The following is a 115343-nucleotide window of genomic DNA, read 5'->3' on the forward strand; positions in this document are numbered from 1 at the left end:
TAAGGTTAGAGGTGCATGCTATACTAATAAGTTCTTAGAGAATAACTTCCTGTATAACTCTTTTGATATTTCTTATAACAGTAAAATAAATGATAATATATTCGACAAAAACTATTGGAGTAATTATACAGGTTATGACTTGGACAAAAATGGTATTGGGGATGTTCCTTACAGGCCGGTAAAATTGTTTTCATATATAGTAAACAGAACACCGGAGACCATTATTTTATTACGCAGCCTTTTTATTGATATTATTGATTTTTCAGAAAAAGTATCTCCGGTTTTTACCCCTGATAATTTATTAGACAATCACCCCCTAACAAAGCAAATAACATGGTAAGCATTCAGGATTTACATAAAAGTTTTGGCAAAAACACAGTGCTAAGTGGTGTTAATCTCAACATCAACAAAGGTGGTATTTTTACGGTGTTAGGACCTAATGGTTCTGGTAAAACCACACTGATCAAAGTGATTCTGGGTATGGTAATACCCAATAAAGGAACCATTTCTGTACTTCAGGAAAACATCAGTTACAATTCAAATTACCGTCATAAAATTGATTATTTACCACAAATAGCAAATTTTCCGAACAATTTAAAAGTAAGAGAACTTATTAAAATGATTAAAGATTTGCGAGGTCAAACGGAACAGGACAAAGCACTCATTGAACGTTTTAAGCTTGAGCCGTTTTTAGATAAAAAACTAGGTAATCTCTCGGGAGGTACAAAGCAAAAAGTTAATCTTGTATTGACTTTTATGTTTGATAGTCCGCTAATTATTTTAGACGAACCTACTACAGGATTGGATCCTATTTCATTAATTAGGTTGAAAACGTTAATTCAATCTGAAAAAGCTAAAGGAAAGACCATAATCATAACCTCCCACATTATGAGTTTTGTTGAGGAAGTCTCAGACGAAATTGTATTTCTATTAGAAGGACAGATTTATTTCAAAGGAAGCATTAATGAGTTAAAATCAAAAACAGACCAACCTGATTTTGAACACGCTATTGCTTCAATTTTATCCGATAATTATGCTTAAAATTTTAAAATATAGTTTTTTTGATTTAATGCGCAGCCGTTGGAGTTATGTGTACTTTGCATTCTATTTATTGTTGGGTGTGGTATTACTGTTTTTAAACAACGACCTGTCAAAAGCAGTGATCACATTAATGAATGTCATTATAGTTTTAGTTCCTTTAATAGGAACCATTTTTGGCGTGATGTACTACTACAATTCTAAAGAATTTACTGAACTATTATTAGCTCAACCTTTAAAACGATCCTCTATTTTCTTGGGTCAGTATTTAGGTGTTGCCATTTCATTATCTATGAGTTTAATTTTAGGGCTGGGAATACCGTTTATTTTTTACGGATTGTTTAGATCCTCAGCCATATGGGATTTTTCATTATTATTAATTACCGGCTCCTTCTTAACCTTCATATTCACAGCTTTAGCCTTCAACATTGCTTTATCCAACGAAAACAAAATCAAAGGTTTTGGTTATGCCATACTATTATGGCTGTTTTTAGCTATCATATATGATGGCCTATTTTTAATGTCTCTAATCCTGTTTGAAGACTACCCCCTGGACAAGCTGTCATTGATTGGCACTATGTTAAATCCCATAGATTTATCCAGAACTTTAATTCTTCTAAAACTCGATATTTCAGCTTTGCTGGGCTATACAGGAGCTATTTTTAAAAAGTTTTTTGGTACCAATTTTGGGCTGGTCATATCATTTGCTATGCTATTTATTTGGGTTATTTTACCGGTAATCAAAATTGTATTTAAAGCAAAAAAGAAAGATTTTTAACGCTAAAGATAATGACTATACAATTTTTAAATTCCATGACCAACATCATGTTTTACGAGACCTAATTACTTTATTTTTACAGCATGATTAAGGTTTTATTTCATAAAATCACAGCATCAATTTTAGTGTTAATATTGTTAGCCAATAATATTAATACCCTGGCTATTATTGGTGATTTTGTAGTTAACCAGAATTTAATCACCAAAACCTTATGCATTCAAAAAGACAACCAACAAGGATGTAACGGAAAATGCCAATTAACTAAGCAATTAGCTGAAAATAATTCAGACTCCACAAATAAATTCCCCTTTCAGGAAAACAAAAGAACAGTCATAGATGTTTTTTGCCTCTTTTCCAAAAACGATTTTAATATCGGTTTAAAAGAACCTATGCTACCCCAAAGATTCCTTATATATAATTCACCCGGAGTTATTAAAACAACATTAAAAGTAGAAACACCTCCTCCAATTTTTAGTTAATTTTTTATCCTTAAAAAACCAATATAACGGTTTTGAATATTCTGTTAACTCATTTTAATGAGCTTAATTAGGATACCTTATACTTATAATTCAAAAAAAATAAAAATGAAACTAAAATATATTCTGCCTGTTTTATTCATGGCACTTTTGACTATAGCCTGTTCCACAGATAATGATGATACGCCTCCAATAAACGACATTGAAGGGCTTGTAAAAATTCAAGATATTACAAACAACAACCATTCTATTGAGCTATATAATGAGACCGGTGTATTTACAACCGGTTACAATAAAGTAACCCTAAGAATTAAAAACAATAGTGACAATACATACATTGAAAATGCTGATATATCCTGGGTTCCAATGATGCAAATGCCATCTATGCAACATTCCTGTCCTTCTTCTGTTATTGAAAAAGTTACTGATAAAACCACTCTTTATTCAGGCTCTGTAATATTTCAAATGACCAATGCAGACAACTCCGGGTGGTCTATAACGTTTAATTATTCAATCAACAGTATTGAGTATACTGCTGCAAGTACCATTTCTGTATCACAAGCTGAAAAACAAAACGTTTCTAGTTTTATGGCTTCAGATGGCAAACGCTATGTTGCTGCTCTAATCGAGCCCAAAGCACCCACAATAGGTATAAATGACCTTATGGTTGGTTTATACCAAATGGAAAACATGATGTCATTCCCTATTGTTGAAAATTATAAAATACTACTTGACCCAAGGATGCCGGGTATGGAAAATCACACCTCTCCTAACAATACCAATTTAAGTTTTGATGCTTCAGATAATATGTATCATGCTGATCTATCATTGACAATGACAGGATATTGGGTACTTAATTTAAAGCTTTTAAATAGTTCAGATGAGCTTTTAAAAGGCGAAGATGTTACAGAACAAAACCAAAAGAGTTCGCTTTATCTGGAATTGGAGTTTTAATACTTGCTGTTTGATTTAATGAAGTTGCTTAACAAGGCATTTAAGCAACTTCATTAATCACTGGTTCCACAAACAACATAATTATGAAATATCTTGTTTTTATTAGTCTTTGCTTTTTTTGTAGCCTCTCGTTCTTTGCACAGGAAAACACACCTGTGTTTAAAAAGGACACCACCAAATTAGACAAGGTAATTATTGTAGCTCAACGTAAATTAAGTAATTACAGGCAGGAAAAAACACTGTCAAGTATTGATGCGTATTTAGAAAAAGCCAATCAGGTAACCATGATAAAGCGCGGAAACTATGCCTGGGAACCGGCATTAAATAATATGACCAGTGACCGGTTAAACGTTACCATAGATGGCATGCAAATTTTTGGAGCCTGTACTGATAAAATGGACCCTATAACATCATATGTTGACGTTTCTAATTTAGAGCAGGTCACTATCAATTCCGGTCAGGAAGGCACAGAAAACGGACATTGTATTGGAGGTGGTATGGATTTGCAAATAGCATCATCAAAATTCAATGGTTCCGGATTAAAAACCAGTGCAGATTTAGGCTATGAATCAAATGGAAATTATAGCATTGCAGGCTTAGATCTGGAATATTCAGGTGACACATTTTACCTAACTACTGATGGTATCTTCAGGACATCTGATAATTATATTGCCGGGGGTAATCAAGAAGTCCCATATTCTCAGTTTCAAAAATATAACATACCACTACAAAGTGGTTATAAGCTTTCCAATAATCAAAAGCTTGAAGCGCACATCATTTATGATAAAGCTACTGATGTTGGATATCCGGCATTACCAATGGACGTATCCTTAGCCGAGGCGCTTATCACATCCGTAACCCATCATTATGAAAGTGAATCTGCGCTAATTACAGCTTTAGAAACCAAGCTCTATTTTAACACCATCACTCATATTATGGATGATAGCAATCGTCCTGATGTTCCCATTCGTATGGATATGCCGGGGTGGAGTGATACTTACGGATTTTACAGCAAAGCCACACTTAAAAAGAATAAGCATGATTTTTTAGTGAATTTAAACGGATTTTATAACCGGTCATTAGCAGAAATGACCATGTTTTCAAATGATCCTGATCAACCCGATATGTTCATGTATACCTGGCCCGATGTTAGAACATTATATTCAGGACTGTTTGTTAAAGATCATATAAGCTTAAATGAAAACGAAAACATTTCAGGAGGCATACGTTTAGGATATCATAAGAATAAAATTGCCAATGAGATTGGTTTAAATAGTTTAAAAATCTTTTATCCTGATATTAGTGATACCCAGAATAGATTTTTATTAAGCCTGTCAGGAGATTACACCTATAAAAGAGACTATTTTAAAGCCACATTTGGCCTTGGCTATGGAGAAAGAGCGCCAACAGTAAGTGAAGGTTACGGCTTCTTTCTGTTTAATAGTTTTGACCGATATGATTATATAGGAAACCCAACCTTAAAGAACGAAAAAGCTATTGAAATTAATACTAAAACAAGTTACACCTTTAAATCAGTTAAACTAGGGCTTGAATCCGCTTTCTTTTACATTTCAGATTACATTATTGGCGAAATTGATGATTCCATAAACCCTATGACCATTGGCGCCAATGGTGTACGTGTATACAATGCCTTAAGTCATGCATCAATTTTTAATATCTATCTAAACTCAAGTTTTGAATTTTCTGAAAAGTTCTCCTTTAACAGCTCTGTGGGTTACAATTATGGTAAAGGCAGTAATAATGAAAACTTACCACTAATAAAACCATTTTCTTATTTAGCTGAAGTAAACTACAATACTTTAAAGTTTAATGCAGCTTTACAGTTAGAAGGCAACGGAAATCAAAGTAAGTACAGTCTGTTTTATGGCGAAAATAAAACACCCGCCTATGCCATTTTAAATTTAAATTTAGGAAATCTAGTGTACTTGAATAGTAATAAATTGGTTTTTAAATACGGGGTTGAAAACATTTTAGATACAAACTACTCTACATTTTCAGATTGGAATAACATTCCAAGACAAGGACGTAACTTTTATATCAATCTTTCCATTGTCATGCCCTAAGCCCTTGCCTAATTGTTATACAAAATACATGATGATTTTTAACTGATAAATATCATATTTTTTAAAGATCGTAAAAAGTATTTTTACCATTCAAAAAAGAGGACAAATTTATCCTCTTTAAAACATATAACCATAACTAAATTAAATTAATCAACCATGGTAAACTACTTGAAGTCATTATGTGCATTTATTATGTCTTTGCTTCTATTTGGGTGCATAGACAATGAAAAAAAAGAGTATGCTGATGCAGCAAATATTCCTGTAAGCAAGGAAATGATTGCAGAATTAACCGCTCCTCCAAACGTACCAACACCAGTTGGAAGGCGTAAAGCAAAAAAACTCATTGTAAACATGGAGATCTTAGAACAAGAAGGTACTATGACAGACGGAACTACCTATAATTATTGGACTTTTGGAGGTTCAGTTCCGGGAAGTTTCATTAGAACCCGAGTTGGTGACGAGGTAGAATTTACATTATCAAATCACCCGGACAACAAACTACCACATAATATTGACCTTCATGCAGTTACAGGCCCAGGAGGTGGTGCTACATCTTCCTTTGTAGCCCCGGGACACGAAAAGACATTCAACTTTAAAACTATAAATCCGGGTTTATATGTATATCACTGCGCTACAGCACCGGTAGGTATGCATATAGCAAACGGAATGTACGGATTAATATTGGTTGAGCCCGAAGGCGGATTACCTCCTGTTGATAAAGAATACTATATCATGCAAGGGGATTTCTACACTAAAGGCGAAAATGGAGAACCTGGTTTGCAAGCTTTTGATATGCAGAAAGCAGTAGATGAAGATGCTGATTATGTAGTTTTCAATGGAAAAGTAGGAGCGCTTACCGGTGATAATGCCATTACAGCAAATGTTGGAGAAACTGTTAGGCTTTATGTAGGTAACGGTGGGCCCAATCTGGTATCCTCTTTTCATGTTATAGGAGAAATCTTTGACAAAGTTATGGTAGAAGGTGGCTCTACAATAAACGAAAACGTACAAACTACTTTAGTTCCAGCTGGTGGAGCGGCCATAGTTGAATTTAGAATTGATGTGCCGGGAACATTCATTTTGGTTGACCACTCTATTTTTAGAGCCTTTAATAAAGGGGCTTTAGGTATGCTTAAAGTTGAAGGCGAAGAAAACAAAAAAATCTATTCAGGTGTTGTTCAAGAAGGTATTTACCATCCTGAAGGTGGAGGAATCCAGGATATGCCTGAAGATGACAATCAAAAAGCCAAAGTAGTAAGTTCAGATAAAAGTTTGGCCGAAAAAATGGAGGCAGGGAAAAAGGTTTATATGCAAACCTGTTTTGCATGTCACCAGGCAGAAGGACAAGGCATTCCCAATGCCTTCCCTCCATTGGCAAAATCAGATTACTTAAATGCAGATGTGAGACGCGCTATTGAAATTGTTCTTAAAGGAAAAGCAGGAGAAATAACGGTTAACGGTGAAAAATATAATAGTGTCATGACCCGACAGGCTATTAGCAACGAAGAAATTGCAGATGTACTAACCTATGTTTATAATTCCTGGGATAATAATAAAACCAACGTCACTAAAAGTCAAGTGGACGCTGTAAAAAACGGACACTAAATAATACTTACTAATTACTAGCTCAATGCAAACCATTCAAAGACTGACATTGTACACTTTTACGCTGTTATTTATGCTAACAGGGCATTGTCAGTCTAAAATGGTTGCTATCAAAGGGGGTACTTATATTCCGCTTTATGGTAGAGATTCCTTGAAAGTTACCATCTCAGATTTTGAAATGGATGTTTATCCGGTCACAAACAAAGCCTTTTTAGAATTTGTTTTAAAATACCCTAAATGGCAGCGTTCACAAGTAAAAAAACTATTTGCTGATGGCAACTATTTAATAGATTGGGACTCAGACACCAAACTAAACCAATCACAATCCTTAGATGCACCAGTTACAAATATTTCATGGTTTGCAGCCAAAGATTATTGTGAATGTCAGGGAAAAAGGCTGGCTACCATTGATGAATGGGAGTATGTAGCTATGGCAAACAAAACCATGCCGGATGCAAGACAATTAGAATCTTATAATAAATACATTTTGGGTTGGTATGAAAAACCAAAAACATTCAATAATGCTATTGGTTCAACCTTTAAGAACTATTGGAATGTTTATGATTTACATGGCTTAGTATGGGAATGGACCTTAGATTTTAATTCGGTTTTAGTTTCAGGTGAATCAAGAAAAGATGTAGATAAGGACAATAATTTATTTTGTGGAAGTGCAGCTGTGGGAGCTACAGATTTAATGAATTATGCCGCATTTATGCGCTATGCTATCCGTGGTAGCTTAAAAGCTAAGTATGCCATGAAAAACTTAGGGTTCAGATGTGTTAAAGATATAGTAGAATGAAAACATTAAAATCAATTTTGAGTCTTTTTATAGTGGCATTAAGTTTTACTTCGTGCCATTTTTCAGATTCCAAAAAATCCAATAATGACTTGGTCCTTTATCAATGTCCTATGAAATGTGAAGGAGACAAAACCTTTGATCATGCCGGAAACTGTTCGGTCTGTAAAATGGATTTAAAAGCATTGGCAGAAACTTCATTGACAGAACTCAACCATAATGGTATTTCAGATGAATCCATTTTTAACTTAACCAGTACATGGCATACTGAAGAAAATGAGATCATTCAGCTGGAGGATCTCAAAGGAAAAACTTTAGTTATGGTTATGATTTATACCACCTGTAAAGCAGCATGCCCCAGGTTAGTTGCAGATATGCGCAATATAGAAGCTAAAATCCCTAAAGAAAACATGAAAGATCTTCGCTTTATATTAGTAAGCATAGACCCCGAAACGGATACTCCGGACCGATTAAAAGCTTTTGCCAAAGAAAATTTTATGGACGGGAAACAATGGACCTTTTTACAAGGTACCCAAAGTAGTGTTAGAGAATTTGCCAATGTTTTAGCTGTAAAATATAAACAAATTTCACCTATGGATTTTTCACACTCAAACATTATAAGTGTGTTTAATTCAGGGGGTGAATTAATACACCAACAAGAAGGCCTTGGGGTTGATAATAAAGAAACCTTACAGGCCATCCATGATTTAATAAATAAAAATTAATACTAATCAAAACTGAATAAATATGTTATCAAAAAAACAAGCACGGGCTTTTTTTCTTGGAGGAACAGTAGTTACTTTTCTCATATTTATTGGTCTTACCATTTACTCTTTTAGTAAAGCGAATGACCAATCAAATGAAGAAGGTATTACCGAAGCTGTTGTAAGAGGGAAAACCCTTTGGGAAGAAAACAACTGTATGGGCTGTCATACTATTATGGGAGAAGGCGCTTATTATGCCCCAGAACTTACTAAAGTTATTGACCGAAGAGGTGAAGGCTACGTTAAAGCCGTTTTAATGACTCCTGTAGACTGGGCGCCTAACGGAAGAAAAATGGTAGCCTATGGCTTTTCACAAGAAGAAGCTGATGACCTGATTGCCTTTTTCAATTGGATAGGTGAAATTGATTTAAATGGATTTGATACTGTGGTATCTCCATTAGCAAAAGACGATAACTAAACTAACATAAAAAACATGAAATATAAATCACAAAAAGTAGCGTACTGGTTTTTTGCCCTTTCAATGTTATTGTTCGGCCTGCAACTGGTATACGGTTTTATAATGGGATTTGCACATGCCGGAATGGATGGCCTGCACAGTATTATCCCATTTAACACAGCAAGAGCAGTACATACTAATTTACTGGTAGTATGGCTATTATGTGGCTTTATGGGAGCCGCATACTATATTATTCCGGAAGAAGCTCAACGCGAATTGGTCAGTGTTAAACTGGCATATGTGCAATTGATAAGTTTAGCTGTAGTTGGGGTCATAGCCATAGTAGGCTATCACTTTAACTACTGGGAAGGCCGTAAATTCTTAGAAATTCCAAGGCCGTTAGATTATTTAGTAGTTGTAAATGTACTTCTGTTTTTAGGCCTTATTCTAGCTACGCTTTTTAAAGGAAAACGAAGAACAACAACAGCACTGGTACTTTCTATGGGCCTATTATTTGCTGCACTTTTATATTTACCCGGAATGCTGCCCTTTGACAGCCAGGTAAAAGATTCATTCTTTAGATGGTGGGTTGTACACTTATGGGTAGAAGGCGTTTGGGAACTAATCATGGGTGGTATTTTATCATTCCTATTAATAAAACTGACAGGGGTTGACAGAGAAGTCATTGAAAAATGGCTCTATGTTATTGTAGGTTTAACATTCTTATCAGGAGTACTGGGAACCGGGCATCATTACTACTATATTGGTGTGAATAAGATTTGGTTAATTGTTGGTGGTATTTTCTCTGCCTTAGAGCCTTTAGCATTCTTAGCCATGGCATTGTTTGCGGTTAACATGTATAGAAAAGGAGAAAAGAAGCACCCTAACAAACTAGCCCTGTACTGGACACTTGGTGCCGCCATAGTATCATTTATGGGGGCAGGACTATTAGGCTTTGCACACACTTTACCACAAACTAATTTATATACACACGGTACTTTGGTAACGGCAATGCACGGGCACCTGGCTTTTTGGGGCGCTTATGCCATGATAGTCTTAGCGATTATCAGTTACAGTTTACCAAATATGACCGGTAGAAAACTATATGAAAGTACCAGAGGCAGAATAGCTTTTTGGTTATCAAATATTGGTATGATTGGAATGACCGTAGCCTTTGGAGTGGCTGGTGTTGCCCAGGTATACCTAGAGCGCAAGTTTAAAATGGAATTCATGGCCGTTCAAAAAGAGATTGAAATTCACTTTATAGTACTTATTTTATGTGCTACATTATTTCTGATTGGTATAGTATCCTATATGGTGGACTTTTATAAGCATGGAAAACCAAATGATGAAGCTCTTGAAATAGCAGCTAACTAAATAATAATGACATACCAGAGTAAAAATTTGAAAGAAGGCTTACTCTGGTTTTTTGTTCCTCAAGTTCAAATTAAAACAAAATGAATACGCCATATTATCAACCTGTTAATAAAGAAATAGAAGTTTTTGAGCACGCCTACAAATGTAAAATCCCATTTTTATTAAAGGGACCAACCGGAACCGGAAAATCCAGGTTCATTGAATTTATGGCACACAAACTTGAGACAAAATTAATTACCATTTCATGTCATGAAGAAACCTCTTCAACAGATTTAATAGGCCGATTTATTATTAAAGGCGCTGAAACTGTTTGGTTAGACGGCCCCCTTACAACAGCAGTTAAAGAAGGACATATTATCTATTTGGATGAAATAGCAGAAGCAAGGCCAGATGTTATTGTTGCCATTCATTCATTAACAGACCATAGAAGAGAGTTGTTTATAGATAAGTTGGGGAAAACTATAAAAGCACATAAAGATTTTATGTTAGTGGCTTCATTTAACCCAGGCTATCAACGTGGTTTCAAAGAGTTAAAACCCTCTACAAGGCAGCGTTTTGTTGCAGTTTCTTTTGACTATCCGGAACCTAAACTTGAAGCTAAAATTTTAGTTTCAGAAACAGGTATACCTTTAAACATAGCCCAAAAACTGGTTAATATTGCCACAAAAATCAGAAACCTGACAGAATTAGGGCTTACAGAAACAGTCTCAACAAGATTATTGGTTGATGCCGCAAAATTAATTCATGTTGGCCTACCAAAACGCCTTTCGGTTCATGTTGCAGTTATTGAACCTTTAACAGATGATCTAGAAGTGATTCAGGCCCTAAAGGACTTAAGCGATTTAATGATATAAATTAGATTAAGGTTACTATGATGTTTGAGTTTGAGCCAGATGAATATATTTTTACCAAGTTTGCGTTCTTTTTCAAGAAAAGAAAAAAGAAAAAGGAGGCCAGACTTGGGTATGCCGTAAATTTAAGCGATATCAAATCCCGTTTAGCACTTTTTGCCCGCGCCATAACAGGAGTATCTATAGAAATTTATGAAGCAGACAGAGAGGGAGGCTATAAAAATAACAACTTTTTTTTGCCCTCCAGGTATTACGAATTTCAGACTCATGAAGAAAATATTTCATTTTATTTGTTCAGGGTATTATACCTATCGGTTCAAAAAAACCTAAGCTTAAATTGGAATGACAATCAAGATCATGATGTATTAGAATCTCAACACAAAGCCCATGAGTACTCCGGAAAAGTTCTTGAAGCATTATTTGATCAATTCCCCATTACCAAAACGTATTATCAAAAATTCATAGCACATTATTTGGCAAAGGCCAGCAAAAAAGACGCCATTGATTATACTTATATTTATGGAAAATGGATGCGAAATGTTCCTGAAGATCCATCAAAAAAACAATTAAAGCATTTTACAGACCAGGTTAAAACGGCCAATCAGGAACAGGCTAAAACCATTATCAAATCAAAAGCTGTTGAAGAGATTATATCCGTTCAAATTGACCAGAAACAAATGGAAGATGCCGTCTTACAACACCAGTTTGAAAAGGTTGAAACCGCCGAAGAGTTTGGTGGGAATTTTAGGGATATGGATGGAGATGATGATTTGGAAGACCATTCCAATGCCTTAGATGAGGTTAAAATGAAGCATACGGTTCGTGTGGATGACACAGCACATTCTGTATATCAGGCTGATTTTATTGAAAACACCACCATTGCCGAAAGCGCAGAAAATGAAGGTGATGGCCATTTTATTTCCTATGACGAGTGGAACTATGCAACTAGAAGATACAAGGAGTATTTTTGCAAAGTATACCCAAAAACCCAAACAGCAGCCAACAGATCATACTACAAAAAAACACTTAATGAAAACCGCCTGACCTTAACCGGGTTACGTAAAATGCTAACAACCGTTAACAATAAATACCAACAGCAGCGCAGGCAAACCCAAGGGGAAGAGTTTGATATTGATGCCATAACTGATTTGTTTATTGATATTAAAACTGGGCATACCCCATCTGAAAAAATATACCTGTCTAAACGGAAAAAAGAAAAAGACCTATCCATTCTACTACTTTTGGATATTAGTTTATCAAGCGATGGCTATGCTGCCGGAAACAGAGTAATTGATGTAGAAAAACAAGTATCCATTCTGTTTGGCGAAATATTAGATGAATTTAACATTGATTTCTCCATCAATTGCTTTTATTCTAAAACAAGAAACCACTCAAGCTATTTAACACTTAAAAGTTTTGATGATAATTGGGATACGGCAAAATATAGAATTGGAAGCGTAGAACCAAGTGGCTATACGCGTATAGGAGCAGCCTTGAGACATTCCGGTGCCTTATTGGACAAGAGAGATACTAAAAACAAATGGGTTATTTTAATTTCGGATGGTAAACCAAATGATTATGACCGATATGAGGGCAAATACGGTATTAATGACGTAAAACAGGCATTGCGAGAACTCAATGAAAGACAAATTAACTCCTACGCACTGGCCATTGAAGCCAATGCAAAATACTACCTGCCTCAAATGTTTGGCCAAAACCATTATCAAATACTTACAACCCCGGAAGAATTACTTCAATCTTTAGTTAAGCTCTATGAGAAAATAAAGCATCAGGCATAATTTCGGTAAACCTCTTATAAATTGAACAATCTAACAATAAACTATAAAAATATCTGGTATCCTCCTGGAGGTATTTTAATTTGGATTATCATATGTCTTGAACTTTTAACTTTTGGAGCCGCATTAATAGCCATGGTATATTATGGCAATCAAGAAATTGAACAATTTCAAAACTCAAGCTTAAAATTGAATACTACTTATGGTATGCTCAACACTTTATTTTTACTTACCAGTGGTTACTTTATGGCTATTTCAGTTCATGAGTTAAAAAACGGAACCAAAAAAAAATTCAAAAAATTTCTCCTTTTAACAATATTATTTGGTGGTCTGTTTTTATGCTTAAAAAGCTTTGAATATTACGAAAAGCTCAGCGAAGGTATTTACTTAGGCTACAATACTTTCTTTACTTTTTACTGGATGCTTACATTGTTTCATGTAATTCACGTACTTGTGGGTATAGTAATTCTAACATCTGTTTATTTTGGAATAAAAAAAGAACATTCCAATACAAAAATTGAAGATGTCGAGGCCGGTGCGGCATTTTGGCACATGTGTGATTTAATTTGGATGATGCTCTTCCCTGTAATCTATTTACTTTTTTAGTATGAAAAAAACGGCGACTATCACCTGGGTTATTTTAATGGCACTTACTATGGTTTCTGCCTTAGTTTCTAAACTGGAAAACTCTTATGCGCTTTTAATAATCCTGTTATTATCAGCATTCAAGTTTTATGGTATTGCCTTTCAATTTATGGAAATGAAAAAAGCGCACCCTTTTTGGAAGATTTCACTAGGCTTATTTACTGCATTATTTTTTGTCTTAATAATTGTATTTAACGTGCGTTCGATATAATAAAAATTTCAAATAATTGAAAATCAGAAAATTGAACTTGTGTGTCAGGTTGAGTACAGTTGAAACCTAATTAAAACAGTAAATTTTAAGGCCTTTCGACTGCGCTCAAGGTGACAACCCTCTATTTTATTAGACTTTTGGTCAGTTTTTATGAATTTTATGTCGAACTCACGTTATTTAAAAACACAAAATCAGGTAGAGATTTTAGACTTTCTGTAAATATTTAAAATTAGCATTGCTATTCCTAAAGGCAAAAGTATACTGGAAAGAAACAAAAAAAGGTAGTAGTTAGACATGAGCCCCTTACCCAAATAAAACATGATTCCTTGAATCATTAATAATAGCTCAGTTAAAATAAAGCCGGATACAAAACTTGCTATTCCAAATTTCAAAACCATATTATAAATTACCAGCCTACTTTGTAGTATAAATGAAAATAGAAACCCTGTAACAATTCCCAACATGGTTAAATGAATAAAACCAATAATGAGATTACGGTGTTGATAAAGCGTTTCAGAAAATTCAGGATTAAGAGATACTAGCTGTAACCCAAGCTTTAAAATCAAACAAAAAATCACAAAATTATAGAGATAGACCGTTAGCTTATTATTAGATTGTAAAAGCCTAAACTGGTAGGGTTTTATCAGTTTTAAAAAAAGAAACAGCACTAATAGCTGTAAGCACACACCCACTCCATTTATAACTAATAAAATCTTATAGGGGGCAAACCAATAAATGGGCAATGCCATGGTTAAAACAGTTGAAACCATTAACAGTTTAAAAAATATCTGAAACTGTTTTGAGTACTGTATTCCTAAAAGATGAAAAAAGATAGCTAATACTGCAATTAAAAACCACCCATTAAATTGAAAGTGTAAAAAGAACTGAATAGCAATGTTATAAAAAGCTGACATCCTTCCCAACATGGAAACCGCAGGCCCTAAACACCAAACACCTCCTGTAGATAACAGCATAAATATCAAAGATGCTTTAAGCAAATATTGTGTCGCTACTGATTGTGCTTTATGCTGTTTCCAAATGAGATAAACAAAGTAGTAGCTACAAAAAATATGTAAGGTAGAAAAGGAAATAGATATAGCCGCGTAACCCTGAAAAGGAAAACTAAGCATCATGCCCACCACAGCAAACTGGGTAACCCAAAACAATTTATTATAAATAGGCTTTTTTTCAGGAACAAAATAATGTACAATGAGTACATATAATATTAAATACACCCAACCAAGCATGGCTATATGAGAATGCGCATGCGTTAAAAACCTATAATTAAAAAATGATTGCCCAACAAATGAATAGCGCAATAACACCCCCATTAAAGCAGCTATTAAAAAATTAATTAAGCAGACTATGACGAGTTTTTTTGACACTTCTATTTATTTCTAAATGATAAATATAATAAACTAAAAAATTCCGAAAAGATTAGCCTTTTCGGAATTTAGGGCTTTTTAAACAAGCCGGAACATATCCCAATAATCTGGCGTACTACTAATCAAATTGTTGCTCTAGTTTTATGGCTTTAGGAAACAGAATATTATTTTCCAAATGAATATGCAAATGCAGGTCCTGCTCAAATTCTTCAAGCATAGCATAAGCCACTCTAAAGGTATTACATGCATCTGCAGGAGGGTTATAGTTATTTGTTAATTCGGCAATCTCCCTGAATCTTACCCCCTCATTGTCATGTTCATGTTTCATCATTTCAATAGGGTTTTCAACAGTTCCAAAATGAGGAGCTTCAATAGCATTCTGGCTTAATGTAGCGGCAACCATTTTTTTCACGAACGGAAAAAGCACCAACTCTTCTTTTTTCATATGAGCAGCCAATTCACCGGCCGAAGCTGTAAAAAGCTCATTGATCTTAAATAACTCCGGGTGACGCTCACCATGAACTCTACATAATTTATCCAGAAACTGACGAAGTACAGGAATTTTTGCTTCAACATAACGGTGGTGTTTCTTTTCAATATAATCAATCAATAAATCTGCCGGCCACGATTTATAATCAATGGACTGGTCTGCTTTAGAATTCAAAACAGCATCAAGCCTATCAAGTAATTCGTTTGTGTCGATGCCATTTTTTTCACATACCTCTTCAACGGTTCTATGTCCTCTACAGCAAAAATCAATGCCATAATTAACAAATACTGCCGCCGTTCTAAAATCGTCTGCTACAAACTGCCCAATTTGTTTTTGAGCATTATTATTTAATATTTCCATGGTTTTATTTATTTCGGATAATTTTATCCTATTTATATTCAAATTTTTTTAAATCTTTAAAAATGATGTTCCTGATTTTATGTTTCGTGCCAATTCGTCTAAACTTGTGTTTTCTAACATATCTTTTAATTCCTCCCTTACACTTTTAAATTTGTCATGTACAGGACAGGGATGATCTTCATCACACTTTTTTAAGCCTAAACCGCAACCATTATAAATACTATCTCCATCAATGGCATTGACAATTTGAGATAATTTTACATTTTTAATTTGATTTCTTTCAATTTCAAATCCGCCATAAGCTCCTTTTATAGAGTTAACCACTTGATGTTTAACTAAAGCTTGTAAAATTTTTGCAGTAAAGGCTTGAGGCGAATCTATTTCTTTTGCAATTTCTTTAGGGCTTACACGCTTGCCTTCATAAGATTGTGTAGCAATAAAAATTGCTGCTTTAATTCCGTATTCACAAGCTTTTGAAAACATAATGTTTAGTAATTAACTGCAAAGATATGAAGAGATTTTAAATAGGACAAATTTATCTTAATTAAACTTTAATAGTGATTTTTATACCACACCTTTTGCCATTCGCGCTTGAGAATTAAAAAAGACACTGCTTCAGCTAGTATTATTAAGTCTTTATCATCTAAAGCTTTTACCTGACGTTCCGGAACATCTATAATATATAGCAGGTTAAGGTATTCTGTGAATTTTTCCTGAATCAGTTTATAAATAGTTTCGTGAAGTAGAAGTTTTAAGCTTGAAGGCAAAATATCTTCATGAAAATCTAAATCAATATTAGCCAAAAGAAAATCTTTATTAAGCTGAAGAATTAATTTTTTATATAAATCTAACTGATTTGCTTCATCAATTAAACCATCAAAAGTAGCAGGTAATTGCATTTAAACCGTTCTGTTCATTAAACTGTTACCAAAAGCTTCCAATAATTCTTTTTTATCATTTGAAATATTGAGGGATTGTAATACCCTAAAAGCCATATCAGTATACACTTGAATAGCCTGCTTTGTTTCAACGGCCGATCCTGAAGATATGAATAACGACTTAACACCTTCTATCTTATCAGTTGGATCATCTGGTGTTGATGAAAATAAGCGCTCTAACGCCGCACTATCCTCTTTATTTGAAAACTCTAAAGCTTTTAAATATAAATATGTTTTTTTATTCTCAATAATATCACCTCCAACTTGCTTTCCAAAAGTCTTAGGGTCTCCAAAAGCATCCAGATAATCATCTTGCAATTGAAAAGCAATACCCAAATTTTTGCCAAATTCATAAATATGATGCTGATCTTCTGGAGAAGCACCGGCTACAATAGCACCCATTTTCATAGCAGCTCCAATCAAAACAGCTGTTTTGAACTCAATCATCTTTAAATACTCAGATATACTTACATCCTGCCTGGTTTCAAAATCAACATCATATTGCTGGCCTTCACAAACCTCTAACGCTGTTTTACTAAACAATTTTGCTAAAGCTTGAAAAACATGCGCCTCATAGTTTTCAAAAAGTTGATACGCCATAATAAGCATGGCATCTCCTGATAAGATCCCGGTATTAATATCCCACTTTTCATGTACAGTTTTTTTTCCTCTGCGTAAAGGAGCATCGTCCATAATATCGTCATGAACTAAGGAAAAGTTATGAAATACTTCTATGCTTAATGCTGCATTTAAAGCCACTTTATAATTTTCGTTAAAAATATCAGCGGTCATTAATGTTAAGACAGGCCTAAGCCGTTTTCCACCCAAATTTAAAATATACGTTACAGGCTCATAGAGGTTTTTAGGCTCCCTAAATGTGGTATACTCTTCTAAATATTTTATAAAATCCTCTTGGTATTTTTCAATTGACTGCATCAAACAAAAATAATGCAATTCATCATATTAAAAAGTCCCGGTGTAAATTATATGTTAAAAAAACATTAAAACTTTGGAAACTTTTTTGGTTTTTAAAGTTTCCGGTTATAGATTTGCACCTGATTATGAGAGAAAAAATACTATTAGGTGCATCAGATTTGTTTCTAAACTATGGTTTTAAGAGTGTTACTATGGACGATATTGCCAATAGTTTAGGCATTTCTAAAAAGACCATTTATCAACACTTTGATAATAAAACGAAGCTGGTTGAAGCCACATCAATGTATTTATTTGAATTAATATCTGAAGGTATAAATCAAATATGTGCTTTAGAAAAAAACCCCATAGAGGAAATTTACAGTATCAAACAATTTATCATGGAGCATTTAAAAGATGAAAAATCTTCTCCGCAGTATCAATTACAAAAATATTATCCAAACATATTTAGCACACTAAAAGACAAACAATTTAAAGTTATGCAAACCTGCGTTATAGACAACCTTAATCGTGGGATAGAACAGGAGCTTTACAGGAAATCTATAAATGTAGACTTTATTTCAAGGATTTATTTCAGTCTTATGTTAGCTATAAAAGACAAAGCATTATTTCCCAGTCGCCAATTTTCTATGAAAATGCTAATGAGTAATTATTTGGAATACCATTTAAGAGGTATTTGTACACCTAAAGGATTAGAAACTTTAAACAAATTTATAACATCAAATCAAACATAAACAATCACAAAAAATGAAAAACAAACTAATTATATATTTTTATTTACTATGTGCTGTTTCCGGGTTTTCCCAGGAAGCCAAACAAAGTTTTTCTTTACATGAAGCCATAGACTTTGCTTTGGAAAACAATAGAACAGCCAAAAATGCATCCCGAGATGTTGATGCGGCTTACAAGCAAAAATGGGAAGCCATTGCTTCTGGTTTGCCACAAATTAGTGCAAGTGCAGAGTATCAAAACTTTCTAAAACAGCCTGTTTCATTAATTCCGGCAGAATTTGTTGGAGGTAACTCAGGAGATTTTATAGAAGTTGTTTTTGGAACAAAACAAAACATCAGCGCTACTGCTACATTAAGTCAAAAAGTATTTGACGGTTCTTATATAGTGGGATTACAATCTGCAAAGGTCTTTTTAGAAATTTCAAAAAATGCCAAGGTTAAAACAGATTTAGAAGTAAGAAAAGCTACCATTAATGCTTATGGCAATGTGTTATTATCAGAAGAAAGTGTTAAAATATTTGAAGAAAACAGAAAGACACTTCAAAAAAACCTCAACGAACTTACTAAAATTTATGAAAATGGTTTAGAAGAAGAAGAAAGTGTTGAGCAATTAAAAATCACATTATCCAGTATAGAGAGTGCTTTGAACAATGCAACACGCCTTAAGGCTGTTGCCTACCAAATGTTTAATATGACTTTAGGCCTGGATGTGGATCACCCGTCAATTCTAGAAGACAATCTGGAAACGCTTACGGCCAGCAATGTAGATTTGGGCTTGATCAATAATCCGTTTTCAATAGAAAACACTATTGATTATCAAATTGCCGAGAATGATAAAACCTCTAAAGAGCTATTAGTAAAACTTGAAAAAAGTAAAGCTTTACCAACTTTAAATACTTTTATTAATGGTGGGTATTCCGGGTTTAGCGATAGTTTTACCTTTGGTGACAGAAGTCAAAAATGGTTTGGTTCTTCACTATTTGGTCTTAATTTGAATATCCCCATCTTTAGTTCCGGCATGCGTGGAGCATCAACACAAAGAGCAAAGATCAATTTAGAAAAATCTAAGGATAATCTAACAGAAACTGAGCAACGCATTAAACTTGAAATTGCAACCGCTAAAAGTGATTATCAGTTCTCCATTGAGGATTATACTAATAAGAAGGAAAATCTGGAACTGGCAGAACGTATAGAGGCAAAAAACGAAACTAAGTTTTTTGAAGGTATTGCTTCAAGTTTTGAACTCAGGCAGGCACAAATTCAATTATACACCGCTCAACAGGATTTTCTTAAAGCTATGCTTGACGTTATTACCAAAAAAGCAGAACTGGAAACCGTATTAAATAGCATCAATCAATAGTCAACTAATCAAAAAAACAGCAAAAATGAAAACTATATATTCAATATTATTAGCCACGGTTCTTTTAACCTCATGTGGGTCAAGCAGCAAAAAATCTGTAGAAGACATTATAGCAACCCAGGATTTAAAACTTATCAGAAAAACAAAAACTGAATTAGATGCCAAAGCTGTAGAGATCTCTGCCCAGCTTAAGCAATTAGAAGCTAGCATAAGGACATTAGATCCACAAGCTAAAGTGCCTTTGGTAACTACATTTAAGGTTGAGGAAGCTAAATTTACGCATTTTGTTGAGCTACAAGGAAGTGTCAGTACAAAACAAAACCTAATTATCTTCCCTGAATTTTCAGGAGTTCTTTCTCAGGTTTTTGTTAAAGAAGGGCAAAATGTAAGTAAGGGTCAAATTTTAGCAAAAATTGATGATGGTGGCTTAAGCCAGCAATTGGCACAATTAAAAATTCAAACCAATCTGGCAAAAACAACTTTTGAACGCCAGGACCGTTTATGGAAACAAAAAATAGGAAGCGAAATACAATATTTACAAGCTAAGGCTACCTATGAAGCCCAAATGGAAGCGACCAACCAATTAGAACAACAAGTAGCAAAAACTACCGTTCGTGCGCCTTTCTCTGGTGTTATAGACGATGTAATAACAGACCAGGGAAGTGTGGTGGTTCCGGGACAATCCCAATTGTTCAGAATTGTCAACCTTAGCAATATGTATATAGAAACAGATGTTCCGGAACGTTATGTTTCAGACATTGTAAAAGACAAAGAGGTAAAAGTCTATTTTCCTATTTTAGGAAAAGAAATAGATACTAAAGTAAGGCAGGCAGCTAGCTTTATTGACCCTGCTAACCGTACCTTTAAAGTTGAAATACCGGTTCCTAACAACAACAAATCCATAAAACCAAATCTTACTGCCAGGCTTAAAATCAACGATTATTCAAATGACAAAGCTATTTTGATTCCGCAAAGTATTATTTCTGAAAACGCACAGGAACAACAATATGTATACACTGTTACTGATAAGGTTGAAAACAAAGCTAAAGTAAAACGTGTGTTTATTGAAACCGGTAAAACTCAGGGAGACTATATTGAAGTTATATCTGGTATTCAAAATGGTGTAGAAATTATTGAAGAAGGCGCCAGAAGTGTAAAGCAAGGACAAGACATAAAGATTTTAGTTAGTCAATAGGCTTCGTTTTTAGAACCTTCAAAAAACATTTTTAAAGCCTAACAACATAAACACAAACGACTATAAAGCAATGACTGATAAAAAGAAAAAAGTAAATAAGGAATTTGGTCTATCCTCCTGGGCAATCAATAATAAAACAACCATGTATGTGTTGATTGCTGTAATACTATTTCTGGGAGCAGGTGCATATTTTAGTATGCCCAGAGAAAATTTCCCGGAAATTAAAGAAACCAAAATTTATATAAGCTCTGTATACCCGGGAAATACTGCCGAGGATATTGAAAAACTCATTACAGATCCTATTGAAGATCAACTAAAGACCGTTAGTAATGTTGTAGAGATCACCTCTACATCACAAGAAGATTATTCTATAATTATAGTTGAATTTGATGAAAACATTACTGTTGATGCCGCTAAACAAAAAGTAAAGGACGAGGTAGACTCTGAAACAGCCAGTGAAGACTGGCCAACTTTTAACGGTGCAAAAGTAGAACCCAATGTTTTTGATTTGAGTATGTCTGAGGAAATTCCCATCTTAAACATTAACATTTCCGGTGATTATACTGTCGATAAGTTAAAAGAGTATGGTGAATATCTTGAAGATGAAATTGAAAGCCTGCAAGAAATCAAACAAGTTGATATTAGGGGGGCACAAGAAAAAGAAGTAGAAGTAGCTGTTGACATATACAAAATGATGGCTGCCCAGGTAAGCTTTGATGATATTATAAATACCATAAACAAAGAAAACATGACCATGTCTGCCGGCAACTTAATACTAAGTGGTCAAAGACGTACTATTCGAATTCTGGGGGAAGTAAAAAACCCAAAAGAGCTTGAGAACTTTGTTGTTAAATCTGAACATAACAAATCTATTTATTTAAAAGATATTGCCAAAGTAACTTTTAAAGATGAAGACAAAACTACCTATGCCAGGGAATTTGGGCATCCGGTTGTTATGTTAGATGTTAAAAAACGTGCCGGTAAAAACATGGTAGCTGCCGCGGAACAAATTCAGGTCATAGTAAAAGATGCCGTAGAAAATGTTTTCCCTCCGGATTTAAAGGTAACTATTTCAAATGACCAGTCGTCAAAAACTATTGGTCAGGTTGATGATTTAATAAATAACATCATATTTGGTATCATCCTGGTAGTAACGGTTTTAATGTTCTTTTTAGGATTTAAAAACGCTTTATTTGTTGGGTTTGCCATCCCTATGTCCATGTTTATGTCGCTTATGATATTGGACATGATGGGATTCACTATGAATACTATGATTCTCTTCGGGTTGATCATGGGTCTGGGAATGCTGGTTGATAATGGTATTGTGCTGGTAGAAAACGTTTACCGCTTAATGAATGAAGAAGGCTTAACCAGAGTTCAGGCGGCTAAAAAAGGGATTGGAGAAATTGCCTTTCCTATAATTATCTCTACTGCCACAACCGTAGCGGCCTTTATTCCATTAGGGCTTTGGCCGGGAGTAATGGGGCAATTCATGATTTACTTCCCAAAAACTCTAGGTGTAGTTTTAGGATCATCACTATTTGTAGCTATATTTTTTAATTCAGTTATGGTATCACAATTTATGACTACTGAAGATAAAAATATGCCCTTAAAGCAAATCATTAGAATTTCGGCAATAGTAGGTAGCATTGGTCTGTTAATTTTATTTTTTGGTGGGGCCTACCGTGGTTTAGGAACCCTTATGATAGTAACTGTTATTTTATTATGGGCTTATAGGCTTTTCCTCAGAAAATGGGCAAATGGATTTCAAAAGCATATTTTACCGCGTTGGGAACGTGCTTATGAAAAATCACTTCGTTTTGCACTTAGCGGAAGAAAACCCATTATAATATCTGTAGGTACTTTTATGCTACTTATTGTTGCGTTTATGGGCTTTGGTGCCTCCGTTGGAAGTCAACGAACCAAAGTTGAATTCTTTCCGGACAATACACCAAATCAAATTATTGTTTACATAGAGTATCCTGAAGGTACTGATATCAAAAAAACCAATGCCATTACTAAAGATATTGAGCAAAGGGTTTATAAGATCATCAATGCCCCTGAGTATATGCATGGTGATTTCAACTTTTTAACAGAAAGTGCCGTTTCACAAGTAGGAGAAGGCGCAGGTAATCCGCAAACAGACGGAGGCTCTGCCGCAGAAATGCCACACCGTGGAAAAATTACGGCCACCATGCGCGAGTATAAATTTAGAGAAGGTACAGACAGTAAGGAATTACTCAAAAAAGTACAGGAAGATCTAAAAGGGATCTATCCGGGAGTAAGCATCTCTGTAGAAAAAGACCCTATTGGCCCGCCTGTAGGATACCCAATTAATATTGAATTAGAAGGAGACGATTATTCTGAATTAATTGCCACTGCAGAAAAGATGCGTGATTTTATCAATACTAAAAACATTCAGGGTATTGATGAATTAAAAATAGATGTAAACAAATCTAAACCCTCAATGCAAGTGGTTGTTGACCGAAAAAAAGCCGGCGAACTTGGTGTCTCGTCCGGTCAGGTGGGGCAGCAACTACGTAATGCTATTTTTGGTGCAAAAGCTGGTATTTATAAAGAGGATGGCGAAGATTATGATATCTATGTGCGTTTTAATGAAGATATCAGATATAATACCAGTGCTATTTTCAATCAGAAAATAACCTTTAGAGATATGGCTTCCGGTCAAATAAAAGAGATCCCAGTTTCAGCTGTTGCCAAACAAAGTAACTCTTCCGGATTTAGTGCCATAAAACATAAAGAAGTAAAACGAGTTGTTACGCTTTATTCAGCACTTGCTCCCGGATTTACAGATGCTCGCGCTATAGTATCGCAAATTCAAAACGAAATGCAGGGGTTTACTGAAAAACCAGACAATATAGAAGTTGATTATACCGGACAAATTGAAGAACAAAGCAAGCAAATGACTTTCTTAATGGGCGCTTTCTTTACAGGATTAGGCTTAATTTTCTTCATTTTAATTTTTCAGTTCAACTCAGTATCTAAACCGGGAATTATCATGCTGGCTATTTTCTTAAGCTTAATTGGAGTATTCGGAGGTATTGTTGCTACTGGTAGTGCTTTTGTTATTATGATGACTATGATGGGGATCATCTCACTGGCAGGTATTGTTGTAAATAATGGTGTGGTACTCTTAGATTACACCCAGCTTTTAATTGATAGAAAGAAAGTAGATCATGATTTAAAAGATGAGCAGTATTTACGTCAGGGCGACCTTATTGAAGCCGTAGTAAAAGGTGGAAAAGCACGTTTGCGCCCGGTATTATTAACAGCTATTACAACAATTTTAGGGTTAATTCCGTTAGCTACAGGATTAAACATTAATTTCTTTACACTATTTAGTGAATTTAATCCACATGTGTATGTAGGAGGTGATAATGTGATATTCTGGGGGCCACTGGCATGGACTGTTATTTATGGCCTTTTTGTTGCTACATTTTTAACATTAATTGTGGTACCCATTTTATTCTATTTAGTAACTAAATTTAAAATGTGGTTATATAAAGATAGAGTTGCCACCTATGAAGAAGTGGTTTCTTAAAACTTATAAAATATTATAATTAATTGTGTGACTAACTCGATTAATAGTAAAAAAGCTTCAATAATGACATTGAAGCTTTTTTCATTTTTATACTCATTAATCTTATGTAAATTTGCACCTCAATTTTACAACAATGTACAGAAGTCATAATTGCGGTGAATTAAGAGCTGCACACATAAATACAGAAGTTACTCTTGCCGGATGGGTTCAAAAATCCAGAGATAAGGGTTTTATTGTTTGGGTAGATTTACGTGACCGCTACGGTATCACACAATTAGTGTTTGATGAAGAGCGCACCTCTCAACAATTAATAGAGCAAGCTCAGAGTTTAGGCCGGGAGTTTGTGGTTCAGGTAAAAGGTACGGTCATAGAGCGTGCTTCAAAAAACCCAAATATCCCAACCGGAGATATTGAGATTTTAGTTTCAGAACTTACTGTTTTAAATGAAGCTGAATTGCCTCCGTTTACCATAGAAGACGATACAGATGGTGGTGAAGATATTAGAATGAAATATCGCTATTTGGATATTCGCCGTAACCCGGTAAAAGAAAGCTTGATTTTCAGGCATAAAGTCACTCAGGAAGTTAGAAACTACCTGTCAAAAGAAGGGTTCATTGAAGTTGAAACACCGTATTTAATAAAATCCACCCCGGAAGGTGCACGTGACTTTGTTGTGCCATCAAGAATGAATGAAGGACAGTTTTATGCGCTTCCTCAATCGCCACAAACCTTTAAGCAACTGCTTATGGTAGGTGGTATGGATAAGTATTTCCAGATTGTAAAATGCTTTAGAGATGAAGATTTACGCGCAGACAGGCAACCGGAATTCACACAAATAGATTGTGAAATGGCCTTTATTGAGCAAGAAGATATCTTAAATGCTTTTGAAGGATTAACGCGTCATTTACTAAAAGAAGTTAATGGTGTAGCTATTGAAAAATTCCCAAGAATATTATATGATGATGCCATGCGCTTGTATGGAAATGACAAACCGGACATTAGATTTGGAATGGCGTTTGGCGAATTGAATACTGTTGCACAGCATAAAGATTTTGGAGTTTTTAACAACGCTGAACTAGTGGTTGGTATTGCCGTTCCGGGAGGAAACAGCTATACAAGAAAGGACATTGACAAACTTATTTCCTGGGTTAAGCGTCCGCAAGTTGGTGCTTTAGGAATGGTGTATTGCCGTTGTAACGAGGATGGTTCTTTTAAATCTTCAGTTGATAAATTTTATGATCAGGACGATTTAGCAAAATGGGCAGAAGTAACCGGAGCAAAAGCAGGGGATTTAATTTGTGTGCTTTCCGGAGACACTAATAAAGTACGAACTCAGTTAAGTGCTTTACGTATGGAATTGGCAGAACGTCTGGGCTTACGTAAACCAGATGAATTTGCGCCGTTGTGGGTTATGGACTTTCCTTTATTGGAATGGGATGAAGAGACCAAACGTTACCATGCCATGCACCACCCATTTACCGCTCCAAAACCAGGCCAGATAGAATTATTGAAAACAGACCCGGGAGCTGTAAAAGCCAACGCTTATGATTTAGTGTTAAATGGAAATGAAATTGGAGGCGGTTCCATAAGAATTCATGATAAAGACACACAATCCCTAATGTTTGACTATTTAGGATTTACTCCGGAAGAAGCAAAAGCTCAATTTGGTTTTTTAATGGACGCCTTTCAATACGGTGCTCCACCTCATGGCGGTTTAGCTTTTGGTTTAGACAGACTGGTTGCCATTTTAGGAGGACAGGAAACCATTAGAGATTTTATTGCCTTTCCAAAAAACAATTCAGGGCGTGATGTCATGATTGACGCACCGGCTCCAATTGATGACGAGCAATTAAATGAATTAAGTTTAAAACTAAATTTAAAATCATAAAGATTAATCCCGCCATAGCGGGATTTTTTATTAATTTTATAACATGCCGACTACGGGTAAAAGCCTTTTAAGAAAGTTTTTAATCTGGAAATATAAACATATTTCAGAACGTCAGTTTGTATATATCCTTAGTATTCTTGTGGGATTCTTAGCAGGAATAGGAACGGTGACTCTTAAAAACTTAACACATTATATCGGTTATTTCTTTGATCTGTACATTTTTAAAAACTACCAAAGCACCTTATATTTTATTTTACCCATAATAGGTTTATTACTGGTATATATCATTAAACAAACCTGGTTAAAAAAGCATATTGGTCATGGTATTTCATCAACACTTTATGCCATTTCAAAACTAAATGGTATTATCCCCAGGTATAATATTTATGCGGGATTAATTACAGCGCCACTAACAGCAGGTTTTGGTGGATCGGTAGGATTACAAGGCCCAGCGGTAAGTGTAGGGTCTGCTTTAGGCTCAAATGCAGCCAGATTATTTCATATGAATACCAAAACCCGCATGCTACTTATTGGTTGTGCTGCTGCCGGCGCTATGGCTTCTATGTTCAAAGCCCCTATTGCGGCCATTGTTTTTGCTATAGAAATATTCAGTTTAGATATTGCGTTCACTTCTTTAGTCCCTTTATTATTAGCATCAGTATCTGCCGTGGTAACCTCATACCTCTTTTTAGGAACAGATGTCTTATTAAGGTTTCAGCTCACCGACAAATTTGAGGTCAATGATATTGCTTTTTATGCCATATTAGGTTTAGTTACTGCTTTTGCATCGGTATACTTTTCAAAAGTCTTTTTTGCCATATCTAACTTTTTTAAACAGTTTAAAAGCAGGGCAAAGCGCCTTTTAATTGGTGGGTTGGCTATTGGTACTATGCTCTATATTATTCCGCCGCTTTATGGTGAGGGTTATGGCATTATGAACAATCTTTTAAAGGGGGATCATCTTTCTGCTATTGGCACAACACCCTTTGATTTAGACCTGTCTAACATTTGGATCGTCATTGCTTTATTATTAGGCATTGCCATTTTCAAAGCCATAGCTATGACCACTACTTTTGGAGCCGGAGGCGTTGGAGGAGTCTTTATTCCCACATTGGTTATGGGAAGTGCCATTGGAAATGCTTTTGCTAAGATCATTAATAATATTGGATTGGATTTTCATGTTTCAGAATCTAATTTCACTTTAATAGGCATGACAGGCTTAATGGCAGGCGTTTTACACGCCCCCTTAACTGCTATTTTTCTTATTGCTGAAATTACCGGTGGTTATGAGTTATTTGTTCCGTTAATGATTGTATCTGCTATTTCATTTGCCATGACCAAATACTACGTATCACATTCTATTTACACCCTTAAACTAGCTGAACGCGGCGAACTCATGACCCATGATAAAGATCAGAACGTACTTATGGTCCTGGATATCAATAAAGTTATTGAAACTAATTTTGTGATTTTAAAACCGGATATGACACTTGGTTATATTCTAAAGAATGCCGTTGCCAAATCTTCCAGGAACCATTTTCCCGTTGTTAATGACAAACATGAGTTTTTAGGTGTTATTCGTTTAGATGATATGCGCCATATGATGTTTGATGCCGAGCTTTATGATAAAGTCAATGCATCCAGCTTAATGCATGCAGGTCATGGTATTATAAATTATGATGAGGATTCCATGAACAATATTATGGATAAATTTAAAACCAGTGGCGCATGGAATTTACCTGTGGTTAAAGACGGAAAATATTATGGCTATATATCAAAGTCAAAACTTTTAACTGCTTACAGGCAACAGCTTATAAATTTCACGCAGTAAACAACAACCCTTATTCATCTTACGTTATTTAATACCATGAAATATTTAATTACCATCTTAGCCATTGCAGCCTTAACAAGTATTGTTTTAGGGTTTATATTAGATGTTGCCTATTCTGAAAAGCTTATTGGCTTTGGAGTTGCCGGGTTGTTTCTAGTTGTATTTCCCTTATTTTCTTATCACCATTGGAAAGATAAAAATGTTAAGGATTATATGCTTACCAAAGAAAACATGGATAAAATGCGCGAATCGCAACAGGATAAAAAGTTTTAACTTTTAAAATCTAATCTTTTATACACCTGCAACTTTGCTTAACATTAAAGCTCACTATACCCGACGTTGTTACTAATACATTAGGTTCAATTCTAACTTGTTTATATGAATTTGGCAATCCTCCATCTGTAGACGTATAATAATAACCTTTAACACCAATATCCTGATATCCGGCAAAATGCCAGCCACCTGCTAAAAGATTAAAACCTACCGGTTCTCCTTGTTGCATAGCAAAAGGTTTAAAAAACACGTGGGCTGCGCTAATACCTCCCAAATAATCAATAAGAGTATCCCACTCCTCCTGTGATGGTAAGTGCCAGCCCTCAGGGCATGCCGTTTGAGCAGCTTCACCCGTATATAATCTTCCGTAAATAAAGCAATTATCAGTTTCGTCATCATAGCATACACTGGTGTCATCACCAATATCATACTTCAGGTTTTCAGCAAACCAGGTTTGGTTTCCAATCGTCACTATATCATAAACTTGTCCGTCCCTTGAGTCTGTAAATTGATTTGCAGGGCTAACATTAGTATTGTCATCATCATTAGAGCATGAAAAAAAGCACATGAAACAGACCAGGAGCATCAAATTTAATTTCATAATAATAACTTTAAAATATGACTTCTGATATTAAATATAAACATTTGTTTTTGAATGTCTTATGAAGATCAGTTCAAATTTCTTTTTAGAATAAAGAATCGTTTCATTAAATCACTGGCTTCGGCTTCTAAAATCCCGCCTTCCATAACCGTTTTAGGATGCAGTTTTGTTTTTAGGCTGATGCAGCCCCGTTCCAGGTCTCTGGTACCATAAACAATTTTAGATATTTGACTCCAATACAGTGCCCCGGCACACATTTGACAAGGCTCAAGTGTAACATATAAAGTACAGCCTTTAAGATACTTTCCTCCTAAAAAATTAGCTGCCGCTGTAATGGCCTGCATTTCGGCATGAGCTGTCACATCATTTAAGGCTTCGGTTAAATTATGTCCTCTGGCAATCACCTTATTATCAATAACAATTACGGCTCCTACAGGTATTTCCCCTTTATCAAAAGCGGCCTCAGCTTCCTGAAGCGCTTTTTTCATAAAGTAAGTATCATCAAATGGTTCTAGCATAATAGCAAAAATACAAATTGATTCTTGTACTTTTGTATTGTGTTAAAATCAATGTTAGATCATATTAATTCACCCGGAGATTTACGTCTTTTAGAGCAGAAAGAATTGCCCCAATTAGCCAAAGCGTTACGTGATTTTATCATCAACATTGTGGCCACCAAAGAAGGGCATTTAGGTGCCAGCCTGGGTGTTGTGGAACTGACCATTGCATTGCATTATGTGTTTAACACTCCTGAAGACCAACTGATTTGGGATGTTGGACATCAGGCTTACGGCCATAAGATCTTAACCGGACGACAAACTAATTTTCATACCAACAGACAACTAGGAGGTATAAGCGGTTTTCCAAAACGCGATGAAAGTCTGTACGATACGTTTGGTGTTGGACACTCCTCTACTTCCATTTCAGCAGCTTTAGGAATGGCTATTGCTTCAAAGTTAAAAGGTGAAGACAAACACCATATTGCTGTAATTGGTGATGCTTCCATAGCCAGCGGTATGGCTTTTGAAGGTTTAAACCATGCCGGTGTAACGGACGCCAACCTATTGGTTATTTTAAATGATAATGCTATTGGTATTGACCCCAGTGTAGGTGCCCTGAAAATGTATCTGACCAATGTTAAAAAAGGCACCCAAAAGCAAGATAACATCTTTGAAGCCTTAAATTTTGATTATTCGGGGCCTATTGACGGGCATGACCTAGATACTGTTATTTCAGAATTAAACCGATTAAAAACCGTAAAAGGGCCTAAACTACTGCATATTATTACAACTAAAGGCAAAGGTTTAAAGCAAGCTGAAATAGACCAGGTAAAATATCATGCTCCCGGAAAGTTCAATTCATCAACAGGCGAGCTTATTGCCAAATCAGCTTCCGGATTCCCAAAATACCAGGATGTATTTGGACATACCATTGTTGAACTGGCCAAACAAAACAAAAACATAGTAGGTATAACACCGGCTATGCCAACCGGAAGTTCCTTAAAGTTTATGATGGATGAGATCCCTGACCGGGCCTTTGATGTGGGGATTGCCGAACAGCATGCCGTAACGCTCGCCGCCGGTATGGCCACACAGGGCTTAATACCATTCTGCAATATTTACTCCACCTTTTTACAACGGGCTTATGACCAGGTTATCCATGATGTAGCCCTGCAAAGCTTACCGGTTATTTTTTGTTTAGACCGTGCAGGATTAGTTGGACAAGATGGAGCAACACACCATGGTGTTTATGACTTAAGCTATTTAAGATGTATCCCCAACCTCATTATTTTTGCACCACGCAATGAAGTGGAATTACGCAACATTATGTACACCGCTCAATTAGGCTTAAAACACCCTATTGCTATAAGGTATCCCAGAGGGCGTGGTGTTACCAAAGATTGGAAGCACCCTTTTTCTAAAATAGAGATTGGTAAAGGCATTCAACTAAAAAAAGGTAAAAACACTGCTGTTTTAAGTATTGGAACTATAGCTAATAATGTTTCTGAAGCTATAACAAACCTGGATGTTTCTCATTACGATATGCGTTTTATAAAGCCATTGGACGCCCCCTTACTCCATAGTATTTTTAAAAACTACAACAGTATTATTACAGTTGAAGATGGTACTGTTAAAGGCGGTTTTGGATCTGCTATTTTAGAATTTGCTGCAAGCCATAACTACAAAAATACCATTAAAACAGTTGGGGTTCCTGATACTTTTATTGAGCACGGAACTGTTGCTGAGTTATATATGGCTGTTGGGTTGGATGCTGAGAGCTTGAAAAATATTTTTACTAGGCTTTGTTAATCAACGTTAAGCATAAGCTTTATAAATCCTACAATCTTAATCCAAGACACTTGGTTTTGTAAGAAAAAAATGATAACTTCGTTTAACAACCGATAACGTTCATTGAAGCGGAACTTATCTTTGTATTGTGTGTCATTTGGAAAATAAACTATGCAATTAAAAAAACTACTTTCGAAAGGATATTTTCCTAAAGAACTACCACCACCATTTATAACAGAAGAGTTTGGTGATAAATCTAGATACATTAATAAAAAATGGAGTGATTTACTGACAACTCAAAAAGCAAAGAAAGGAAGCGAAAATAGTAAGCAGGCAAAGGCTAGGTTTAAAAAAGATTACACAGAAAAATATGGTAGTAGTTCTTTAATCGAATATAGTATTGCAAAAGGCATCTATTCTAGAAGAAAATTGGAAATACCTAACCCTAAACAATATTTAGACATAGGCAATACTATTATAGATAATTGGAAATTATTAAAAGAATATTTTGATATTAGTTCGTATTCTCAAAGTAAGCCTGTACTAAACGGAGCTAAAAGAGCCTTAAAGACGAAAAGTAAATCATTAAACAATTTCAAATTTGAAGCGATTTCAAAATCATTTGGAAGAAAAATAGAATTGAGATTAGATATACTTAATTTTTATCCAACAATTTATACTCATTCTATCCCGTGGAGTTTATTAGGGAAAGAAGACGCTAAAAAATATTTCAAACTAAAAAAAACTAGGAGAGCATATTTTGATTCAATTCTATTAGCTGATAAAAAAGCAAGATTATATAATCTAGGAGATTTAATCGATACTTTGGTTAGGAATTGTAATGAAAGGCAAAGTGTTGGTATCCCAATAGGACCAGATGTATCTTTCCTATTAGCTGAGCTAGTAGGATGTAGAATTGATGCAGAAATCGAAAATAGTTTAGTAGATATTTCTCACGAGTGTATTAGGTATTATGATGATTATTACTTCTACCTAGATTCCATTGGCGATGCAGATAACGTATTAAAAAAGGTTCAAAAAATTTTATATGAATTCAGATTAGAAACGAATGAATTCAAAGTAAACATCAACGAATTACCCTTCAAATATGTTGATGATTGGTCCTTAAGTTTATCCCTTTTTAAATTTAGTTCAGCAAATGATTATGAATTAAGAAATTTTTTCTCACAATTAATTTCATTAGTTGAAAAGAATAAAAAACAATCGTCCTGGATAATAAATTATGGCCTTCAAAGATTTGAATATGGAAATGTAAAAGTTAAAAGAAAACACTTTGATATTTTTCTGACTTTTTTATTACAATTACTTCTTTTTGATCCGAGTAATATTGATCAAATATTCAAAATATTACTTTCTTACGAGTACTATTTAAGTAAGAAAAGAAAAGAAAAAATCAAAATTGTCCTAAATCAAATAATTGAAGAACATTCTATTTTAAATCATTCATTTGAAGTTTCTTGGGCTTTGTGGATTTTCAAAAGTTTTAAAATTAAGTGTCATCGTAATTATTTAACTTTTGTTCTCAATTCTAATGATAGTATTTCAAAAATGCTATGTTTAGACTTAATTGATTCCAAGCTTTTTTATGGAAGAAAGCCAGCACTTGCCAATTTAACAAAATCACTTAATTCGAATTCTTTATTTAATGGTGATTGGCTCATATCTTATGAATCTTATAGAAAAAGTTGGTTAAATTTTAAGACTAGAAAAATCTTTGATTTAAACGAGTTTTTTGAAATTCTTAACCACTATGATATTACGTTTTATGACTCATCAAGGCAACTTGACACAAATTTTTCTGTAAGTCCACCACCTGAAATTGAACCAGATGACTTTGATTCTTGGTTTGATGACTTCTTAAATGATGATGAAGATGAAGAGAAAGAAGAAAAGAAATCTAAATATTAAAAAACGACACACAACAATGGCTATAAGTAATTGCTTGTTCTCGCCTACTTCTGAAAACCTCTCGGGTTTTCAGTTTGGTGTGTACCTGCCTACTGGCAGGCAGGCTTGTAAAGTTAAATACTTATCCACGCAACTACTCATAGCCGATACTGCTAAACGAATCTTCCAAATTCCTTATAATTAAAAACCATAAAACGAGTTGAAACCCATTCTAGGAATTGAATGCTATGTTTGAGATCACTGATGAATGAAGAAGAAGCCAGATTTGCAATGACAAATACAATTGAAAGGACTTCAGTAAAACTTTAGCAAAGCGTTGCGTTAGGGATTGAGGCCTTTGTTGAAGCTCCCCGACGCAGGAGGGAGCGACTGCCGAAAGCCCGACTTTTTGTGATCCTGTTAGGTTTTAAAACCTGACAGGTATGAGCAAAAAGGAACGCCCATAACATAAAATAACTTCACCTGGCACATTACAATACCCTAAAAACTAATCCCTTTTATTTTTTTATAATCTAAAATGGCTTTGCTGTCTGATAATAAAGACACGTAATAGCACACACTTGATAAACGGTTATACAAACTGGAATCCCCTGTTTTTATAGTTTTGGGCAAACCTTTTAAAATAAGTTTATCATAATTAGACGCCGTATTATCAAAAGCATTGTTTACGGCATTTATATAGGTGTTTAAAAGCGTATTAATGACGCCATAACCTGCAATTTCTTTATCTACAACCTCAGTAGATTGATAAATATTATCAATACTTATTTTAATAATGTCTTTAATTTGTGCATCATACTGACTTTTATCTAATAAAGCACAGTTGAAATTTCCGCTTAATATAGCCTCTTCATGTTCCATAAAAATAGCAACCGCCTCATTTATTAACGATCCTATAGCTAAGGCTCTTAAATACCCAATACGGTCTTCTTTGGTTGAAAGCGCATAATAATTTTCAGGGATGATGGTGTTTCTGATAATTTTAGACAAATACTCCAGTGCAAATTCTTCCTGGATGAGCCCCAGATTAATACCATCTTCAAAATCTATAATGGTATAGCAAATATCATCTGCAGCCTCTACCAAATAGGCCAGCGGGTGTCTTGAATAACTTAGGCTTGTTTGGCTTCGTTTTAGCAAACCCAACTCATTGGCTACATCCTGGAAAGCTTCTTTCTCTGATTGAAAAAAACCATACTTTTTATCCGCAATATGCGTCGTTGGCTTTTTAGGCAATGATTCTTTAGGGTATTTCATAAAAGCACCAAGCGTAGCATAGCTTAAACGCAACCCACCAGGACGTCCTGCCCTGCTTTCGGTTAATATTTTAAAGCCATTGGCATTGCCTTCAAAATCGCATAAATCCTGGTATTCTTTATCTGTAAGCCGGTCTTTATATTGTTTACCGGCTCCTGTTTTAAAAAACTCTCCTATAGCTTTTTCTCCTGAATGGCCAAAAGGCGGATTCCCAATATCATGTGCCAATGCAGCGGCTGCTACTATGGCTCCAAAATCATTAGCCTGATAACCATGAATATTTTGTAAATGCGGATGTTTTTTTAGTAGCCTTTGTCCAACACGCCGCCCTAAAGAACGCCCTACAACACTAACCTCCAAACTATGGGTTAATCGGGTGTGTACAAAATCAGTTTCAGACAATGGTATAACCTGAGTTTTATCCTGCAGGCTCCTAAATTCTGAAGAAAAGATAACCCGGTCATAATCTACTTCAAAGCCTAAACGGGTTTCATCTTCTTCTTTTCGTATTCTCTTATTAGTATCGCCAAAGCGTTTTAAAGATAATAATTGCTCCCAGTTCATGGTATAAAATTAGGTTGAGCAAGATAGTAAAAGTGCTCTTAGCTTTTCAAAATATTCTTTAAAATAATACGCTAATCTTTATAAATGACACCCATAAATATGCTCTGAAACAGGCCAAAAGCCAGTTTCAGATTTAGGCTGTTAACATTAAGGTAACATTTTAGTTATACATGTTTAAAGTTTAGGTAACATCTTAATCATGTTTATGTCTTTAATTTGCATTTCAGTTAAGAAATAGCAAATGAAATATATCGTATTTATCGTCTTCTTATTAGTTACAGCCACATCAGGCTTTGCTCAAAATTCCGGTTCATTAAGCGGAAATCTGTTTGACGTAGAATCTAACAACCAGCCTTTAGCTTTTGCCTCGGTCAAAATAAAAGAAACCAATGCAGAAGTTTTATCTGATGAAAACGGGGTATTTAAATTTGAAAATTTAGCAGAAGGCACTTATACTTTGGTTTATAGTTTTATTGGGTATGAAACTCAAGAAACCCAGGTTAGTATTACTAGCAATGAATTAACAACTGTAAAATTATATTTGGCTGCCAGCACCATATCATTAGACGATTTGGTAATGGCTATTGCCAGTAATGAAACAAAGAAGACTTCTAGCGATAATTAGCCTCAAAAATCCACACGTCACACAATATACTAAGCGGTTTTAATTTTTAAAACCGCTTTATTTTTTTTCGGTTATTACTTTTTTATTTACGTATCGTTAAAATCCGGGCTATTAAACGGCTAAGCTAAAAGTTAAACTCATGACCTCTATATAATCAAGGCTTTAGCGGCTTAATGTTAATTTAATGTAATCAAATTACAAGTCAAAACTATGTTAGATAACATTAACCTAACGCTTTTGTTACCGTTCTTTAACTCATAGGTAACGCTTTGTTTACAATATCTCAGTTCCTTTGCGCCAAGAAATTATAGATAAAAAAATGAAAAAAATCACATTTCTGTTTATACTCTTAACCACAGTATTTACATATGCTCAAACTACAGGAACTGTAGTGGGTAAATTAACAGATAAAGAGTATAACGATGAACCTTTGGCCTTTGCCAATGTTTTAATAAAAGGAACCACAAAAGGAACCACTTCAGACTTTGACGGCTTGTATACATTTAGTGACTTAGAAGCTGGAGATTATACACTAGTATATAGTTTTGTTGGTTATGAAACCCAAGAGATTCAGGTAACAGTTGTAGCTGGAAAAGTAGTAGAGATAAATGTTCCAATGGCAGCCAGTGCCGCATCCTTAGATGAAGTTGTAATTACAACCACAACCAAAAGAGAAAGCGAAACTGCTTTATTATTGGAGCAAAAGAAAGCCGTGGTAATAAAAGAAAGTATTGGAGCTGAAAGATTATCAAAAATTGGGGTTTCTGATGCCGCAGCAGCTACCACAAAAATTTCCGGGGTTACACAAAGTGAAGGTTCGGGAGAAATATATATTCGTGGACTGGGTGACAGGTATTTATCTACCACTATGAACGGGTTAGCCATTCCTTCAGATGATGTAGACAATAAAAATATTAACCTGGATTTATTTTCAACCCAAATGATAGAAAATGTAGGTATTAGCAAAACGTATAATACCAATAGTTATGCAGACCAAACTTCAGGGAATATTGATATCGCCTCTAAGGCATACTCCAAGAAAGGGTTTAATGCACGCGTTCGTTTTGGATACAATACTAACGTTCTGGGATTAGACGGTGATTTTAAAAGAAGTGTAGCCTCAGAAGATGTAACTTTTGGTTTCCATAAAAAGAAATATGCTACGGTTGATCTTATTACCAGACAAGGTTGGGATCCGTTGGTGCAAGATAATACTGCTAATTTCAATCTGGCGTTAAGCGGTGGCACAAAGTTCCAGGTTTTTGGTAAAGACGTCTCTGTTTTTGCAGCAGGGTCACACTCAAATTCTTACGAATACCAAAGTGGTCTTTTTAGAACGTTTAGATCTAACGTACTGGACAATGAATTTACCGATGTTGAGAACTTTACAACAAATACCAATTCTACCGGATATATTAACTTAGGATTAAAGCTTAATAACGATCATAGAATTAAAATTAATGGTTTATCTGTTAATAAAAGTTCTGATAACGTTTATGAACAAGGTAGAAATGGGGAAGGTTATGTTTTTGACCAGGATCCTCAGGAAGATGGAGCGTTTGTAAGGGACCAAAACTTTAAACAGACCATTTTACTTGTTAATCAAATACAGGGTACACATCAAATTAATGAGACCAATAAACTGGAATGGGCCGGAGGCTACAACTATGTTTTAGCCGAAGAGCCTAACAGAATAAGAAATGAAGCTAACATTTTAGACGAAAATACAGTACAGTACGCTCACGTTGGCGATTTTCAACAAAGAAAATCCAGTCAAAAAATTGAGGATACTGAGTTTAATGCCTATATAAAAGACCATATAACTTTTGGTGAATTAGATGAGGATGACAACCGCCCATTTAAACTAAATGTTGGTGGAAACTTCCGTAAAAAAGAGCGCGTTTTTAGTTCTCAGTTTATTGGAGTAAGAGCCAGAGGTTTTCAGGTACCCTCTGTGGATCAATTTTCATTGACATTTACCGATGATAATTTTGAAAACGGATTGGTATTAAGAGATCCTGATCCAGATAGATATGATGCTGATTTGAATATTATGGCTGGTTATGCTAGCTTAGACTTTGGCCTTAATAAAAGACTATCTGGTAATGTTGGAGTTAGATTTGAACGTGATGAAATTAATGTTCTTTGGGATGTTGGAAACTACGTAGGACGGGTTGGCTCTGTTAAAAAAGAATATAATGATATATACCCAAGTGTAAATCTTAAGTATGGATTAAACGAAAAACACTTTTTACGTTTTGCTTCAAGTTTTACTCAAGTGTTACCTGAGTTTAAAGAATTGTCACCGTTTGAATATGTATCACCAACCGGGCGTGTAACGCGTGGTGATCCTAATCTGGAAAAATCGGATGTTTTTAATGCGGATTTAAAATGGGAGTTTTTCCCAAAATCAGGAGAAGTGGTTTCTGCTACGGCCTTTTACAAGCAAATTAAAAACCCTATCAATTTAGCTTTGACCAGAGGATCTGCCGGTATTTTTCAATTTTCTAACACCGGAGAAGAAGCTAATGTTTTTGGGCTTGAAGTAGAGACCCGCTTGAACTTAATAGAAAATGAGGATAACGAGGCTATTTTAAACTTTAATACCAATGTTACCCAAATGTGGTTTAATCAGGATTTGTTTGAAGAGTTTCAATATAAAGATATTACAGAATCCAGCTTACAAGGAGCTTCAGATTTTATCTTAAACGGATCATTGAGTTATAACAGCCAAACTGACAAAGAATTTATTGCCACACTTACCGGTAATTATTCCTCTGATAAAGTATTTGCATTAGGTGCTCCTGAAGATTTTGATAATAGTGATATTCTTTACAATGATGAAATCATTGAAAAAGGTTTTTTAACCTTGGATTTAGTTATGAGCAAACAACTATCAGATAAACTCTTACTAAAGTTTATTGGTAGAAACCTTTTAAACCCTAAAATTGAACAAACACAAAAAGTTAAAAGCCTTATTGATGGTGTAGAAACTAATGAAGTTGTAAGTTCATATAAAAACGGAAGTGTATTAAGCCTAAGCTTAAAATATTCTTTCTAATAAAAGACAATATTTATTCATTGCATACCCCTCAAGGACAGACTATTCCTTGGGGGTTTCATTTATATAAAAAGGCACTGGGAACTTTATTCAATCTCCTTAAAATAAAAGTCAAATAATCCATTAACATTTTGATAACAAAAGCGCAATATTTAAAAGAGAAACGTAACCTATGCTTAATATTAGGTTAAAGATAAAGCAATGCAAAATAGTGTTCTTTGCAGAAGTATTTAAGAATACAAAATATTTAAAACCATAAAATTAAAAATGAAAAAATTAACTGTAAAATTATTTGGTTTAGTTGCATTGGTAGCAGCTATAAATCTAACTAGTTGTAGTTCGGATGACCCGGCTCCAATAGTACCTACACAAGAAGAGGTACTTACCAACTTAGAAGCTGGAATCATGAGAGGGACACTTAAAGAAAGTTATACACTTAATGCTTCAGTTGTATATAACTTAACAGGGCAATTCATAATTGATGCCGGAGCAACTTTAAATATCCCTGCAGGAACAAAAATTCTTGCTGACAATGGTGGTACAGATGTTTATATTGCTGTACTTAGAGACGGAACAATTAACATTAATGGTAATGCTTCCAGCCCTGTAATTATGTCATCTGCTGATGGAAACCCTGGTGATTGGGGAGGATTAACGCTTTGTGGAAATGCAACTACCACAGCTGGTGTTGATGCTGAAGCTGAAGTAGGTGGTTTCCAGTATGGTGGTACTAATGATAGTGATAGCTCTGGTGTTATCAGATACTTACAAATTGTTGGAACCGGTGCTCAAATCAATTCAGAATCTCAATACAATGGTGTATCCTTTTATGCTGTAGGATCTGGTACTTTAGTTGACCATGTAGCTGTTATTAATGGTGATGATGACGGTGTTGAGTTCTTTGGTGGAACCGTTTCTGTTTCTAACTTATATTTAGAGAACAACTCTGATGATTCTATTGACTGGACTGAAGGATGGAACGGTACAGTTACCAACGCTTTTATTTCTCATACAATTGCAGGGTTCTCTACAGTTTTTGAAGGAGATAAAGACAACGGAAACCCTAAATTCAATAATATTACTGCTATTTCTACTGTAGGTGGTACAGCATTACAATTTAAAAAGCAATCTGGTGGTACCATTACTAATCTTCACTTAACAGGCTATGCTATAGATTTAGATATGAAAGATGGTGGTGATTTAGCCAATGTTCAAATTGAAGGTGCTAACGCTGATGCAGCATTACTTTCTGGTGAAACTTCAAAATATGCAATTAATACAGGAAAAGATGCTTCTCCAATAGATGCTAATTCGGCATTTTCCTGGGTAAATACAACTATTAATCTTGAAAATAACATTTTATCAGGACAAGTTACAGGTACTATGACCTTAGATGCATCAACTCCTTACTTATTAACATCTTCGTTAATTGTACAGGATGGAGGAAAGCTAGTCATTCCTGCAGGAACAAAAATTACAGCTAAAGATGGTGGTACTGATGTTTATATTGCTGTATTAAAAGGTGGTGAAATTGATATCCAGGGTGAAGCTGATAACCCTGTTGTAATTGCCTCTATAAATGCAAAAGGTGGAGACTGGGGAGGTTTAACCATTTGCGGAAAGGCAAGTACTACTGCCGGTATTGATGCGACAGCTGAAGTAGGAGGATTTATTTATGGAGGAACTACTGATAATGACAACTCAGGTTCTATAAAATACTTGGTACTTAAAGGAACCGGTGCTCAAATCAACTCTGAGTCACAATACAATGGGTTATCATTATACGCCGTAGGCTCTCAAACTATAATTGAAAACATTGCTGTAATCAATGGTTCTGATGATGGTGTTGAGTTCTTTGGTGGAACCGTTTCTGCATCAAACTTATACTTAGAAAATAATGACGATGATTCTATTGACTGGACTGAAGGGTGGAGCGGAACCGTAAATAACGCTTATATTTCTCATACTGTTGCCGGATTCTCTACAGTTTTTGAAGGAGATAAAGACAACGGAAACCCTAAGTTCAATAATATTACTGCCATTTCCTCTGTAGGAGGGACAGCACTACAGTTTAAAAAGCAATCTGGTGGTACCATTACTAATCTTCACTTAACAGGTTATGCTGTAGATTTAGATATGAAAGATGGCGGTGATTTAGCTAACGTTCAAATTGAAGGTGCTAATCCTGATGCCACTTTACTTTCCGGAGAAACTACTAAATATACGCTTAACTCTGGTAAAGATGCCTCAGCATTAGACATCTCAGGATGGGCATGGAAAAACGCTAGTTTATAATAAACAACTTAGATTTTATACAATAAAAAAAGCATCCTAAATAGGATGCTTTTTTTATTTCAGAATGACTTCTACCTTAAAGCGAAGCCACATTTTTACTATAATCTACTTCTTTTGGAACACCGTCAATCCAGTGAATCCATTTGCCGACTTTTTTACCATTATCATAATTAGCAGAAACTATTTTTTTGCCTTCTGTGTTAAAACTTAACCACACTCCATGTAATTTACCATCTACTGTGTAAGACCCTGTTTGGCTTACAACACCATTGTCATGATAATAAACAACATCTATTAAATTAGTGTCTTTATTATGTTTTAATTCTCTCTTTTGCTGAGCAAAAGAAACCACAGTAATTAAAAAAGCAAAAAGTAATACAATTGATTTCTTCATAATTATGGGGTTTTTAACATTATCTTTCAAAGATACGTATTAGTTAACTTTTAAACAACATTCACATAACATTAAATTAACATTAAACACGTAATAATATGAAAATAAGATAGTTACAATACAACATCTAATGTTGAAATATTAATAATTAGTTAATATTAAGATTACATTCACTTTATACAAAACTCACATATTTGCTATGTCTTAAGACAACAATTAGTATTTCATATAATCTATTAGTTTTTGTCGACTACATTATCATGATTTCTAATAAGACTGCCTTGGCCAAGGCAGTCTTTTCTGCATCAAATATTTAACAATTAAGAAACATTAAGTTAACATTAGAGTTAGTTCTTTGCAGCGACAAAAACTAATAATTATAATGAAGACTAAACACATCCTTTTTGGGATTGTTCTGCTTGCATTTACTACTATAAATGCACAAGAAATTAAAACAAGTAAATTTGGAAAAGGACTATTTAACCTTGTAGGTCAAGATAGTTCTTGGACTATGAAAATTGGTTTCAGATTTCAATTGCTTGGAACTTCTACATGGACTGAAAACGCTCCCTCAGAGACAAATTTTTTAGTTAGACGATCAAGATTAAAATTTAGTGGCTTTGCCTTCTCCCCAAAATTAAGATATAAAGTTGAATTAGGCCTTTCAAACCGTGATATGTCCGGCGCTTCAGAGTTTACTCGAAATTCACCAAGATATATTATGGATGCACGTATAAGATGGAATTTTTATAAGAATTTTGAGCTATGGGTAGGCCAGGGTAAATTACCAGGCAACAGAGAGCGCGTTATTTCTTCTGGAAACTTACAACTTGTTAACCGGTCTCGCTTAAATAGCCGATTTAATATAGATAGGGATATGGGGGCCATGTTGACACACAAATTCAATATTAATCCCAATTTTTTGGTCAAAGAAATTTTATCCTTTTCACAAGGTGAGGGTAGAAATGTTACACAGGGAAACCAAGGCGGCTTTCAATATGTAGGGCGAATTGAATTATTTCCCTTTGGCGAATTTATTAGTAGAGGAGACTACAAAGGCTCTGATCTTAAAAGAGAACAAACCCCAAAACTATCCTTGGCCGGGGGAATGGAATTTAACAATGATGCGGTAAGAACCAGAAGTAACCGTGGTTCTTATATGTTTATTGATGATGGTGCTGATTTATATAAAACTAATGTCAATACCGTTTTTATTGATGGTATGTTTAAATATAAAGGGTACTCCTTTATGTTTGAATATGCAGATAGAAAAGCCGACAACCCTATTGCTAAAAACTCTGATGGCACAGAAACCGGAGATATTGTTCAAGTTGGAAATGGTTTAAACTTGATGTCTGGTTACTTATTCCCTTCTAATTGGGAAATAACTGGACGCTATACAGATATTAATATGGATACTATTTCTGGAAGCAATTCTGATGACATGTATACTTTAGGGGTTTCAAAATTTTTCGCAGGACACAAACTTAAAGTTCAGAGTGATTTAAGCTATATGGAAGTTCATGGTGGCAGTAATGAGATTCTTTTCAGGCTACAAATGGATATACACTTTTAAATCATAACAATTACGTAACACATTCCTTAATTATATTTATGATATTTGCAAACTTATTTCAACTAAATACCATGGAAAATATTTATCTATACATGATCATTGCCTTAGCCATTTTAGCAATCGCTGATTTGGTAGTTGGGGTAAGTAATGATGCAGTAAATTTTTTAAATTCTGCTATAGGGTCTAAAGCCATCTCTTTTAAAACCATTATGATTGTTGCGAGTTTAGGAGTAGCAGTAGGAGCCGTTTTTTCAAGCGGTATGATGGAAGTGGCTAGAAAAGGTATTTTCAACCCTGGTGAATTCATGTTTGATGAGATCATGATTATCTTCATGGCAGTAATGATAACGGATATCCTACTTCTTGATTTCTTTAATTCTGTTGGTATGCCTACCTCCACAACGGTTTCTATTGTATTTGAGCTGTTAGGTGCTGCTGTAGCCATAGCTTTAATTAAAATTGGTCATGATGGTGAAGATTTTAGTAACGTTATAAACTATATCAATACCTCAAAAGCCTCTCAAATTATTTTCGGCATACTCTTATCTGTAATTGTTGCTTTCTCCATCGGCGCTATTGTTCAGTGGGTTTCTAGGGTATTGCTATCCTATAACTTTGAAAAAAAGGCACAATGGGTAGGGGCCTTATTTGGTGGTTTTGCATTAACTGCTATCACCTATTTCATTTTTATGAAAGGATTAAAAGGAACTTCCTATGCAAAAGAGTCATTTGATATTTTAGGCGGCGGTACAATGAAGGACTTTTTAGAGACACAAGTGCTTTCAATTGTAGTAGTAAGTTCTGTATTTTGGTCATTATTATCATATGCCTTAATTGCATTTGCTAAATCAAACATTTATAAATTAATTATTATTGTAGGTACTTTTGCATTGGCATTAGCATTTGCGGGTAATGACTTAGTTAATTTTATTGGGGTGCCTGTTGCAGCGTATAATGCCTTTATAGAATGGTCAGCATCAGGATTACCGGCCGGAGAATTTTCTATGGAAGTTTTAGCTAAAAAAGTACCAACCAATAACTGGCTTTTATTTTTAGCAGGCATGATTATGGTTTTGACTCTATGGTTTTCCACAAAAGCAAAAAACGTAGTTAAAACATCTTTAGACCTTTCTAGTCAGGGAGAAACTAAAGAACGTTTTCAACCTAACTTCTTATCCAGAGGATTTGTTAGATCTGCTATGTTAATGTCTCAAATGACATCCTATATTTTACCAGTTTCATGGCAAGAAAAAATTGATAAACAATTTGAAACACCAGTAATAACACTTACAAAAAGTAAAAAAATTGACTTACCTGCTTTTGATTTAGTTAGAGCTGCTGTAAATTTAATGGTGGCTGCCGTTCTAATTTCTATTGCGACATCATATAAACTACCTCTTTCTACAACCTATGTTACATTTATGGTTGCTATGGGAACGTCTCTTGCTGATAGAGCCTGGGGAGCTGAAAGTGCTGTTTACAGGGTTGCAGGTGTTATCAATGTTATAGGCGGATGGTTTTTTACCGCAATTAGTGCATTCTCTGCTGCCGCTTTAGTAGCCTACTTATTAAGTTTGAACATTAAGGTTATGTTCCCCATTTTATTAGTACTAGCTTTCTCACTACTAATAAGAAGCTCTATTGTGCACAACAAAAAATCTAAAGAAGGAAGAGCTGAGGACAGTTTAATTAAAGCAGAAAGCAGCTCTATTCAGGGAGTTATTCATGAAAGTGCAAACAACATTGCCAATGTTGTAAAAAGAGGAAATAAAATTTATACAAACTCTATCAACGGGCTTGCCAAACAAGATTTGGCACTTCTAAAAAAGAATAATAAACAAATTCTTAAATTATCACAGGAAGTTGAAGGATTACGAGACAATATCTTCTATTTCATTAAAAATTTAGACGACTCGAGTGTTGGAGCTAGTAATTTTTATATAAATATTTTAGGTTACTTACAGGATATGACTCAGTCTTTAGAATATATTTCTAAAGTAAGTCACAAACACGTAAACAACAACCATAAAAAACTAAAATTCAACCAAATAAAAGAACTGAAAGAAGTTGATGCTTCGCTTGAAACATTATTTGAGGACACTAAAGAAGCCTTTGATTCAAGTTCTTTTGAACAAATTGGTGGCATCTTAAACAGCAAAGAACAAATATTCAGCATGTTAACTGAAAAAATTCAGAAGCAAGTTGAGCGTACCCGTACAGAAGAATCAAGCCCTAAAAACACGACACTTTATTTCGGTGTATTATTAGAAACTAAAGACCTATTAGTGGCAACAATGAATCTTCTAGAAGAGTATCATGATGCACATGACAGCTCAGTAAAACCGGCTACTATTGATACTGCTGATTCAATAACTGGTAATAAAGAAGAAGAGTAAAATATTCTATTTACTACCTCAAAAGAAAAGCATTTAAAAGCGGTATGCCACTTTTAAATGCTTTTTTGTTTTCAACAACAACGGTTTATTCTATTTTAAAAAAATAAGTGCTAAAAATTTAAGGCCATCATAATCTATATTGAGCTTCATTACGTAAATGATGTAAACCTAAAGTTATTAATTTATTATGAAGAAAATTTTAATCGTATTATTGAGCATTCTTACATTTTCATGTGTTTCAAAAAAGAAATATCTGGCACTCCAACAAGAAAATGGAGAAATTAAAAGCGAACTACAAAAAACCAGAGTAGCAAAAGAAGACTTAGAGGCTAAATTTGAAAAAATCCAAACTCGGGTTGACAATTACAATAAAAAGATTGCTTCTTTAAAGGACGAAAACAATTCCAAGCTGGATGTTGTTGATCATGTTGCAGTAATCTCTGAAGACACCAAATTCAAGATGCGTGAGACATTAAAACATGTTGATGCTGAAAAGTTAAATCAGGCTAAAACTCTAAAAGATTCAATGAATTTGGCAGTGGCTTACAATCTTGAAAAAGTAATCAGCAAAAGTGAATTAAATGAAGATGATGATTTTGCCGTTAATATTGACGGAACAGTTGTTATGATTTCTATTGCTGATAACATGTTGTTTAATACAGCCAGCTACAAGTTAAGTTCTAAAGCAGATCCTATATTACAAAAACTAGCAGATGTTATCAACTCTGAACCTAGTTTAGATGTTATGGTTGAAGGTCATACAGATTCAAGAACCATTAATACAGTTAATATAGCTGATAATTGGGATTTAAGCGTTTTAAGAGCAACATCTGTAGTTCGCAAACTACAGGAAAAATACAATGTGGCTCCTGAAAAATTAATTGCAGCAGGAAGAAGTAGTTATCAACCACTTGCAGAAAATGATTCCAAAGAAAATAGAGCAAAAAACAGAAGAACAAGAATTATTATACTTCCTAACCTTGATAAATTCTTTGCTTTAATGGGAGATGAAAGCTAAAATTAGCTGTAAAATAAATAGTAAAAGAGCACTTCAATGAGGTGCTTTTTTTGTTTCCATATCTGAAAATACTACCTTAGGATCATAATTTTTTATTATGAAAAAAATCACTTGTATTTATTTATTGCTTTTACTAAATACTAACCATCTTCTTGGACAACAACTTACCGGTAAAGAATTATTAGATAAGGCTATAGCCTATCATGACCCAAAAAATATCTGGAGCACATTTAACGGTACGCTTCACATAACAATGGAAACCCCTAATGCCTCCAATAGAGAAAGTGACATTCAAATACATATTCCAAAAGAATATTTTAACCTTATTTCTAAGCGTGATTCTACTTCAAAAACTTATACTCTTAGTAAAGGGGTATGCATCATATCAAAAAAGGACTCCATAGGCATTGCAAAACAGACCAAAAAGCCTAAGCGATCACATTGCGAAATGGCTGAACTGTATAAAAACTATTACACGTATCTCTACGGTTTACCTATGAAACTACAAGATCCCGGAACAATGATTAACAATAAAGTTGAACAAAAAACTTTCAAAGGCAAGGATTATTTAGTGCTTAAGGTAAATTATAAAGCCGATGTAGGAAGCGATGTGTGGTACTTTTATTTTAATCCAAATACTTATGCCATGGAAGTTTATCAGTTTTTTAAGACGGATGAAAACGGTAAAATTAAACCAAAAAGTGGTGAATATATTTTACTTACTGAGGAGGAAATTATAAATGACATTAAAATGCCCAAAATAAGAGCCTGGTACTACAATAAGGATGACAAATATCTGGGAACGGATATTTTGAAATTATATTGATTATATATTTGGTAAAAACAGTTTCCCCGGACTGCATATAAATTCGGAGTAATAGTAAATGGATTTGGCTTAATACGGAATAGTATGTTAGGACTAAGATAAATAAAAAGCATCTCAAAAAGAGATGCTTTTCTAAAAATTTGGGGTTCCCTCCTAAGAGGGAACCTACCCATTATCTTTATGTTAAATTATGATCCGCACATTAAACAATCATCACCTTCTCCGGCTTTTGCCTGCTCTATAAGTGCTTTCATTTCTTCAGCAGTCATAGGTTCTACTTCTGCTTCGCTCTGTTTGGCAAACTTAGCAGCATTTTGGGCTGCTAATTTCTTTTTCTTAGCTTTTTCCCGTTGAACCACCGTATTATCAACTTCTACAACCTCTGCAACCGGCTCTTCTTTTTTACTGGTTTGAAGAGTAAACTTAATAGCATCAACCGCACTCTTAGTTCGTAAATAATACATTCCTGTTTTTAAGCCGCTTTTCCAGGCATAAAAATGCATTGAGGTTAATTTAGCCATAGTAGCACCCTCCATAAACAAGTTAAGTGATTGAGATTGATCAATAAAATAGCCGCGTTGGCGGGACATATCTATGATGTCTTTCATGCTTAACTCCCACACGGTTTTATATAGGTCTTTAATGTCCTGAGGTATAATATCAATATGCTGAATTGAACCATTTGCTCTCATGATGTCCTGCTTTAAACCTTCGTCCCAAAGTCCTAACTCCACTAGATCCTCTAACAAATGTTTATTCACAACAATAAACTCACCAGACAATACGCGGCGCGTATAGATGTTAGATGTATAAGGTTCAAAACACTCATTATTTCCAAGAATTTGTGATGTAGAAGCCGTTGGCATTGGCGCTACTAATAATGAGTTACGCACACCGTTTTTAAGCACCTGCTTACGTAGTTTTTCCCAGTCCCAATTACCACTTAATTCATCATCCTTAAGGTTCCAAAGGTTATGCTGAAACTCTCCTTTACTAATTGGAGATCCTTCATAAGTCTGATAAGCCCCATCCTTTTTAGCTTCTTCCATACTGGCAGTAACTGCCGCATAATAAAGGGTTTCAAAAATATCCTGATTTAATTGTTTTGCCTCATCACTGGTAAAAGGCATGCGTAATTGTATAAACGTATCAGCTAAACCTTGAACTCCTAATCCAATAGGCCTATGACGCATATTTGAATTTTCTGCTTCAGGAACAGGGTAATAGTTCCTGTCAATAACCCTATTTAAGTTTTTAGTAACACGCTTTGTTATACGGAATAATTCTTTATGGTCAAACTTTCCGTTCTTAACAAACATTGGAAGTGCAATAGACGCCAAATTACATACAGCAACTTCATCCGGAGAGGTATACTCTAAAATCTCAGTACATAAATTTGACGAACGAATTGTTCCTAAATTTTGCTGATTAGATTTACGATTAGCCGCATCTTTATATAACATATAAGGCGTTCCTGTTTCAATTTGAGATTCTAAAATTTTCTCCCAAAGTTCACGAGCTTTAATAGTCTTGCGTCCTTTTCCCTCTGCTTCATATTTAGTATATAGTGCTTCAAATTCTTCGCTATGTGTCTCTGGTAACCCCGGGCACTCATTAGGACACATTAAGGTCCAATCTGCATTTTCCTGAACACGCTTCATAAATAAATCTGAAATCCACATGGCATAAAATAAATCACGAGCGCGCATTTCCTCTTTTCCGTGGTTTTTCTTTAAATCCAAAAAGTCAAAAATATCAGCATGCCAGGTCTCTAAATAAATAGCAAAGCTTCCTTTACGTTTTCCTCCACCCTGATCTACATAACGCGCCGTGTCATTAAATACACGCAGCATTGGCACTATACCGTTACTTGTCCCGTTAGTACCGGCAATATAGCTTCCTGTTGCACGCACATTATGCATAGCCAAACCTATACCTCCGGCAGACTGTGATATTTTTGCGGTTTGTTTTAAGGTGTCATAAATACCATCAATACTATCTTCCTTCATAGTTAAAAGAAAACAAGATGACATTTGTGGCTTTGGTGTTCCTGAATTAAATAATGTTGGCGTAGCGTGTGTAAAATACTTTTTAGACATTAATTCATAGGTTTCTATAGCGGCATCCAAATCGTTTAAATGAATCCCTATTGAAACACGCATAAGCATGTGTTGCGGACGTTCTGCAATTTTCCCATTAAGTTTCAAAAGATAAGAACGTTCTAAGGTTTTAAAACCAAAATAATCATATCCAAAATCACGGTTATAGATAATTGTAGAATCCAATTTATCTTTATTATCCATGATAACATTATAAACTTCATCAGAAAGTAATGGTGCATCTTTTCCTGTTCTTGGATTTACATAGGTATATAAATCCTCCATCACTTCGCTAAACGTTTTCTTTGTGTTTTTATGTAAGTTAGATACAGAGATACGCGCTGCTAAACGGGCGTAATCCGGGTGAGCAGTAGTCATAGTAGCAGCAATTTCAGCAGCAAGATTATCAAGCTCACTGGTAGTAACACCATCGTAAAGCCCTTCTATAACACGCATGGCTACTTTTAGCGGATCAACCAATTCGTTTAATCCGTAACATAATTTTCTTACTCTGGCAGTAATTTTATCGAACATCACCTGCTCTTTTCTACCGCTTCTTTTTATTACATACATATTTTACACTTTTTAATAGTTCTGATACACCTTCAGAAACTGGGTTAGTTAGTTATTCAAAATCTGGAATGCAATAGGCAATACCAAATTCAGTTGGTTTAATTAATTCAATAAAAGTTATAAGTAATTTTCCTTTTTAAACGGAAAATGTCATTTTAATTAGGTTTTCAAAAAGGTTCTCTTTTGAAAATCGAGGGTAATTAAAAATCAGCATCAAAACTGAATTTATCTTTTTCTTCCTCTTTGTTAAGTACACCTGCCTTTTGGTATTCAGACACTCGTTTTTCAAAGAAATTAGTTTTTCCCTGTAAAGAAATCATATCCATGAAATCAAACGGATTAGCAGTATTGTATTCTTTCTCACAACCAAGCTCACTTAACAATCTATCAGTCACAAATTCTAAATATTGTGCCATTAAAACGGCATTCATTCCAATTAAACTAGCTGGTAGTGATTCTGTTATAAACTCACGTTCTATATCTAAAGCATCAATTAAAATCTCTCTAATTCTGTCTTTTGGAACTTTATTTACCAAATGCTTGTTATGTATATGTACTGCAAAGTCTGCATGCACACCTTCATCTCTGGAGATTAACTCATTTGAGAATGTTAATCCCGGCATTAACCCTCTTTTCTTTAACCAGAAAATAGAACAAAACGCTCCTGAAAAGAAAATACCTTCTACAGCTGCAAAAGCAATTAATCGCTCAGCAAAACTTGGAGATTCAATCCATTTTAAAGCCCAATCTGCTTTTTTCTTAATAGCCGGAAAATTTTCTATAGCATTAAACAATAGATCCTTTTCCTTTTCATCTTTTACATAAGTATCAATTAAAAGCGAATAGGTTTCACTGTGGATATTCTCCATCATAATTTGAAACCCATAAAAGAATTTGGCTTCACTATATTGTACTTCATTAACAAAATTTTCAGCTAAATTCTCGTTTACAATTCCATCACTAGCTGCAAAAAATGCTAAGATGTGCTTTATAAAATAGCGCTCATCATCATTTAATTTAGTAGTCCAATCTGTAAGATCCTGATGCAAATCAATCTCTTCTGCAGTCCAAAAACTTGCCTCTGATTTTTTATACCATTCCCAAATATCATGATGTTGAATTGGAAAAATTACAAAACGATCTTTGTTTTCTTGAAGAATGGGTTCTACTGTTTGAGACATTTTTTTAAATTTAATATTAAAGTTTAACGAAAAAAAGCTTTGATTTGGGATAACAAAGATTGTAAAATGATTGATATGTTTTGAAAAAAAATATGAAAGCTTTTCAACAAGTTTTTAACAAAGAATGAAAACACTAATAATCAGTAAGTTTACAGAAAAAAACAATCAAAACATTGATAATCAAGCGATTATGTTTTTTTAGATATCAAAAAGTTTACAAAAAAATATCAGGTTTTAAAAGACACAAAACCCTAGTTTTACAGGTGCTTTCAGAGTAAAATCAACTATATTTAAAGGTGTTAAAAACTATATAGAAATTATTTTTTTAACATTTCAATTTGTATGATTTTAGGTCCCTCTATTTTCAATTTTGAAATATGTTTTTGAAATCATAGCTTAAAAATCAAATATGAGCTGACACTCCTCTTTGCAAATTAAAAGACTTCGACGCTACTTATTTTTTCATATCTCTTGCAACCTTCTCCAACTCCATGTACCAGTCTTCACCAAATTTTCTTATCAAGGCCTCCTTTACAAATTTGTAAACAGGAATTTGCAATTCTTTCCCTAAGACACAAGCATCATCACAAATTTGCCATTTATGATAGTTAATAGCCGAAAACTCACTATAATCCTGAACTCTTATGGGGTACAAATGACATGACACCGGTTTTTTCCAGGGTACTTCTCCTTGATTATAAGCTTCTTCAATAGCACATAACGCCACATTATTTTCATCAAAAACAACATAAGCACAGTCAGCATCATTAATAAGCGGAGTTTCCAGATCCCCGTCCTCAGTTGTAATGTAAGCACCCTGGGATTCAATAACTTCAATACCTTCTTGTCGTAAAAATGGTTTTACCTTAGGATAAATATTTTCTAATATAGCTACCTCATCTTTTTCCAGAGGCGCCCCGGCATCACCATCAATACAACACGCGCCTTTACATGCAGACAGGTTGCACACAAAATCTTTTTCTATAATTTCTTCCGAAACTATAGTCTTCCCTAACTGAAACATATACTGCCGACTTAAAAATAGTTCACAAAAATAGATAAACTTTACCTTTATTTTTAAGACCTTTAGATTTTAATGACATATTTTTGCGGAAAACTAAAAACCTTAAGTCATGCAGTTTAATTTTAAAGAAATCTTTACAGCATTTATGGTCTTATTTGCTGTAATTGACATTATTGGAAACATCCCTATTGTTATTGATTTAAGAAAAAAAGCAGGACATATCCAAAGCGAGAAAGCCTCTATTATTGCCGGAGTTATTTTAATCTTGTTTCTATTTTTAGGAAAAAGCATCTTAAACCTTATAGGCATAGATGTGAATTCATTTGCTGTAGCCGGCGCCTTTATTTTGTTTTTTATAGCCCTGGAAATGATTTTAGGTATCACACTTTACAAACAAGAAGAGCACAACAGTATGACCACGGCAGTTTTTCCTTTAGCATTTCCATTAATTGCAGGTCCTGGTAGCTTAACCACTTTATTATCCCTAAGAGCTGAATTCAGAACAGAAAACATTATAATAGCTGTTATACTAAATGTTATTATTATTTTTATAGTCCTTAAAACGTCAGCTAGAATTGAACGTTTTATTGGCCAAAACGGAATTAATATCATCCGAAAAGTATTTGGTGTTATTTTATTGGCCATTGCCGTAAAATTGTTTGCTCATAATATTAAAGCTTTATTTGACATTGCTTAAAACACAACATTACAACATGAAAATTTTCACCATCATACTTAGTATTCTTGCCCTTGGACTTGTTATTTTTAATATCACCCAGGTAAATTTTGATGCGCCTTTAAAAGGCGACAGTTTAATTGCCATAATTACCATTGTTTCCGCACTATGTGTTATCATGATGATGGCCATTTTAAGAACTTCAAAACGCATTGAAGATCTCATAAAGAAACGCCAGTAATATGTACGATACCTTAATAATTGGTGCTGGTGCTGCAGGCATGTCTTGTGCTTTAGTATTAGGCTCTGCAAAAAACAAAGCCTTTGCCGCCAGTAAAACCATTGGCATCATTACACATCAAAAAACATCCCATTTACAAAACGCATTATTCAATAATGTTTTAGGCTTATCTCCGGGAACTACCGGAGCTTCAATTTTAGAAAACGGTAAAAAACAACTTGCCAATTTATACCCTCATGTGAATCAAATTGGCAAAGAGAAAGTTTTAGAAATCTCAAAAACCAACAACGGATTCAACATTAAAACCAACAAAAACACCTATAGTTCAAAGCTAGTGGTAATTGCTGTAGGTTACACTAACTTAATGACCATTAAGGGGCTTGAGAAATACATTGAGCCACACCCCAGAGAATCTCTTGAAAAAGAGCGCGTCTGGCTGAAAAATACTGATCATGTAATTGAAGACAATCTTTATGTTGCCGGTACATTGGCAGGATGGCGCAGTCAGTTCAGTATAGCCTCAGGAAGTGGTGCCCATGTGGCCACAGACATTTTAACGCTTTGGAATAACGGGAAACACAGTAAAGTACATGATAAGATTAATTCTTAATAATCTGTTTATCATTTTTCATCACTCAACTTAATCACCTCATCAATCATAATATCTCGCTGGTTATAGACTTCCTCAAAAGCACCACCGCCAAAAAGCTGATCTGCAAGTGTTGCTTTTATATATTGCTTAACCTCATCATGGTAGGCTACAAAGGTAACTTTAGAATCTGATCTTAAATTCAGGTAATCCTGAAAGGCAAATACCAGGTCGTCACCAACCTCAAAAGTATCTATAAAATCTCGTCTGGAAATGCCATCATAAGCATGTCTGTCTCGTTCCAGTTCTTCAAATACAAAATTCCCAAAAAAGCCTCTGCGTTCCAAAAACGACAAGGTTTCATTTTGCATACTACTATCAATAGGCACAAAAACATCGGGAATAATACCGCCACCGCCATAAACAACCTTACCACCGGGAGTTGTAAATTTTAAGGAATCATCGACTTTAATTTTTTCAGGATCCAAAAGCTCTCCACTATCCAGTCGTTCAAAATACTCATCGTAATAATCTTTATTTCCATTACCATAGGGGCGCTGGATAGAACGCCCTGTAGGCGTATAGTAACGAGACACTGTTAAGCGCACGGCACTACCATCACCTAAATCCATTTCGCGTTGCACCAAACCTTTTCCATAAGATCTACGCCCTACAATGGTTCCTTTATCATTATCCTGTAACGCTCCGGCCACAATTTCGCTTGCTGAGGCTGAATTTTCATCTATCAGCACATATACTTTTCCATCTTCAAAATCACCTTTTCGGGTCGCAAAGCTTTTTTCAACATCACCGCGTTTATTTTTTGTGAACAGGATCAACTTATCACCTTCTAAAAACTCATCTACTATTTGCTCGGCAATTCCCAAAAATCCTCCCGGGTTATTTCTTAAATCCAAAGCAATTTCCGAGGCCCCCAATGCTTCCAACATATCTATACCTGCTTTAAATTCTTTATAGGTAGATTCTGCAAATCGGTTAATCTTAATATATCCCAGTTTCTCAGTAAGCATATAAGCAGCATCAACACTTTTTATTGGAATTTTACCCCGCTTAACCGTAAAGTTTAAAAGCTCAGATTCTCCTCGCCTGTAAACCGTTAAGTTGACTTTTGAGTTTATAGGCCCCTTTAATTTCTTCACCAAATCACTATCCTTTACTTTATCCCCATAAAGAGAATCTCCGTCAGCCATAATAATTCTATCACCTCCTTTTATCCCTGCTTTAGCACTTGGCCCGTTTTCAATAGCCCGTATAACCGCAATAGTATCTTTATAAGTATAAAAACTCACCCCAATGCCCACAAAGTCACCTTTCATCTCTTCAGCAACACGCTCCATATCCTCCTTAGGAATGTAAACAGAATGCGGATCCAGGTTATCTAATATTCCATTTACAGTAACATCAACAATACTGTCGGTATTTATATCATCAACATAGTTATATTCAATATAATCAATAAGCCTGTTAAGTTTGTCTTTCTTGCTATTAGTAGAAAATAATCGGTCGGGCGAATCTGTAAAATTCAATTTCCCACCAATTAAAATGCCCGCTGCAATAGCAACGCCCAAAACCAAAGGCAAATATTTTTTTTGATATGGCATTATGCTTTTAAATCTTCAATTTGTTTAAGTTCTATCCCTGCTCTTTTCAAAAATTTCAATCCGGAATCATCCTTATAAGCGTTATGGTACACCACCTTTATAATTCCGGCCTGATGAATCAATTTACTACATTCTTTACAGGGCGACATGGTTATATATAGCGTAGCACCTTTGCAAGATTGCGTAGACGCTGCTACTTTTAAAATAGCATTGGCCTCGGCATGCAACACATACCACTTGGTGTAACCTTCTTCATCTTCACAAAAATTTTCAAATCCAGATGGCGTTCCATTGTATCCATCAGATATGATCATTCTATCTTTTACAATAATCGCACCAACCTGTCTGCGATTGCAATACGATAACTTCCCCCACTCCTGTGCAATCCTCAAATAAGCTTTATCGTACTTTAACTGTTTATTTTCTGGCATTAATTTATTTTATAATTATGGCGTTACCCGCATTTAAAATTCAAAGTTAAGCTTTTGAGGCTTATTACAATTCGGGTCAGGCTTTCGCTATATCTTTTTTGTATTAAAATTGCTTCAATAGCATATCCAATGTATTATACTATCAGGCATATAAAATTATAATCCCATTTTAGCCAATACAAAAAAGGATGCCGCTGCAATCCTTAACGCAAAACAATACAACGAATATAATTGGTATGTATTTTAATTACAACGGTAGAGACGTTAAAGTTTTATGAAAGTTTAAGCTAAAAAATCGCTGTTCAGTATCATAGGGATTACCAATCCAACAACAATTGCAGATATAACCATAATCCAATCGCGCTTTGAAAACCTGAATATGGTTTGCACCACATAGCCCAAAAATAAAACAATAAATACAATAATAATTTGAGCCAGCTCAATACCTAGAGCAAATTCCAATAAAAGCATAAGTTTATTATCAGAATCACCCAATAACATTTGAAATTCTCGTGCAAATCCCAAACCATGGATTAAACCAAAAAACAGGGTAGATAAAAATAAAACCCCCACTCTTTCCTTTTGGGCTCCCTTACCGGCAGTAAATACATTAAAAAGGGCAACAACTAATATGGTAATAGGAATTAAAAACTCAACAACAGTAGCATTAACACTTACAACACCATAAGCCGCAAGAACCAGGGACAAGGTATGCCCCAATGTAAATACAGAAACTAATAAAAGGACGCGTTTCCAGTCTTTAAAAAGATAAGGAATGGTCAATACTATAAGAAATAAAACATGGTCATAGGCATTGATATCAAGTACGTGATTGATGCCATATTCAACATTAAACCAAAAGTTATCAAGCATAATAATACAGATTTAGGGTATCCAAAGATACAAATTATTTGTACGTTTTTCTTAACTGCAACAGCATCTCATTTGTTATGTCATCTAACGAGAACTTATGACGCCATTTCCAGTCCTGTCTTGCATAAGAGTCGTTTATAGTTTGAGGCCAGCTACTGGCTATATCCTGCCTGTAATCAGGCTTATAGGTTATTTCAAATTCCGGGATGTATTTTTTAATAGATTCAGCAATGGCTTTAGGTGTAAAACTTATGGCTGCTACATTGTAGGATGAACGAATTTTAATGGCATCTGTTTCTGCACTCATTATATCAACGGTAGCCTGAATAGCATCATCCATAAACATCATTGGAAGTGCTGTATCTTCTTTTAAAAAGCATTCATAGCTTTTATTTTTTAGAGCTTCGTGGTAAATCTCCACAGCATAATCTGTAGTCCCTCCACCAGGTAAAGTTTTCCAGCTTATTATCCCTGGATATCTTAAACTCCTTACATCCACATTATATTTATTATAATAATATTCACACCAACGTTCACCAACCTGTTTGGTTATTCCATAAACCGTGGTGGGTTCCATAATAGTATATTGCGGGGTATAATCTACTGGTGTGGTAGGCCCAAAAACAGCAATACTGGATGGCCAAAATACCTTATCAATAAATTTTGATTTTGCTAAATTCAGTACATTAAACAGAGAAGTCATATTTAAGTCCCAGGCTTTCATAGGGTACTTTTCTCCTGTAGCACTTAACATAGCTGCCATAAGATATACCGTATCAATATTAAATTTCTCAACACAGGTCTTTACACTGGCATAATCTTTAGCATCAACAATTTCAAAAATACCAGAATTCACAATATCTAAATTGCTATAACTAATATCACTTGCAATCACATTTTCATTGCCATAAATATGGCGCAACTTATATGTTAATTCAGAACCAATTTGTCCGCAAGCACCAATAATTAATATTCTAGGGTTCATTTACAAGCATGTTTATGAAGATTTTTCAAAAATAATAAGTTTTTAATGATAATAATGCATTTTTAAATCGAAATATTTTTAAACTGATTATCGTATTTTCAATTAAAAAAAATCAACTATTCGTATATCTTTGTGGTTCACCCTTTTTAAACAACGTATAATGCGCATTCAAATCTTAGCCTTAGTCAGTTTATTTGTTTTGACTCTATCTTGCAAAAACAAACAAGAAAGTAATTCTACTGCAGGCGTTGAAGTTAATAAAAGCCAGGAAATCACTGAGCAAGAGATCTCCAAACTCAAATACATTGATTATGCTTTGGATGAAAAAACAGAAGATGCCATAGAGGACTGGGCACAATACAGACAACTTAGAGATGTTATAGATGATGTAAAAGAGGGTGATTTAAGCTTTTTTAATGATAATGAAAAAGCCATCAAATTGCTCTTAAAGGAATTAAAAGATGACATTCCGGAAACCATAGCATCGTCTTCTATCCTGGCACGTATTCTGGTTGTAGAAACCAAATTTTATAAACTTGAAAGTCTTTCAAATTTATCTACAACAAGCAAAGAAGAGCTTCTTGAAGCTATCCAGGAATTTCTAGTTTCATTTTCAAATTTGAATTTACAAATGAATAAAAAAATTGAATTTGATACCCGCACTATTGAGCGGCCTTAAATAGGCAAGTTTAAGGCAAAATACTTCTTAAACCCACATCATTTAAACTACAACATTTTATTAAACTTTTGTTAATAAAAGTCAATTATTAATGTTTTAAGTGTTTAATATTATTAATTTGTAAGGCATTTTTTTGATTATTCAATAAAAATGAAACATTTTGAAATACATTTTTATATCAAATTCAAGGTAAAAATGTATACCATGTCTAACTAATTAAAATCAGTAAATGAAAACCAATTTAAAATTCTTATCACTATTAAGTGTTTTTGCCTTTGCCTGCATTTATTCTTGCAAAAAAGACGTTAAAAAAGAAACAGCCAAAGCTGAAATAAGCCCGGGAATTAATCTGGAGTTTATGGATACTGAAGTACAGCCTAATAATGATTTTTTCAGATATGTAAATGGAAAATGGCTTGATAATACAGCAATTCCTGATGATCGAACCAGCTGGGGAAGTTTCAATGAATTAAGAAAGAAAACAGATAATGATGCCTTATCTATTTTAAGAACAGCCATGTCTGACAATAAGGATCTTAACAAAATTAACATTGTATCCGGCTCTGATCAGGAAAAAGCAGTAAACCTTTTTAAGACCATTATGGATACTGTAGGAAGAAACCAACAAGGTATTACTCCTATACAACCCTATCTAAAAAAGATTGCATCTATAAGTAATATCAATGATCTTCAAAACTATTTAATTGAAATGGAGCCTAATGGCGGTGCTGGCTTTTTTAGCTTTTATGTACGTGCCCACACTAAGAACAGTGATATTAACGCGGCGTATTTAGGAGCCGGTAGTTTAGGGCTTCCGGATAGAGATTATTATGTAAAAGATGATGCTGACTCTAAAGAAAAAAGAGAAAAATATGTGACACACATTACCAGAATGTTACAGTTTTTAGGAGACACAGAGACCGAAGCCAATACACAGGCAAAACAAATTCTTGATTTTGAAACAAGATTGGCAGAACCTCAAATGGATAAGGTAGACCGTCGTGATGCACGTAAAAGGTATAATCCAAGAGCTATAAGTGATCTTCAAAATATGGTGCCTGCAATAAACTGGGATCAATACTTCAAAGGCATTGGTGTAAAAACCATAGATACTGTTATTGTAAACGAGGTTAAATACATGGAAGCCCTTCAAAACATTTTAACAGAAAACAAAGTTGAGGAGTGGAAATCCTATTTACGTTGGTCTGCATTTAATGCTGCTGCCTCAACCTTGAGTACTGATATTGGGAAAGCAAACTGGGACTTTTATGCAAAAACCTTAAGAGGAGCCAAAAAACAAAGACCACTTGACGAAAGCGCATTACAAACCTTAAACGGTACTATTGGTGAAGCTTTAGGTAAATTATACGTTGATGAAAAGTTCCCTCCTGAAGCTAAGGAGAAAGCCGAAAAAATGATTGCTAATGTTATTAAGGCTTTTGAAAGCAGAATCAAAAATTTGTCCTGGATGACAGAGGAGACTAAACAAAAAGCGATTGAAAAACTACTGGCATTAAAGGTAAAAATAGCTTACCCGGATCAATGGAGAGATTATTCAGATTTACAGATATTGGGAGTTAAAGAAGGGGGATCATACCTTCAAAACATGCTAAATGCCAGAGCCTGGAACCACAATCAAAACTTAAAAGATCTGGGGAACCCCGTAGATAAAAGCAGATGGGGAATGGCTCCGCAAACAGTAAACGCTTATTTTAGCCCTTCATTTAATGAGATTGTTTTTCCTGCTGCCATCTTACAACCTCCTTTTTATAATTATCAAGCAGATGACGCCGTAAATTATGGTGGTATTGGAGCTGTAATTGGACATGAAATTTCACATTGTTTTGATGATTCAGGAGCACGTTATGATAAAAACGGAAATTTAAATAACTGGTGGACAGATGAAGATTTAAAACAATTTGAAGCTTTAGGTAAAGATTTGGCAGATCAATTTAGTGCTATTGAAGTTTTACCGGACACCTTTATTAATGGTCCGTTTACCCTGGGGGAAAACATTGGAGACCTGGGCGGAATTACCGCAGCTTATGAAGCCTTACAACTTAACATGGAAGAGAACGGAAGACCGGAAAACATTGATGGCTTTACCCCTGAACAACGTTTCTTTATGTCCTGGACTACAGTATGGAGAACAAAGATGAGAGATGATGCTCTTAAAAACAGAATTAAAACAGACCCACATTCACCGGGAATGACCAGAGCTACGCAACCTCTAAAAAATATTGATGCTTTCTACAAAGCCTTTGATATTAAAGAAGGAGATGCTATGTATATGGCTCCTGAAGATCGGGTTAAAATATGGTAAGAAAGTAAGTATCCAGATAAATAAAACAAATGGGGTTTCTAAAATTAGAAACCCCATTTGTTTTTATCAGAAAATGATTCATTTAATTTTGTGGCTGTGCAGTTTGCGATTGTAACACTTGCTTCTGCCTTAACAATTCATTTTTAGTAATTTGGATCAAATTAAAGTTAGGAGCCTGTTTTAATGCCGAATCTAAAACATCAACAGCTGCATCAATATTAGCTTTGGTATCCTTATTATAAACCGATAGTGCATTCAAATACATAAAAGCAGCTTTTAAAGGCACTTCATAAGGTGTCTGTGTTTCATAAAAAGCACGCTTCATATCCTCTTTAGAATTCGCCAGACCATAATTGATATGTGTATTAGCTTCATCTAGCCTTTTAGTTTGCAAGCACAGTTCAGCCAACTCATAAGCAATCAAAGGACTAGGAGCTCTTTTAAATAATTCTTCAAAATGCCCTATAGCCATTTCAGGTTGCTTGGCTGCTTTTAAGGATATAGCCTTTACCTCAACCGCAATATCAGAATCTGAAGTGTTTTTATCAATTCCAATAGTATTAAGAGCCTGCACATATTTGCGCTCTGTCATATATATGTAGGCCAGAGTATCCTTTCTTGCCTGAGAAGGCTCCAATACATTTAAATGAGTCATAGCATTTATAATCCCTTGCACATCACCTTGTGACCGCATTTGCTTATAATAAGCTTCGTAGTGTTTTGTTAATTCTGAGTTAGTTTGTGCACCCATCATAATGCTGCTCATCACTAAAACCAATCCAAATAATTTTTTCATTTTTTAATTTATTTAATTTTTGTGCGCTAAAACTATAAAAAATTAACATTTAAACTCTTAAAAGAATGCTAATTATTTATATCCTTAGCATATCATACTCTCAAAACCCTGATTTTGTTTTAAGAATATGATGGTCAGAACCATATAACAGTGCTTAAAACCATTATTATTTACCTTAAAAACAAATCCATTTAACCTTACGGTCTTATACTTTTTTAGGAAAAATGAAAAAAAGTAGCTATATTTAAGTTTACTAAAAAACCAATTTTTATGGGAATAAAAAGTTTTCAAGGGTCTAGAAGGCAGCAATCAGCTAATACTGATTCACAGTCGTTAACAGTAAGTGATTACATGACCAGGAGTTTAATTACGTTTACACCTGATCAATCCATAGAAAGTGTGATGCAGGCTTTAATAAAGAACAGAATTTCCGGTGGACCTGTGGTTAATGATAAAAATGAACTGGTTGGAATAATCTCTGAAGGCGATTGTATCAAACAAATCAGTGAAAGTAGATATTACAATATGCCTATGCAGGACCAAACCATTGAAAAACACATGGTTTCAAATGTTGAAACCATAGATGGTAATATGAATATTTTTGATGCCGCTAAAAAGTTTTTAGATTCAAAACGTCGTAGATTTCCTATTTTAGAGGACGGAAAGCTTATTGGTCAAATTAGCCAAAAAGATATTTTAAAAGCGGCAATGACCATGAAAGGGCAAACCTGGAAATAGGCCAAAGCTTCTTATCAAAACTCATACTATCAAACTCTTTAGAACATAGAGTCCTAGCTTTCTCTTTTTACAAGTGCGTAATACTCGTGCTCTAAAGGCAAATACCCCTGGTCATAAACAAAATAATAAACCGTACCTGCTTTAGTGGTATAAATACTTGTAAAATAATTAAAATCAAACCCCTTTTCTATAAGTTTAGCTCTAGACATTTTTGTTTTTTGTTCGGGATTTAATTCTTCCAGGATTCTATAATTTTTACGAAGTCTGTTGTTTGTATTTCGTATTAAATTCTTACTATCTTTATTAACCTTATTGTTATAGGCATTTCTACAACCATCACTACAGAATTTTTTATCAATCCTGCCAACAATTTTCTCACCACATTCTAAGCATTGTCTTTCCATAACTATTTATTTTCTATTTTATACCAACGTAAGTTTAAATCTTGTTCTTTAAAGTAAAAATCTTTAACATAGTGCAATCCTATTTTTAAAAGCGCATTATGAGAAGCCTGATTGCCTATTTCTGTTGTGGCATAGAGTACAGGTAATTTTAAAGTATTAAACGCATAATTCAATGCTGCTATTCCAGATTCTGTAGCGTAACCCTTTCCCCAATATTGTTTTTTTAACCTATAACCTACATCATAATACTTGGTGTACCCGTTCATGTTATATTCCGTATTTAACCTTAATCCAGACCATCCAATAAAATCACCTGATGATTTTTCAATAACGGCCCATCTGCCAATACCTCTTTCCTGATATTGATCAATGACCGATTCTAAAATTTTTCGGGACTCCTCAATGGTTTTTACAGGTTTATTTCCCAAATATTTATGTACATCCGGATCAGAATCCAATACAAACATACCAGGCAAATCACTCATCCTGAGTTCTCTTAAAAGCAGGCGTTCAGTTTCTATATGAAAGGTCATTTTTTATTTTTTTAAAATAGGTATATAAGCTTTCCATGGGCCCACTTCATCCTTATATAATTTTGCCATTACCCTGGCTATTTGAGCCATATGCCCCAAATCATGTGTTACCCAGGTGGCCAGCAATTGTTTTAAGGTAACCACGCCCAATTCGGGGTGCATTCCTTTTAAGTTTAATTGTGCTTCTTGAAGCTGTAACATTTTTAATTCCTCTAAGTTATTGGCTCTTAATTCTGAGAACTCGTTTAATAAGTCAGCAAACGATTTCCCTTTTGAATCTTCAAATTGTGCAAAACGGTTAAAGGGTTTAAATGTTTTATCCTCTCCATCACTTAAAATGATATGTAAACGTGTCATCCAATCTGTTTTTTCGCCATGAATTAAATGCCCTACAATATCAAAAACACTCCAGGTATTATCACCTTCATTTTGATTGATCCACTCATCAGATAACCCTAAAAGAAACGTATTGAGGGTTTTTGGGGTTTGCTCTAAGATCTCTATGGCTTTGTCAATTGTATATGTCATGGTTTATTTAATTTACCAGTTTCCCGCATATTGTAAATTTGTCGTTCCTTTTTCTTTTAAATAGTTATACTGATACCTTATTATTTGCCTGATATGTAAATAATCATGAGCCAGCCAGTTTTCTAAAAATAATCTTGCGGACAAAGTCCCCAGCTTTGGATGTACCAAAGCATTATCCCAGTTGGCATTCTTTAGGCTATTTAACCAGGCAACTGATAACCGGCGTTCGTCCAGGAACTTTAACAATGTGGTATGATAACTTTTAGAGAGGTAATGACGTGCTTTAACCCATCCCACCGGATCAATAGGTATCAAATCCTTAGAAGGTGTTTCAAGAGTATGCTTTACTCTGGCCCTAAAGTCTTCCTGTTCTTCATCCAATAAATGGCACACTATTTCTAATAAACACCATTTTTCAGGATGTGACCGCCATAAATAGTTCTCCTCTGTTTTATTAGACAGTAGACTTTCAAATGTCTTGATGTTATGTTCTAACTGATCTATTATATATTGAATTGCCATGGTTTTGTACTGATTATAAGACAAATATAAGGCATCTATACACAAAAGGGAACAAGAGCCTAAATATTGAACAGGTTTATTAATTTGTAACTTTATGGTATATTTTATTGACTTATCATTTATGAAACCATTAAAAAAATTAGTAGACATTTTTTTCTGGATTCTTTCATGGATTATTAAAATTATCATATTCATTGCTCTAGCTTACTTAGTATGGATAAGCTGGGAATATTCTAGAATTAATAGATATTTCATTAATTAACACTTTAGTTTGACTACAGTTAATTTGAAGAATATATTATTTGCCTTGTTGAAGTTCGTCAAAAAAAGGTTTAATAAATTTAACTGTGTAGTAAGCAACTATAAAACTTAATATAGCTACTAGTATATCTTGAACATTAAAAACTTTCTACTATTTCAATAAAGAAGTAAGCGATAAACATTTAGAACGCTACTTAGACGAGTTTAGCGCATGTTTTAATACTAGAATTTATCTAGTCAAGAACGTTTTGAGAAGTTCTTGGTGGATGGCGAGAGTAGATTGAGCTACAAAGCTTTGACTAAATAAAAAAAGAAGGTGAATCTAAACACCTTCTTTTTTACTTATTCAATCAATTTGTGAGACTATTTATCACATTGAGTAAGTTAGAAATGAAAGAGAAAAATTCTAACACTAAAAATTTACACTTAGTGCGCCCTAATCCTGTTTCATTTACAGCCCATTTAAATAGTACTTTTTTCTCTTTTTTCGAGAATTTTGGGCTCTCCATAACCTTTAGAATCACATCTAAAGGCTCGTGGCTTCTGTTAGCCACGATTCGTTTTTATGGTTTCCATGATACAAAATTAAAAAACTTTATCTTTATCACATGACTAAACAAAAGAATAAGCCTAAAGAAAGAGCAAAACAATACAAAGAAAAGCTAAAATAAACACGTCTTTAGATGACGTATTGAAGGCTTCCGTTCCTAAGCCAAAAGAAAAGGAATAGCATCGTTTTTGGACGTATTCCAAGAGTAAGCTCAACCCGGTTAACTATTGATCAGTGCGACACGTTATTTGACTGAATTACCTTTGATTTGAATTTTTATTCGGCAAGATGCTCACGCTCTGTCTTTCCAAAGGGTGGAATTTCAATCGCGAATAAAAGGTCTGACTTTACAAAAAATAGCCGTTCCCGGCTACGTTAAATAATCATTGAGTTTTGTCCCTTGTTGTATATAAATGCCACTTTTCTTTCATAAAAACTATCAAGTAGGAATCTGTAAACTTTTTTTAGGACGAGATACTCTGAACGGTAACATGCTACAGAGTGGAGCTTGTATTTACTAGTGCCTAACTTAGGCTTAAAAAAACCTGTACTGTCTATTTCTAATACCGCATGATCCTCTTTATAGTTTCTTGCACTTGAATATTTCCAATCCACAGGATCAGTTACAAATCCATTTTCTACTGGATTATTATGTATATAGTCTATCTTTTGCTTGATAACCTTTTCACTCCATAATTCTATTGGTTTATTATGGTGCTGCCAAAATTGATATTTATCTATGTTTCCTTTCCTGGCTCCTGCTTCTTTGAACATCCACAACAACCATTCTTTCCTACTCTCTCGTGGGTTATTTTCTATTACTTTTATAATTTTTTTCGCTATATGCTTTTTAAAATCTCTTATTAATCCCGATGGATCTTCCTTTGCTGAACGAAAAACTAAATGTATATGACTAGGCATAAAACAGTAAGCATATAACTCCATACCTTTTTCTGCTCTGCAATAATTAATACTACTTACCAGCTCATTAAAATATGTTTGCCTGGTAAAAATATCAACCCAATTTACCGTAGCAAAAGAAACAAAATATAAACCTGCCTTATTATGAAATTTATAGTTTCTACTCATTTATCTAAAATACAAAAAGCCCTTACATCTCTGCAAAAGCTTTTCCTTTTTATAAATTAATATACTCTTTATCACCACCACCAGTTGCAAACTGACGGGAGCGGGGGCGTGGTGGTTTCTCGTTTTCTTATTTATCACGTCTTTAGCGTGACTCTTATGGAAGTCCGAGTTGCAAACTCGAACTAGCGCCATACTATACCTCAGCGGGGCTCCTGCCCCCAAATACCATTTAAGGTTAAGGATATTAAAATAAGTGATAGCAAACGTATTTTTTTCATAAAGGCATTATTTATAGATTAACTAGATTATAAATCTAAGTCATTGCATTAAGGTAGAAGTAAGGGAACACCTTAAAACACACTGAAAATCAATTTATTGACAGGGTTTTCTGATCTAAAAAATCTTAAATTTAAAAATTCACAATTTGTCTTATGCAAAATCTGCAAAACGTCAGATGGAAGCTTTTTTTGGTTTAAAATGATGCCATTTTGATAGTCTTTAAGGTCTCAAAATTAAAGTCTATAGATTAATGTCATTTCGACAGAACGAAGCATGAGTGACGAGAAATCTCTCCACTCAAGATAAACTTTGAGGCATTGCTTTCTTTAGAAGTTTATAGATACTCTCACTCTCGCTACGTTGTGTAGCGTGGTGGTTTATAAACTTAAAGATGTCTACAAAATACAAAGAGGCAGCCTAAAAAGTGATTCTTTTTGTCATTCAGAGCTAAGCGAAGAATCTTATTGTTTTGAAAATTAGTGTGTATAATTCCAGGAGATTCTTCATTTTCATTCAGAATGACACTTTTTAGGCAACCTCTTTGTTTGTTCTCTTACTCATAAATAGTCCCCAACAGGAGGTCAGGCGTTAATACACCTGCTGTTTCTATTCAGCATCCCGCATAAATACCTCGGCCTTTTCTACCATATTTTTACTTCCGCATATAAAAGGTACACGCTGGTGTAACTCGGTAGGTATCACATCCAGGGTTCTGGTAAAGCCGTCACTGGATTTTCCGTTAGCCTGCTCAGCCAAAAAGGCCATAGGATTACATTCATAGAGTAAACGCAATTTCCCATTCGGGTTTTTGGAACTTTGGGGGTACAAATAAATACCACCCTTGATCATATTCCTATGAAAATCAGAGACCAAAGACCCAATATATCTGGATGTGTACGGCCGGTCACCTTCTTCCAGCTGACAATACTTAATATAATCTTTTATCCCCTGTGGAAAGTGGATGTAGTTGCCTTCGTTTACAGAATAAATGGTACCATCTTCCGGAAATTGCATATTGGGATGCGACAAATAAAACGATCCGATAGCCGGATTTAAGGTAAAGCCGTTCACCCCATGACCGGTAGTATAAACCAACATGGTAGAGGTGCCATAAACCACATAACCTGCAGCCACCTGATCACTACCTTTCTGTAAAAAATCTTCTAACTGAACGGGAGTACCTACCGGGGTGATCCTTCTGTAAATTGAAAAAATAGTCCCCACAGACACATTAACATCTATATTTGAAGATCCATCTAAAGGATCGATCAGAACCACATATTTATTCTGGTGGTTCTCATCCTGGCTGTTGATAGCAATAAAATCGTCTTCCTCCTCACTGGCTATCCCACAAACTATATTTCTTTTAGTAAGGGTCTGTATAAACTTTTCATTGGCATATACGTCTAATTTCTGCTGGTCTTCTCCCTGGATATTGGTATCTCCAACCGCACCGATAATGTCAACCAATCCGGCCTTATTAACTTCATGATTTACAATCTTTGCCGCTAATCTGATAGAATTAAGAAGGCTTGATAACTCCCCCGAAGAATATTGAAACGACGATTGGTTTTCAATAATAAATTCTCCTAAAGTTTGTTTTTTATGAGCCATATATACCTGTTTTTAATTTGTACAAATATCTACAAATTTTAATAAACTACAACGTTTTCGTTTAAGATAAAATACTGTTAGTATTTAACTTTAGATTATATTTGATTGAATTATAAAAACTATGGATTTTACAATAAGAAACGCCAAAAAAGAGGACATGCCCCAGGTACTGGAATTGATCAAAGCACTGGCCCTTTTTGAAAAAGAACCCGAAGCCGTTGAAATAACGGTTAATGATTTAGAACAAGATGGTTTTGGAGCCCATCCGGCCTTTCATTGCTTTGTTGCCGAAGTAGATTCTAAAATTGAAGGTATTGCATTGATCTATAATCGTTATTCCACCTGGAAAGGTAAAACCATTCACCTGGAAGATTTAATTGTTAGCGAGTCTATGCGCGGCACCGGAATGGGCACAGCACTCCTGGATGAAGTTATTAAATACGGACACAAGCAAGGTGTTAGGCGTATTAACTGGGAAGTGTTGGATTGGAACGAACCTGCCATTGCTTTCTATGAAAAAAAAGGCGCCCATGTTATGAGAGACTGGAATGTTGTACAATTAAATGAAGCTGGTATAAACAACTACATAGCAAACTTATAATATGCAAATATTTAAATTTGGTGGGGCTTCAATAAAAGATGCCAGTGGTGTTAAAAACCTGGTGTCTGTTTTGCAAAAAACAGGCTATAATAAAACCTTAGTCGTGGTTTCTGCTATGGGCAAAACCACCAATGCGCTTGAGTTGGTTATTAAAAACTATTTTGAAAATAAAAAGGCATTACAAAGTTCTTTACAGGAGGTCAAAAAATATCATAATGAAATTTTACTGGATTTATTTGACCATGACAATCATCCTGTTTTTAAAACCATAAGTACTTTTTTTGAGGAGCTTAATACCATCTTAAAAACCAATAAGTCTCCCGATTATAATTTTGTATATGACCAGGTCATTGGATTTGGTGAGCTGATCTCTACTGCTATTATTAGTGCTTATTTGAATACTGTTGGCATAAAAAATAATTGGCTGGATGTCAGGGAACATATCAAAACAGATAGTTACTACCGGCGCGCCAATGTTAACTGGGAAGCCACCCAAAGTTTAATAGCCTCAACATTTGACCGGTCTCAATTACATATTACCCAAGGCTTTTTAGGAAGTGATGCAAACAATTTTACAACTACTCTGGGCAGAGAAGGCAGTGATTATACGGCGGCAATTTACGCCTATTGCCTAAATGCAGAACGGGTGACTATCTGGAAAGATGTCCCGGGGGTTTTAAATGCAGATCCCAGATATTTTGAAAATGCACAATTACTTAACAACATATCGTATAGAGAGGCCATTGAGCTGGCTTTTTACGGTGCTTCTGTTATTCACCCAAAAACCTTACAACCCCTACAACAAAAGGAAATTCCGTTATATGTAAAATCGTTTTTAAAGCCCCAAGGACCCGGAACTCAAATAGGTAAAAACATTACTTTAGAGCCTATGGTCCCCTGCTTTATTGTGAAAAAAAATCAGGTCTTGATCTCGCTTTCGTCTTTGGACTTTTCATATATCGTAGAAGATAATATCAGCGATATTTTCAACCTTTTACATTTACACAAAATGAAGGTAGAAGTTATTCAAAACTCTGCTATAAGCTTTTCGGTTTGCATTGATAATATTTATAACAAGCTTGAGGATTTGTTACAGCATTTAAAAGCAAAATTTAAGGTCAGTTGTCATGAAAATGTATCACTTTATACCATTCGTCATTACAATCAAAGTGCCATAGATCAAATTGAAAGCGATAAAATCGTGTTACTGAAACAATTAACACAAGAAACCGTTCAAGTAGTAACTAAATAAACAATTTAGTACATTTACACACATGAGTAAACAACAAGATGTAGGGTTAGTTAACGCCAAAGAAGTTGCAAAAGCCATTCAATTAAGTAAATACGGCTTTATAGGTACATTTATTGGTTGGCTTTTAATGAAAGTCCTTAAAATATCTACACTTAATAAAATATACAAGCGTAATAAACATCTAAGCGATTTACCTTTTCTGAATGGTATTTTAGATGATTTTCAAATAAAATTTGAAATCCCGGAAGAAGATTTAAAGCGCTTGCCAAAGGACGGGGCTTACATTACCATATCCAATCATCCGCTTGGGGGTATTGATGGTATTTTGCTTTTAAAGTTAATGATTGAGCAACGCAAAGATTTTAAAATTATAGCCAATTTTTTGCTCCATAGAATTGAGCCTTTAAAACCCTACATCATGCCTGTTAATCCGTTTGAAGACAGAAAAGATGTTAAATCCAGTATAGCCGGTTTTAAAAATGCCATACTTCATCTAAGAGACGGACACCCTTTAGGTATTTTCCCTGCGGGTGAAGTGTCTACCTATCGTGATGGTAAATTAGTAGTAGATAAACCCTGGGAAGAAGCCGCTATGAAACTGGTTAAAAAAGCCGGAGTTCCCGTGGTTCCCATTTATTTTCATGCCAAGAACAGCAAACTGTTTTATAAGCTTTCAAAAATTAGCGATACCTTCAGAACTGCCAAATTGCCTTCTGAGCTGTTAACTCAAAAAAGACGTACCATAAGAGTTAGAATAGGAAAACCCATTTCTGTGAATGACCAAAAAGAATATGCTGCTTTAGATGAATTTACAGAGTTTTTAAGACGTAAAACCTATATGCTTTCTAATGCTTTTGAAGACAAGCCAAAAATGCTGGATAACATCTCATCAACCCTGAAAACTCCTAAAGCGCCTAAAAATATTGTCACACCGGTTGATAAAACTCTAATGGTAGATGAAGTTGATTCGCTTAGACAAAATGATTCCAGGCTGTTAGAAAGTAAGAACTACGAAGTGTTTTTAGCTGAAGCCGGAAAAATACCTAACATCCTTCGGGAAATAGGGCGACTACGGGAAATAACATTCAGAGAAGTAGGTGAAGGCACCAATGAAGCTATAGACTTAGATGATTTTGATAACTATTACCACCATATGTTTTTATGGGACAGGGAAAATAATTTGCTTGCCGGAGCTTACAGAATGGGGCTGGGTTCCAAGATCTTTAAACGTTATGGTATTGACGGGTTTTATCTTCAGGACCTGTTTAGGTTTGAACCCGAGTTGTATAAAATGATGAGCCAGTCCATTGAAATGGGACGTGCCTTTATTATAAAAAGCTATCAACAAAAACCAATGCCCTTATTTTTACTTTGGAAGGGTATAGTACACACTACCTTACGTTTTCCTGAACATAAGTTTTTAATTGGTGGGGTGAGCATCAGTAATCAGTTTTCAAATTTCTCAAAATCCTTAATGATTGAGTTTATGAAATCTCATTATTACGATCCTTATATTGCTCAATATGTACATCCTAAAAAGGAATTTAAGGTAATACTAAAAGATGCTGACAAGGATTTTGTTTTTGATGAAACCGAGGCCGACCTCAACAAATTTGATAAAATAATAGATGAAATAGAACCGGGAGCTTTAAGGCTACCGGTCCTACTCAAAAAATACATTAAACAAAATGCCAAATTGGTGGCTTTTAATGTAGATCCGTTATTCAATAATTCTGTTGACGGGCTTATGTACATTAAAATAGCCGACTTACCCGAAAGTACCGTTCGTCCGGTTATGGAAGAATTTCAGGCTGAACTGGAGGCCAAATTTAAGGACATTAAAAAGGATTAAACCGCCTGTTCTAAATTCAAATGTTCTCTAACAAAATCTTTAAAGTACGCTTTTATTTCCTGTCTGGCTTTTAAAAATGCCGCATGTTTTTCTTCATCAGTACCTTCTAATTTAGAAGGGTCATAAAAGTTATGATGTAATCGTATGGCATTTTTACTTGGCATGAACGGACAGTTTTCATTAGCGTGATCACAAACCGTAATGATATAGTCAAAATCAACATCTGAGTATTCATCAACATGGTTTGAGGTATGGTGATCAATACTAATCCCGGTTTCCTTCATTATAGCAGCAGCACCCGGATTAATACCATGGGTTTCAATCCCTGCACTATAAACCTTTACTTTTTTGTTATCTAAAAAATGATTTAAATAACCATGAGCCATTTGACTTCTACAGGAATTCCCTGTACATAATACTAATATATTTTTCATTAATAAAGTGTTGTGATTCCCACAATACCGGGAATCTAAAAATTAATACGTTTTTTAATTAAACAGACTTCTACCGGTGCTTTATAGAAAAACCGGTAGAAGGTTATACTATTAGCAACAACCGCTTCCCGGAGCACAAACTTCCCCGCTTGCTACAACTTCTTTCTTATCAGTAACACCGCAAGCTTCTTTAGCTTTACAGTCTGTTTTTTCAATAGCTAACTTAATTATTAAATTGTTTTCCTGTATTACAAAATCGTTAACAAATAACTGTGCTGTATGAAACGTAGCATTACTATATTCAAATTTGACTTCAGCATTCAAATCATAAGACTTCATTGTTCCTACTTTTTTAAATATAGATAAGGCTTTGAAAACCGTCATATAATCTCTTTTGCCTAATTCTTTTGGACTCTCCCAAAGCTGGACAACCGTTTCATTCCAGGCATCTGTCCGGGCTCCACAATCTACAGAATCAACAGCTATATGCTTTACTTCTGTGATATGATAATTGGCTCCAACCAACAAATTGGGGGCATATTCAAACAACAACGATTTATTCTTATGTGTTTCCAGTACTTCAAAAAATTCTTGTGTATTCATGTTTTATTATGGTATTTATCCTGAGTTTCTTCCAGGAATTGTATTAATTAAATGTATGTCTTGGTTAACAACAATTTGATTTAGTGGTATTAAAAAAGGTATTTAGCTGCTCCTGTATTTCTGTCCAGCGTTCTATATTAATACAGTAGCACATACGTTTTCCTTCAATTTCTCCTTTAAGCAGATTAATACTTTTAAGTTCTTTTAAGTGCTGTGATATTGTAGCCTGTGCCAATCCTATTTCTTCAACCAGATCATTGCAAATGCAAGTGTTTTGCTTGCTAATGTATTGCAGGATAGCTACACGTGCAGGATGCCCCAGGACTTTAAAAAACTGGGCTAAATCATTTTGTTTCTCTGTAAATATTTGACTTTTTGTAATTCCCATATCATTATTCATATATTGCAATATTACGATAATAAAATTAAATAAAAAAGCCAAAATGTTTTTTTGGCTTTTTTTATGATTGGATGTAGCTTAACTTTATGTCAAAACCAGGGTTTTTTACCTGCCTGATACGTATTATAAAACTCTTCATCAGATTTTGTTAGATATACTATCCCTTCAATAAGTCCAACTAAGCCCATTAAAGAAACGCCTGCCCCACAGGTAAATGCGCCTAAAACCAGAGAGACCACAAGCATAATAACCCCTTCTTTATTATACCCCAGTATAAACTTATGAACACCAAGTGCTCCTAATAAAATGGCCAGAACCCCCGCAAGTATTTTCTTGTTTCCGTCAGAGTCAAAAGTTTATTTGGCACTTTCTGCAAACTCTTTGGCGGTTTCTTTGGCATCATCTAAGGCATCGTTTAGGTCATCTTTTAAATTGTTATCATCAGACATGTTATAAAATATTTTGGTTAGACTATAAATTTAATAAAAAATCTGGCTTTATAATTATCTAAACAACATTATTACACCTCCTAAAGCTGTGACTATCAATATAAACCTCCTGTAATTCATATTGGAGATTATTTTAACTACAGATGCCCCGATAAAAAAACCTATGACCACCATTGGGACCAAGGCACTATTCAAAACTAAAGTCTCTTTGGAAACGGTACCCCAAATAAAATAATGAAAGGGCAACTTAAACACATTGATTATAAAAAACAACCAGGCCACTGTACCTATAAATTCATTTTTAGGGAAGCGTACTGCTAGAAAATAAATATTGGCAATAGGGCCCGCCAAATTACCTATCATGGTAGTAAAACCTGCTAAAAACCCCATGACACTTGAAAACACTTTTGATTTTGGCAGTTGAGACGCCTTCTTGTTTTCACTATATGCCATGACACATACTGAACCTATAATAATAATGGACATCAACCTTTTAAACCAGATTTCTGAGATATCATTACCTATCCAGACCCCAACTAAAACTCCAACAACCATCCAGGGCAGTAGCTTAAAAATATAGTTCCATTGGGCATGCCTGTTATAGTATATTACCGCTAAAATATCGGCACAAACTAGCATAGGAAGCAAAACTCCAGTTGAGGCTTTTTCTCCAAACACAAAGGCTAAAATTAGTATTATAATTATACCAATGCCTTTTATTCCGGATTTTGAAATGCCTAAAGTAAAGCCTGCAAACCCTATAGCTACCCATTGCCCTGTTGTAAGATGAAAAGATTCTAAAATTTCAAGATAATTCAAATAGAATGGCGTTAGAATTTAGCGCTTAAATTTACTTAAATGCATTATCAATAGGTTCCCAAAGTTCAATTTTATTTCCATCATTATCTAAAATCCAGCCAAATTTCCCGTAATCATACTCCTCTATTTTCCCCACTATAGTAACCCCCTCTTCTTTTAAAGCCTTGAGTAATTCTTCTAAATTTTCAACGCGATAATTAAACATAAAGTCCTTTTTTGAAGGCTCGTAATATTTAGTATCTTCGGGAAAAGGCCCCCATTGTGTTGAGCAATCGTTACCTTCCTGATCCTTCCACCAAAATGTACAGCCGTAATCGTCTGTATTAAACCCCAAGTGCTTTTTATACCATTCTTTTGATGCTTTTGGGTCTTTTGACTTAAAAAAAAGTCCGCCAATTCCTGTAACTCGTTTCATTATTTCTTTCTGTTTTTTATAGCGGTTTCATAAATCTCAATCCATTCATCAACGTCTACTTTTGATGTTAATTCTCCTATAAGCTCATAGGGGATGTCTTCAATTTTTTTAAAGCGTATACAACTTTTTCCCATATCAAGTTTATACTTGCAGCGTTTGGCGTATTCTGAAGTAAACCATTCCATAACACCTGGCTTTGCATAAATCACCATACTGTATACCGCTATAAAGTTTTTCTGGGAGGCCAGATTCATAAAGGGTAAGGGTGATTTTGGATCACAATGATAGCCCTCCGGGTATACGGAATGTGGAATAACATAGCCCAGCATACCGTAATTCATAGCTTCTTCAATACCTTTGGGAAGGTTGTCTAAAATCTGTTGTCTTAATTTCTTTAGGGGTTCTTTTCTGTCCTCTGGTAGTTCATCCAGATACTGTTGTGGTGATGTTGCTTTTGATTGCATGTATATACGTTTTGAATGTATATAAAGTTAACAAAATTTAGCTTTTATTTTATCTACAATGGTTTGGGCCAGTTTTTCTTTGCTTTCAACAGTCCAACCGGCAATATGTGGTGATAACAACACATTGTCAGCATGAATTAAATATTGAAATGCATCTGGCAATTTTGATGAGAATAAGGTTTCAAATGATGCTTTTTCATATTCTAAAACATCTAAGCCTGCGCCTAATATCTTACCGGATTTCAATGCCAAAACTAAATCTTGTGTAACCACACTCTTTCCCCGGGCTGTATTGATCAACCAAAAAGGTTTTGAAAACTGATTGATAAATGCCGTATTTATCATGTTTAGTGTTAAGGGCGTTTGTGGGGTGTGTAAACTAACCACATCTGCTTTTTGCTGAAATTCTACAAGCGATACCTGCCTGGCATTGGCATCACCAACATGATCTTTTATATCATAACATACGACCTCAACATCAAAGCCCCTCAGCTTTTTTGCAAATGCTTTTCCCATATTACCATAACCAATAAGACCTACCGTTTTACCATCCAGCTCTATCCCCCGGTTGTCTTCTCTTAGCCATTTCCCTAAACTAACTTCTGTATTGGCTTTATTTAATTTATTGAATAATGACAGTAACATGCCTAGAGTGTGTTCTCCTACGGCATTTCTGTTACCTTCGGGTGCAGATATTAAATAGATGCCTTTACTTTCAGCATATTCACAATCTATATTTTCTAATCCAGCACCAACACGACCTATAAATTTTAAGTTGGTTGCTGCATTTAAAAAGGCGCTGTCTATTGTAAAACGACTCCTTAATACAATGCCGTCATACTCATGAATTTTAGCTTCTACTTCAGTTTTTGAAGATACGTAGTCCTCATGATTGGTATACCCCAGATCATTTAACTGATTAATTAATAAATGGTGATTCGTGTCTAAGTGAAGGATTTTCATCTGGCAAAGATAAAAAGTCTTAAAGGCTTATAAAAATTAAGGTTTAGAATTAAAATCCCAAGATAAGTTTTGCCACTAAGAAATAAATAAAAATTCCAAAAACGTCGTTACTTGTTGTTATAAAAGGCCCTGTAGCTACCGCTGCATCTACACCTCTTTTATCTAAGAAAATGGGGATAAATGTTCCAATAATTGCGGCCATGATAATCACAGTAATTAAAGCCACACAAATGGTTAGGGATTCTAAATACGTTGTATGAAATACAAAATGGCTAATCACTAACACAATACCTGCTATGGCTAGCCCATTGACCAGTCCTAATAAAAACTCCTTTAGCAATCGACTTAAAATTTTTCCATCAATGGTATTATTGGCTAGCCCCTGAACTACAATAGCTGATGATTGTACCCCAACATTTCCTGCTGTTGCCTGAATTAACGGAATAAACATAAGCAGTGCCGGGAACTTCAGCATAGCATCACTAAATCCGTTTATTATACTAGCTGCTCCAATACCCCCAAACATCCCTATTAAAAGCCAGGGTAAGCGTGCCTTTGTAAGCTCCCATATGCTATCATCTGCCTCTACATCACTGGTAATACCTGCCGCTAATTGATAATCTTTTTCGGCCTCTTCTTTCATGACATCTACAATATCATCAATAGTGATTCGTCCTAATAAAATATGATCATCATCTACTACGGGTATGGCTTCCAGGTCATACTTTTGCATAACCTTAGCAATATCTTCTGCATGGTCATGGACATTAACAGAATCTACATTTGATATATATATATCTGATATTTTCTGTTCGTTCTTAGCTACAATAAGATCTTTTAGAGATAAGCGCCCAACCAATTTTTCCTGTTTATCTACAACGTATACTGAATGTACCCTGGTAACTTCTTTGGCTTGCCCTCTAATTCGTCTTAAACACCCGGCAACCGTCCAGGTATCATATACTTTAACAAGCTCTTTAGCCATAAGTCCACCGCCACTATCTTCATCATAGGCCAAAAGCTCTTTAATTTCAGCTTTATGTTCTTCATCTTCAATTTTTGATATTACCTCCTGCCGACGTCTCTCAGGCAATTCAGCAATAATATCGGCGGCATCATCTGTATCTAATTCCTCAACCTCTTCGGCAATTTCCTTAGCTGACAGGTTTCTTAAAACCTTTTCTCTATTATCTTCATCCAACTCCATAAGGACATCTGAAGTGGTTTCAGAATCCAAAAGCTTGATAACATACATAGCTTCCTCCAGATTTAACTCATCCAGGATTTCTGCTATATCGGCATAGTGGAACTCATTTAAAAGACGATGCAATTCCTTGTCGTTTTGATCTTCAACTAGTAATTGCACTTGCTCTAAAAGTTCTTCTGTGAGCTGAAATTGTATGTTTTCTTTTTCTTCTGTCAAATAGAATGTATTAAAAGATTTTAAGAATCGGCCTCAATCAATTGTGTTAGTTGTATAAACTCTTGAACACTCAATTGCTCAGGACGTTTGCCAAATATACTATTTGCTTTTAAATTATCTGATAAATTGAATGTTTTTAAACTGTTACGAATTGTTTTTCTACGTTGCTGGAAAGCTGTTTTTACCGTTCTAAAGAATAATTTTTCATCACAGGGCAGTACAAAATTTTCCTTTCTTATCAATCTTAAAACACCTGAATCTACTTTTGGAGGTGGATTAAATACATTTGGAGGTACTGTAAATAAGTATTCTGCGTCATAAAACGCCTGTGTTAAAACCGAAAGTATCCCGTACACTTTACTGCCTTCTTTTGAACAGATACGTTGTGCTACTTCCTTTTGAAACATCCCCGAAAGTTCAGGGATTTGATTGCGCATTTCTAAAGTTTTAAATACTATTTGGCTTGAAATATTATATGGATAATTACCTATAATGGCAAACGGCTCTTGTTTAAAAGTCTGGTTTAAATCATACTTTAAAAAATCCTTTTCTATAATTCTGGGTGCCAGATTCAGGTAATTTGACCGCAAATATTCAACCGATTCCGTATCGATTTCAATAACGTAGGTGGTCATGTTTTTTTTAAGCAGGTACTTTGTCAATACACCCATTCCCGGACCTATTTCTAAAACAGTCTTATACCCCTTTAATGTCAGTGAGTCTGCTATTTGTTGTGCTATAGATTCATCATTTAAAAAGTGCTGTCCTAAATGTTTTTTTGCTCTTACGGTCATTGGTCAATAGATTAAGTTATTAGAAAAGCCATGACTGCTTTTTCAACCTACAAAGGTAGGCTATTATAAATGGATATCTGTTCTAACAGAGTACCGGCTACTTAAAGTTAACGGTATATTCATCAATAATCTGAAGTTCTGTTCTAAAAGCCAACATCTTATCTGCAAACTTTTTCATACCCTCCCCTCTTAACCGTTCTGCATCTTCTCTGTAATACGCATCCAACGCCTCCCTGGAATAGGTTCTATACTGGATGGAATAGGTTACCCCACCCATATCTTCTTCAACCAAAACTCTGGTCAGTGTTGCTTTTTCAAATTTGCCCGTACCCAATACCTGGGGTATATGTGCTTTTATCCATACAAGCCATTCATCATGTATGGACTCGTCTATATTTACCGTAACATTGTATATATACATCCTTATAATTTTTTTGCAAATAACAGCAGTTCCTGATCATCTTCAAAAGGTTTTACCTTTTTTTCATAGGTAAGCCCCAACTTTTCAATAAGTCTTATTGAATTCTTGTTCTCAGGATTTGTAATGGCAGTTATTCTCTTCAAATTAAACTTTTCTTTAGCGAGTTTTAAAATTTCAAGGGATGATTCATAACCAAACCCCTGGCCTTCATATGCCGGCAATAGGGCAAAACCGAGGTCTACGTCCTCCAACTCATCACGTTTTATGAGCCCACAGGTTCCTATGGGGTTATTATACGCTTCTTTTAACTGAAGTTTATAAAATCCAAAACCATAGGTTTTATAGCTTTTAAGGTGCCCTTCTTTTATTCTGTTTTCAGCATCCTTTATAGTTTTTGTATGTCTGTCTCCAATATATTTTATCCAATTGGGAGAATTAACCAACTCTAAAAAGAAAGGGGCATCATTAAGGGCAAATTCAGATAGTATTAAGCGTTTTGTTTCTGCTACAACCATAACGCTAGTTTATAGCATCACCACGCAACGCTCTAAATCGTTTTCTGGCCTCTACAAAATAAATGCTATCGGCATGATGAAATACAATTTGCTCGTATAATGTTTTTGCTTTTTCAGGTTGATTTAATGCATTTTCATAGATCTTGGCTAAATTAAAATAAGCATCGTCAACAAGTATACCGTCTCTATAGTTTTCTATAATAGCCTCATAATTTGTACGGGCTTTTTCAAATTGAGCCTTCAATTCAAACAGTTGTGCCTGTTTATATAAGGTTTGTGCTATAATAGGCTTGGTTTTATGCTTTTCTAAAATGTTATGCAGTACAGTAATGGCTTCGTCATTTCTATTTTGAAACGCCAGTAAATCTGCTTTTGCATAGCGCTTTAAAGCAGTTTGAAGTGAATCTTCATATTTATTATCGGTAATCAATAGCTTTAGTTCTAAGGCATCATTAGCCGTAAGCTGCGATGTTGAAGCCTTTAATATTTTGAGTTGTGATTCTGCCCATTTAAAATCTCCTTTATAATAACTGGCTTTAGCTACCTTAAATCGGGCTTCTTGAGAAATTGTACTGTTTTTTAAGTTACGCTGGATTTGCGTGTAATAAATCAAAGCTTTATTGAACTGCTCTTTTAAAACCAAAATATCGCCTAATTTTAATTTTACCCGGGCTTTTTCCAAACGGTTAATAGGTTGTTTTAAAAGGTCTTCCAAAAACGTAATGGCCGGATCGGTTTCGTTTAAGTAAAACGCTAAAAAATGAGCATATGAGATTTGCAAATTCAATGTTCTGGCCTGGCTACCAAAGGTTTTGAACAACTCCAAATACTTATTTTTTATAGCGCTATAATTTTCTTTTGAATTTTCTTTGATCTCTAATTGAAGTAAATTATAATGTGCACGCAGTTTTGTATCCTCGTTCTGGGCTATTTCTATAACGTAACCAAATATTGCTTTGGCAACATCGGGTTCTTTTTCATTTACTGAGATTGAACCCAGCTCCATAATTCTGTCCAGACTTTGTTGTTCCCTATTATAAATGGCTTTTTCCTGAAGGAAAGCTTTTTTAAAATCTTTTTGTTGGATAAATAACCAACTCAATAATTCATTCCATAGTATATTAGGTTCTTCCTGAAGTTTTTTGAGTAGAATTTTTCTGAGTAATACATTGTTTTCATTATACCCGTCTTCCGTAATAAAATCATTTATTGCACGCTTTACATTACTGAGGATTGCCGGATTAGACTCTGAAAAACTAACATAACTGGCAAACATCTTTTCAATATCACCTTGTTCGCCATAAATCTGTGCCAATTGCAAATCAAAATTATAATCAGGATTTATAACCATAGCTTTTTCATAAGCTGAAGATGCTTCTTCCAAAAGAGAATGGTCCTGAAAACTTTTTGCTACGGTAAACACATTATTCACCTTATTGTCTATACTTGATAGTGCTTTTTGATAATAGCTCTGTGCATTTTCCGTATCGTTTTTTAGCTCAAAATTATATCCTAATTCTACCAAAAAAGCAGGATAATTTACCCGCTTCAGCAACTCCAGTATAAACGTTTCAACCGCATCATATTGCTCTACCTGCTGATGTGCGCTAATAATCTGATTAATATAGGTGATATTGGAGGGGGATCTTGCATAAAGCTTTTTATACTCTAAAAGCGCTTTTTCATACTCCCCATTTTTAAAATATTCTTTGGCCAGTATATCGCCTTGAGAGAATACCGAAGTACTTATACCTATAAATAATACTATAATGAATCGCATACGGTAAATATAACAAATGTAGCTTGTTGATATTACAAATATTATTATAAAGTTATGTGATCTTTATAATACCGGGATTCTGTAATCACTACCTGAAAGATCAGTTAAAAAAAAGTGCCCGAATGTATTCGGGCACTTACCAACCAAAAATAATTCTTCCATTAACTACTGTTAATTAAATACTCGATTGGGGACAAACTTTAGCTTCATGCAATAACATGAGTGACTATTTCAAAAAAATCTTTAAGATTGCATCAAGAGATTTGTTTTGAATAAAAATCCCTATTTACTCACAATTGTAGTTGAATTATCTTCAGACTTTATAAGTTGAAAATCTGAGGATAACACTTTACTGGCAAAAATAATCAGAGCAATTAATAGTACGAGTCGTTTTACATTCTTCATGGTCAGCAGGTTAAATAGATTTGGTTCAGCTAACTTGAAAAATAAAACTTGAAATCGCAAAAAAAGCAAAGAAAAATCGTTAAACAGCAAGTGAAAAATGCATTTTATCGATAAAATACGATTTAAAAACGTTTTATTGTGAGATTAATCTCTCTAAAAATTTAATCTATTATCTTAAATCCGGTATACGACTGAAGTACTTCCGGCACAACTATACCGTCTTCTGTTTGATAATTTTCAAGTATCCCTGCAAGCACTCTTGGTAACGCCAATGCACTCCCGTTAAGTGTATGTGCCAACTCATTCTTACCTTCACTATTCTTAAACCTCAGCTTTAATCGATTTGCTTGAAAGGTTTCAAAATTAGAAACTGAAGAGATCTCTAACCACCTGTCCTGGGCAGTTGAAAACACTTCAAAATCATAGGTCAATGCAGATGTAAAGCCCAGATCTCCTCCACAAAGTCTTAAAATCCTGTATGGTAATTTTAATGCTTCCAAAATAGTCTTTACATGAGCTACCATACCATCTAAAGCCTCATAAGATTTGGTGGGGTGTTCTACTCTTAAAATTTCAACTTTATCAAACTGGTGCAAGCGATTTAAACCTCTTACGTGTGCCCCGTAGCTTCCGGCTTCACGTCTGAAACATGGGGTATAACCGGTTATACCTATAGGCAACTCCTCTTCACTTAAAACAACATCTCTAAAAATATTGGTTCCCGGCACTTCGGCTGTAGGTATCAAATACAGGTTATCTTCAGTGACATGATACATTTGCCCTTCCTTATCCGGTAATTGCCCGGTACCAAATCCTGAAGCTTCATTGACCAAGTGAGGCAATTGATATTCTGTATATCCGGCCTCAGTATTTTTATCTAAAAAATACGCTATTAAAGCACGCTGTAACCTAGCACCCTTACCTTTATACACAGGAAATCCGGCTCCGGTAATTTTATTTCCCAGTTCAAAATCTATGATATCATATTTCTTTGCTAGTTCCCAATGTGGCAAGGCCTTTTTATGCAAAACAGGAATATCTCCTGCTCTAAACACTTCTTCATTATCTTCATCTGTATTCCCTGAAGGCACTATGGCATTGGGTACATTTGGTATTTTATAAAGTAAGCTATTTAGTGCTTCTGCCTTATTATTTAATAATTCTGAAAGCTCCTTTGACTGCTCTTTTAATTGACTTGTTTTTTCTTTTAAAAGGTTAGCCTGTTCAGCCTGACCGGACTTATACAAGTTACCAATCTCTTTTGATAAGGTATTAGATTCTGCTAAGGTATTATCTAATTCGGTTTGAATACGCCTCCTGTCTTCATCAAACTGTATAACATCATCTATCATTTGATGCGCATCAATGTTTCGTTTTGCCAGGCGTTCTATAACTAACGCTCTGTTTTCCCTAATAAAAGCAACTTGCAACATGTCTTGAAAAATTTAAGCGACAAATTTAATGAATTAACCAGATAATCACTCTTGTTTTGATGGTAAAATCCATGTGTTATGCTTAAAAACCTGCCACGTTTCGTTGGCAATATCAACTTCAGGGTCTATTAGATTTTTTATTGGTTTACCATTAACGCTAACCAGGCAATTTACAAATACGGATACATCCTGGCCATCGCTATTGAATTTTTGTTTTAACCGCTGTGCAAATTGCCAGATAACATCAGGTTTGGTTGAAGCCGATTTGATTTGTTTGGCACTCAAATATTGGGTTAAATCAATTTTATGGCGTTTTCCTGTCTCTTTATTTTCAACCCAATAGGTAGCATACCCGCTCTTAGATCTAAGCATCATACGCCATGATAACCTATGTCCTTCTTCGGTCCACAAGACATTATCTTCAATAAAATGATGCCGTAAAGGCAACCCGATCTGAAATAAAAAATAAACTGTAAAAACAATGAACCATAGTGTTTTTAGACCAGGCACAATAACTGCCCCGGAGCTATAATGCGGTTTCTTTTTTAAAAAGCGGTTTTGAATGACCTCTGATGGAAAAAAGAATACGGTAAACGCCAACGATAAATATGGAAAAATGCCTATCTGGAACACAATAGAATTGAAAAGGTGAAAGAATACCGAAGCCATAAAGGCATATTTTCTGGTAGGCTTAAATAATAATAAAGGCACTATTAGTCCATCAAATATAATACCTCCATAGGCCAAAATATAGTGCACCCATTTTTGTTGAAGCAATTGGCCTATAAGAAAATAATCCTGCTTGCCCTTCATAAGGGATTCTATTACTGTGGTATCTAACCAATCCGGGTACAACTTTGCTATTGAAGCATAACTGTATACTATAAACAGTTGCAAAATGATAACCCATCTACACCATTGCGGCATGGAATACCTTTTTATTTCAGGGTTGATCTTAGCATCCAGAGAGGCATATTTATTTGCCGGCAAAAACACCATTATAGCACTTAAAAGCATCAATAAATAATAATGATTATTATATGATGATTTTTGCATCAGGTACGTGGCAGACCACATTAGGGTAAAACAAATCATGCTTAACCTGTATTTATAACCAAGCATAATCAGGAGGCCAAAAATCCCCATAAGGGCATAGTAGTAATACATGCCATGTCCCGGGAGCGGTTGTAACCACTCAAAACCAATAAAGTTAAATGTAAAATCAGGATCTACCAACGTGCGCTTAACCCACCCTGTGAAAATGGCACCTACAGATTCTAAAAAACACAATAAACCAAAAATAATTCTGAAAACTATTAATGATGTATTATCAATATGCCTGAATAACCAATTATTGAGCATCTTGCTTAGCTATATAATCTAAAGCGGTTTGCTTATCTTTAGCTAATTGCGCTTTCAATGCTTCAACGGATTCAAATTTTTCTTCATCACGTAATCTATGTAGTAACTCAATTTGAATGATTTCGCCGTAAATATCCTGATCAAAATCTATAAAATGAACTTCAATGGTTTGCTTATTTCCATTTACTGTAGGATTCATTCCTATATTCATCATCCCATAAATCAAAATCCCATTGATCTTTGAGCGTACAATATAAGACCCTTGTTTCGGGATAATTTTATAATCTTCTTCAATGTCAATATTTGCTGTTGGATAATTAAGTTGTTTTCCCAACCCTTTTCCTTTAGCAACCAAACCACATAACATAAAGTTGTACCCCAAATAGGCATTGGCTTTATGTATTTCGCCACCAGCTAAAGCTTTTCTGATTTTTGTTGAACTAACTGCCACATCATTAATATCCTGAGCAGAGATTTCTTCTACCTCAAAACCAAAAGTATGTCCAAAAGCTTTTAGATCATTAATATCGGCATTTCTGTTTCTGCCAAACCTATGGTCATATCCTATAATTACCTTTTTGGCATTGATTTTATCAACCAAAATATCTTTTACAAAATCTTCTGCCGAGAGCCTGGAAAACTCATGGGTAAAGGTTTTTATAAGCAATAAATCCAGTCCTAATTGATCCAGAATATCATGCCTTTCTTTGATGGTATTAATCAATTTGATATTTGAATCTTTTTGCAGCACCATTCTGGGGTGCGGAAAAAATGTAAGTATTACAGATTTTAACCCTGCCTGCTTACCCGTATTTATTAAGCGCTTTATTATTTTTTGGTGCCCTATATGGACTCCATCAAAAGTCCCAATGGTTACAACGGTAGGTTCAGCAGATTTATAGGTTTCTATATTTTTTACCTTCCTCATTGAATAGCTTAATTATTTAAACAATTTAGAAAATTTAGATTTGTTATATTTGATTCTAAAAAATAGCCTCAGATAATTGTTTATGAAAACAAAACTACATTATGTTTTAACAACTACAATGCTTTTATGTGTATTTTCAGTTTTTGCACAAGAGAAGCTTTTTATTCAAGTTAATTCTAATAAACCCCTTTTAAAATCAAAACTCAGTAAACAGGCTATTAATAAGGGGGTTGTCTATGAATTTAATTATGCTGAATTAACAAAAGCCCTTTCTCCTGAGGCAAAGAAAACTGCTCATACAAAATCCTCAGAAGTGGTTATCCGTTTTCCTGATGCACAAGGCAAATCTGAGCGCTATAATGTGATAGAAGCTTCTGTTATGCATCCTGATTTACAAGCCAAATATCCGGAAATCAGGTCATATATAGGCTATGGTATAGACTCGCCGAGTTCTTCTATACGTTTTAGTTTATCACCCTATAATGGGTTATCTGCCATTGTTTTAGGTAAAGAAGAAACTGTAGTCTTTGAGCCTGCCAGTGATAACCTTGAGCAAATTGTGGTATTAAACAAGTCTGACCTTTCTAAAGACACCGCATTTTTATGTAAAAAATTAGAGTCATATGTTAGCAGCACCAATAAATCCGATGAGGTAAAAAGTGCCGATGACAGTATGAAGCGTACTTATAAACTGGCCCTTTCTGTTACCGGTGAATATGCGCAAGCCAATGGCGGAACTTTATCCTCGGTAAATGCTGCTATTAATGCTACCTTAACTAATATCAATGCTATTTTTGAAAATGATTTTAACCTGTCTTTGCAGTTAATTCCAACCAATGACAATATCATTTATTTGGATCCGAATACAGATCCTTATACCGACTTAGGTAGTTACAACACCCAATTAGCAAACACTTTAGACACCGTAATTTTAGAAGCCAATTATGATATTGGTCACTTATTGGGTGGTATTAATGATGGTAATGGCAATGGTACCGGTGATGCCGGTTGTATTGGATGTGTCTGTAATGACGGAGGGTCTTATCCTGACAAGAATCATAAAGGCTCTGGTTTTTCAACCAGTTCAAGTCCGTCCGGTATCAACTTTGATCTTGATTTTGTTGCTCATGAAATGGGGCATCAATTTGGAGGGTCGCATACCTGGACTCATGATGGTAATGAGGGCAGGGACACGCAAATGGAACCTGGTAGCGGCTCCACCATTATGGGATATGCCGGGATTACAGGTTCTACTAATGTGCAATTATCCAGTGACCCTTATTTTCATGCTATTTCAATTGAACAAATTACAACCTACATAAAAAGTACATCATGTGCCACAATAACTGACACAGGCAATACAACACCTAGCGTTGATGCCGGTAATGATTTAACCTTACCTATAGGCACTGCCTTTAAACTTGTTGGAACCGCTAACGATGCCGACGGAGATAATATTACCTATTGCTGGGAGCAATTTAATGAGGATAATGCCAATACCACTTTCCCCAACCCCAGCTCATCTAATTCTAATTCGGTATTATTCAGGTCATATATACCTACTGAAAATAGCGTCAGGTACTTTCCTAACTTATCAGATCTGAAATTTGGAGTTAATACATTCCAATGGGAAAAAGTGCCAAATGTTAGCAGAACCGCAGATTTCAGGCTAACGGTAAGGGACAACAGACCAGGAGGTGCTAATAACGCATATGATGACTTGCGTGTTACATTTAACAGCACATATGGACCCTTTGAAGTTACCTCACAAAGTACTTCCGATATTGTATGGGAAAGCAGCACACAGGAAACCATTACCTGGAATGTAAACAATACTAATGCTTTATCAGGGGCATCAAACGTAAACATTCTGCTGTCTACAGACGGTGGACTGAACTATGATACCACCTTAGCATCAAACATACCAAATAACGGGAGTCATACGGTTACCGTTCCTATAGTTCCTGCGCCTTATTGCCGTATATTGATTGAACCCACTGATAATAATTTTTTTGCTATAAATTCTCATGATTTTGCCATTGATTATATGGTTAGTAAAACCTGTACACAATATAGTTCTGATCCTAATTTAGGTATTGTAATAACTGATGATGGTCAAGATTTTACAGAATCGCATACCATAAACATAGGGACATCATCTACCATAACTGATATTAATATTGGGGTAGATATATCACATACATTTATTGGTGATCTAGCCGTAGCTGTTTTAAGCCCGGACAACACCCAGGTTTTATTAAAATCTCCAAAAGACTGCAGTAATGAAGAAGATATTATTGGTAGTTTTGATGATGAGGCCATAGCATTCAATTGTTTAAATGCCTCATCTAATACAGCAGCCAAATCAATAAATGATTTACTTTCTGAATTTCATGATAAAGACACCTCCGGTAACTGGACCATTCAATTGGGAGACTATGAACCCGGTGATGTTGGCACTTTAAATTCCTGGTATGTAGAAATTTGCGAAACTACAGAAACTCCTTTAGGGTCTATACCCCCAGGAGATCCAACTAAAATATCGGTTTTCCCTAATCCCAATAGTGGCGAGTTCAATATTAAACTATTTAACCCTTCTAAAAACGAAATAAGTATTGAGGTTTATGATATTAGAAACCGTAGAGTTTATATGAAGTCCTATCTGGATACCAGCCAGATTGATGAGTTGGTAGAATTAAAAAATGCTTATTCCGGCATGTATATTTTAAAGGTTTATACCTCTCAAAAAACCTTTACAAAAAAGCTAATCGTAAATTAATTACTTGCCGTTAAAGGTATTCATGGTCGTATTTACACCTGCCAGCACAAAGGACTTAATTAATTCAACAGATTTCCCCAATCGTTCTTTTAGTTTATCAGACTCTTCAGCAGTCCATTCTCCAAGTACATAATCTATCTGCCTGCCTTTACTAAAAGCATCACTAATACCAAATCTTAAACGGTTATATTTTGTGGTATTTAATTTATCCTGAATGTCTTTCAATCCATTATGGCCACCGTCACTCCCTTTTGTTTTCAGGCGAATACTTCCAAAGGGCAGGTTTAAATCATCTGTAATGACCAATACATTTTCCAATGGGATCTTTTCCTTGGTCTGCCAATACAGCAGGGCTTTCCCACTTAAATTCATATAGGTGCCAGGTTTCAAAAAAATAAAGGTTCGGCCCTTTAGTTTATAGGTACATATAGCTCCTAATTTTTGGGTTTCAAATGTAAGGTCTTCTTGTTGGGCAAAATAATCCAGGATCTTAAACCCGATATTATGCCGGGTATTTTCATACTTTTCTCCAATATTACCTAAGCCAACTATTAAAAAATTTTTCATAGAATCTTGTACCTCTATATGGTTGTTCTTACCAAAAAGCTTATTTAAAAATTGCCACATAAAAGCTTGTTTTTGTAAAAATAAAAAAGCATCCTGAAAAATACAGGATGCTCTTAATATTAAATAAGAATAAAACCTATTCTTGTGCTGCTTCTGCACCCTCAGCTGCCGGTGCTTCTGCGCCTTCTTCTACTTCTTCATCCTCCTCATCTTCATCTACTGCTGTTCTTGATGTTCTCACCTGACATACTACTGTATTATCAGAATGTAAGAAAGTATAATCTTCACTTGGCAGGTCACTTACAGAAACCTTACCTCCAATTTTAAGTGGTGTAATATCTATTTCTATAAAATCAGGTAAGTTAGCCGGAAGGGCTTTAATACGTAATTTCCTGTTATTTCTTCTTAACACACCACCATTTTTAACACCTCTTGAGTTACCTACAAGGTGAACAGGAATATTTAATGCAATTTCTTTGTCTTCAAATAACTGATAGAAATCTATGTGTAGAATCCTGTCTGTTACTGGGTGAAATTGAATATCCTGTAATACTGCGTTAAACGTTTCACCACTTTCTAAACTAATTACAACTGTATGCGCATTAGGCGTGTATACAAGTTTTGAGAAAGCTAATTCTGGTGCTGAGAAATGCACTGGCTTATCTCCTCCGTATAATACGCAAGGAACCTGACCAGCATTACGTAAGGCTTTTGTTGCTTTTTTGCCCACGCTTTCTCTTTGAGATCCGTTGATTGTAATTGACTTCATTTTAATTTATATAATTTAATTAATATACTTTTTTGTTTCCTTTCATTGCGAATGGAAATTGTGCTACATCACAAATTTTGAACTAATAGATTGATTGTTATGAACCCTTTCCATAACTTCCGCAAATAACTCCGCACAACCTAATACCCTAATTTTATCACTCAAGGGTTTTACCGGTATGGAATCGGTTACTATTAATTCTTCTAATTTGGAATTGTTTATATTATCATAAGCATTTCCGGATAAAATAGGATGAGTACATATGGCTCTTACGCTTAATGCACCGCGTTCCATCATTAAATCTGCTGCTTTGGTCAAGGTCCCTGCCGTATCTACCATATCATCAACCAATACTACATTCTTGCCGGTAACATCACCAATAAGCTCCATATGTGAAATCACATTAGCTTTAGCACGTTGTTTATAACATATTACCACATCACTTTGTAAGGCTTTTGAATAGGCATAAGCTCTTTTTGACCCGCCCATGTCTGGAGATGCAATAGTTAGATTAGGCAGATTTAATGCTTTCAAATAGGGTAGAAAAATAGTAGAAGCAAATAAATGATCTACCGGTTTTTCAAAAAATCCTTGAATTTGATCGGCATGTAAATCCATAGTGATAATTCGTGTAGCTCCGGCCGCTTCCAGCATTTTGGCTACCAATTTGGCAGCTATGGGCACACGGGGTTTATCTTTTCGGTCTTGTCTTGCCCATCCAAAATAAGGCAATACCGCTGTAATATGTCTTGCTGAGGCTCGTTTTGCCGCATCAATCATCAACAACATTTCCATTAAATTTTCCGGCCCCGGATTGGTAGACCCTATAATGAAAATTCTGGTTCCGCGAATGGACTCTTCGAAAGACGGTTGAAACTCACCGTCACTATACGTTGAGGTAATAACATTACCCAATTCTGCACCAAAGGCTTTGGCTATTTTTTCACCAAGAATTTTACTTTGTGTACATGCAAAAATTTTAGCTTCTGTAATTACAATGGGCATAGTTAACGTATTGTTTTCTAGTGCAAAACACCAGCTTATTTTAAACGAGGTGCAAATTTATACATTTATTTTAACCTAAATCCTATATTGACCGGTATTTTTATGTGTAATCCCAAAAAAATATATATTTTTGCTGTCCGAAACGCTCAAGTGGCGGAATTGGTAGACCTGTCTGCCGACAGGCAGGCGCGCTAGAAAGGCTCTTATGTTTTATATTTACGCAATCTCCAGTATAGATAGAAATTACATCTATGTTGGCATGACAAAAAATATAAATGAAAGATTCAAGAGGCATAATAGAGGTTGGGAGAAAACAACCAGAGCTTATGCCCCTTTCAAATTGATCTTGATTGAAGAGGTAGGTTTAAGCAGGCCAAAGGCACGAAAAAGAGAGCTGTATTGGAAGTCAGGAATGGGCAAAGAAAAATTACGTCATATAAGAGATAATTTATAGCTTTGCACACTTTAAACGCTCAAGTGGCGGAATTGGTAGACGCGCTGGATTCAAAATCCAGTTTCTTCGGAAGTGTGGGTTCGATTCCCACCTTGAGTACTTTTTAAGTATTATCTTAACACAAAAAACCTGTAAACAATTGATTTACAGGTTTTTTCATTTTTAATACCTCTAAATAATATCATATAAAATCAAATAAAAGGTGTCCAATTCGGTGTCACTTGAAAATTTAAAAAAAGGGGCACCAAATTAACACAATTTAACACATAAAAAATTGATTTTCAGTGTGTTAAAAAATAAACTGTTTATGATTTTTTTTGTAATTTCAAGCAAAATTAATAACAAAAACAGTATAAAAGGTGACCCATTCACTAAAACTTTTAGTATATCTTAAAAAAAGCAAATTAGATAATTTGGGAAAAGCACCCATTTATGTAAGAATTACAATAGATCAGCTAAGGGCTGAATTTAGTATATGTCGAAAAATCGAACCAAGTCGTTGGAGTAGTGATACTGGTTTAGCTAAAGGAAGTTCTAAAGAAATTCAACTACTAAATAGGTATATTGCTTCTATAAAGAGTAAAATATTTTCTTGCCAACAACAGCTTATTGATCAAGGGGAAATGGTAACTGCCGTTAAACTACGTGATCGTTACTTAGGTAAAGATGAAGAATATAGAATGTTGCTACAAATATTTCAAGATCATAACGACCAACTTGAAAAACTAATTGGAATAGATTATGCACCGAATACACTAATTCGATATAAAACAACTAAAAATCATATCACCAATTTTATTCAAAAAGAGTATAAAGTAGAAGACATTCCTCTTAAAAAAGTTGATATCAAATTTATTAATAACCTTGAATATTTTTTAAAGACAAAAGAAAAATGCAGTCACAATACGTCTTTTAAATACGTTTCTAACTTAAAAAAAGTTATACGAATTGCCTACACAAACGGATGGATAGCCGCAGATCCTTTTTTACACTATAAGACAAAATTTAAAATTGTTGATCGAGAGTTTCTTCTAGAACACGAAATTGAATCAATTATTGAAAAGAAAACCTCTATTGAAAGACTTAATCTGGTGAAAGATATTTTTATTTTTTGCTGTTTTACAGGTCTGTCGTACATCGATGTTAAAAAACTTTCTAAAGACAATATTGTTCTTGGAATTGACGGTGAATATTGGGTTAAAACAAAAAGAACTAAAACTGACAGTAGAAGTAATATTCCTATATTACCAATTGCTCAGTCTATATTAAACAAATATGCTTACCATCCCGATATTTTGAATTCTGACAAAGTATTACCTGTACTAAGTAATCAAAAAATGAATACTTATTTAAAAGAAATAGCGGATATCTGTGGTATCAAAAAAAACCTGACTTTCCATTTAGCCAGACATACATTCGCAACAACCGTAACTTTAAATAACGGTGTTCCCATTGAATCTGTAAGCAAAATGCTTGGGCATAAATCTTTAAGAGCCACTCAACATTATGCAAAAATATTAGATAAAAAAGTGAGTGCAGATATGAAAGCTTTACGAGATAAACTTACAGTAAATAAAAATCTTTACAATACTATATAAATAAAATTCTAAAGCCAAACTGAAAACACTACAAAAATGTATTGTATGTTTAATTTATTTCTAATATCTTTTATAGAAATAACAACCTTTTAAACTTAAAAAAAGAGCTCTTTTTAATATATGCTGGAAAATTCAATAATTTAAGTTAGGCAAATTGTTTTATTTAGGAAGTTTATAGTCTTTACATATTTCTATGAATAATTCACTTGGGTCTGCTTCAATGGCCAGGGCAATTAAATACAGCTCTCTAACTCGTAGTTTTGTTCTAGGATTATTAGAAAGATCACTCATTCTTGTTTTGTTAATTCCCGTTTTCCTTGCAACATCAGATCTGTTAATTGATCTTTTGGTTAAATATATTCCTAATTCAGTCACTTATCAAAAATTTAGACAATAAAGTTACTTATTCAGATCATGTTATCCGAAAAACAGAACTTTTGTTTTGAATTTGATCTTATTATCATTACATTTGATCTGTATTACAGACTATTTGATCTTAAAAAAGGAATATTTAATAATATATTTTTACTATGAAAACAGAAAATACAACTCAGTTTCCTTTACAGAAGGAGCTTTTAGCTCTTTTAAAGGAATTACTACCATTGCATTCAGTCTATGTGCTTAGTATCTATAAAGAGAAGAAAAAGCAAAATACCTTTTTGTCTCCACAAAGTATAACTTCTGAGGGTGTGGTTACTTATACACTGCTCATCATTACATATAAGCCCATTTCAAAGAGGCTAGGGGACTTTATGGATGATATATATAATAAAATGCAACAACGTTGTAAAATTTATGTCATTACATATACTTTATCAAAGGTGAAGAAGAAATTAAATTTTGGAGACAATTTTCTATCTCAAGCCATTTTCCATACATCTTGTATGTATAAAGTAGATGGCTCTTTATCAAAATTCAGGAATTATGGTTTGAATTTTCATCCATTTGTCTACAAGCATATTGAAGAGATTTGGAAATCTCGTATGTTTCGCTCAGAATATTTACTTTCCATTTTAAACACCATTGAACCAGAAGAAGATGCCACCTCAAGGTTGGCGATTATGCATTATGCATTGGAACAAGTTTGCATGGGGCTGCTCTATGTGTTTTGGGAATTTAAACCGAATCATTATTCATTGTCTTATCTGTTGCATTTATGCAGCCACTTCTCACAATTACCGCAAACCATTTTTCCTAAAGAAACCTATGGTTTACATCGCATTTACTATATGCTCTGTAATGCACATCATATCATGAGGTTTAAGCCTCAAAATGAATTCTCTGATATGGATACTGACAAAGCTTATAATCGATGTGAACGATTTTATGATGAAGCAAAGGTCTTAGGAGAAACACATTTGGAACATCTAAAAAAACTTCATTGTTAATTTACCAAGGAATAATACTAGGAAAAACAGTGCAAAAAAAAATCCCAAAAGAAGCTTCGAGAGTTAAATAAAATTGCTCAAGAACATTTTAGATTGCTTACTCCAACCTCTCGAAATGAATATAAACAAGGGCATTACTTAAAGCATGCTTATATATATAATTATGAAGAATTAGGGTATACGCTAGAAGCTGTTTTAAATGTATGCATTATGGCTCTAGATGGGTATGACATTAATAATGAAAAAAGAAACATTAAAGAAGCTTATAAACAGTTAGCCGATGTGTTGGAATTTACAAAGAATTTAATACCACATGAGGAATTTGAATTTCTGGACAAATCCAGAAAACTATTGTATATGAAGTAAAAAAGTCACCAGAATTGGTTAGCTTAATATTCTGAATAACCACATAGCTCTAATCCAAGATTGGTTTATATTAATTGCAACTTTTCTACTAAATAAATCATATTAAGAAGAACTCATTTTTCATTCTGATTGAGATTCACAGTGAGAAAGTTTTAGGCTTACTAGAATGATTAAGAATTATGATTAGGAGAGAAAACTTTTGAGGTAACACAGAGGCAAAATCTTTCTAGCCTGATAAAGCAGAAAAGAAAAAGTTTTAATTTTTTCTATCATATTATAACATGGTTTAACTGCGAAAAAAACCTTCATCTTGGGTCTGTCAAAATTGTCTCAAAAAAATTCTGATGTATCGCAATTTTTGCAATCATTATCAGTTCCATCAAAACCGCCAAAAGTCCGAATAGTCTCTTGACGGTCTAATATAATTATGAATACCTCCCCGTAAAGAAAATTCTGTTCTTCAATGAAATACACCTCCTGTTCTCTGTATAGCCACTTTTCAATTTTAGCTACAATCATGAATATCAATTTCAACGATTTAACAGCTCAGTATTCAGATGGTAATAATAAGTGTAAACCAAAATAGCCGAAAAAATCAAATCAGAGTTTAGTTTTTTTCTGCTATTTTTATTAATAAATGTATTTACATCTAATGTTTAATAATTAACTTTTTAGTGACTACTTCTTTTCCATTTGATAGTGTTAAAACATAAAAACCATTTTTAAAAACACTAGTATCAATTTGCTCAAAAATTCGATTGGTCTTATCTTCAAAAACGACTCTGCCATTTACGTCTAATAATCTAATCTGGAAGTCAAATTCTTTATTGTCATTGGTTAATGAATTTAAGTTAACAAAAACATAACTACTAGAGGGGTTAGGAAATATAACAATATTATCATCTAAAACTATCGAGTTAACAAGGGGTGTGGCACCACCGCCACCGCCGCCGCCAGAGCTGCAATTGGTTGGGATATGTTTTGTATACCAAGAAGTAGAACCACAAATATTTTTTGCTCTAACCTTTACTGTAAACCCATATGGACCATCAATTGGGTCTACAAAAATAACTCCTTGCCCTGTATAGCTGCTAGAGTTAACACTAGGTATTACTATTGTTCCTCCAGAAATAATCCATTCGTATTGGTTTGCACCACCCCCAGAATCAACATTTATTTCGCCCATGGTACAGCCAAATGTAGATACATGGCTTAGATTAGTTACTGCTTCGGGTTTACCAACCCAAACATTTTTAGTTATTATTCTCGCTCCAACGGTCGCTCTAACAAAACCGTTGCCTTTTACTGTACTATTAATAGCCTTTACAGTTGCGCTTGAATTAGAGCTACTTATAATTTGTAAGTTTGAAGAAACAGACCAATTTACTGTACTGCCATTTGGCACTTGTGATAAACTGAAAGTTGAATTAAAATTACAGATATAGTTATTACCCGAAAGCAAAGCATTTGAAATTGCTTCTTCTACAGCAGCTAAAGCATTCACTCTACCAAAACCAAAATTATTTTCGAATCCATTTGGTCCCATATCGGTGGCCGTATTTATCAGAATGTTTCTTACTTCCTGTTGTGTTAAACTTGGATTTACAGATAGAACAAGAGCAGCAACACCTGACACGACTGGACATGAAGCTGAGGTTCCTCCGAAATTATTTTCATAGTTTCCCGAAGTCCTACCCGCACTTCCCATTCTATCGGTAGTTCTAATATTTCCTAGATAATTAGTTTCTCCTGAAGGAGCAACGAGGTCTAATTCGGGTCCTCTAGAACTATAATTAAACAAGTTTCCTCGATTGTCAACAGCCCCTACAGAAATAACATTACTATTTCTGGCAGGATAATTTACGCATCCTCCAGTATTTCCAGAAGAAAATACTATCACCGCTCCATTACCGTTTCTTCCATTAGTAATCGCATTTTGTATTGCGTTTTCTATATCTACATTTGTAAAGTTACAGGGTGCATTTGCATATGACCACGAATTACTTAGAACATCCGCTCCGTTGTTTATTGCCCATTGTATCCCGTCTGCTATATCTCCACTGGTTGTTCCATTTGCAAAAATATTTACAGATAATAAGTTTACGTTAGGAGCAACACCTCTTAAACCTAAATTATCATCAGAAGCTCCTATAACACCTGCACAGTTCATGCCATGAGTAGCATTATTTACTTCAGGCGTACCGTTTCCATTAGTAGCTGGAGTATACCCCCCTATAAGTCGACTACCAAAGTCTTCATGATTTTCCAATCCTTGGTCAAAAACAGCTACCGTAATATTATTACCTAAAGTTAGATTCCAAGCCTCATATGCATTGCAATCAATATTATTAACACCAGATACTCCGTCAATTGATTGTCCAGTATTATGCATTTGAAATTGTTGCGAAAATAGCGGGTCGTTTATCTGGTTTAATTCCATCGGAATATAGAAGTCTGGAATTGAAAATTCAGCTAAACCTGATTCGTAAATTTCATTAGCAATTTCTAATATTTTATTGATGTCTTCAATATGAACTCGTAAAATACCATATTTTTTTTCAATTTTTAGAATATCATTCTTTTGAAAAAGCTTTGTAATATCCTCTGTATTAATATTAGGTTTTAGTTTGACACGTATTGTCTTAGTCGGAAACATTTTGAAATTGCTTTCTTTATTTAGTAAAAAAGCAGGGCTAATCTGATTTTGTTTCTGCGTTTTGAAATCTTTCGCAGAGACCTCTGATTCTTTATCCTCAAGAATGGTAAATCCTTTTGAAGAAAATGTCTTAACATTTTTAAATCCTTTAGCCATGGTTTGAGTTGGCTTATTAAACGAAATAAAAGAATTGTCAGATTTTTTGATTTGAATCTTTTCACTACCGTTGTAATAATAATCATCTTGAGCTTGTAATGAAAAAAAGAGTAAGCAAAAGATAATTGTAAATAAATTTTTCATTTGTAGACTGTTTGAATTTATTGTAGTTCGATTGATGTTAAGACTATTTCTTTATAGTCATAGTCTGCTGGAATTACTTTAATTAAGCACAAACGTTTAGCATTGCCAGTAAACTTAACTTGAAGTGAATCGTTAATGTTTTGTTGTTTTAAATAATCATATTCTGCACCAATTAAATTTTCATCGCAAATAATGAAGTTACGCTGACAATTATGACAACCTTCAGTTCCTTGAAAAATCCAAAACCTATTGTTATATAGTTCGTCGTCGTAAAAACCATCTATATTTTCAGGATGTTTAAAAAACAATAAACCTGTTTTTTGTTCTTCGACAGGCACTTGTACATCATCATTGGGTATATTATATATAGTTTCAGAATTGCAACCGCAATCAGGCGGTGTCTCGTCATCATTGCAACCACTAATAATTAGAGTAAGTCCTAAACAGATAATGAATACGGATGCAACTTTAGTATTTTTTGATAAAGTTTTCATTTTTTTACCTTTTATTCATTGGCATTGTTGTTTATATTTAAGCTTTTAGTTTGTTTTTTCGTTTGAAATAAAATGATAAAGTACTTTTTTCTTAGATTAAGTCTATCGTTTAATACTTGTCTGATTTTTAAGTAAAAAAAAGCGTCATGATATGTAGTAAATATAATCAAAAATCTTAAGTTCCCATGTTTTTATTGGTTTTTTCTTACTTTTTTGCCAAATAAAGCATTTTTAAGAGGGTGATTGGTATACAGAGCATATTGTCCATTCCTTTAAAAACATGAATAGAACAGCGGTGGTTCTTCGTGTTGGGTTTTGCATTTAAATATATACATTAGCATAATTCTGCTACACAGTCAAATGTACTGCTTGGATAAAATATCGGATATATTTTATGATGAACAAAGCATGGCTTTTGAAAAGAAAAACAACAAATAAGCTTAATTAGGATTCAAGTTGAAACATCTGCTTAACCTCATAATGAATCCGTTCTAAATTTGCCTGAATTTCAGCGGCGTTGTAACTATAGGTAGGCGGTGGTAATGCTCTTTCAATCTTAGGTACTCCAAATTGTACTTTACGTTCCTTGCCATCTGCAAAAGCAATAAACTCACCAGGGTTTAAACGAAAAAACACATCAGAACGAATCTTGCTGACTTCTTTTTCACCAGTACTGATTCTAGAGTCAAAATTTAGACCATCGCTCTTACTAATGGTCTTAGTTGGTTTTTTAACAATCTCAAAAAAGCGTTCGTAGTATTTAGCGGTATCTGGGTCATTGGCCTTGCCAAAAAACTGATAGGACAGATTACTCAGAATAGCTCTGCTTGCCTTATCCCCATACATCATATCATTTTGAATCTTATCCTGCATCACATAGATCGTAGCAATATCATAACTTCGGAGTGTAGCAGGAATACGATGCATATTCAAAAGCCTAATCGTGGGAGCTTCCTCAATAAGTATAAAGGACGATGTTTGGTTACGGAGGCTCATTTGTTTAGTGATGGTATGGATAATAGTGGCAATTACAGGAGAATAAGTGGTTTCAAATTTAGGGTTATTGACAACAGACACCACACAAGGGTTTTTGGGATTATTAATGTCAAGAGGTACATCATCTGCGGAAAGGATCATAAACAGACGTTGGGTAGTAATCTTCTTTAGAGCATTGGCAAGTGTGCTCAACACGGCTGCCGTTTGGCGTTCGGAATCCCTGCCAGAAATAAAAGCACTTGCCATGGCTTTTGATGTATAATCAGATGCCAGAAAATCAATGAGACTGTCAGCATCTAGATATTGAAAGGTAGCGATCAAATGGGGCAACGTACAATATTTTGGGTAGGTGGTTTTGAGCTTCCATATCAACCCTCCCAATATACCTTCCACTGCATCGTTAAAGAATTTCGAAGACCCCATGGCTATAGATTCCTTTTGTTCTAACAAATTTTCAAGTAAGACCCTTGACACTTCATTAACGCTTTCCTCATCTTCCATATATCGAGGTGCAATAGGATTAACCTTGGCATGGATCTCATCAAATGAGATGATATGAAAGGGGATATTTTCATTTTGAAATAGAGGATATGCCATTTCCGTAATCTCAAAATACTTGTAATCATGGATAATGCCACAAAATTGATACTTTCGGAAATGCTTTAGAAAGTTATAGACCACAGATTGCGTTTTTCCACTGCCTGCCGACCCAATTACTGATGCTCCTCTGCGAATGTTCTTTAGTTTTAAAGTACCATTTTTATGCCTGAGCCTAACGATATATTTCCGTTCTGTTTTCTGCTGGTCTTTTACAGAATCGATTAGAACAAATAGTAGCATATTAATAAACACCATAGGTAATAGACCGTACATTAGTAGCTGTAAAAAAAAAGTCTGCTCATAGGTCAGATAGAGCAGAAAGCCTATGAGTAGTATGATTAGCATGTGAATGCCAAAGGCAAAACGTATATAACGCATGCTGATGCCCATCCCTAAGATGGGAACGAGGTACATCCCGGATATTAAAAGTATGGTGTTCATGATTTCTATGTTTTTATAGTTTGTATTTATATATTCCAATTTGTTTAGATACCGATAGATCCTGCGTCCCTGGCTTTGTCCAAGACCTTTCTGAATTGTTTGATGGTTTTAATAGCCAATTGCACCTGATTGGTGGGGATATTCAACAAAGGGAGTTTGACACCTGCTTTCCCTAATAGTTTGAAGGCGACACTTCTTTCATTGGTGGGTAGTTTCATTAGGTGTGCAAAATACAGGCGGATATTTTTGTGGTACATTTTTCTTGCGGTATAACTTTCCACAAAATTTCGGTCATATTTAAATAATCTGTCAAAGGTTTTCTCCGCATTTTCAAAAAAGGTATCCCTATCGAATCCTCGTTTTACGGGATTGCCGTTCAATTTTGCTTCGGAAGCTTTATGCGAACTGCCTGGGGATAAACTCAAACTATTTGAGCTATCTTTTCTACTCACGACAATATGGATGTGGGTCTGTAAGCCTTCTTTTTTCATGCCCTGTTCAATCATCTTACCATCTATTTGGTGAGGAGCTTGTGCTTTGAGTTTGCTTATCTGCCGCTCTACGATTTTGGTATTACCATCTAGCTCTCCATTTCTAATCTTTACCAAATCATGCTCTAGCTTAACAATTTTTGCCTTAAAAGGCTGATTCTCCTTGATAGCTTTGTCATAGCCTTTATAATGGCGTTTGTATTCAATTTTGGCATAGTATTTTATGCTATCCACCGATACAGGGGTATCTCTATAAAAGGCATCCGCATAGTTTCTCATAGTTTCTCGAACGTATTTGCGCAACCGCTCAGGATCGTTCCTGATATGTTTCAACTCCCTTTGACTCGGGTTGATGGTGAGTGAATAGAACTTAGGATCTCGCTTTCTGAGTTTGGCGGTATTACCGTCAATGTCCTTGATGACCTGCTCTGGAGAAACTCGGTCATTGTATTGATTAAAAAAGTGCTCTTGGAGTTCAAGGGCTTTGTCCTCATTTTCTTTTTCCAGATAGCTCACAAAATCACCTGAGCTTTGTGAAAAGGTGCTACCCAAATGTTGTTTGGTAATGGAGATGTACATGATTTATGTGTTTTTGATTTTTTCTTTTAAGGCTTCAAAAGCTTCAATAGACATATCAAGCTGGAGCTTGGGCTTGCCAAAACTGGGTTTTATGATCTGAATCTTAGAAAACAGAATGTCCTCTAATTGTTTCTTGGTGTCGTTAAGTTCTCCTTGGAGTATGTTTTTTTGTTTTTTGAGTTCGATGGCTTCCAGTGAGGTAGCAAAGGAGTCTTCTTTAAAAGATTTGTCCTTAGGGTTGACCGCTACCAAACGAGACTTTTTTTCTTTTGTCGTATCCTGTTCAAAGAGTAATTGCAACATCGCTGTAGTGGGCTGGGTCTGGTGCTTTTCGATATCCTTAATAATGGCAACCAGAGCATTGATGCGTTTTTTGATATTGGCTTCCAGAGTGCGTGCATTAGGTCCCAAAGTTTCCTTTGGGGAAATTTCATTGTAAACGAAAAAATCCAACATGGTATCCAAAGCTTCCGTATGGGTCTTAAAGAACCGTCTGGAGAACCCTTGAAAACGTTGTACCGTTTTCTTTTTGAACCGTATGTTACTAAATGTTTTCAATGTTATTATGTCACTTTTTCTTTGATTTGCCGCAAATTTCTGCCTGCTTTCGGGTCTTTTGAGGGCATTTGCCGCAAAAATCGATTTTCAAAACTGGCAAGTTGAAAATAAAATGTATTCAAACAACTGTTTTTCAGTTGTTTACATAAACATCAAATAAAGCAACGTCGCGCTAGCGCGTTGCCCTCTTGCTATTCATTTCGTCCCACTTGTGGGACAAAATTTTCAACAACATGACTAAAAAGTCAGTTGCTTATTTCGAACTAAAAATTCCAGCTATTTCTATTTTTTGAATAACTAGTTATTAGCGAAAGTCATATGTAAAAAAACACAACTAGGTATTATTGAACTCCCTATCGGCAGCCTTATAAATATAAAAGTTTCAAAGGCTAATTGAAAAGAAAAAAAGCCCACAAATGGTATCAATTTCAACCAACAAATATGATTTTAAGGAAATTTGAAATTTTGGACGTCAGATTAGAAAACTGTACGACTAAATATTTCAAAAATTGAAACACATAGTAAACAAAAAGAGCCTCTAAAATTTTAAAGGCTCTTTTGTTAATGCTTATTTTAAAGTTACTGTTAAATATTGAACACATATTGGTAACTATACAAGTTTTTTATGGCTTCTTCTTCCAATATCGTATTATAATCCAAATGGTGTTTTTCAGCATAGGATTTTAGGTCGTCTCCAAATTTTTGCTCTACATCACTTTTAGAATCTTGGAGCAAACGATTTTGGGTGCTTGCATCGAGGTTGTTATAATTCAAATAGACCATCATTATAGCTTTTTAAATTATAAAATACCGTTATCTGAAAAGCTATAATAGTCTCCGTTTGCTACAACTATGATATGATCTAATACTTTGACGTCAAAAAAATCAGCTGCATTCTTTATTTTTTCGGTGAGTTGTTTATCTGCTTCACTGGGTATTAATTTCCCACTCGGATGGCAGTGCGATAAAATCACAGAAACAGAGAGCGATTTTAAAATAACCGCAAATAAAATACGGAGATCTACTAATGTCCCAGTAATACCCCCAGTAGATAATTGATAAATACCTTTAATCTTATTAGAGTTATTTAATAACAACACTTTAAAGGATTCCTGTACTTCGATGGTGTTTTTATCCCATGTTTCAAACAATAGTTTTCCTGCATCTGCTGAACTTTTGATAGCTGGGGATTTTGACAAAGGTATTTTCTCTTTGTACATTATTTGTATTTCGTTAACTTGTGCTTTCATTCTTTTTCTATTAATGATTAATAATGAAAAGAAGAGGGTATAAACTAATTGAAAACTGGTGTTAATGCCCTCTTTACTTTCTACTTACTGCCTAACAACAGTATTTCATTCACTATCACTTCGGTTACAAAACGTTTTACATGGTCTTTGTCCTCGAAAGAACGATTGGTTAGTTTCCCTTCGATGACGATTTCCTTACCTTTGGTCACATACTTTTCAATGAAGTTTGCGGTCTTACCCCATGCCACAAGATTGTGCCAGTTGGTATCGGTTTGCTTTTCACCTTTGCCATTTTTGTAATTTTCATTTGTTGCTAATGACAAACGGACTAATTTTTTGCCGCTTTCAAGATTTACAATGGTTGGCTCTTGTCCAACATTCCCAATTAATTGTACTTTGTTTCTTAATGTACCCATGATTTAAAAATTTAAAGATTAACTATATCGCCCGAACCTTTCAGACCTTTTTAATGATTTACTTATTATATCCTGAAGCGTTTTCCTTTTTTGATTTTTTATTCTGCTTCCTTTTTGGATGGTTTGATATGATTTCATTACCTGTTGATTTGATTTACTTCCCATAGAGCCTTCAGCCGTTACCTTTTTTTGATGCGTATTGTGATTCAATATTCAGGCTTGGTAAGACGTATAAAAAAGAGCGAAGCATGAGCCTGGTTTATGCCGTTATCCAAGAATGAATGTTGTTGTTTTGCTGACAAAAAAAGGTTAGACGGTAATGGCTAGGAATTGAATTAAATGGGTTGTGAAATTTAAACTAGCAGGAAGTGGAATAAATGCAGGAATGGAATGCCTATTAAGCGGACTCAATCCACGCTTTTTACTTGAGAATGAAGCATTCCTGTCAAGCATTGCTAAAATGGATGACGGAATGAAAAGTTAAAAGTGAGGATTGTGGCCAAGATTTCTTGAATGAAGTCAAAACTATTGATGACAGGAAATTAATATCTAGCTAACCCTTTGAGTAAAAACCATAAGGAGTTTAGATAAAGATTTTAATAATCCTTTCGACAATTTGTAAGAAAGTAAGTATATTAGCTTATGGACTTGATAATCGATAATAATATAAATTAAACGTAAAATAAAAAAGTATTGTTATCCATCCATTTTGGAATACTAGGGTTATTCAACAATCCATATTACTACGTTAGCATAAATAATCAAAAACATTGTCTACAATTTTTAAAAATATTTCTTTATCCCCATTAGAAGTAACGATTATTGACGAAACAAATTTTAATCGAAAAGAGCTTGTGGAACCTTTAGTAAAAGAACTAACTACAAATGATGTTAGCAAAACACTTAAAGGGAAAAAAGTAAAAATTATTATACCAAAAGATTTTGGAAAAACGGTTTATAATCACTCTATCGATGAAGAAAAAGAGTATTATGACAAAAATGGATATTCAACATCTCGAGGACATTTTGCTGCATCATTTGAGGAAAAAGTAACAGAATTTAGGATAACAATTAATAATTCGGCTTTTAATGAATTACAATATTTTAGTACAATATTTCATGAATTTACACATGTACTAGATTTTAATAATTATATAGATAATTATGGAAATCCAATGTTAATGAATCGAAAAACAAAACATAATAATTATTATTTCGAATTTTATTTGTGGACAGAATATAACGCGAAAAAAATTGGACTTCATAGACTTATAAAAGAGTATGACAAGAAAAATTGGACAATAGACTTGCCAACGACTACTTCTCTTTTTATCAAGGATATGGAAAAAGAATCTCAAAGCTTGCCACGACTTTACAACCTGATGCATTATTTTGCAAGGATTTCTGTTTGTGACGATGGCCTTCTAACTTTAAATTCAGAGATATACCCCAAAAACTATTTGATTAATAATTTTGGTAAAAATGCAATGGTAATACACAATACAATGGAAAGTATTAAATCATTCAAAGAGTTTGAAAATGAGAAAACATTTTTGAGATATTTATTAAATTGGTAAATTACTTATGCTAAGCAGTATAAAAAAATTGCTAGTTTTAGTGTTGTTAGTTTGCTAGCTTCTGATTTTCCTTCGGAAAACCATTGCACGCAAATACACAGCAATTCATGTCCATAAATATTAGCAGCAATATTGAGCAACAATCGTGAACAATTATGAGAAAATAAAAGAGCAAAATAAATTTCTACTAAAAATAGCAGAAAACATAATTAAGGCTGGAAATTATTCTGCTTATAATTTGGACTTTTATATTCTATCTATTATCAATAGAACCATTTCTTTAAATAAAGCATTCATCCTTTTATTAGAAAACGAAAACTCTTTAACTGCTATTTCTATAGTAAGATTACAACTTGATAATGCTATAAGATTAAATGCAATCAAAGTGGTTGATAATGTAGATCATTTTTTAGATTATTTCTTCGAAGGCAAACCGATAAATAAATATAAAATAAACAATCAAAGGTTAACGGATAAATTCTTGGTCACGCAATTAAACAAAGATGTTCCTGGAGCTAATGATTTATATGACTATCTATGTGATTTTATTCATTTTAGCGACAAATACTTTGAAGCAACAAAGACAAATCCAAAAAAGAAAGAAGCGATGTTTAGAGTTGTTGTTGGAGAGTCTAACGTTCTGGATGAAAAAGAAAAAATAGCCTTTTATGAGAACATAATTAATATTTCAAACACTATTATCAGAGTAGCCAATGAATGGATTAAATCTAAAAATAGTTTTGAATAAAAAACAAACCATATTCAAGATCATTGCCAACAATTTGAAAAACTGAAATGAAGTGCATTTTTTGCGAGAATATTAATAATGCGAAATCTATTGAGCATATTGTGCCAGAATCGTTCGGGAACAAAAATTATACTCTTGAAAAAGGGGCTGTGTGTGATAAATGTAATAATAGCTTTTCCCATTTTGAAGGTAAAGCTCTTACAAATTCAATTTTTGTAATGGAAAGGTGTCTTTTTGGTATTGCTACTAAAAAAGGAAAACCCGTTAAAGGGAAAGTAAATGATTTAATTGTAGAGGCTGATTCAGAATTTAAAAAGAATATTGTTACTTTTAAAAGTGTTGACCAAAATAACGTAAAGCTAATTGACAAAAAAACAGGTGCTATGGCACTTACAGTTGAAACTTTTGATAAAAGTGAATCTGCTGTTTCAAAATTACTATTAACAATGGGACTTGAATCTTTGTACAAATCTCAAAAAGATATTTATGAAAAATATGATTTTAGCGAATTGAGAGATTACATAATGAATAGTAATAGAATTGATTGGCCTTTTATGGATTCCTTGTTTACGATGCCTAATTTTAAAAGTATACCAACATTCTATGATAAGCATCTACTTAATAAAGCTCATTGTAAATTACAGTTCAGAGAGTATGATAAAAACACATTATTATTTAAATTTATTTACGGTGGAATTGAAATGATGATTAACTTATTAAACAGAAATTTAGAATGGATAACGCAACAAAATTTCACAAAATCCAATAGTGCATTACACCCAGAACATTACAGAAAGAAAATAAAAACTATGGGTAATAATGTATATAAAAAATAGCTCAAGTCTTTACTAACAGGAAAGTTTGGCATATTTGGGAAGGTTTGTTCCGGGTATGACTATATATCAAATACATAAACAATGGTCTTTATTTACATAGAATAAATATAAAGATGTATAATATTTCTGGAATTTTCACAAGACATCAAGAAATCGGAATTTGTAATTCATTCGAATTGCTCAAGATTGTTGAGAAGATAAGTCCTGAAATAATATTTGAAGAGCTTCAATATTCTGTTTTTAATGAAATATACAAAGAAAAGGGTCGGACTACTCTAGAAACAAATACAATCAAGAAATATTTGCAAAGTCATTCCATTAAACATATTCCTGTAGACACCTATGATCAACCAAAATCACATGAGGAAGAATGCTACAACATGCTTAACAAAGTATCTAGTCAAGCTAGTATGGAATCTTTTCAATATAGAGGAAAAATAGATCATCTAAGTTATTTGGAAAGCCACTTTGGGTTCGACTTTCTCAATAGTGATCAAAATGATAAAATATTGGAAGAAATAGATATTCTAAAAGAGCGCATTTTGAAATCTATAAATGATGAAAACTTGTTTAGAATTGCCACTTTAGAAAAAGAGATAGTAGAAAAACGTGAAAATAGAATACTAGATAACATATACAATTTCAGCAAAGAACACCTATATAAACAAGCACTTCTTTTTATTGGTTCAGCTCATAGAAAATCAATTATTAAGAAGATTAAAACAATTAGAAAACAAGAAAAATTAATAATTAATTGGTCTTTGCTTGGATCGAGTTTTTAAGTGTTACAAAAAATTTCGGTTTCAGTAGTCCACTTTGACCATTGTCTACACTTCTGACTTTAGAAGAGAGAGTTTCAATCTCTGAAAAATAATTGGTACTAATTTCATTGATTAATCAGAAAAATACATATATTTGTTCACGTTTTATTGGTGTTCACGAATAATGAACATTTAAAAATAATGAACAAAAGAAGTTTTCTCCATGACTGAATTAGATATTTTAAATAATGCAATTCATAATTTAGAAAAAGATATCCCAATTACTTGGGACTGGAAAACTATTCATAATAATAGAGATATTGGTATAGATGGGGAATTGAATATAACCCTAAATAATAGGCAAATACTATTAATGGTTGAGATTAAGAAAGATGTAAAAAATCACCAATTACTCAATATACTACATTACAACAATGAATTTCAAAACTTCCTGTTGGTTGCCGAAAAACTATTCCCAAAGGTAAAGAAAGAACTTCGTGAGCATGAAGTGAATTACTTAGAGGGTAATGGGAACGTCTATATCAATCAAAATGATTTATACTTATATATAGATACGAATAGGACACTTAAAACTAAGAAGGACAAAGGTAATAGAGCATTTACTAAAACTGGACTTAAAGTGATATTTCATTTTTTACTAAATCCCCGCCTAATCAATCATACGCAAAGAGAAATTGCGGAAATCACTAATGTCGCACTGGGAAATATACCATTGATTATAAATGGATTGCTAGAAACAAATTTCATCTTAAAATTAAATAAGAATGAATATGTTATAAATGATTACGAGGAACTCCTTAATAAGTGGATTACAGAATTTGAACAAACATTGAAACCTACTATTTTTAAACAACGCTTTCGATTTCAGAATGAAAATCAAGATTGGAGAGAAATACAATTCAAACAAAATACAACAGTCTGGGGTGGTGAACCTGCAGGAGACATACTCACCAATCATTTACGTCCAGAAAAATTTATTCTCTATACCAAAGAGACTGTAAAAGATCTGATGCTCAACTATAGATTAATACCAGATGATGAAGGAAATATATGGGCATACGACCTTTTTTGGAATAGACAATTTAACGAGAATATAGCACCCAAAGAATTAGTTTATGCAGAACTAATAATCGGTAATGATAAAAGAAGCAAAGAAACCGCAAATATAATTTTGAATGAGCGCATCAAACCAAACCTATAAAGAATTAGCAATACCATATTTTAAAGAAGTATTTGACTGTATCGATGATGTATTGGTAAAACTAAACGTGCCATATTACTTAATAGGCGCAAGTGCAGTGGCTTTAGAACTATTAAAAGCTGGCATTAAACCAAGTAGAGGAACAAAAGACATTGATTTTGCAATAATGATATCATCTATACAAGAATTTGATGCTGTGGTTGAAGCACTTCTTAAATATGGATTTAATAAAGTAGAAGCGCCTTGGACTTTATATAATGACAAATTCAATATTGCAATTGACCTATTACCATTTGGAGAAATTGAAGAAAAATTCACAGTACAGTTTAATGAACGTTACACAGACTTGCACGTTTTAGGTTTTAGTGAAGTACTACAAGAAACTGAGACCGTACAAATAGAAGAAAAGTCTTTGCAAATTCCATCTCTTCCAGGAATGGTGATTTTAAAATTAATTGCCTGGAGCGATAGACCCGAAGAGCGTGATAATGACCTTTATGATATTTTAAGAATTATAGAGCATTACTTCGATTTAAATTATGATGACATCTTAGAATATCATCACGACACATTTACAGAAGCAGCAATTTTTGACCAACTAAAAATAGCAGCAAGAGTTTTAGGGCGACATTCTAGTAAATTCTTAAACGTTTCTGATGCCATAAAAGAACGAATTCTAAAGACCATAAATGATAATGTAGATGATGCTGAAAACTCAGCAATTGCTAAAGATTGGGTTAAAAATAAAAATTGGGATTTAGAATATGCCGTGCAAATACTTGAAGCGTTTCATTCTGGATTGATGGATAGCTTAGAATAAAATCAAAACGCATTTCAAACAATTAACAAATCATAAAGCAGCTATAAATAGGTTGTTTTATTTAAAGTAATCTATAATAATTTAAAATATGAGTGGTTCTGCTCCGCAAGCAGGGTTTTATTACCAAAACAATATTGCTGCCCTAAAGATAATTGAAAGCCTTTTTTTTGAGTCAGATATACAATATATCCAGCTTGAAAATTATGAAAGAGGCAATCATATTGATGATGTCATAATAAATAGATTGCATACGACTGAATTCATTCAGGTAAAATGGTCTGGAGACGACAATAACACTTACACTTTATACAGTTTACTAAGCAAGACTGAAGATAAAAACTCGATATTTCGTCAGCTAGCAGATGGATACAAAAGTGTCAAGGGTAACGAAAAAGATTTCACTATAGTTTTATATTCGACGAAAGGCATAAGCAATGCAACAAGACCAAGTAAGAATATTAAATTTGGGCTAAAAGATTTTATACAAAATGTTCTTGTAGTAATACAAAAGTCAGATCAAAAGTATAAAAATATTGAAGTACTAAAAGAATACTTACCTACATTAGAAGAAATACAAAATGAATGTAGATTAAGTGAAATCGAATTCAATCATTTTCTTAAATCACTTGACTTCCAATTAAAAAGTGACCCTTTACATATAGTAAAAAATGCTATCAAAGTAAAATTCAATTTACTAGGTATTGAAGAAAAACTTGTAGATAAACTATTGATTTCTGTAGTGGATTGGAGTATTTCAGGGGAAACAATTACAAAAGAAAAACTCCTAAATACCTTGGGGTTAGTAGATAGATTTGAAGATAAGTTATCTCATTATTTTAAAACTGTTGACGAACTACATTATGTTGCTAACAAGAAGCTTTTAAATGATATTCAAGATTCAATTACTAATCTTAAAGGAGGTTATATTCTTATTGAAGGCCTTCCAGGAATTGGAAAATCTACAGCTTTAACAAAATTTCAATTACAAAACGACGACATAGTCTTTACCTATTATTGCTTCATTCCTGACTCAAAAAATAATTTTGGTGAACTAAGGCACAAATCCAATTACTTCTTAAAATCAATGTGTATTGGGATAGAAAACAATTTTCCTGAGATTGATCTTCCCAATAAATATTCAGAGGACTATGAGAGCAAATTACTCGTATATATTGATGAACTATCAAAACTTAATCAAAATGTGATTTTCATTATTGATGGTCTTGATCACGTTCACAGAGACTTAGGTTTTAAAGAGAATTCCTTATTAAATCAAATTAAAGGTAATTTACCTGAAAATGTATTTATAATTGTAAGTACTCAATATAAGGCTGTACTTTCAAAAGACGTTTTAAGTCAAATTAATACTGACAAAAGAAGACATATAATTGCAGAAGGGTTTACCCAAGATAATATTGGGGAATATTTATCTAATAAAGGTATTAACCATTCAGAAATATTGGAGACCATCGAAAAAGTATCTTCTGGAATCCCACTGTATCTGCACTATATTTCAGAATTATTATTAAAAGTTGATAAACATAAATATAAAGAATTACTCAAAAATTTACCAAAGCTAACCAATGGTGAAATTGATACATATCACGAATATCTATATGGAAATGTTGAATTTAATGAGTTCGCAGCTTGGGTTTTAACATTTTTAGCCTATAGAAAGGAGCATACTAGCATTCAACTTATCAATGAAATCTTAAAGTCTATTGGTATTTCTACTGATATTATAAAGGTTAGAGAAGTAATAAAAGATTTTTCACATTTACTCAGATGCAATGATTTAGGTAATTACAGTATTTTTCACAATAGCTTCAGAGAATTTGTTCTCCATAAAACAGGAGACTTAAAAAAGGCATTTAACCCAGCTCTCATAAATTATTATGAGCAAAATCCCAATACCGATGAAGCTTATAGAAACTATATAACTCACTTATTCGATGATGACAGCTTCAATAAAATACTTGATGTAGTAAACGTTAATTGGATAAAAAGAGCTTGGCAGAATCTCAGACCTGTATCAGAGATTAAACAGAATATTGAAATTGCTCATAATGCAGCCATTGAACTTTTAAACTTATCTGAATTTATTAGAATCTCATTTTTAAAAGCTCAAATCTTGAATATTGAGTGGAATTTTGATAACTCCAATATTGATTTTCCAATATTATTCCTAAAAGCAGATAAAACAAATAGTAGTTTAAGAGCTATTTGGGATGGAGATTTTCTGTCTGGTTCTAAAGAATACTTCTTTCATTATTTAGATCTTTACCATTTAAAATTTAAGAAACTATTACCCAATAATATTCTAATTCAAGGATTTGGTAAGAAAACAATCGACAGTAGTTATGATTCTTTAGTTCAAAGTTTTAAAGCAGATATTTTAATTCAAAAAAAACCGATTAAGGTTTTTAACAGGGTAGATAAAATTGCTTGGAAGCAAAATGAAAATCATAGAAATGATTATAAGAAAACAGATTTTTCTAAAAAAAGAAACCGTAAAATTAATGATAAGATTAAAGAAAAATTAATTGATTATTTATTGTATCACAACCAATATGAGAAGCTTTTATTACTAGATAAAACTAATCATAAAGGAAAGAAATTAAATCAAGTGATTAAAATAGCACTTGTCAAATTTTTTCTTAACAATGAGTTAGAAACATCTTTACAAATTCTAAAAGAAGTAAATTTTGAGTATGTCCGAAATAAAGAATTATTGGGACTTATCACTCAATTATCTTCTGTTTTAACCTATGATCAAATAAAGGCTGTAATCCCATCACCTAAAATTAAAATTCCAAACATTGAAGATAAGGTTATAGATGAAGGTCGAATGAATTTCAAGATAAAAGATAATATTGTTAGCTTTTTTGACTTACTACAATCAATTTGGATTTTTGAACCAGAACTTGTTAATCGTATAAATTTACGAGTATCACTACTTTATAATCCTGCATTAAGCATTTACAGTTCCATAATTAAACTTTCTGAATTTTGGAATGCCTTAAAAACAACAAATTTAAAAGAATCTACAAAACTAGAATATGTAAAAGATTCATTGGAAAGTCTTTACATTAAACATCCTAAACACTTAAGAAAGAGAAGCTATGGATTACTTGATAATGATAATGACAGCCACTTTATTGCAAGGAGTATACACAACCTTACTAATAAGCTTTTTGAGATAGCAACCAAGGAGCTTAATGAGAATAGTTTAAAACATTTTATTAAATTCTGGTTGCAATTAGAACAAGGTGATGGAGGTTACAGACAACATAAGGTGGGGTTAGGCTTTGCAAAGAGTTTATTCGAAAAGAGTTCCTCATTATTTAAAAATGAGATACATAATATTATAGAATATTCTGAGCAACTAATAAGATTAGATGAAGACACTTCCTCTCTCCTTGAACACCTTGGAGAGGTAGCCGAAAGCTATGCCCTTTATGGCTTTAAAGAAGATTTTGTTAGAATTTATAACGAACTTATTGATATTGCTTGTGGTGTTGGTTATCGTAAGGATTACCAAGCCAGCTATATCACTTCTTCCTTAGAAGCTGTTCATCAAGTTGATAATCCCAATACATTAGCTCGATTGAAGGATGTTTTTACAGTTCAATCTCAATTAGCCTATGCTGGGAATGCTAGAATGAATCATATTTGTAAATCTGGATTAATTAGTTTTACGGGAAAACACTATCCTGGATTAGCATTTAAGCTTCTAGAAATAGAAGAGAACAACATAGGAAGAGGAGAAGCTCTATCAATATTTTTAAAACCGCTAATTAATAAAGCCTCTAAAGATGACGTATTACAGCTATTAGCTGTTATAAAAACAATTCCCAAATGGGATGTCGGAGGTACTGGTGGAGGTTACTTTTTAGATTTACTAGCTGAACTATTAAGTAGAACAATATCTATTGGAAATACTGAGTTTATTGGATCTATAATGGAAGAGGTGAAATTCAATGTGTTAATTGAACTTGAGAATTCAGAGAAGTTCGATGAGTTTTACACCATTCTAAAAAACAATAATATTGTTCCAGATGATTATTTTTTACCAAAATTAAGTTTCAAAAAAGACAAGAAAAAAAATTCCGCAAAAAATACTCAAGGTAAATTTCTACTGCCATTCACAAAACCCAGTAAAGAAAATTTGCTTCAATTGTTCAACACAAATTATGACGATTTTGATAAAAAATTAGAAGAACTTAAACTTACTCGAATACAAAATAGAAGAAGGATTGGTATAAGGAATCAGTTCTATTCATTTCAGAATAGTTTTGACGAACTATATAAATCGCTCAAAACTCTAGATAAGAAAAGAATAAGTCATTTTAAAATTACTAGATGCTATTTAGAATTTAGAGATAACATAGTAAATACAAATACTGATATACACATTAGTTTTGATGAAATTAAGACTAATTTTAAAACGCTTTGTTCCAAGTTAGCCAAAGATAACCCAAGCCTTAAAATTAATAAGTATATCAGTGAGAACTTAGATTCCAATAAGATAATTGATGAAATCAAAAGTAGTATCAACGAGAGTAGTGAATATATTATCTCCTCAATATTATCAGATGATGACATCAGTGAAATAATAACAAAAGCATCTATACATAAATTAGATACTTTAGAATTATTTATAGATAAATGGGTAAAAGAAGATAATTATTCTAAAGCCATACTTTTATTAGCAAATAGACTGGTAAAGATTAATCCTGATAAAGCAAAACAAATGCTGGATGATATTGCCAACAAAGAGTATGATAATCTTTTGTTTTCTCATCGATTTAAAACTGAAACATTAGGATTTAATGTTATTAAAACGTGTATTGAAGCCGATGCAGTATTTGGGAAGCAATACCTTCTTAAAAGTTTTATTTCTCAAAAAGGCAGGTATTATTATGATATAATAAGCTCTGTTGAAAAGCTTATAGAATATGCTCCATATTTCGAAGATCAAGAAGTTGCAAAATCATATTATAAGTCCAACTTACAATATAATCGAGAATTAGCTAAAGGTCTAACAGAAAAAAATGTAGACTATGATTTTATTGAAAAATATGATTCTAAGGAAACACTAACAGAAATAACTATAGAATACCTTGTAAGCCTCTTTGATTACCCTGTGATAAAAATAAGGGAATTAGTACTTCAAGCTTTATTCGATTTGCTTTGTTCAAACACTAAATTTATTGAAGATATTTTTAAAAAAGAATTTAGTGATTTGAGTTTAAACAAGATTGAACATCTTTTAATCGTTTTAATCGCGCTCGCCAATTACAAACCTGAAGAGCTCTACAAATACAAAAATAAATTATGGGAGTTAACTAAAATCAGGCATTACAATATTTGTGAATTATCAAGAACGCTTTTTAATGAGCTTTTAAAGAGTAATAGTAGCTTTTTAAATTCACAAGAAAGACAGGTTGTAAAAAATTTAAATATGCCTAGCTCAATAATTACTCTCCCAGAATTTAAAATAGTTGAAAAAGGTAGACATTTTTTACATTCGAAATTTCAGGCTGATATACTTAGTTTGATAAACTCGAATGAAGCAGGAGCTATTTCTATAACTGACGAGCTCTATACTAATTTAAAACGGGATAAAGGTCTTGGAGATTATGACGTAGAAAATGAGGGAGTTGTTCATAGAAATTATAATATCAATACAAATTTTGACACCATTGAAATTCATTCAGAATATTATGAAGAAGTAAAAAACAGTTTGAATGAAATTGTATATCATAAAATTAAGAGGAATGAATTTGAAATTAATTTTTTACAAGAACTAAAGTCAAAATTCAGATTATTTGACCCCTCATTTCTTTTGTATAAGCCAGTCGTTCGACCAGAAGTTATCAATTGGTTGCCAAATTCATCTGCCGATGATTTTATGAACTTTAAGGACTTCGGTGATATTACTGATAATTATGTCAATAGAGAGCATGAATTTGTTACTTTATTCGAATCAGGAAGTCAAAGATCAACTGATGGATACAGAGAAACAAAATTTTCAAGCTATTTTGAGGTATATACATTTCTAAAGAAAAAAGATGCTAAAGTAAATTTAGAAGAATTACACTATAGCCCTTTTATTAGTTCTAGTAACAAATATTCATTTGAATTGCCTAGTTCAGAAAATAAAGCTTCGACTTTCCCTGTCAAAGGAATAATACCAAT

Annotated in this window: 102 protein-coding genes, 1 tRNA gene and 1 pseudogene (2 of these 104 running past the window's edge); 53 read left to right on the forward strand and 51 right to left on the reverse strand. The window is 34.1% G+C overall.

The features are described 5' to 3' along the window. The 15 genes from VOI54_RS02505 to VOI54_RS02575 form a co-directional block, all read left to right on the forward strand. A protein-coding gene (locus tag VOI54_RS02505; protein WP_326281153.1) for a nitrous oxide reductase family maturation protein NosD crosses the window boundary here: on the forward strand, positions 1 to 340 show its end. 896 nt of this gene lie to the left of the window's left edge; 340 of the gene's 1236 nt are visible here — the last part of the coding sequence; the start codon falls outside the window, past its left edge; it ends in the stop codon at positions 338 to 340. Then, positions 334 to 1041: an ABC transporter ATP-binding protein gene (locus VOI54_RS02510; protein WP_326281154.1), complete on the forward strand. Its 708-nt coding sequence runs from the start codon at positions 334 to 336 to the stop codon at positions 1039 to 1041. Before VOI54_RS02505 ends, VOI54_RS02510 begins: the two co-directional genes overlap by 7 nt. Next, a complete protein-coding gene (locus tag VOI54_RS02515; protein ID WP_326281155.1) occupies positions 1034 to 1816 on the forward strand; it encodes an ABC transporter permease in 783 nt (260 codons plus the stop codon). Before VOI54_RS02510 ends, VOI54_RS02515 begins: the two co-directional genes overlap by 8 nt. Positions 1817 to 1899: 83 nt before the next feature. Then, positions 1900 to 2295 carry a hypothetical protein gene (locus tag VOI54_RS02520; RefSeq protein WP_326281156.1) on the forward strand — a complete coding sequence of 132 codons (396 nt, stop codon included), beginning with the start codon at positions 1900 to 1902 and terminating at the stop codon, positions 2293 to 2295. A 105-nt stretch (positions 2296 to 2400) separates the two neighbouring features. Then, the gene (locus VOI54_RS02525) at positions 2401 to 3246 is read left to right on the forward strand and encodes a hypothetical protein (protein ID WP_326281157.1); all 846 of its coding nucleotides are present in this window, start codon (positions 2401 to 2403) and stop codon (positions 3244 to 3246) included. A gap of 83 nt (positions 3247 to 3329) precedes the next feature. Next, a complete protein-coding gene (locus VOI54_RS02530; protein ID WP_326281158.1) occupies positions 3330 to 5330 on the forward strand; it encodes a TonB-copper family protein in 2001 nt (666 codons plus the stop codon). Between the two features lie 156 nt (positions 5331 to 5486). Then, positions 5487 to 6935, forward strand: coding sequence for a copper-containing nitrite reductase (nirK, locus tag VOI54_RS02535; RefSeq protein ID WP_326281159.1), 1449 nt, complete (start codon positions 5487 to 5489; stop codon positions 6933 to 6935). Between the two features lie 25 nt (positions 6936 to 6960). Continuing rightward, a complete protein-coding gene (locus VOI54_RS02540) occupies positions 6961 to 7734 on the forward strand; it encodes a formylglycine-generating enzyme family protein (protein WP_326281160.1) in 774 nt (257 codons plus the stop codon). Next, a complete protein-coding gene (locus VOI54_RS02545; RefSeq protein WP_326281161.1) occupies positions 7731 to 8456 on the forward strand; it encodes an SCO family protein in 726 nt (241 codons plus the stop codon). Before VOI54_RS02540 ends, VOI54_RS02545 begins: the two co-directional genes overlap by 4 nt. A 22-nt stretch (positions 8457 to 8478) precedes the next feature. Beyond that, positions 8479 to 8913 carry a c-type cytochrome gene (locus VOI54_RS02550; protein ID WP_326281162.1) on the forward strand — a complete coding sequence of 145 codons (435 nt, stop codon included), beginning with the start codon at positions 8479 to 8481 and terminating at the stop codon, positions 8911 to 8913. 15 nt (positions 8914 to 8928) lie between these two features. Beyond that, complete coding sequence (locus VOI54_RS02555) at positions 8929 to 10269, forward strand: cbb3-type cytochrome c oxidase subunit I (protein WP_326281163.1); 1341 nt, start codon at positions 8929 to 8931, stop codon at positions 10267 to 10269. Between the two features lie 80 nt (positions 10270 to 10349). Then, positions 10350 to 11123 carry a CbbQ/NirQ/NorQ/GpvN family protein gene (locus tag VOI54_RS02560; protein ID WP_326281164.1) on the forward strand — a complete coding sequence of 258 codons (774 nt, stop codon included), beginning with the start codon at positions 10350 to 10352 and terminating at the stop codon, positions 11121 to 11123. Between the two features lie 17 nt (positions 11124 to 11140). Further along, positions 11141 to 12919, forward strand: a complete 1779-nt coding sequence (locus VOI54_RS02565; protein WP_326281165.1) for a nitric oxide reductase activation protein NorD — start codon at positions 11141 to 11143, stop codon at positions 12917 to 12919. 21 nt (positions 12920 to 12940) lie between these two features. Continuing rightward, the gene (locus VOI54_RS02570) at positions 12941 to 13522 is read left to right on the forward strand and encodes a cytochrome c oxidase subunit 3 (RefSeq protein WP_326281166.1); all 582 of its coding nucleotides are present in this window, start codon (positions 12941 to 12943) and stop codon (positions 13520 to 13522) included. A gap of 1 nt (position 13523) precedes the next feature. Further along, complete coding sequence (locus VOI54_RS02575) at positions 13524 to 13772, forward strand: cytochrome C oxidase subunit IV family protein (RefSeq protein ID WP_326281167.1); 249 nt, start codon at positions 13524 to 13526, stop codon at positions 13770 to 13772. 191 nt (positions 13773 to 13963) lie between these two features. Here VOI54_RS02575 and VOI54_RS02580 read toward each other — a convergent pair whose 3' ends face one another. From VOI54_RS02580 to VOI54_RS02600, 5 genes are all read right to left on the reverse strand, one after another. Then, a complete protein-coding gene (locus VOI54_RS02580; protein ID WP_326281168.1) occupies positions 13964 to 15157 on the reverse strand; it encodes a hypothetical protein in 1194 nt (397 codons plus the stop codon). 118 nt (positions 15158 to 15275) lie between these two features. Further along, entirely contained in the window at positions 15276 to 16007 is a 732-nt protein-coding gene (gene ric / locus VOI54_RS02585) for an iron-sulfur cluster repair di-iron protein (protein WP_326281169.1), read from the reverse strand. Between the two features lie 48 nt (positions 16008 to 16055). Continuing rightward, on the reverse strand, positions 16056 to 16490 hold the full coding sequence (locus VOI54_RS02590) for an RrF2 family transcriptional regulator (protein WP_326281170.1): 435 nt from the start codon (positions 16488 to 16490) through the stop codon (positions 16056 to 16058). A 68-nt stretch (positions 16491 to 16558) separates the two neighbouring features. Then, positions 16559 to 16906, reverse strand: coding sequence for a hypothetical protein (locus tag VOI54_RS02595; RefSeq protein ID WP_326281171.1), 348 nt, complete (start codon positions 16904 to 16906; stop codon positions 16559 to 16561). Beyond that, a complete protein-coding gene (locus VOI54_RS02600) occupies positions 16907 to 17881 on the reverse strand; it encodes a polyprenyl synthetase family protein (protein ID WP_326281172.1) in 975 nt (324 codons plus the stop codon). A 125-nt stretch (positions 17882 to 18006) separates the two neighbouring features. On the opposite strand from VOI54_RS02600, the gene VOI54_RS02605 reads away from it, so the two are divergent. From VOI54_RS02605 to VOI54_RS02635, 7 genes are all read left to right on the forward strand, one after another. Beyond that, a complete protein-coding gene (locus VOI54_RS02605) occupies positions 18007 to 18612 on the forward strand; it encodes a TetR/AcrR family transcriptional regulator (RefSeq protein ID WP_326281173.1) in 606 nt (201 codons plus the stop codon). Positions 18613 to 18625: 13 nt separating this feature from the next. Continuing rightward, positions 18626 to 19969 carry a TolC family protein gene (locus tag VOI54_RS02610; protein ID WP_326281174.1) on the forward strand — a complete coding sequence of 448 codons (1344 nt, stop codon included), beginning with the start codon at positions 18626 to 18628 and terminating at the stop codon, positions 19967 to 19969. A 25-nt stretch (positions 19970 to 19994) separates the two neighbouring features. Further along, positions 19995 to 21164 carry an efflux RND transporter periplasmic adaptor subunit gene (locus VOI54_RS02615; protein WP_326281175.1) on the forward strand — a complete coding sequence of 390 codons (1170 nt, stop codon included), beginning with the start codon at positions 19995 to 19997 and terminating at the stop codon, positions 21162 to 21164. A gap of 70 nt (positions 21165 to 21234) precedes the next feature. Beyond that, complete coding sequence (locus VOI54_RS02620; protein ID WP_326281176.1) at positions 21235 to 24726, forward strand: efflux RND transporter permease subunit; 3492 nt, start codon at positions 21235 to 21237, stop codon at positions 24724 to 24726. Positions 24727 to 24859: 133 nt separating this feature from the next. After that, positions 24860 to 26614 carry an aspartate--tRNA ligase gene (gene aspS / locus VOI54_RS02625; protein ID WP_326281177.1) on the forward strand — a complete coding sequence of 585 codons (1755 nt, stop codon included), beginning with the start codon at positions 24860 to 24862 and terminating at the stop codon, positions 26612 to 26614. A gap of 43 nt (positions 26615 to 26657) precedes the next feature. Then, entirely contained in the window at positions 26658 to 28445 is a 1788-nt protein-coding gene (locus VOI54_RS02630; RefSeq protein ID WP_326281178.1) for a chloride channel protein, read from the forward strand. Between the two features lie 36 nt (positions 28446 to 28481). After that, a complete protein-coding gene (locus tag VOI54_RS02635) occupies positions 28482 to 28718 on the forward strand; it encodes a hypothetical protein (RefSeq protein WP_326281179.1) in 237 nt (78 codons plus the stop codon). A gap of 10 nt (positions 28719 to 28728) precedes the next feature. Here VOI54_RS02635 and VOI54_RS02640 read toward each other — a convergent pair whose 3' ends face one another. Both VOI54_RS02640 and VOI54_RS02645 read right to left on the reverse strand, forming a co-directional pair. Then, the gene (locus VOI54_RS02640) at positions 28729 to 29319 is read right to left on the reverse strand and encodes an FISUMP domain-containing protein (RefSeq protein ID WP_326281180.1); all 591 of its coding nucleotides are present in this window, start codon (positions 29317 to 29319) and stop codon (positions 28729 to 28731) included. A 68-nt stretch (positions 29320 to 29387) separates the two neighbouring features. Further along, positions 29388 to 29837: a nucleoside deaminase gene (locus VOI54_RS02645; protein WP_326281181.1), complete on the reverse strand. Its 450-nt coding sequence runs from the start codon at positions 29835 to 29837 to the stop codon at positions 29388 to 29390. Positions 29838 to 29888: 51 nt separating this feature from the next. Here VOI54_RS02645 and dxs point away from each other — a divergent pair, with 51 nt between their 5' ends. Together dxs and VOI54_RS02655 are read left to right on the forward strand one after the other, a co-directional pair. Then, the gene (gene dxs, locus VOI54_RS02650; RefSeq protein ID WP_326281182.1) at positions 29889 to 31628 is read left to right on the forward strand and encodes a 1-deoxy-D-xylulose-5-phosphate synthase; all 1740 of its coding nucleotides are present in this window, start codon (positions 29889 to 29891) and stop codon (positions 31626 to 31628) included. 150 nt (positions 31629 to 31778) lie between these two features. Further along, complete coding sequence (locus VOI54_RS02655) at positions 31779 to 33536, forward strand: RNA-directed DNA polymerase (RefSeq protein WP_326281183.1); 1758 nt, start codon at positions 31779 to 31781, stop codon at positions 33534 to 33536. 480 nt (positions 33537 to 34016) lie between these two features. Here VOI54_RS02655 and dgt read toward each other — a convergent pair whose 3' ends face one another. Continuing rightward, the gene (dgt, locus tag VOI54_RS02660; protein WP_326281184.1) at positions 34017 to 35357 is read right to left on the reverse strand and encodes a dGTP triphosphohydrolase; all 1341 of its coding nucleotides are present in this window, start codon (positions 35355 to 35357) and stop codon (positions 34017 to 34019) included. 241 nt (positions 35358 to 35598) lie between these two features. Between dgt and VOI54_RS02665 the strand changes: the two genes are divergently transcribed. From VOI54_RS02665 to VOI54_RS02675, 3 genes are all read left to right on the forward strand, one after another. Then, positions 35599 to 35982: a carboxypeptidase-like regulatory domain-containing protein gene (locus VOI54_RS02665; protein WP_326281185.1), complete on the forward strand. Its 384-nt coding sequence runs from the start codon at positions 35599 to 35601 to the stop codon at positions 35980 to 35982. A 319-nt stretch (positions 35983 to 36301) separates the two neighbouring features. After that, a complete protein-coding gene (locus tag VOI54_RS02670; RefSeq protein ID WP_326281186.1) occupies positions 36302 to 39043 on the forward strand; it encodes a TonB-dependent receptor in 2742 nt (913 codons plus the stop codon). Positions 39044 to 39310: 267 nt separating this feature from the next. Next, positions 39311 to 41338 (forward strand): beta-helix domain-containing protein, encoded by a 2028-nt coding sequence (locus tag VOI54_RS02675; RefSeq protein WP_326281187.1) that lies wholly within the window; start codon positions 39311 to 39313, stop codon positions 41336 to 41338. Between the two features lie 76 nt (positions 41339 to 41414). On the opposite strand, the gene VOI54_RS02680 is transcribed toward VOI54_RS02675, so the two are convergent. Further along, positions 41415 to 41732 carry a toxin-antitoxin system YwqK family antitoxin gene (locus VOI54_RS02680; RefSeq protein ID WP_326281188.1) on the reverse strand — a complete coding sequence of 106 codons (318 nt, stop codon included), beginning with the start codon at positions 41730 to 41732 and terminating at the stop codon, positions 41415 to 41417. Positions 41733 to 42114: 382 nt separating this feature from the next. Between VOI54_RS02680 and VOI54_RS02685 the strand changes: the two genes are divergently transcribed. From VOI54_RS02685 to VOI54_RS02700, 4 genes are all read left to right on the forward strand, one after another. Beyond that, positions 42115 to 43308, forward strand: coding sequence for a porin (locus tag VOI54_RS02685; RefSeq protein ID WP_326281189.1), 1194 nt, complete (start codon positions 42115 to 42117; stop codon positions 43306 to 43308). Between the two features lie 71 nt (positions 43309 to 43379). Continuing rightward, on the forward strand, positions 43380 to 45704 hold the full coding sequence (locus tag VOI54_RS02690; protein ID WP_326281190.1) for an inorganic phosphate transporter: 2325 nt from the start codon (positions 43380 to 43382) through the stop codon (positions 45702 to 45704). A 187-nt stretch (positions 45705 to 45891) separates the two neighbouring features. After that, a complete protein-coding gene (locus VOI54_RS02695; protein ID WP_326281191.1) occupies positions 45892 to 46722 on the forward strand; it encodes an OmpA/MotB family protein in 831 nt (276 codons plus the stop codon). Between the two features lie 97 nt (positions 46723 to 46819). Next, positions 46820 to 47548, forward strand: a complete 729-nt coding sequence (locus VOI54_RS02700) for a DUF6503 family protein (protein ID WP_326281192.1) — start codon at positions 46820 to 46822, stop codon at positions 47546 to 47548. Positions 47549 to 47736: 188 nt separating this feature from the next. Here VOI54_RS02700 and VOI54_RS02705 read toward each other — a convergent pair whose 3' ends face one another. The 3 genes from VOI54_RS02705 to VOI54_RS02715 all read right to left on the reverse strand — a co-directional run bounded on the left by VOI54_RS02705 (position 47737) and on the right by VOI54_RS02715 (position 52425). Beyond that, entirely contained in the window at positions 47737 to 50220 is a 2484-nt protein-coding gene (locus tag VOI54_RS02705) for a ribonucleoside-diphosphate reductase subunit alpha (RefSeq protein WP_326281193.1), read from the reverse strand. A gap of 200 nt (positions 50221 to 50420) precedes the next feature. Further along, positions 50421 to 51401: a ribonucleotide-diphosphate reductase subunit beta gene (locus tag VOI54_RS02710; RefSeq protein ID WP_326281194.1), complete on the reverse strand. Its 981-nt coding sequence runs from the start codon at positions 51399 to 51401 to the stop codon at positions 50421 to 50423. Positions 51402 to 51855: 454 nt separating this feature from the next. Continuing rightward, on the reverse strand, positions 51856 to 52425 hold the full coding sequence (locus tag VOI54_RS02715; RefSeq protein ID WP_326281195.1) for a DUF3109 family protein: 570 nt from the start codon (positions 52423 to 52425) through the stop codon (positions 51856 to 51858). A 109-nt stretch (positions 52426 to 52534) separates the two neighbouring features. On the opposite strand from VOI54_RS02715, the gene VOI54_RS02720 reads away from it, so the two are divergent. From VOI54_RS02720 to VOI54_RS02730, 3 genes are read left to right on the forward strand one after another with little or no spacing between them, the layout of a single operon-like run. Continuing rightward, on the forward strand, positions 52535 to 53122 hold the full coding sequence (locus VOI54_RS02720) for a MarC family protein (RefSeq protein WP_326281196.1): 588 nt from the start codon (positions 52535 to 52537) through the stop codon (positions 53120 to 53122). A 16-nt stretch (positions 53123 to 53138) separates the two neighbouring features. Next, a complete protein-coding gene (locus tag VOI54_RS02725; RefSeq protein ID WP_326281197.1) occupies positions 53139 to 53342 on the forward strand; it encodes a hypothetical protein in 204 nt (67 codons plus the stop codon). Between the two features lies 1 nt (position 53343). Next, positions 53344 to 53952 (forward strand): NAD(P)-binding domain-containing protein, encoded by a 609-nt coding sequence (locus VOI54_RS02730; protein WP_326281198.1) that lies wholly within the window; start codon positions 53344 to 53346, stop codon positions 53950 to 53952. Positions 53953 to 53963: 11 nt separating this feature from the next. On the opposite strand, the gene VOI54_RS02735 is transcribed toward VOI54_RS02730, so the two are convergent. The 4 genes from VOI54_RS02735 to VOI54_RS02750 all read right to left on the reverse strand — a co-directional run bounded on the left by VOI54_RS02735 (position 53964) and on the right by VOI54_RS02750 (position 57842). Next, entirely contained in the window at positions 53964 to 55553 is a 1590-nt protein-coding gene (locus VOI54_RS02735; RefSeq protein WP_326281199.1) for a S41 family peptidase, read from the reverse strand. Continuing rightward, positions 55553 to 55984 (reverse strand): deoxycytidylate deaminase, encoded by a 432-nt coding sequence (locus VOI54_RS02740; protein ID WP_326281200.1) that lies wholly within the window; start codon positions 55982 to 55984, stop codon positions 55553 to 55555. Before VOI54_RS02740 ends, VOI54_RS02735 begins: the two co-directional genes overlap by 1 nt. A gap of 282 nt (positions 55985 to 56266) precedes the next feature. Next, a complete protein-coding gene (locus VOI54_RS02745; RefSeq protein ID WP_326281201.1) occupies positions 56267 to 56857 on the reverse strand; it encodes a HupE/UreJ family protein in 591 nt (196 codons plus the stop codon). Between the two features lie 34 nt (positions 56858 to 56891). Continuing rightward, positions 56892 to 57842 (reverse strand): NAD-dependent epimerase/dehydratase family protein, encoded by a 951-nt coding sequence (locus VOI54_RS02750; protein ID WP_326281202.1) that lies wholly within the window; start codon positions 57840 to 57842, stop codon positions 56892 to 56894. A 160-nt stretch (positions 57843 to 58002) separates the two neighbouring features. Between VOI54_RS02750 and VOI54_RS02755 the strand changes: the two genes are divergently transcribed. Together VOI54_RS02755 and VOI54_RS02760 are read left to right on the forward strand one after the other, a co-directional pair. Next, on the forward strand, positions 58003 to 58521 hold the full coding sequence (locus VOI54_RS02755) for a hypothetical protein (protein WP_326281203.1): 519 nt from the start codon (positions 58003 to 58005) through the stop codon (positions 58519 to 58521). A gap of 229 nt (positions 58522 to 58750) precedes the next feature. Next, positions 58751 to 60844 (forward strand): M13 family metallopeptidase, encoded by a 2094-nt coding sequence (locus tag VOI54_RS02760; RefSeq protein ID WP_326281204.1) that lies wholly within the window; start codon positions 58751 to 58753, stop codon positions 60842 to 60844. 82 nt (positions 60845 to 60926) lie between these two features. Here VOI54_RS02760 and VOI54_RS02765 read toward each other — a convergent pair whose 3' ends face one another. Next, positions 60927 to 61640 (reverse strand): tetratricopeptide repeat protein, encoded by a 714-nt coding sequence (locus tag VOI54_RS02765; RefSeq protein WP_326281205.1) that lies wholly within the window; start codon positions 61638 to 61640, stop codon positions 60927 to 60929. A 270-nt stretch (positions 61641 to 61910) separates the two neighbouring features. On the opposite strand from VOI54_RS02765, the gene VOI54_RS02770 reads away from it, so the two are divergent. Beyond that, positions 61911 to 62378 carry a CBS domain-containing protein gene (locus VOI54_RS02770; RefSeq protein ID WP_326281206.1) on the forward strand — a complete coding sequence of 156 codons (468 nt, stop codon included), beginning with the start codon at positions 61911 to 61913 and terminating at the stop codon, positions 62376 to 62378. Positions 62379 to 62431: 53 nt separating this feature from the next. On the opposite strand, the gene VOI54_RS02775 is transcribed toward VOI54_RS02770, so the two are convergent. The 6 genes and pseudogenes from VOI54_RS02775 to fbp form a co-directional block, all read right to left on the reverse strand. Continuing rightward, the gene (locus VOI54_RS02775; protein WP_326281207.1) at positions 62432 to 62782 is read right to left on the reverse strand and encodes a hypothetical protein; all 351 of its coding nucleotides are present in this window, start codon (positions 62780 to 62782) and stop codon (positions 62432 to 62434) included. Positions 62783 to 62784: 2 nt separating this feature from the next. Then, positions 62785 to 63315: a GNAT family N-acetyltransferase gene (locus tag VOI54_RS02780; RefSeq protein ID WP_326281208.1), complete on the reverse strand. Its 531-nt coding sequence runs from the start codon at positions 63313 to 63315 to the stop codon at positions 62785 to 62787. Positions 63316 to 63318: 3 nt separating this feature from the next. Then, entirely contained in the window at positions 63319 to 63843 is a 525-nt protein-coding gene (locus VOI54_RS02785; RefSeq protein ID WP_326281209.1) for a DinB family protein, read from the reverse strand. 12 nt (positions 63844 to 63855) lie between these two features. Further along, a complete protein-coding gene (locus tag VOI54_RS02790) occupies positions 63856 to 64515 on the reverse strand; it encodes a DinB family protein (protein WP_326281210.1) in 660 nt (219 codons plus the stop codon). A gap of 1213 nt (positions 64516 to 65728) precedes the next feature. Beyond that, positions 65729 to 66265: pseudogene (locus VOI54_RS02795) on the reverse strand (REP-associated tyrosine transposase); the annotation flags it as partial. 885 nt (positions 66266 to 67150) lie between these two features. After that, positions 67151 to 68158, reverse strand: a complete 1008-nt coding sequence (fbp, locus tag VOI54_RS02800; RefSeq protein ID WP_326281211.1) for a class 1 fructose-bisphosphatase — start codon at positions 68156 to 68158, stop codon at positions 67151 to 67153. A gap of 121 nt (positions 68159 to 68279) precedes the next feature. On the opposite strand from fbp, the gene VOI54_RS02805 reads away from it, so the two are divergent. From VOI54_RS02805 to VOI54_RS02815, 3 genes are read left to right on the forward strand one after another with little or no spacing between them, the layout of a single operon-like run. Beyond that, complete coding sequence (locus tag VOI54_RS02805; RefSeq protein ID WP_326281212.1) at positions 68280 to 68759, forward strand: GNAT family N-acetyltransferase; 480 nt, start codon at positions 68280 to 68282, stop codon at positions 68757 to 68759. Between the two features lies 1 nt (position 68760). Further along, the gene (locus VOI54_RS02810) at positions 68761 to 70011 is read left to right on the forward strand and encodes an aspartate kinase (protein ID WP_326281213.1); all 1251 of its coding nucleotides are present in this window, start codon (positions 68761 to 68763) and stop codon (positions 70009 to 70011) included. 22 nt (positions 70012 to 70033) lie between these two features. Then, the gene (locus VOI54_RS02815) at positions 70034 to 71863 is read left to right on the forward strand and encodes a GNAT family N-acyltransferase (protein ID WP_326281214.1); all 1830 of its coding nucleotides are present in this window, start codon (positions 70034 to 70036) and stop codon (positions 71861 to 71863) included. Here VOI54_RS02815 and VOI54_RS02820 read toward each other — a convergent pair. The 16 genes from VOI54_RS02820 to VOI54_RS02895 all read right to left on the reverse strand — a co-directional run bounded on the left by VOI54_RS02820 (position 71860) and on the right by VOI54_RS02895 (position 85471). Then, positions 71860 to 72297: an arsenate reductase ArsC gene (locus tag VOI54_RS02820; protein ID WP_326281215.1), complete on the reverse strand. Its 438-nt coding sequence runs from the start codon at positions 72295 to 72297 to the stop codon at positions 71860 to 71862. The genes VOI54_RS02815 and VOI54_RS02820 overlap by 4 nt on opposite strands. 111 nt (positions 72298 to 72408) lie before the next feature. Continuing rightward, the gene (locus tag VOI54_RS02825) at positions 72409 to 72900 is read right to left on the reverse strand and encodes a DUF6428 family protein (protein ID WP_326281216.1); all 492 of its coding nucleotides are present in this window, start codon (positions 72898 to 72900) and stop codon (positions 72409 to 72411) included. A gap of 64 nt (positions 72901 to 72964) precedes the next feature. Beyond that, positions 72965 to 73288: an ArsR/SmtB family transcription factor gene (locus VOI54_RS02830; RefSeq protein ID WP_326283125.1), complete on the reverse strand. Its 324-nt coding sequence runs from the start codon at positions 73286 to 73288 to the stop codon at positions 72965 to 72967. A 101-nt stretch (positions 73289 to 73389) separates the two neighbouring features. Beyond that, positions 73390 to 73629, reverse strand: a complete 240-nt coding sequence (locus tag VOI54_RS02835) for a TM2 domain-containing protein (protein WP_326283126.1) — start codon at positions 73627 to 73629, stop codon at positions 73390 to 73392. 174 nt (positions 73630 to 73803) lie between these two features. Continuing rightward, positions 73804 to 74568 carry a sulfite exporter TauE/SafE family protein gene (locus VOI54_RS02840; RefSeq protein WP_326281217.1) on the reverse strand — a complete coding sequence of 255 codons (765 nt, stop codon included), beginning with the start codon at positions 74566 to 74568 and terminating at the stop codon, positions 73804 to 73806. A gap of 31 nt (positions 74569 to 74599) precedes the next feature. Further along, the gene (locus VOI54_RS02845; protein ID WP_326283127.1) at positions 74600 to 74986 is read right to left on the reverse strand and encodes a VOC family protein; all 387 of its coding nucleotides are present in this window, start codon (positions 74984 to 74986) and stop codon (positions 74600 to 74602) included. Then, positions 74983 to 75447, reverse strand: coding sequence for a DUF1801 domain-containing protein (locus VOI54_RS02850; RefSeq protein WP_326281218.1), 465 nt, complete (start codon positions 75445 to 75447; stop codon positions 74983 to 74985). The genes VOI54_RS02845 and VOI54_RS02850 overlap by 4 nt, the downstream gene beginning before the upstream one ends. Before the next feature lie 27 nt (positions 75448 to 75474). Continuing rightward, complete coding sequence (locus tag VOI54_RS02855) at positions 75475 to 76410, reverse strand: 2-hydroxyacid dehydrogenase (protein WP_326281219.1); 936 nt, start codon at positions 76408 to 76410, stop codon at positions 75475 to 75477. 49 nt (positions 76411 to 76459) lie between these two features. Beyond that, positions 76460 to 77833 (reverse strand): magnesium transporter, encoded by a 1374-nt coding sequence (gene mgtE, locus VOI54_RS02860; protein ID WP_326281220.1) that lies wholly within the window; start codon positions 77831 to 77833, stop codon positions 76460 to 76462. Positions 77834 to 77853: 20 nt separating this feature from the next. After that, a complete protein-coding gene (gene rsmA / locus VOI54_RS02865) occupies positions 77854 to 78627 on the reverse strand; it encodes a 16S rRNA (adenine(1518)-N(6)/adenine(1519)-N(6))-dimethyltransferase RsmA (RefSeq protein ID WP_326281221.1) in 774 nt (257 codons plus the stop codon). Positions 78628 to 78724: 97 nt separating this feature from the next. Further along, a complete protein-coding gene (locus tag VOI54_RS02870) occupies positions 78725 to 79048 on the reverse strand; it encodes a DUF4286 family protein (RefSeq protein WP_326281222.1) in 324 nt (107 codons plus the stop codon). 2 nt (positions 79049 to 79050) lie between these two features. Further along, positions 79051 to 79563 carry a GNAT family N-acetyltransferase gene (locus VOI54_RS02875; protein ID WP_326281223.1) on the reverse strand — a complete coding sequence of 171 codons (513 nt, stop codon included), beginning with the start codon at positions 79561 to 79563 and terminating at the stop codon, positions 79051 to 79053. Positions 79564 to 79567: 4 nt separating this feature from the next. After that, positions 79568 to 81343: a tetratricopeptide repeat protein gene (locus VOI54_RS02880; protein ID WP_326281224.1), complete on the reverse strand. Its 1776-nt coding sequence runs from the start codon at positions 81341 to 81343 to the stop codon at positions 79568 to 79570. Positions 81344 to 81909: 566 nt separating this feature from the next. Next, entirely contained in the window at positions 81910 to 83181 is a 1272-nt protein-coding gene (serS, locus tag VOI54_RS02885; RefSeq protein ID WP_326281225.1) for a serine--tRNA ligase, read from the reverse strand. A gap of 45 nt (positions 83182 to 83226) precedes the next feature. Then, positions 83227 to 84543: an HTTM domain-containing protein gene (locus VOI54_RS02890; protein WP_326281226.1), complete on the reverse strand. Its 1317-nt coding sequence runs from the start codon at positions 84541 to 84543 to the stop codon at positions 83227 to 83229. Next, positions 84533 to 85471: a bifunctional riboflavin kinase/FAD synthetase gene (locus tag VOI54_RS02895; RefSeq protein WP_326281227.1), complete on the reverse strand. Its 939-nt coding sequence runs from the start codon at positions 85469 to 85471 to the stop codon at positions 84533 to 84535. Before VOI54_RS02895 ends, VOI54_RS02890 begins: the two co-directional genes overlap by 11 nt. Before the next feature lie 82 nt (positions 85472 to 85553). On the opposite strand from VOI54_RS02895, the gene VOI54_RS02900 reads away from it, so the two are divergent. Further along, positions 85554 to 88250: a zinc-dependent metalloprotease gene (locus tag VOI54_RS02900; RefSeq protein ID WP_326281228.1), complete on the forward strand. Its 2697-nt coding sequence runs from the start codon at positions 85554 to 85556 to the stop codon at positions 88248 to 88250. Here the strand turns inward: VOI54_RS02900 and pth are convergent, their stop codons facing one another. From pth to VOI54_RS02915, 3 genes are all read right to left on the reverse strand, one after another. Next, the gene (gene pth, locus VOI54_RS02905; RefSeq protein WP_326281229.1) at positions 88251 to 88877 is read right to left on the reverse strand and encodes an aminoacyl-tRNA hydrolase; all 627 of its coding nucleotides are present in this window, start codon (positions 88875 to 88877) and stop codon (positions 88251 to 88253) included. A 76-nt stretch (positions 88878 to 88953) separates the two neighbouring features. After that, positions 88954 to 89586: a 50S ribosomal protein L25/general stress protein Ctc gene (locus tag VOI54_RS02910; RefSeq protein WP_326281230.1), complete on the reverse strand. Its 633-nt coding sequence runs from the start codon at positions 89584 to 89586 to the stop codon at positions 88954 to 88956. 63 nt (positions 89587 to 89649) lie between these two features. Further along, positions 89650 to 90591 (reverse strand): ribose-phosphate pyrophosphokinase, encoded by a 942-nt coding sequence (locus VOI54_RS02915; protein WP_326281231.1) that lies wholly within the window; start codon positions 90589 to 90591, stop codon positions 89650 to 89652. A gap of 205 nt (positions 90592 to 90796) precedes the next feature. Here VOI54_RS02915 and VOI54_RS02920 point away from each other — a divergent pair, with 205 nt between their 5' ends. The 3 genes from VOI54_RS02920 (at position 90797) to VOI54_RS02930 (ending at position 92643) form a co-directional block, all read left to right on the forward strand. Further along, entirely contained in the window at positions 90797 to 91045 is a 249-nt protein-coding gene (locus VOI54_RS02920; RefSeq protein ID WP_326281232.1) for a GIY-YIG nuclease family protein, read from the forward strand. Positions 91046 to 91062: 17 nt separating this feature from the next. Further along, positions 91063 to 91144 (forward strand) — tRNA-Leu (locus tag VOI54_RS02925). A 260-nt stretch (positions 91145 to 91404) separates the two neighbouring features. Beyond that, positions 91405 to 92643, forward strand: coding sequence for a site-specific integrase (locus VOI54_RS02930; protein ID WP_326281233.1), 1239 nt, complete (start codon positions 91405 to 91407; stop codon positions 92641 to 92643). A gap of 159 nt (positions 92644 to 92802) precedes the next feature. Here VOI54_RS02930 and VOI54_RS02935 read toward each other — a convergent pair whose 3' ends face one another. Further along, on the reverse strand, positions 92803 to 93018 hold the full coding sequence (locus tag VOI54_RS02935; protein WP_326281234.1) for a helix-turn-helix domain-containing protein: 216 nt from the start codon (positions 93016 to 93018) through the stop codon (positions 92803 to 92805). 155 nt (positions 93019 to 93173) lie between these two features. Here VOI54_RS02935 and VOI54_RS02940 point away from each other — a divergent pair, with 155 nt between their 5' ends. Then, a complete protein-coding gene (locus VOI54_RS02940) occupies positions 93174 to 94031 on the forward strand; it encodes a hypothetical protein (protein WP_326281235.1) in 858 nt (285 codons plus the stop codon). Between the two features lie 93 nt (positions 94032 to 94124). Next, positions 94125 to 94397, forward strand: a complete 273-nt coding sequence (locus VOI54_RS02945; protein ID WP_326281236.1) for a hypothetical protein — start codon at positions 94125 to 94127, stop codon at positions 94395 to 94397. Between the two features lie 649 nt (positions 94398 to 95046). Here the strand turns inward: VOI54_RS02945 and VOI54_RS02950 are convergent. The 8 genes from VOI54_RS02950 to VOI54_RS02985 form a co-directional block, all read right to left on the reverse strand. Next, complete coding sequence (locus VOI54_RS02950; RefSeq protein WP_326281237.1) at positions 95047 to 97353, reverse strand: S8 family serine peptidase; 2307 nt, start codon at positions 97351 to 97353, stop codon at positions 95047 to 95049. A 17-nt stretch (positions 97354 to 97370) separates the two neighbouring features. After that, positions 97371 to 97847, reverse strand: a complete 477-nt coding sequence (locus VOI54_RS02955) for a hypothetical protein (RefSeq protein WP_326281238.1) — start codon at positions 97845 to 97847, stop codon at positions 97371 to 97373. A 444-nt stretch (positions 97848 to 98291) separates the two neighbouring features. Next, complete coding sequence (locus VOI54_RS02960) at positions 98292 to 99884, reverse strand: type IV secretory system conjugative DNA transfer family protein (RefSeq protein ID WP_442809353.1); 1593 nt, start codon at positions 99882 to 99884, stop codon at positions 98292 to 98294. A gap of 44 nt (positions 99885 to 99928) precedes the next feature. Further along, the gene (gene mobB, locus VOI54_RS02965; RefSeq protein ID WP_326281239.1) at positions 99929 to 100954 is read right to left on the reverse strand and encodes a MobB family relaxase; all 1026 of its coding nucleotides are present in this window, start codon (positions 100952 to 100954) and stop codon (positions 99929 to 99931) included. Positions 100955 to 100957: 3 nt separating this feature from the next. Then, positions 100958 to 101512 carry a BfmA/BtgA family mobilization protein gene (locus tag VOI54_RS02970; RefSeq protein ID WP_326281240.1) on the reverse strand — a complete coding sequence of 185 codons (555 nt, stop codon included), beginning with the start codon at positions 101510 to 101512 and terminating at the stop codon, positions 100958 to 100960. A 585-nt stretch (positions 101513 to 102097) separates the two neighbouring features. After that, a complete protein-coding gene (locus VOI54_RS02975) occupies positions 102098 to 102295 on the reverse strand; it encodes a hypothetical protein (RefSeq protein ID WP_326283129.1) in 198 nt (65 codons plus the stop codon). Positions 102296 to 102312: 17 nt separating this feature from the next. Beyond that, positions 102313 to 102762, reverse strand: a complete 450-nt coding sequence (locus VOI54_RS02980) for a JAB domain-containing protein (RefSeq protein ID WP_326281241.1) — start codon at positions 102760 to 102762, stop codon at positions 102313 to 102315. Between the two features lie 80 nt (positions 102763 to 102842). Further along, positions 102843 to 103178, reverse strand: a complete 336-nt coding sequence (locus VOI54_RS02985; RefSeq protein ID WP_326281242.1) for a single-stranded DNA-binding protein — start codon at positions 103176 to 103178, stop codon at positions 102843 to 102845. Positions 103179 to 103948: 770 nt separating this feature from the next. Here VOI54_RS02985 and VOI54_RS02990 point away from each other — a divergent pair. The 7 genes from VOI54_RS02990 to VOI54_RS03020 form a co-directional block, all read left to right on the forward strand. Then, positions 103949 to 104755, forward strand: a complete 807-nt coding sequence (locus VOI54_RS02990) for a hypothetical protein (RefSeq protein WP_326281243.1) — start codon at positions 103949 to 103951, stop codon at positions 104753 to 104755. Between the two features lie 145 nt (positions 104756 to 104900). Next, positions 104901 to 105503, forward strand: coding sequence for a hypothetical protein (locus tag VOI54_RS02995; RefSeq protein ID WP_326281244.1), 603 nt, complete (start codon positions 104901 to 104903; stop codon positions 105501 to 105503). 47 nt (positions 105504 to 105550) lie between these two features. Beyond that, the gene (locus tag VOI54_RS03000) at positions 105551 to 106339 is read left to right on the forward strand and encodes an HNH endonuclease (RefSeq protein ID WP_326281245.1); all 789 of its coding nucleotides are present in this window, start codon (positions 105551 to 105553) and stop codon (positions 106337 to 106339) included. Between the two features lie 113 nt (positions 106340 to 106452). Further along, entirely contained in the window at positions 106453 to 107121 is a 669-nt protein-coding gene (locus VOI54_RS03005) for a hypothetical protein (RefSeq protein ID WP_326281246.1), read from the forward strand. 202 nt (positions 107122 to 107323) lie between these two features. Next, entirely contained in the window at positions 107324 to 108322 is a 999-nt protein-coding gene (locus VOI54_RS03010) for a type IV toxin-antitoxin system AbiEi family antitoxin (RefSeq protein WP_326281247.1), read from the forward strand. Further along, positions 108297 to 109142: a nucleotidyl transferase AbiEii/AbiGii toxin family protein gene (locus tag VOI54_RS03015; RefSeq protein ID WP_326281248.1), complete on the forward strand. Its 846-nt coding sequence runs from the start codon at positions 108297 to 108299 to the stop codon at positions 109140 to 109142. Before VOI54_RS03010 ends, VOI54_RS03015 begins: the two co-directional genes overlap by 26 nt. Before the next feature lie 88 nt (positions 109143 to 109230). Further along, positions 109231 to 115343, forward strand: partial view of an NACHT domain-containing protein gene (locus tag VOI54_RS03020; RefSeq protein WP_326281249.1) — the 5' portion only. 370 nt of this gene lie beyond the right edge of the window; the window shows 6113 of its 6483 coding nt (coding positions 1-6113); it begins with the start codon at positions 109231 to 109233; its stop codon lies beyond the right edge, outside the window.

Origin of the sequence: Alterotamlana spongicola (genome assembly GCF_035818475.1) — a bacterium.
Taxonomy (GTDB): domain Bacteria; phylum Bacteroidota; class Bacteroidia; order Flavobacteriales; family Flavobacteriaceae; genus Cognatitamlana.

Coding starts and splice junctions, on each gene's coding strand:
- VOI54_RS02510 (WP_326281154.1), top strand. CDS start 334: ATGGTAAGCATTCAGGATTTACATAAAAGTTTTGGCAAAAACACAGTG.
- VOI54_RS02515 (WP_326281155.1), top strand. CDS start 1,034: ATGCTTAAAATTTTAAAATATAGTTTTTTTGATTTAATGCGCAGCCGT.
- VOI54_RS02520 (WP_326281156.1), top strand. CDS start 1,900: ATGATTAAGGTTTTATTTCATAAAATCACAGCATCAATTTTAGTGTTA.
- VOI54_RS02525 (WP_326281157.1), top strand. CDS start 2,401: ATGAAACTAAAATATATTCTGCCTGTTTTATTCATGGCACTTTTGACT.
- VOI54_RS02530 (WP_326281158.1), top strand. CDS start 3,330: ATGAAATATCTTGTTTTTATTAGTCTTTGCTTTTTTTGTAGCCTCTCG.
- nirK (WP_326281159.1), top strand. CDS start 5,487: ATGGTAAACTACTTGAAGTCATTATGTGCATTTATTATGTCTTTGCTT.
- VOI54_RS02540 (WP_326281160.1), top strand. CDS start 6,961: ATGCAAACCATTCAAAGACTGACATTGTACACTTTTACGCTGTTATTT.
- VOI54_RS02545 (WP_326281161.1), top strand. CDS start 7,731: ATGAAAACATTAAAATCAATTTTGAGTCTTTTTATAGTGGCATTAAGT.
- VOI54_RS02550 (WP_326281162.1), top strand. CDS start 8,479: ATGTTATCAAAAAAACAAGCACGGGCTTTTTTTCTTGGAGGAACAGTA.
- VOI54_RS02555 (WP_326281163.1), top strand. CDS start 8,929: ATGAAATATAAATCACAAAAAGTAGCGTACTGGTTTTTTGCCCTTTCA.
- VOI54_RS02560 (WP_326281164.1), top strand. CDS start 10,350: ATGAATACGCCATATTATCAACCTGTTAATAAAGAAATAGAAGTTTTT.
- VOI54_RS02565 (WP_326281165.1), top strand. CDS start 11,141: ATGATGTTTGAGTTTGAGCCAGATGAATATATTTTTACCAAGTTTGCG.
- VOI54_RS02575 (WP_326281167.1), top strand. CDS start 13,524: ATGAAAAAAACGGCGACTATCACCTGGGTTATTTTAATGGCACTTACT.
- ric (WP_326281169.1), bottom strand. CDS start 16,007: ATGGAAATATTAAATAATAATGCTCAAAAACAAATTGGGCAGTTTGTA.
- VOI54_RS02590 (WP_326281170.1), bottom strand. CDS start 16,490: ATGTTTTCAAAAGCTTGTGAATACGGAATTAAAGCAGCAATTTTTATT.
- VOI54_RS02595 (WP_326281171.1), bottom strand. CDS start 16,906: ATGCAATTACCTGCTACTTTTGATGGTTTAATTGATGAAGCAAATCAG.
- VOI54_RS02600 (WP_326281172.1), bottom strand. CDS start 17,881: ATGCAGTCAATTGAAAAATACCAAGAGGATTTTATAAAATATTTAGAA.
- VOI54_RS02605 (WP_326281173.1), top strand. CDS start 18,007: ATGAGAGAAAAAATACTATTAGGTGCATCAGATTTGTTTCTAAACTAT.
- VOI54_RS02610 (WP_326281174.1), top strand. CDS start 18,626: ATGAAAAACAAACTAATTATATATTTTTATTTACTATGTGCTGTTTCC.
- VOI54_RS02615 (WP_326281175.1), top strand. CDS start 19,995: ATGAAAACTATATATTCAATATTATTAGCCACGGTTCTTTTAACCTCA.
- VOI54_RS02620 (WP_326281176.1), top strand. CDS start 21,235: ATGACTGATAAAAAGAAAAAAGTAAATAAGGAATTTGGTCTATCCTCC.
- aspS (WP_326281177.1), top strand. CDS start 24,860: ATGTACAGAAGTCATAATTGCGGTGAATTAAGAGCTGCACACATAAAT.
- VOI54_RS02630 (WP_326281178.1), top strand. CDS start 26,658: ATGCCGACTACGGGTAAAAGCCTTTTAAGAAAGTTTTTAATCTGGAAA.
- VOI54_RS02635 (WP_326281179.1), top strand. CDS start 28,482: ATGAAATATTTAATTACCATCTTAGCCATTGCAGCCTTAACAAGTATT.
- VOI54_RS02640 (WP_326281180.1), bottom strand. CDS start 29,319: ATGAAATTAAATTTGATGCTCCTGGTCTGTTTCATGTGCTTTTTTTCA.
- VOI54_RS02645 (WP_326281181.1), bottom strand. CDS start 29,837: ATGCTAGAACCATTTGATGATACTTACTTTATGAAAAAAGCGCTTCAG.
- dxs (WP_326281182.1), top strand. CDS start 29,889: ATGTTAGATCATATTAATTCACCCGGAGATTTACGTCTTTTAGAGCAG.
- VOI54_RS02655 (WP_326281183.1), top strand. CDS start 31,779: ATGCAATTAAAAAAACTACTTTCGAAAGGATATTTTCCTAAAGAACTA.
- dgt (WP_326281184.1), bottom strand. CDS start 35,357: ATGAACTGGGAGCAATTATTATCTTTAAAACGCTTTGGCGATACTAAT.
- VOI54_RS02665 (WP_326281185.1), top strand. CDS start 35,599: ATGAAATATATCGTATTTATCGTCTTCTTATTAGTTACAGCCACATCA.
- VOI54_RS02670 (WP_326281186.1), top strand. CDS start 36,302: ATGAAAAAAATCACATTTCTGTTTATACTCTTAACCACAGTATTTACA.
- VOI54_RS02675 (WP_326281187.1), top strand. CDS start 39,311: ATGAAAAAATTAACTGTAAAATTATTTGGTTTAGTTGCATTGGTAGCA.
- VOI54_RS02680 (WP_326281188.1), bottom strand. CDS start 41,732: ATGAAGAAATCAATTGTATTACTTTTTGCTTTTTTAATTACTGTGGTT.
- VOI54_RS02685 (WP_326281189.1), top strand. CDS start 42,115: ATGAAGACTAAACACATCCTTTTTGGGATTGTTCTGCTTGCATTTACT.
- VOI54_RS02690 (WP_326281190.1), top strand. CDS start 43,380: ATGGAAAATATTTATCTATACATGATCATTGCCTTAGCCATTTTAGCA.
- VOI54_RS02695 (WP_326281191.1), top strand. CDS start 45,892: ATGAAGAAAATTTTAATCGTATTATTGAGCATTCTTACATTTTCATGT.
- VOI54_RS02700 (WP_326281192.1), top strand. CDS start 46,820: ATGAAAAAAATCACTTGTATTTATTTATTGCTTTTACTAAATACTAAC.
- VOI54_RS02705 (WP_326281193.1), bottom strand. CDS start 50,220: ATGTATGTAATAAAAAGAAGCGGTAGAAAAGAGCAGGTGATGTTCGAT.
- VOI54_RS02710 (WP_326281194.1), bottom strand. CDS start 51,401: ATGTCTCAAACAGTAGAACCCATTCTTCAAGAAAACAAAGATCGTTTT.
- VOI54_RS02715 (WP_326281195.1), bottom strand. CDS start 52,425: ATGTTTCAGTTAGGGAAGACTATAGTTTCGGAAGAAATTATAGAAAAA.
- VOI54_RS02720 (WP_326281196.1), top strand. CDS start 52,535: ATGCAGTTTAATTTTAAAGAAATCTTTACAGCATTTATGGTCTTATTT.
- VOI54_RS02725 (WP_326281197.1), top strand. CDS start 53,139: ATGAAAATTTTCACCATCATACTTAGTATTCTTGCCCTTGGACTTGTT.
- VOI54_RS02730 (WP_326281198.1), top strand. CDS start 53,344: ATGTACGATACCTTAATAATTGGTGCTGGTGCTGCAGGCATGTCTTGT.
- VOI54_RS02735 (WP_326281199.1), bottom strand. CDS start 55,553: ATGCCATATCAAAAAAAATATTTGCCTTTGGTTTTGGGCGTTGCTATT.
- VOI54_RS02740 (WP_326281200.1), bottom strand. CDS start 55,984: ATGCCAGAAAATAAACAGTTAAAGTACGATAAAGCTTATTTGAGGATT.
- VOI54_RS02745 (WP_326281201.1), bottom strand. CDS start 56,857: ATGCTTGATAACTTTTGGTTTAATGTTGAATATGGCATCAATCACGTA.
- VOI54_RS02750 (WP_326281202.1), bottom strand. CDS start 57,842: ATGAACCCTAGAATATTAATTATTGGTGCTTGCGGACAAATTGGTTCT.
- VOI54_RS02755 (WP_326281203.1), top strand. CDS start 58,003: ATGCGCATTCAAATCTTAGCCTTAGTCAGTTTATTTGTTTTGACTCTA.
- VOI54_RS02760 (WP_326281204.1), top strand. CDS start 58,751: ATGAAAACCAATTTAAAATTCTTATCACTATTAAGTGTTTTTGCCTTT.
- VOI54_RS02765 (WP_326281205.1), bottom strand. CDS start 61,640: ATGAAAAAATTATTTGGATTGGTTTTAGTGATGAGCAGCATTATGATG.
- VOI54_RS02770 (WP_326281206.1), top strand. CDS start 61,911: ATGGGAATAAAAAGTTTTCAAGGGTCTAGAAGGCAGCAATCAGCTAAT.
- VOI54_RS02775 (WP_326281207.1), bottom strand. CDS start 62,782: ATGGAAAGACAATGCTTAGAATGTGGTGAGAAAATTGTTGGCAGGATT.
- VOI54_RS02780 (WP_326281208.1), bottom strand. CDS start 63,315: ATGACCTTTCATATAGAAACTGAACGCCTGCTTTTAAGAGAACTCAGG.
- VOI54_RS02785 (WP_326281209.1), bottom strand. CDS start 63,843: ATGACATATACAATTGACAAAGCCATAGAGATCTTAGAGCAAACCCCA.
- VOI54_RS02790 (WP_326281210.1), bottom strand. CDS start 64,515: ATGTCTACTAATTTTTTTAATGGTTTCATAAATGATAAGTCAATAAAA.
- fbp (WP_326281211.1), bottom strand. CDS start 68,158: ATGGCTCATAAAAAACAAACTTTAGGAGAATTTATTATTGAAAACCAA.
- VOI54_RS02805 (WP_326281212.1), top strand. CDS start 68,280: ATGGATTTTACAATAAGAAACGCCAAAAAAGAGGACATGCCCCAGGTA.
- VOI54_RS02810 (WP_326281213.1), top strand. CDS start 68,761: ATGCAAATATTTAAATTTGGTGGGGCTTCAATAAAAGATGCCAGTGGT.
- VOI54_RS02815 (WP_326281214.1), top strand. CDS start 70,034: ATGAGTAAACAACAAGATGTAGGGTTAGTTAACGCCAAAGAAGTTGCA.
- VOI54_RS02820 (WP_326281215.1), bottom strand. CDS start 72,297: ATGAAAAATATATTAGTATTATGTACAGGGAATTCCTGTAGAAGTCAA.
- VOI54_RS02825 (WP_326281216.1), bottom strand. CDS start 72,900: ATGAATACACAAGAATTTTTTGAAGTACTGGAAACACATAAGAATAAA.
- VOI54_RS02830 (WP_326283125.1), bottom strand. CDS start 73,288: ATGGGAATTACAAAAAGTCAAATATTTACAGAGAAACAAAATGATTTA.
- VOI54_RS02850 (WP_326281218.1), bottom strand. CDS start 75,447: ATGCAATCAAAAGCAACATCACCACAACAGTATCTGGATGAACTACCA.
- VOI54_RS02855 (WP_326281219.1), bottom strand. CDS start 76,410: ATGAAAATCCTTCACTTAGACACGAATCACCATTTATTAATTAATCAG.
- rsmA (WP_326281221.1), bottom strand. CDS start 78,627: ATGACCGTAAGAGCAAAAAAACATTTAGGACAGCACTTTTTAAATGAT.
- VOI54_RS02870 (WP_326281222.1), bottom strand. CDS start 79,048: ATGTATATATACAATGTTACGGTAAATATAGACGAGTCCATACATGAT.
- VOI54_RS02875 (WP_326281223.1), bottom strand. CDS start 79,563: ATGGTTGTAGCAGAAACAAAACGCTTAATACTATCTGAATTTGCCCTT.
- VOI54_RS02880 (WP_326281224.1), bottom strand. CDS start 81,343: ATGCGATTCATTATAGTATTATTTATAGGTATAAGTACTTCGGTATTC.
- serS (WP_326281225.1), bottom strand. CDS start 83,181: ATGTTGCAAGTTGCTTTTATTAGGGAAAACAGAGCGTTAGTTATAGAA.
- VOI54_RS02890 (WP_326281226.1), bottom strand. CDS start 84,543: ATGCTCAATAATTGGTTATTCAGGCATATTGATAATACATCATTAATA.
- VOI54_RS02895 (WP_326281227.1), bottom strand. CDS start 85,471: ATGAGGAAGGTAAAAAATATAGAAACCTATAAATCTGCTGAACCTACC.
- VOI54_RS02900 (WP_326281228.1), top strand. CDS start 85,554: ATGAAAACAAAACTACATTATGTTTTAACAACTACAATGCTTTTATGT.
- pth (WP_326281229.1), bottom strand. CDS start 88,877: ATGTGGCAATTTTTAAATAAGCTTTTTGGTAAGAACAACCATATAGAG.
- VOI54_RS02910 (WP_326281230.1), bottom strand. CDS start 89,586: ATGAAGTCAATTACAATCAACGGATCTCAAAGAGAAAGCGTGGGCAAA.
- VOI54_RS02915 (WP_326281231.1), bottom strand. CDS start 90,591: ATGCCCATTGTAATTACAGAAGCTAAAATTTTTGCATGTACACAAAGT.
- VOI54_RS02920 (WP_326281232.1), top strand. CDS start 90,797: ATGTTTTATATTTACGCAATCTCCAGTATAGATAGAAATTACATCTAT.
- VOI54_RS02940 (WP_326281235.1), top strand. CDS start 93,174: ATGAAAACAGAAAATACAACTCAGTTTCCTTTACAGAAGGAGCTTTTA.
- VOI54_RS02950 (WP_326281237.1), bottom strand. CDS start 97,353: ATGAAAAATTTATTTACAATTATCTTTTGCTTACTCTTTTTTTCATTA.
- VOI54_RS02955 (WP_326281238.1), bottom strand. CDS start 97,847: ATGAAAACTTTATCAAAAAATACTAAAGTTGCATCCGTATTCATTATC.
- VOI54_RS02960 (WP_442809353.1), bottom strand. CDS start 99,884: ATGAACACCATACTTTTAATATCCGGGATGTACCTCGTTCCCATCTTA.
- mobB (WP_326281239.1), bottom strand. CDS start 100,954: ATGTACATCTCCATTACCAAACAACATTTGGGTAGCACCTTTTCACAA.
- VOI54_RS02975 (WP_326283129.1), bottom strand. CDS start 102,295: ATGGTCTATTTGAATTATAACAACCTCGATGCAAGCACCCAAAATCGT.
- VOI54_RS02980 (WP_326281241.1), bottom strand. CDS start 102,762: ATGAAAGCACAAGTTAACGAAATACAAATAATGTACAAAGAGAAAATA.
- VOI54_RS02985 (WP_326281242.1), bottom strand. CDS start 103,178: ATGGGTACATTAAGAAACAAAGTACAATTAATTGGGAATGTTGGACAA.
- VOI54_RS03000 (WP_326281245.1), top strand. CDS start 105,551: ATGAAGTGCATTTTTTGCGAGAATATTAATAATGCGAAATCTATTGAG.
- VOI54_RS03005 (WP_326281246.1), top strand. CDS start 106,453: ATGTATAATATTTCTGGAATTTTCACAAGACATCAAGAAATCGGAATT.
- VOI54_RS03010 (WP_326281247.1), top strand. CDS start 107,324: ATGACTGAATTAGATATTTTAAATAATGCAATTCATAATTTAGAAAAA.
- VOI54_RS03015 (WP_326281248.1), top strand. CDS start 108,297: ATGAGCGCATCAAACCAAACCTATAAAGAATTAGCAATACCATATTTT.